The organism is Vibrio sp. 10N.286.48.C11, assembly GCF_041469805.1.
Classification (GTDB): domain Bacteria; phylum Pseudomonadota; class Gammaproteobacteria; order Enterobacterales; family Vibrionaceae; genus Vibrio; species Vibrio crassostreae_C.
Window position 1 is genome coordinate 1 of record NZ_JBFRLK010000010.1, and the last position, 115,343, is coordinate 115,343.

92 protein-coding genes, 1 tRNA gene and 1 riboswitch (1 of these 94 running past the window's edge) are annotated in these 115,343 nt (G+C 44.5%); of the genes, 59 read left to right on the forward strand and 34 right to left on the reverse strand.

The features are described 5' to 3' along the window. Positions 1-218: 218 nt before the first annotated feature. Positions 219-1,499, reverse strand: a complete 1,281-nt coding sequence (locus AB4209_RS02950) for a sodium:proton antiporter (RefSeq protein WP_017061334.1) — start codon at positions 1,497-1,499, stop codon at positions 219-221. 169 nt (positions 1,500-1,668) lie between these two features. Here AB4209_RS02950 and metH point away from each other — a divergent pair, with 169 nt between their 5' ends. After that, on the forward strand, positions 1,669-5,346 hold the full coding sequence (gene metH, locus AB4209_RS02955; RefSeq protein ID WP_372054801.1) for a methionine synthase: 3,678 nt from the start codon (positions 1,669-1,671) through the stop codon (positions 5,344-5,346). Positions 5,347-5,452: 106 nt separating this feature from the next. Here metH and lysC read toward each other — a convergent pair whose 3' ends face one another. After that, positions 5,453-6,820, reverse strand: a complete 1,368-nt coding sequence (lysC, locus tag AB4209_RS02960; protein ID WP_372054803.1) for a lysine-sensitive aspartokinase 3 — start codon at positions 6,818-6,820, stop codon at positions 5,453-5,455. A 108-nt stretch (positions 6,821-6,928) separates the two neighbouring features. After that, a riboswitch (Lysine riboswitch) is annotated at positions 6,929-7,106 on the reverse strand. A gap of 176 nt (positions 7,107-7,282) precedes the next feature. On the opposite strand from lysC, the gene AB4209_RS02965 reads away from it, so the two are divergent. Further along, on the forward strand, positions 7,283-8,422 hold the full coding sequence (locus tag AB4209_RS02965) for an alanine--glyoxylate aminotransferase family protein (protein WP_102332733.1): 1,140 nt from the start codon (positions 7,283-7,285) through the stop codon (positions 8,420-8,422). A gap of 112 nt (positions 8,423-8,534) precedes the next feature. Here the strand turns inward: AB4209_RS02965 and AB4209_RS02970 are convergent, their stop codons facing one another. The 4 genes from AB4209_RS02970 to AB4209_RS02985 all read right to left on the reverse strand — a co-directional run bounded on the left by AB4209_RS02970 (position 8,535) and on the right by AB4209_RS02985 (position 15,053). After that, positions 8,535-10,298, reverse strand: a complete 1,764-nt coding sequence (locus AB4209_RS02970) for a PglL family O-oligosaccharyltransferase (protein ID WP_017061338.1) — start codon at positions 10,296-10,298, stop codon at positions 8,535-8,537. A gap of 96 nt (positions 10,299-10,394) precedes the next feature. Next, complete coding sequence (gene uvrA, locus AB4209_RS02975) at positions 10,395-13,226, reverse strand: excinuclease ABC subunit UvrA (RefSeq protein ID WP_017061339.1); 2,832 nt, start codon at positions 13,224-13,226, stop codon at positions 10,395-10,397. Between the two features lie 149 nt (positions 13,227-13,375). Then, on the reverse strand, positions 13,376-14,248 hold the full coding sequence (gene galU / locus AB4209_RS02980) for a UTP--glucose-1-phosphate uridylyltransferase GalU (protein ID WP_017061340.1): 873 nt from the start codon (positions 14,246-14,248) through the stop codon (positions 13,376-13,378). Positions 14,249-14,405: 157 nt separating this feature from the next. Then, on the reverse strand, positions 14,406-15,053 hold the full coding sequence (locus tag AB4209_RS02985; protein WP_372054805.1) for a LuxR C-terminal-related transcriptional regulator: 648 nt from the start codon (positions 15,051-15,053) through the stop codon (positions 14,406-14,408). 278 nt (positions 15,054-15,331) lie between these two features. Here AB4209_RS02985 and AB4209_RS02990 point away from each other — a divergent pair, with 278 nt between their 5' ends. From AB4209_RS02990 to tldD, 26 genes are all read left to right on the forward strand, one after another. Further along, a complete protein-coding gene (locus tag AB4209_RS02990) occupies positions 15,332-15,883 on the forward strand; it encodes a single-stranded DNA-binding protein (protein WP_017062970.1) in 552 nt (183 codons plus the stop codon). A gap of 161 nt (positions 15,884-16,044) precedes the next feature. After that, positions 16,045-18,060, forward strand: coding sequence for an RNase E specificity factor CsrD (gene csrD, locus AB4209_RS02995; protein WP_372054807.1), 2,016 nt, complete (start codon positions 16,045-16,047; stop codon positions 18,058-18,060). A gap of 2 nt (positions 18,061-18,062) precedes the next feature. Next, positions 18,063-19,505, forward strand: coding sequence for an MSHA biogenesis protein MshI (locus AB4209_RS03000; RefSeq protein WP_017061344.1), 1,443 nt, complete (start codon positions 18,063-18,065; stop codon positions 19,503-19,505). Further along, positions 19,505-20,152, forward strand: coding sequence for a type 4a pilus biogenesis protein PilO (gene pilO / locus AB4209_RS03005; RefSeq protein ID WP_017061345.1), 648 nt, complete (start codon positions 19,505-19,507; stop codon positions 20,150-20,152). Before AB4209_RS03000 ends, pilO begins: the two co-directional genes overlap by 1 nt. Continuing rightward, on the forward strand, positions 20,145-20,477 hold the full coding sequence (locus tag AB4209_RS03010) for a hypothetical protein (protein WP_017061346.1): 333 nt from the start codon (positions 20,145-20,147) through the stop codon (positions 20,475-20,477). The genes pilO and AB4209_RS03010 overlap by 8 nt, the downstream gene beginning before the upstream one ends. 15 nt (positions 20,478-20,492) lie before the next feature. Further along, on the forward strand, positions 20,493-22,130 hold the full coding sequence (mshL, locus tag AB4209_RS03015; RefSeq protein ID WP_050651986.1) for a pilus (MSHA type) biogenesis protein MshL: 1,638 nt from the start codon (positions 20,493-20,495) through the stop codon (positions 22,128-22,130). 53 nt (positions 22,131-22,183) lie between these two features. Next, the gene (locus tag AB4209_RS03020) at positions 22,184-23,023 is read left to right on the forward strand and encodes an ExeA family protein (RefSeq protein ID WP_017061348.1); all 840 of its coding nucleotides are present in this window, start codon (positions 22,184-22,186) and stop codon (positions 23,021-23,023) included. Positions 23,024-23,025: 2 nt separating this feature from the next. After that, the gene (locus AB4209_RS03025) at positions 23,026-24,201 is read left to right on the forward strand and encodes a tetratricopeptide repeat protein (protein WP_372051211.1); all 1,176 of its coding nucleotides are present in this window, start codon (positions 23,026-23,028) and stop codon (positions 24,199-24,201) included. Beyond that, a complete protein-coding gene (locus AB4209_RS03030) occupies positions 24,191-25,915 on the forward strand; it encodes a GspE/PulE family protein (protein ID WP_017061350.1) in 1,725 nt (574 codons plus the stop codon). The genes AB4209_RS03025 and AB4209_RS03030 overlap by 11 nt, the downstream gene beginning before the upstream one ends. 12 nt (positions 25,916-25,927) lie before the next feature. Continuing rightward, the gene (locus tag AB4209_RS03035; RefSeq protein WP_017061351.1) at positions 25,928-27,151 is read left to right on the forward strand and encodes a type II secretion system F family protein; all 1,224 of its coding nucleotides are present in this window, start codon (positions 25,928-25,930) and stop codon (positions 27,149-27,151) included. Between the two features lie 3 nt (positions 27,152-27,154). Then, complete coding sequence (locus AB4209_RS03040) at positions 27,155-27,610, forward strand: hypothetical protein (protein WP_017068728.1); 456 nt, start codon at positions 27,155-27,157, stop codon at positions 27,608-27,610. 79 nt (positions 27,611-27,689) lie between these two features. Beyond that, positions 27,690-28,265 carry a prepilin-type N-terminal cleavage/methylation domain-containing protein gene (locus AB4209_RS03045; protein WP_017061353.1) on the forward strand — a complete coding sequence of 192 codons (576 nt, stop codon included), beginning with the start codon at positions 27,690-27,692 and terminating at the stop codon, positions 28,263-28,265. Positions 28,266-28,300: 35 nt separating this feature from the next. Then, on the forward strand, positions 28,301-28,753 hold the full coding sequence (locus AB4209_RS03050) for a type II secretion system protein (RefSeq protein WP_102393510.1): 453 nt from the start codon (positions 28,301-28,303) through the stop codon (positions 28,751-28,753). A 145-nt stretch (positions 28,754-28,898) separates the two neighbouring features. Next, complete coding sequence (locus tag AB4209_RS03055) at positions 28,899-29,405, forward strand: prepilin-type N-terminal cleavage/methylation domain-containing protein (RefSeq protein WP_372054810.1); 507 nt, start codon at positions 28,899-28,901, stop codon at positions 29,403-29,405. Further along, the gene (locus AB4209_RS03060; RefSeq protein WP_016790948.1) at positions 29,405-29,794 is read left to right on the forward strand and encodes a prepilin-type N-terminal cleavage/methylation domain-containing protein; all 390 of its coding nucleotides are present in this window, start codon (positions 29,405-29,407) and stop codon (positions 29,792-29,794) included. The genes AB4209_RS03055 and AB4209_RS03060 overlap by 1 nt, the downstream gene beginning before the upstream one ends. Next, the gene (locus tag AB4209_RS03065) at positions 29,794-30,537 is read left to right on the forward strand and encodes a PilW family protein (protein ID WP_017066956.1); all 744 of its coding nucleotides are present in this window, start codon (positions 29,794-29,796) and stop codon (positions 30,535-30,537) included. The genes AB4209_RS03060 and AB4209_RS03065 overlap by 1 nt, the downstream gene beginning before the upstream one ends. After that, the gene (locus AB4209_RS03070) at positions 30,527-30,970 is read left to right on the forward strand and encodes a hypothetical protein (protein WP_029235849.1); all 444 of its coding nucleotides are present in this window, start codon (positions 30,527-30,529) and stop codon (positions 30,968-30,970) included. The genes AB4209_RS03065 and AB4209_RS03070 overlap by 11 nt, the downstream gene beginning before the upstream one ends. A gap of 3 nt (positions 30,971-30,973) precedes the next feature. Continuing rightward, on the forward strand, positions 30,974-34,879 hold the full coding sequence (locus AB4209_RS03075) for a DUF6701 domain-containing protein (RefSeq protein WP_372054813.1): 3,906 nt from the start codon (positions 30,974-30,976) through the stop codon (positions 34,877-34,879). 150 nt (positions 34,880-35,029) lie between these two features. Further along, on the forward strand, positions 35,030-36,073 hold the full coding sequence (locus AB4209_RS03080) for a rod shape-determining protein (RefSeq protein ID WP_017062957.1): 1,044 nt from the start codon (positions 35,030-35,032) through the stop codon (positions 36,071-36,073). A 94-nt stretch (positions 36,074-36,167) separates the two neighbouring features. Beyond that, positions 36,168-37,055 carry a rod shape-determining protein MreC gene (gene mreC, locus AB4209_RS03085; RefSeq protein ID WP_004735927.1) on the forward strand — a complete coding sequence of 296 codons (888 nt, stop codon included), beginning with the start codon at positions 36,168-36,170 and terminating at the stop codon, positions 37,053-37,055. Continuing rightward, the gene (mreD, locus tag AB4209_RS03090) at positions 37,045-37,533 is read left to right on the forward strand and encodes a rod shape-determining protein MreD (RefSeq protein WP_004735926.1); all 489 of its coding nucleotides are present in this window, start codon (positions 37,045-37,047) and stop codon (positions 37,531-37,533) included. Before mreC ends, mreD begins: the two co-directional genes overlap by 11 nt. Positions 37,534-37,540: 7 nt before the next feature. Beyond that, positions 37,541-38,164 carry a nucleoside triphosphate pyrophosphatase gene (locus AB4209_RS03095; protein ID WP_372054815.1) on the forward strand — a complete coding sequence of 208 codons (624 nt, stop codon included), beginning with the start codon at positions 37,541-37,543 and terminating at the stop codon, positions 38,162-38,164. Positions 38,165-38,184: 20 nt separating this feature from the next. Continuing rightward, the gene (gene rng, locus AB4209_RS03100; protein ID WP_017061363.1) at positions 38,185-39,654 is read left to right on the forward strand and encodes a ribonuclease G; all 1,470 of its coding nucleotides are present in this window, start codon (positions 38,185-38,187) and stop codon (positions 39,652-39,654) included. 10 nt (positions 39,655-39,664) lie between these two features. After that, a complete protein-coding gene (locus AB4209_RS03105) occupies positions 39,665-43,540 on the forward strand; it encodes a YhdP family protein (RefSeq protein WP_372054817.1) in 3,876 nt (1,291 codons plus the stop codon). A gap of 94 nt (positions 43,541-43,634) precedes the next feature. Continuing rightward, the gene (locus tag AB4209_RS03110; RefSeq protein ID WP_017061365.1) at positions 43,635-44,447 is read left to right on the forward strand and encodes a carbon-nitrogen hydrolase family protein; all 813 of its coding nucleotides are present in this window, start codon (positions 43,635-43,637) and stop codon (positions 44,445-44,447) included. 19 nt (positions 44,448-44,466) lie between these two features. Beyond that, positions 44,467-45,912, forward strand: coding sequence for a metalloprotease TldD (gene tldD / locus AB4209_RS03115; protein ID WP_017061366.1), 1,446 nt, complete (start codon positions 44,467-44,469; stop codon positions 45,910-45,912). 108 nt (positions 45,913-46,020) lie between these two features. Here tldD and AB4209_RS03120 read toward each other — a convergent pair whose 3' ends face one another. Further along, the gene (locus AB4209_RS03120; RefSeq protein WP_017062953.1) at positions 46,021-47,400 is read right to left on the reverse strand and encodes a PhoH family protein; all 1,380 of its coding nucleotides are present in this window, start codon (positions 47,398-47,400) and stop codon (positions 46,021-46,023) included. 466 nt (positions 47,401-47,866) lie between these two features. On the opposite strand from AB4209_RS03120, the gene rapA reads away from it, so the two are divergent. Further along, on the forward strand, positions 47,867-50,776 hold the full coding sequence (rapA, locus tag AB4209_RS03125) for an RNA polymerase-associated protein RapA (protein WP_017062952.1): 2,910 nt from the start codon (positions 47,867-47,869) through the stop codon (positions 50,774-50,776). Between the two features lie 92 nt (positions 50,777-50,868). Here rapA and AB4209_RS03130 read toward each other — a convergent pair whose 3' ends face one another. Then, positions 50,869-52,146: an NRAMP family divalent metal transporter gene (locus AB4209_RS03130; RefSeq protein WP_065584686.1), complete on the reverse strand. Its 1,278-nt coding sequence runs from the start codon at positions 52,144-52,146 to the stop codon at positions 50,869-50,871. A gap of 158 nt (positions 52,147-52,304) precedes the next feature. Here AB4209_RS03130 and rluA point away from each other — a divergent pair, with 158 nt between their 5' ends. Then, on the forward strand, positions 52,305-53,039 hold the full coding sequence (gene rluA, locus AB4209_RS03135) for a bifunctional tRNA pseudouridine(32) synthase/23S rRNA pseudouridine(746) synthase RluA (RefSeq protein ID WP_372054819.1): 735 nt from the start codon (positions 52,305-52,307) through the stop codon (positions 53,037-53,039). A gap of 36 nt (positions 53,040-53,075) precedes the next feature. Then, complete coding sequence (locus AB4209_RS03140) at positions 53,076-54,038, forward strand: D-2-hydroxyacid dehydrogenase (protein ID WP_372054821.1); 963 nt, start codon at positions 53,076-53,078, stop codon at positions 54,036-54,038. 83 nt (positions 54,039-54,121) lie between these two features. Here AB4209_RS03140 and AB4209_RS03145 read toward each other — a convergent pair whose 3' ends face one another. The 4 genes from AB4209_RS03145 to argR all read right to left on the reverse strand — a co-directional run bounded on the left by AB4209_RS03145 (position 54,122) and on the right by argR (position 59,280). Beyond that, complete coding sequence (locus tag AB4209_RS03145; RefSeq protein ID WP_017061372.1) at positions 54,122-54,559, reverse strand: universal stress protein; 438 nt, start codon at positions 54,557-54,559, stop codon at positions 54,122-54,124. A 104-nt stretch (positions 54,560-54,663) separates the two neighbouring features. Further along, the gene (locus tag AB4209_RS03150) at positions 54,664-57,243 is read right to left on the reverse strand and encodes a TRAP transporter permease (RefSeq protein ID WP_065584689.1); all 2,580 of its coding nucleotides are present in this window, start codon (positions 57,241-57,243) and stop codon (positions 54,664-54,666) included. Between the two features lie 255 nt (positions 57,244-57,498). Further along, positions 57,499-58,467, reverse strand: coding sequence for a TAXI family TRAP transporter solute-binding subunit (locus AB4209_RS03155; RefSeq protein WP_017061374.1), 969 nt, complete (start codon positions 58,465-58,467; stop codon positions 57,499-57,501). Between the two features lie 342 nt (positions 58,468-58,809). Further along, positions 58,810-59,280 (reverse strand): transcriptional regulator ArgR, encoded by a 471-nt coding sequence (argR, locus tag AB4209_RS03160; protein WP_004740827.1) that lies wholly within the window; start codon positions 59,278-59,280, stop codon positions 58,810-58,812. A 332-nt stretch (positions 59,281-59,612) separates the two neighbouring features. Between argR and mdh the strand changes: the two genes are divergently transcribed. Next, positions 59,613-60,548, forward strand: coding sequence for a malate dehydrogenase (gene mdh, locus AB4209_RS03165; RefSeq protein WP_009847834.1), 936 nt, complete (start codon positions 59,613-59,615; stop codon positions 60,546-60,548). A 124-nt stretch (positions 60,549-60,672) separates the two neighbouring features. Further along, the gene (locus AB4209_RS03170) at positions 60,673-60,864 is read left to right on the forward strand and encodes a hypothetical protein (protein ID WP_017068805.1); all 192 of its coding nucleotides are present in this window, start codon (positions 60,673-60,675) and stop codon (positions 60,862-60,864) included. A gap of 103 nt (positions 60,865-60,967) precedes the next feature. On the opposite strand, the gene ispB is transcribed toward AB4209_RS03170, so the two are convergent. Then, complete coding sequence (gene ispB / locus AB4209_RS03175; protein ID WP_372054823.1) at positions 60,968-61,939, reverse strand: octaprenyl diphosphate synthase; 972 nt, start codon at positions 61,937-61,939, stop codon at positions 60,968-60,970. Positions 61,940-62,207: 268 nt separating this feature from the next. On the opposite strand from ispB, the gene rplU reads away from it, so the two are divergent. From rplU to folA, 6 genes are all read left to right on the forward strand, one after another. After that, positions 62,208-62,519 carry a 50S ribosomal protein L21 gene (gene rplU / locus AB4209_RS03180; RefSeq protein ID WP_004740823.1) on the forward strand — a complete coding sequence of 104 codons (312 nt, stop codon included), beginning with the start codon at positions 62,208-62,210 and terminating at the stop codon, positions 62,517-62,519. Positions 62,520-62,538: 19 nt separating this feature from the next. After that, a complete protein-coding gene (gene rpmA / locus AB4209_RS03185) occupies positions 62,539-62,796 on the forward strand; it encodes a 50S ribosomal protein L27 (protein ID WP_004735905.1) in 258 nt (85 codons plus the stop codon). Between the two features lie 323 nt (positions 62,797-63,119). Further along, positions 63,120-64,292 (forward strand): Obg family GTPase CgtA, encoded by a 1,173-nt coding sequence (cgtA, locus tag AB4209_RS03190; protein ID WP_372054825.1) that lies wholly within the window; start codon positions 63,120-63,122, stop codon positions 64,290-64,292. Positions 64,293-64,456: 164 nt separating this feature from the next. Continuing rightward, on the forward strand, positions 64,457-65,224 hold the full coding sequence (locus AB4209_RS03195) for a threonine/serine exporter ThrE family protein (RefSeq protein ID WP_017061378.1): 768 nt from the start codon (positions 64,457-64,459) through the stop codon (positions 65,222-65,224). Beyond that, positions 65,224-65,697 (forward strand): threonine/serine exporter family protein, encoded by a 474-nt coding sequence (locus AB4209_RS03200; protein ID WP_017062945.1) that lies wholly within the window; start codon positions 65,224-65,226, stop codon positions 65,695-65,697. Before AB4209_RS03195 ends, AB4209_RS03200 begins: the two co-directional genes overlap by 1 nt. A 36-nt stretch (positions 65,698-65,733) precedes the next feature. Next, complete coding sequence (folA, locus tag AB4209_RS03205; RefSeq protein ID WP_017062944.1) at positions 65,734-66,213, forward strand: type 3 dihydrofolate reductase; 480 nt, start codon at positions 65,734-65,736, stop codon at positions 66,211-66,213. A 74-nt stretch (positions 66,214-66,287) separates the two neighbouring features. Here folA and AB4209_RS03210 read toward each other — a convergent pair whose 3' ends face one another. From AB4209_RS03210 to lptD, 6 genes are all read right to left on the reverse strand, one after another. Further along, on the reverse strand, positions 66,288-67,091 hold the full coding sequence (locus AB4209_RS03210; RefSeq protein ID WP_017062943.1) for a symmetrical bis(5'-nucleosyl)-tetraphosphatase: 804 nt from the start codon (positions 67,089-67,091) through the stop codon (positions 66,288-66,290). Between the two features lie 29 nt (positions 67,092-67,120). Next, positions 67,121-67,501 carry a Co2+/Mg2+ efflux protein ApaG gene (gene apaG / locus AB4209_RS03215; protein ID WP_004735899.1) on the reverse strand — a complete coding sequence of 127 codons (381 nt, stop codon included), beginning with the start codon at positions 67,499-67,501 and terminating at the stop codon, positions 67,121-67,123. 88 nt (positions 67,502-67,589) lie between these two features. Further along, positions 67,590-68,405 (reverse strand): 16S rRNA (adenine(1518)-N(6)/adenine(1519)-N(6))-dimethyltransferase RsmA, encoded by an 816-nt coding sequence (gene rsmA / locus AB4209_RS03220; RefSeq protein ID WP_017062942.1) that lies wholly within the window; start codon positions 68,403-68,405, stop codon positions 67,590-67,592. Then, on the reverse strand, positions 68,402-69,394 hold the full coding sequence (gene pdxA, locus AB4209_RS03225; RefSeq protein ID WP_372054827.1) for a 4-hydroxythreonine-4-phosphate dehydrogenase PdxA: 993 nt from the start codon (positions 69,392-69,394) through the stop codon (positions 68,402-68,404). The genes rsmA and pdxA overlap by 4 nt, the downstream gene beginning before the upstream one ends. Continuing rightward, positions 69,381-70,679: a peptidylprolyl isomerase SurA gene (gene surA / locus AB4209_RS03230; protein WP_136982213.1), complete on the reverse strand. Its 1,299-nt coding sequence runs from the start codon at positions 70,677-70,679 to the stop codon at positions 69,381-69,383. Before surA ends, pdxA begins: the two co-directional genes overlap by 14 nt. A gap of 43 nt (positions 70,680-70,722) precedes the next feature. Then, entirely contained in the window at positions 70,723-73,068 is a 2,346-nt protein-coding gene (gene lptD, locus AB4209_RS03235) for an LPS assembly protein LptD (protein ID WP_372054829.1), read from the reverse strand. A 149-nt stretch (positions 73,069-73,217) separates the two neighbouring features. Between lptD and djlA the strand changes: the two genes are divergently transcribed. Next, a complete protein-coding gene (gene djlA / locus AB4209_RS03240; RefSeq protein ID WP_017061385.1) occupies positions 73,218-74,072 on the forward strand; it encodes a co-chaperone DjlA in 855 nt (284 codons plus the stop codon). Positions 74,073-74,129: 57 nt separating this feature from the next. Beyond that, positions 74,130-74,675 (forward strand): DUF924 family protein, encoded by a 546-nt coding sequence (locus AB4209_RS03245; protein ID WP_017066942.1) that lies wholly within the window; start codon positions 74,130-74,132, stop codon positions 74,673-74,675. Between the two features lie 95 nt (positions 74,676-74,770). Here AB4209_RS03245 and AB4209_RS03250 read toward each other — a convergent pair whose 3' ends face one another. The 5 genes from AB4209_RS03250 to leuA form a co-directional block, all read right to left on the reverse strand. Beyond that, a complete protein-coding gene (locus tag AB4209_RS03250; RefSeq protein ID WP_372054831.1) occupies positions 74,771-75,553 on the reverse strand; it encodes a DUF547 domain-containing protein in 783 nt (260 codons plus the stop codon). Between the two features lie 156 nt (positions 75,554-75,709). Then, a complete protein-coding gene (gene leuD, locus AB4209_RS03255) occupies positions 75,710-76,312 on the reverse strand; it encodes a 3-isopropylmalate dehydratase small subunit (RefSeq protein WP_017062937.1) in 603 nt (200 codons plus the stop codon). A 14-nt stretch (positions 76,313-76,326) separates the two neighbouring features. Beyond that, on the reverse strand, positions 76,327-77,739 hold the full coding sequence (gene leuC / locus AB4209_RS03260) for a 3-isopropylmalate dehydratase large subunit (protein ID WP_017062936.1): 1,413 nt from the start codon (positions 77,737-77,739) through the stop codon (positions 76,327-76,329). A gap of 117 nt (positions 77,740-77,856) precedes the next feature. Further along, positions 77,857-78,948, reverse strand: a complete 1,092-nt coding sequence (gene leuB / locus AB4209_RS03265) for a 3-isopropylmalate dehydrogenase (protein WP_017061390.1) — start codon at positions 78,946-78,948, stop codon at positions 77,857-77,859. A gap of 97 nt (positions 78,949-79,045) precedes the next feature. Continuing rightward, the gene (gene leuA, locus AB4209_RS03270; protein WP_372054833.1) at positions 79,046-80,593 is read right to left on the reverse strand and encodes a 2-isopropylmalate synthase; all 1,548 of its coding nucleotides are present in this window, start codon (positions 80,591-80,593) and stop codon (positions 79,046-79,048) included. Positions 80,594-81,161: 568 nt separating this feature from the next. On the opposite strand from leuA, the gene AB4209_RS03275 reads away from it, so the two are divergent. The 10 genes from AB4209_RS03275 to AB4209_RS03320 all read left to right on the forward strand — a co-directional run bounded on the left by AB4209_RS03275 (position 81,162) and on the right by AB4209_RS03320 (position 96,230). Beyond that, positions 81,162-81,821, forward strand: a complete 660-nt coding sequence (locus tag AB4209_RS03275) for a TetR/AcrR family transcriptional regulator (protein WP_136973941.1) — start codon at positions 81,162-81,164, stop codon at positions 81,819-81,821. Further along, on the forward strand, positions 81,821-83,158 hold the full coding sequence (locus AB4209_RS03280) for an efflux RND transporter periplasmic adaptor subunit (RefSeq protein WP_050053092.1): 1,338 nt from the start codon (positions 81,821-81,823) through the stop codon (positions 83,156-83,158). Before AB4209_RS03275 ends, AB4209_RS03280 begins: the two co-directional genes overlap by 1 nt. Beyond that, complete coding sequence (locus AB4209_RS03285) at positions 83,155-86,262, forward strand: efflux RND transporter permease subunit (RefSeq protein ID WP_372054835.1); 3,108 nt, start codon at positions 83,155-83,157, stop codon at positions 86,260-86,262. The genes AB4209_RS03280 and AB4209_RS03285 overlap by 4 nt, the downstream gene beginning before the upstream one ends. 306 nt (positions 86,263-86,568) lie before the next feature. Continuing rightward, positions 86,569-87,093, forward strand: a complete 525-nt coding sequence (locus AB4209_RS03290) for a phosphatase PAP2 family protein (protein WP_017062930.1) — start codon at positions 86,569-86,571, stop codon at positions 87,091-87,093. 54 nt (positions 87,094-87,147) lie between these two features. Beyond that, positions 87,148-88,203: an MJ1255/VC2487 family glycosyltransferase gene (locus AB4209_RS03295; protein WP_102321198.1), complete on the forward strand. Its 1,056-nt coding sequence runs from the start codon at positions 87,148-87,150 to the stop codon at positions 88,201-88,203. Between the two features lie 346 nt (positions 88,204-88,549). After that, positions 88,550-89,509, forward strand: a complete 960-nt coding sequence (leuO, locus tag AB4209_RS03300) for a transcriptional regulator LeuO (RefSeq protein ID WP_017061397.1) — start codon at positions 88,550-88,552, stop codon at positions 89,507-89,509. A 201-nt stretch (positions 89,510-89,710) separates the two neighbouring features. After that, positions 89,711-91,519, forward strand: coding sequence for a long-chain fatty acid--CoA ligase (locus tag AB4209_RS03305; RefSeq protein ID WP_372054837.1), 1,809 nt, complete (start codon positions 89,711-89,713; stop codon positions 91,517-91,519). 460 nt (positions 91,520-91,979) lie between these two features. Further along, positions 91,980-93,737, forward strand: coding sequence for an acetolactate synthase 3 large subunit (locus AB4209_RS03310; RefSeq protein WP_017062926.1), 1,758 nt, complete (start codon positions 91,980-91,982; stop codon positions 93,735-93,737). 1 nt (position 93,738) lies between these two features. Next, positions 93,739-94,233, forward strand: coding sequence for an acetolactate synthase small subunit (gene ilvN, locus AB4209_RS03315; RefSeq protein ID WP_008219984.1), 495 nt, complete (start codon positions 93,739-93,741; stop codon positions 94,231-94,233). Between the two features lie 113 nt (positions 94,234-94,346). Further along, the gene (locus AB4209_RS03320; RefSeq protein WP_017068819.1) at positions 94,347-96,230 is read left to right on the forward strand and encodes a diguanylate cyclase; all 1,884 of its coding nucleotides are present in this window, start codon (positions 94,347-94,349) and stop codon (positions 96,228-96,230) included. A gap of 581 nt (positions 96,231-96,811) precedes the next feature. Here the strand turns inward: AB4209_RS03320 and AB4209_RS03325 are convergent. Beyond that, on the reverse strand, positions 96,812-97,483 hold the full coding sequence (locus AB4209_RS03325) for a GntR family transcriptional regulator (protein ID WP_136982221.1): 672 nt from the start codon (positions 97,481-97,483) through the stop codon (positions 96,812-96,814). A 175-nt stretch (positions 97,484-97,658) separates the two neighbouring features. Further along, a complete protein-coding gene (gene pykF, locus AB4209_RS03330) occupies positions 97,659-99,071 on the reverse strand; it encodes a pyruvate kinase PykF (RefSeq protein ID WP_136982222.1) in 1,413 nt (470 codons plus the stop codon). Between the two features lie 429 nt (positions 99,072-99,500). Here pykF and AB4209_RS03335 point away from each other — a divergent pair, with 429 nt between their 5' ends. Both AB4209_RS03335 and glmS read left to right on the forward strand, forming a co-directional pair. Next, positions 99,501-100,271 carry a DeoR/GlpR family DNA-binding transcription regulator gene (locus AB4209_RS03335; RefSeq protein ID WP_017061404.1) on the forward strand — a complete coding sequence of 257 codons (771 nt, stop codon included), beginning with the start codon at positions 99,501-99,503 and terminating at the stop codon, positions 100,269-100,271. Between the two features lie 107 nt (positions 100,272-100,378). Next, positions 100,379-102,211 carry a glutamine--fructose-6-phosphate transaminase (isomerizing) gene (gene glmS, locus AB4209_RS03340; RefSeq protein WP_017061405.1) on the forward strand — a complete coding sequence of 611 codons (1,833 nt, stop codon included), beginning with the start codon at positions 100,379-100,381 and terminating at the stop codon, positions 102,209-102,211. A 102-nt stretch (positions 102,212-102,313) separates the two neighbouring features. Here glmS and AB4209_RS03345 read toward each other — a convergent pair whose 3' ends face one another. The 6 genes from AB4209_RS03345 to rpsU all read right to left on the reverse strand — a co-directional run bounded on the left by AB4209_RS03345 (position 102,314) and on the right by rpsU (position 108,525). Then, positions 102,314-103,582, reverse strand: a complete 1,269-nt coding sequence (locus AB4209_RS03345; RefSeq protein ID WP_372054840.1) for an O-acetylhomoserine aminocarboxypropyltransferase/cysteine synthase family protein — start codon at positions 103,580-103,582, stop codon at positions 102,314-102,316. Positions 103,583-103,786: 204 nt separating this feature from the next. Then, positions 103,787-103,862, reverse strand: a tRNA-Ile gene (locus AB4209_RS03350). 163 nt (positions 103,863-104,025) lie between these two features. Then, entirely contained in the window at positions 104,026-105,870 is a 1,845-nt protein-coding gene (rpoD, locus tag AB4209_RS03355) for an RNA polymerase sigma factor RpoD (RefSeq protein WP_048614894.1), read from the reverse strand. 99 nt (positions 105,871-105,969) lie between these two features. Continuing rightward, on the reverse strand, positions 105,970-107,721 hold the full coding sequence (gene dnaG / locus AB4209_RS03360; protein ID WP_372054842.1) for a DNA primase: 1,752 nt from the start codon (positions 107,719-107,721) through the stop codon (positions 105,970-105,972). A 119-nt stretch (positions 107,722-107,840) separates the two neighbouring features. Further along, complete coding sequence (locus tag AB4209_RS03365; RefSeq protein ID WP_017069475.1) at positions 107,841-108,284, reverse strand: GatB/YqeY domain-containing protein; 444 nt, start codon at positions 108,282-108,284, stop codon at positions 107,841-107,843. A 25-nt stretch (positions 108,285-108,309) separates the two neighbouring features. Further along, positions 108,310-108,525, reverse strand: a complete 216-nt coding sequence (gene rpsU, locus AB4209_RS03370) for a 30S ribosomal protein S21 (protein ID WP_004396009.1) — start codon at positions 108,523-108,525, stop codon at positions 108,310-108,312. Between the two features lie 258 nt (positions 108,526-108,783). On the opposite strand from rpsU, the gene tsaD reads away from it, so the two are divergent. Further along, positions 108,784-109,800, forward strand: a complete 1,017-nt coding sequence (tsaD, locus tag AB4209_RS03375) for a tRNA (adenosine(37)-N6)-threonylcarbamoyltransferase complex transferase subunit TsaD (RefSeq protein ID WP_017061410.1) — start codon at positions 108,784-108,786, stop codon at positions 109,798-109,800. 106 nt (positions 109,801-109,906) lie between these two features. Continuing rightward, positions 109,907-110,722 (forward strand): alpha/beta fold hydrolase, encoded by an 816-nt coding sequence (locus AB4209_RS03380; RefSeq protein ID WP_372054844.1) that lies wholly within the window; start codon positions 109,907-109,909, stop codon positions 110,720-110,722. Positions 110,723-110,765: 43 nt separating this feature from the next. Here the strand turns inward: AB4209_RS03380 and plsY are convergent, their stop codons facing one another. Beyond that, entirely contained in the window at positions 110,766-111,362 is a 597-nt protein-coding gene (gene plsY / locus AB4209_RS03385) for a glycerol-3-phosphate 1-O-acyltransferase PlsY (protein WP_009847793.1), read from the reverse strand. 138 nt (positions 111,363-111,500) lie between these two features. Here plsY and folB point away from each other — a divergent pair, with 138 nt between their 5' ends. The 3 genes from folB to AB4209_RS03400 are packed head-to-tail and all read left to right on the forward strand — an operon-like array spanning position 111,501 to position 113,158. Further along, entirely contained in the window at positions 111,501-111,860 is a 360-nt protein-coding gene (gene folB / locus AB4209_RS03390) for a dihydroneopterin aldolase (protein WP_017061412.1), read from the forward strand. Continuing rightward, entirely contained in the window at positions 111,857-112,339 is a 483-nt protein-coding gene (gene folK, locus AB4209_RS03395) for a 2-amino-4-hydroxy-6-hydroxymethyldihydropteridine diphosphokinase (RefSeq protein WP_017062921.1), read from the forward strand. The genes folB and folK overlap by 4 nt, the downstream gene beginning before the upstream one ends. Before the next feature lie 15 nt (positions 112,340-112,354). Beyond that, positions 112,355-113,158 (forward strand): undecaprenyl-diphosphate phosphatase, encoded by an 804-nt coding sequence (locus tag AB4209_RS03400; RefSeq protein ID WP_010434624.1) that lies wholly within the window; start codon positions 112,355-112,357, stop codon positions 113,156-113,158. Between the two features lie 91 nt (positions 113,159-113,249). Here AB4209_RS03400 and AB4209_RS03405 read toward each other — a convergent pair whose 3' ends face one another. Continuing rightward, positions 113,250-114,566 (reverse strand): multifunctional CCA addition/repair protein, encoded by a 1,317-nt coding sequence (locus AB4209_RS03405; protein WP_372054846.1) that lies wholly within the window; start codon positions 114,564-114,566, stop codon positions 113,250-113,252. 36 nt (positions 114,567-114,602) lie between these two features. On the opposite strand from AB4209_RS03405, the gene AB4209_RS03410 reads away from it, so the two are divergent. Further along, positions 114,603-115,343, forward strand: the 5' portion of a protein-coding gene (locus AB4209_RS03410; protein ID WP_198594333.1) for an ExeA family protein. It continues 930 nt past the right edge of the window; the window shows 741 of its 1,671 coding nt (coding positions 1-741); its start codon is at positions 114,603-114,605; its stop codon lies off the right edge, out of view.

A 115,343-nucleotide genomic window follows, 5' to 3' on the forward strand; every position in this document is an offset into this window, starting at 1 on the left:
TTTACTTTAATTGGTATTAACCTACTTAAAGAGTTCTGGATACCCACAACAAGGCTTTCGACTACTCAAATACTCGCGGTATCAAATATCGATATAATCTCTATGTTCCACGCATACCTTTCAACGATAACTTCAGTGAGGGAATTGGCGAGTTTGACTTTCATTAGGTATAAAAAAGGCCACCTAAAGTAGGCGGCCTTGGTTGATCTATTTAGATATTAATCTAGCTCTTTCTCTGCTTGTTTTGCTTTCTCTATCATAGGAGTGATAGTTGAGCCTTGAACCAGAATAGAGAACACAACAACGGCGTATGTCATGACAAGGATTATCTCTTTAACATCGATTGCTTTGTCTTCAATTACCCAGATACCTGAAGGGATTGAAAGTGCCATGGCTAGTGCTAAGCCACCGCGTAAACCACCCCAAGTTAGAATCTTAATCGACCACGGGTTGTAAGTTCTAAAGCGTTTAAATCCGATGTAAGACAAGAAAACACTCAAGTAACGTGCACTCAATACTAGAGGGACTGCGAAAGCCATTAAGATCCAATCTTCTTGGTGGAATTTGAATAACAGCATCGACATACCAATTAGTAGGAATAATACGCCGTTTAAGAATTCATCTATCAATTCCCAGAAATGATCTAAGTGATCTTCACTCTCTTTTGAGAATCCGATAAAGCGAGTCCAGTTACCAATCATGATACCTGAGACCACCATCGCTAATGGTCCTGATACATGTAGAACTTCAGCAAACGCATAACCAGCAGTTGGAATGCCGATGGTTAATAGCAACTCCATCGAGTGGTCGTCGGTGTTGCTGATTAGGTAATGGAATACAAGACCTAAAACAAAACCGTAGACGATGCCGCCAATTGCCTCTTGAACGAATAGCATGGTCACACTACCGACGGTTGGCGCTTCTGTGCCGAATGCGATAGTAAATAGGGTTACGAAGATAACTAAGCCAAAACCATCGTTGAATAGAGATTCTCCCTCGATTTGAGTAGAGATTCTTCTGGGAGCGTCGAGTTTCTTTACTATTGCTAGCACGGCGATGGGATCGGTTGGAGAGATTAGCGAGCCAAAGAGTAGGCAGTAAATCAGATCAAATTGAATACCGATGAACTGGCAAAACCCGTACAGCACAAAACCGATAAAGAATGTTGAAAACAACGTAGCACCTAACGCGAGTACAGTTATTTCCCATTTCTGGTCTTTTAAATTTGGTAACTTAATCCCCAAACCGCCTGCAAATAGTAAGAATCCTAATATCCCTTTTAGAAGGAAATCTTCAAAATTGATACTGGCAACGGTCTCTGAGGCAATGTCTGCCAATTGGAACCAATTATTTTGTCCCGCAATGATAATCAATAGAGATAACATCATTGAGCCAGCTGTAATGGCGATGGTTGTCTGCATTTTACCAATTTTTGTATTCACGAAAGCAATAAGCATGGCTGCAGCGGACAAGAAGCATAAGGTGTAATAGACCGACATTGGGATTCCAACATGTAACAAAGTATGAATATGAATTTTCGTTGTCTCATGCTCAAATAGCAAACATTTTTTTGTCATGACTCAGTAATCAATTTCCTTTTTTAGACGTCTAGACTCCTTTTTAATGTGTGATAGGATGGAGGGATAATTAAAGGAATGAGGTTGTACCGTGGGAAGTAATGTAAGGCAAAAGATTGACGCTCTGTTGAAGCAACGAATTTTACTGATTGATGGTGGCATGGGCACCATGATTCAGGATTATAAATTGGAAGAGCAAGACTATCGTGGTGAACGCTTTGCTGATTGGCACAGTGACTTGAAGGGCAACAATGACCTTTTAGTTCTTACACAGCCTAAGCTTATCAAAGATATCCATATGGAGTATTTGGAAGCTGGGGCTGACATCCTCGAAACCAATACCTTTAACGCTACAACCATCGCTATGGCCGACTATGATATGGAAAGCCTTAGTGAAGAGATTAACTTTGCTGCTGCCAAGCTTGCTCGTGAAGCAGCTGATGAATGGACTGCAAAGACCCCAGATAAACCTCGCTTCGTCGCGGGTGTATTAGGCCCTACCAACCGAACTTGTTCTATCTCGCCTGATGTAAACGATCCAGGTTACCGTAATGTTAGCTTTGACGAACTGGTTGAAGCCTATTCTGAATCGACTCGCGCGCTCATTAAGGGCGGTTCAGATTTAATTCTTATTGAAACTATCTTTGATACGTTAAACGCGAAAGCGTGTGCCTTTGCCGTTGAATCTGTTTTTGAAGAGGTGGGTATTGCTCTTCCAGTGATGATTTCCGGTACCATCACTGACGCATCAGGTCGTACCCTTTCAGGACAGACGACAGAAGCATTCTACAACGCCCTTCGTCATGTAAAACCAATCTCATTTGGATTGAACTGTGCATTGGGCCCTGATGAACTGCGTGAGTATGTCGGTGAGATGTCTCGTATCTCAGAGTGCAATGTTTCTGCTCACCCTAATGCGGGTTTGCCTAATGCATTTGGCGAGTATGACCTTTCTCCTGAGGATATGGCTGAACATGTTAAAGAGTGGGCTGAAAGTGGCTTCTTGAACCTAATTGGTGGGTGTTGTGGTACTACTCCAGAGCATATCCGTCAAATGGCTGAGGCCGTTGAAGGTGTAACGCCGCGTCAATTGCCAGACTTACCAGTTTCTTGTCGTCTTTCGGGACTAGAGCCACTGACGATAGCTAAAGAATCTTTGTTCGTGAATGTAGGTGAGCGGACCAATGTTACCGGCTCTGCACGCTTTAAGCGCCTTATCAAAGAAGAGCTCTACGACGAAGCCTTGAGTGTAGCTCGAGAGCAAGTCGAGAATGGTGCTCAAATTATCGATATCAACATGGATGAAGGGATGCTAGACGCCGAGGCGTGTATGGTTAAATTCCTGAATCTATGTGCTTCAGAACCTGAAATCTCGAAAGTACCTGTTATGGTCGATTCTTCTAAGTGGGAAGTTATCGAAGCTGGCCTAAAGTGTATTCAAGGCAAAGGCATCGTTAACTCAATCTCTCTAAAAGAAGGCAAAGAGAAGTTTGTTGAGCAAGCCAAATTAGTTCGTCGTTATGGTGCTGCTGTCATCGTGATGGCGTTTGATGAAGTCGGGCAGGCTGATACTCGAGAGCGTAAAGTCGAAATCTGTACCAATGCCTACAACATTCTTGTTGATGAAGTCGGTTTCCCACCAGAAGATATTATTTTTGACCCGAATATTTTCGCAGTGGCTACTGGTATCGATGAGCATAATAACTATGCGGTTGATTTCATTGAAGCAGTAGGAGACATCAAACGCGATCTCCCGCATGCGATGATCTCTGGCGGTGTGTCGAATGTTTCATTCTCATTCCGTGGTAATAACTACGTCCGTGAGGCTATTCACGCGGTATTCCTATATCACTGTTTTAAAAACGGTATGGATATGGGCATTGTAAACGCTGGTCAGTTGGAAATTTACGATAATGTTCCAGAAGATCTGCGTGATGCTGTTGAAGATGTCGTACTAAACCGTCGTGATGATTCGACTGAAAGATTGCTGGATATGGCGACCGAATACCTAGAGCGTGCTGTTGGTAAGGTTGAAGATAAATCTGCATTAGAGTGGCGAACTTGGCCTGTAGAGAAGCGTTTGGAGCACTCTTTGGTAAAAGGTATCACCGACTTTATTGTTGAAGATACCGAAGAAGCTCGTGTTAATGCCTCTCGTCCTATTGAAGTGATTGAAGGTCCTCTAATGGACGGAATGAACGTTGTTGGTGACCTGTTTGGTGAAGGTAAGATGTTCTTACCACAGGTTGTAAAGTCTGCGCGTGTGATGAAACAGGCGGTTGCCCATTTAGAACCATTCATTAATGCATCCAAAGAAGTGGGCGCAACTAACGGTAAGATTTTGTTAGCGACCGTTAAAGGTGACGTTCACGATATCGGTAAAAATATCGTTGGTGTGGTTTTACAGTGTAATAACTACGAAATTATCGACTTAGGTGTGATGGTTTCTTGCGAGAAGATTCTCAAGGTAGCGAAAGAAGAGAATGTCGACATTATTGGTTTGTCGGGTCTGATTACCCCTTCTCTTGATGAAATGGTACATGTTGCCAAAGAGATGGAGAGACAAGGCTTTAAGCTGCCTCTTCTGATTGGCGGAGCAACGACATCTAAAGCACACACTGCGGTTAAGATTGAGCAGAACTACTCTGAGCCAGTTGTTTATGTCAATAACGCATCTCGCGCTGTAGGCGTTTGTACTTCATTACTCTCTGATGAATTGAAACCTGCTTTCGTTGAGAAGTTGAACATCGATTATGATCGAGTTAGAGATCAACACAATCGTAAAAAACCTCGTACCAAGCCCGTCACACTTGAGAAAGCTCGTGCCAATAAAGTTGCTATCGATTGGGATGCCTACACTCCCCCTGCACCCGCTAAGCCGGGAGTACATATTTTCAGTGATTTTGATGTAGCGACTTTGCGTCAGTACATCGACTGGACTCCGTTCTTTATGACATGGTCATTAGTTGGTAAGTACCCAGCAATCCTTGATCACGAAGAGGTGGGGGATGAAGCTAAACGACTATTCAAAGATGCCAACGATTTGTTGGATCGCGTAGAGAAAGAGAAGTTACTTGAAGCTCGTGGTATGTGTGCCATGTTCCCTGCGAACAGTGTGGGTGATGATATCGAGGTGTATACCGATGAATCTCGTACCGAAGTTCTAAAAGTTCTACACAATCTTCGTCAACAAACAGAGAAACCAAAAGGCTTTAACTACTGTTTGTCTGATTACATTGCGCCAAAAGAAAGCGGTAAAGCGGATTGGATTGGTGGCTTTGCGGTTACGGGTGGTATTGGTGAGCGAGAGCTGGCTGATGAATACAAAGCGAAAGGCGATGACTACAACGCGATTATGATTCAGGCGGTTGCTGACCGATTGGCTGAGGCGTTCGCGGAATATCTGCATAAAGAAGTGAGAAAGGATATTTGGGGTTACTCGCCAGATGAGAATTTGTCTAACGACGATTTGATTCGAGAGAAATACCAAGGTATTCGTCCAGCTCCAGGTTACCCTGCTTGCCCAGAGCATACAGAGAAAGGTACGTTGTGGGAGCTGATGGACGTTGAAAAGGCAATCGACATGTCATTAACGACAAGCTACGCGATGTGGCCTGGTGCCTCAGTGTCTGGTATGTATTTCTCACACCCTGATGCTAGATACTTTGCTATTGCACAGATTCAACAGGATCAAGTGGATAGCTATGCTGACCGCAAAGGTTGGGATATGTTAGAAGCCGAGAAGTGGTTAGGTCCTAACATTAACTAGTTTGAATCTATGATGAGCTTTGATTCGTAAAGTAAAAAGAGAAAGGGTTGCTAAATAGCAACCCTTTTTGTATTTGTGATTTATCTGTCGATGATAAACGGACTTTCTATTCAAATAATTCTTGGTGCAGTTTTTGAATCGCCAACTTAGAAACAGATTCATTTAGTAAGAAGCACAGGTTGTGTGGGCTTGCACCGTAACAAATCATGCGTAGGTTGAAGTCTTCAAGAGTGCCGAAGACCTGCTTCGCATAGCCTTTGCTTTCACTCATGTTGTTACCAATCAGTGCAACAAGGCATAGGTCGTGCTCAATATCCACGGAACACAACTCTTCAAGCTCAAGGCGAGCGGCTTCAGGTAACTCAGGAGCACCACCAGAGGTATCGGTTTGATCGAGTGTTAGTGAAACACTGATCTCTGAAGTGGTGATAAGATCGACCGAGATCTTATGTTTAGCAAGGATCTCGAATACCTTTGCCAAAAAGCCATAGGCATGGAACATATTAGCGCTACGTAGCGTAACCATGGTTTGGTTGCAGCGTAGGGCAAGCGCTCTAAATAGAGGAGAGCTCTCAACTTCTTGACGAATCCAAGTTCCACCGAGCTCTGGCGCTTTAGAAGAGCCGACAAATACCGGTATTTGGTGGCGTAGTGCAGGTACTAGAGTTGATGGGTGCAAGATCTTCGCACCAAAGTTTGCCATTTCCGATGCTTCACTGAAGCTGATCTCTGGGATAGGAGAAGCTTTAGGTGCAATACGAGGGTCTGTGGTGTAGATACCCGGAACATCCGTCCAGATTTCTAAACCAATCGCCTGTACAGATTCGGCAATCAATGCTGCTGAGTAATCACTGCCACCGCGGCCTAAAGTCGTGGTGTTACCTTCGCTATCAGCGCCGATAAAACCTTGGGTAACGACAACTTGTTGTTGGCAAAGTGGAATCAGTTTCTCTTGCGCTAGAGCGGCAATATCTTCTAGTTGAGGTTCGGCTTTACCAAAATCATCATTAGTACGCATCACATCTCTGATATCAAAGCGAACAGCAGGAGTGCCTCGTTCAGAGATGATCTGAGCCAAGATGTGTGTCGACATCAACTCGCCACATGCGACAAGGTGATCCGTCAGTTTAGTACTTGTTTGGAATGATGCGGCCTCTGCAGCGCTCGCAATGTCATCAAGAATGCTGTGGACTTCTTTTTCGATGCTGATTGGATCTGCGAGTTGGTCAAGAATTGCGTTGTGAATGTCCGCTAATTGCGCCATTAGTTCCTGACGACGAGCTTTGTCTTGAACACCATGTGCTAGTTCAACCAGCAAGTTAGTGACACCAGAGCATGCACTACTCACGACCAGTTTCGTGTTTGAGTTGTTTTCAATAATGGCAGCACAACGGCTCATTGCTTCAAAGTTGGCAACACTTGTTCCACCAAACTTAGCGACATTAAAAGAACCAGCTACATTAGATGCACTCACGATATATCTCCCACGACTTCCTAAAATAAAATTACGGTTGGGTAATCCAACGTCCGATGTTTTTCGAAGAGAGTTTTAGAGCAAAAAGAGAGGAATTATTAGAATAGTAACCTCAGAAGCTCTTCACCATATAGAAATGGCGACAGTTGACGGGATTCAGCCCGCTCAACCGATAATAAAGGTCCTGCATACTTTTATTATCTCGGCACTGCTCCCCATAAATGTTTTGTATTGGAAATGCGGTTCCACAAAACATCTGCCTGGGCAGTGCTCCTCTTCTGCTAGATAGCCGTTTCATTGAACGTTTTTGTGGTAACAATGTCAATCCGTAACTTGAGATAATTGAAAAATAATTTTAACAATTATGTGACAGTGGTTTGACCTCAATACTTATGGCTAATTGCTGAGGTAATCAATTTGCTTTAGGGTGGATTGTTCACAACATTAACGTAAGGGATGTACATGTCTAATTTCACACTCACTACTGCTATCGATAGCTTTTATCCACCACACCGAACGTTAATGGGGCCTGGTCCTTCTGATATCTCACCTCAAGTGCTACAGGCTTTGAGCCGTCCAACCATAGGTCACCTAGATCCGCTGTTTATTGCGATGATGGATGAGCTTAAACAACTTCTTAAATACGCTTTTCAGACTGAAAACGAATTTACGATTGCCGTTTCTGCACCGGGCAGTGCGGGTATGGAGACCTGTTTTGTTAACTTGATTGAGCCTGGTGAAAAGGTGATTGTTTGTCGTAACGGTGTCTTCGGTGAGCGTATGCGAGAAAACGTGGTGCGTTGTGGTGGCGAAGCCATCCTTGTTGATGACGAATGGGGCAAGCCCGTTTCAGTTGAAAAGGTAGAACAAGCATTGGCAGAAAACCCCGATGCCGTTGCTGTTGCATTTGTGCATGCAGAGACATCAACCGGAGCGTTATCTGATGCTCAAGCTATCTCTGCTGTCGCTCGTCAGTTTGATGCGTTAACGATTGTTGATGCAGTGACATCATTAGGTGGTGTGCCATTGCTGGTTGATGAGTGGCAGCTTGATGCGGTTTATTCTGGCAGCCAAAAGTGTCTGTCTTGTGTGCCAGGGCTATCTCCAGTGACTTTCTCTCAGCGTGCGGTTGATAAAATGAAAGCCCGTAAAGCACCAGTGCAAAGCTGGTTTTTGGATCAAAGTTTAGTATTAGGTTACTGGAGTGGAGAAGGTAAGCGTAGCTACCACCATACCGCACCCGTGAACAGCCTTTATGCTCTGCATGAGTCGCTGGTTTTGTTGAAAAATGAAGGCTTAGATAATGCGTGGTCTCGTCATCATGCGATGCACCAAGAGCTTAAAGAAGGCGTAGAAGCTCTAGGGTTAAAGTTTGTGGTTGATGAAGAGAGCCGCCTGCCGCAGCTTAATGCACTTTATTTCCCAGAAGGAATTGATGAGGCTAAGATCAGAACGCAGCTTTTAGAAGAATATAATCTTGAAATCGGTGCTGGGCTTGGCTCTTTGGCTGGTAAGGCATGGCGTATCGGCCTAATGGGTTACGGTGCTCGTAAAGAGAATGTCGCGTTGTGCCTAAAAGCGCTAAAAGATGTTTTGAAGTAGCTGCATGAACTGAAATTAAAAAGAAAAGCGCACGAGAGATCGTGCGCTTTTTTGTATCTACCCCAAGCTCCTACTGCCTACTAAGTGAAGCTTGCGTTGCGAATTCTTAACATTATTCTGCAGACGAAACGTTATCTTCTGCTTGTGACACTTTCTTATACTGAACCTTTGAAAAGTCTCTGTTAGGGAATAAAAAGTTCGCTTCGCTACGAATTTGCTCTGCTTTACTTTCTTCTCCTAGGCCTTGATACGCCAGAATCAGATTGCTGTAGAAAGCCGGTCTTGGTTTGCTCTTAATGATCTCCAGTGACCAATCGATGTAAGGCTGTATAAGGCTCGGGTCGGCTTTGTAGAGGCCGATATTAAGGTAAGTGCTGTATATATCCCAATCGTAGCGATCTTTCCACACCACTGGGTTCGTTACCTGCTTAAGAATGTCCGGATTTTTCGGCTTAGACAGTTCAAACTTAGTCAGTACATAGTTGGTGTGCAGGGCGCTCAACATATAAAAACTGACCAAAATAGGGAGCACTAAGCTCAACACTCTAAATAGGGTCTTGCTGATGATACTGAACGACTGTTGATAATGTCGGGAAGAGCGCTGATCTACCCAGTAAATCAATATAATGAATGTTATCCAGTGAATCGCCGAGTGGTAAAAAGGATACTCAAGTTGGGAGTGCAACAGGATCGGGATAAATAACGCGAGCAGGGCTAGACGTGTTCCCTTTGCTGAACTTGTTATGCGTGACATCACCAATATTGCAGCAATCAAGATTCCGATGATTGGTACAATCCCCCCTTCAACTCCCCAAAACAGGAACTCATTGTGCGGGTGATCCATTGAAGGAAGACCTGGATGATAGTTCGAGTTGAGTTGATGTTGGCGAGCTGTATATAGCGTGTATTCAGACTCAAATTTCCCGTAACCATAACCTGTAAATGGCTTTTCGATCATCATATCTAAAGCTTGCGGGAACGTATAAGCGCGCGGGCTTTCTAGGTTCGCTTTCTTGCTAGCGAGGCTATCAGTCGCACTTAGGCTGATCACCGAAAAAGCGACGACGACACCGACGAGCACTGATGCGCACCATCCGTAGAAGCGTTTCTTGGTCGAGAACTTGTATAGATAGGGCAGAATGCAGATAAACCCAATGACAGCGGCCAACCATCCGGTACGTGATGCAATGATGATCAGCAAGGGCACGGTTAAGGTTGGAGTTAAATACAGTAGGAATGATTCGCTGATCTTATGGTTATATTTAGCCGGCTGCCTTGCTAAAAGGTAAGCGGACAGCACAAAACCAGTAGCAAGAAAGCTTGCCATTACATTCGGTTGTTGAAATATCCCATATGGTCGGTTTGCAGCAGTGTTGTAGCCAAATAGGTTGCCAGGTTCTAATAAGAAATATTGCACATAGCCAAATAGTGCTTGTATAACAACAGCAAGTACAATGAACCACAACATACGTTGCTTGTGTTTATTGCTGAACTTAAATTGCTGCAGCACCACAAATAAGGCAAAGCCCGCCCACAATCCAAGCAAGCGTCCTGACGCTCCTTGAGGTGCAGCATTGCTGTATAAAATGGGTAGCGTGAGTATGATGCAGCTAATCAACAAGCCAATTGTTAATTTGGAATACTTGAGTACTCGATTGGTCGCGAGTTGGTAAAAGCCAATCGCTAGCGTGAAGCTTAGCGCTAGCCAAGTGGTAGGGTTAAAGGATAGAGCAAGGCCCGAACCACCAGGATTCGGCATAAAAAAATGCATAGCTAACAAGAATACAACAGCTAAAGAAGCCAGAAATGCTTTGTTGAGTGGTAGCTGAGTGACCTGATTTTCTAGCTGAGTACCGCTAGTGTGTATTGTTGCCATAAATCCCTAACCTTATAAAAACAGAGCTTGTTCCTTCTGAAACAAGCTCTGTTACTTTAACATTTTTCTGTCTGCCCGCAGGGCGCTATTTTACACCTACTTCAAATTTAACATAGGCTTAAGGAAGCGAGCAGTGTGTGAACCTTCGACTAACGCCACATCTTCAGGTGTACCCTCTGCAACAATCTCACCACCACCTTGCCCACCTTCTGGGCCAAGGTCTAGGATCCAGTCTGCTGTTTTAACGACATCTAGGTTGTGCTCAATCACGACAACTGTATTACCGTGATCACGCAGTCTATGTAATACCGTCAGTAGCTGCTGGATATCGTGGAAATGAAGGCCTGTTGTTGGCTCATCGAGAATGTATAAGGTTTTTCCCGTGTCTCGTTTAGACAGTTCACGCGCTAATTTAACACGCTGAGCTTCACCACCAGATAAGGTTGTAGCTGCTTGCCCTAAGCGAATGTAAGAGAGGCCAACGTCCATTAAAGTTTGCAGTTTACGAGCGATAACAGGTACCGGGTTGAAGTATTCACGAGCATCTTCCACAGTCATCTCTAGAACTTCGTCAATGGTTTTACCTTTGTAGCGGACCTCTAGAGTCTCACGGTTATAGCGCTTACCTTTACACACATCACAAGGCACATACACATCGGGTAAGAAGTGCATCTCTACCTTGATTACGCCGTCTCCCTGACAAGCCTCACAACGACCACCACGAACGTTAAAGCTGAATCGACCTGGCTTGTAACCACGAGAACGTGATTCCTGAGTGCCCGCGAATAGTTCACGAATAGGGGTGAAAATCCCTGTGTAGGTCGCAGGGTTTGATCTTGGTGTACGACCGATAGGGCTTTGATCTATGTCGATTACCTTATCAAAATGTTCTAACCCTTTAATCTTTTTGTGCTTTGCTGGAACTGCAGTCGTGGCACCGTTTAATTGAGTGTGGGCGACTTTAAAGAAGGTATCGTTGATAAGCGTTGATTTACCCGAACCTGATACGCCCGTAATACAACTGAACAAGCCAACAGGAATTGTCGCGGTCACATTCTTTAGGTTGTTCCCCGTTGCGCCAACGATCTCGACGACCTTTTTCTTGTCGATAGGCGTTCTCTTTTCAGGCACTGCAATTTCTTTAGCACCGCTCAGGTATTGGCCTGTCAAAGAGTTCGGGTTTTCGATGATGTCTTGCATGGTACCTTCTGCCACCACGTGACCACCGTGCACCCCTGCTCCTGGACCGATATCGATAACATGGTCAGCACAACGAATTGCATCTTCGTCATGTTCCACAACAAGTACCGTATTACCTAAGTCTCTCAGGTGAATTAAGGTTTGCAATAGACGTTCATTATCGCGCTGGTGGAGACCAATTGATGGCTCATCAAGTACATACATAACGCCAACTAAACCGGCACCGATTTGGCTCGCCAAACGAATACGTTGCGCCTCACCACCAGACAGCGTTTCAGCACTGCGTGATAGGTTAAGGTAGTTCAAACCAACGTTGACTAAGAAATGCAGACGATCATTGATCTCTTTCATCACTTTATCTGCGATCTGCCCACGTTGACCGTCTAGCTTCAATTCTTGGAAAAATTGTAGTGCGTCAGCAATGCTAAGTTCAACGATTTCCGGAAGTGTTGTATCACCAATGAAAACATTACGAGCTTCTAATCTCAGGCGAGTGCCATCACAGCTAGAACACGACTTGGTTGAGATGTATTTGGCAAGGTCTTCACGCACCGCGCTAGATTCAGTATCACGGTAACGGCGCTCTAAGGTATTTAAAATGCCCTCGAATGGATGACGCTTAACTCGAATATCACCTCGGTCATTGATGTACTTGAATTCCACTTCAGTTCGACCTGATCCTTTTAGAATGATCTCTTGAGTCTTTTTCGGTAGAGAATTAAATGGCGCATACAGATCAAAACCATAATGTTCTGAAAGCGACGTTAGCATCTGGAAATAGTAGTAGTTCTTTTGATCCCAACCTTTTATCGCACCTTCAGCAATGCTTAGGTTCTCATCTAAAATCACTCGGCTTGGATCAAAATACTGTTGAACACCAAGACCATCACACGTACCACATGCTCCTGCCGGGTTATTAAATGAGAACAGGCGAGGCTCAAGCTCTTGCATGCTGTAACCACATTTAGGACAAGCGAAGTTAGCAGAGAATACGATCTCTTCTTGATCCGTTTCGTCCATCCAGCCGACGACAGCGATACCGCCAGAGAGCTCTAATGTGGTCTCGAATGACTCGGCTAAACGCTGTTGAAGATCAGGACGAACCTTGAATCTGTCTACCACAACTTCAATGGTGTGCTTCTTATGAAGTTCAAGTGCTGGTGGATCGGATAGATCACAGGTTTCACCATCAATTCGGGCTCGGATAAAGCCTTGCGCAGCTAAGTTTTCCAGTGTTTTAACATGCTCACCTTTGCGCTCTTTGACAATCGGTGCCATCAACATCATCTTTGAGCCTTCAGGCAGTTCTAAGACCTTATCGACCATTTGACTGATGGTTTGTGCTGCTAGAGGGATGTTGTGGTCTGGACAGCGAGGTTCGCCTACTCGCGCATACAATAATCTGAGGTAATCATAGACTTCGGTAATGGTACCGACGGTTGAGCGAGGGTTATGTGAAGTCGATTTTTGTTCTATTGAGATAGCTGGAGACAGACCTTCAATATGGTCGACATCAGGCTTTTCCATAAGAGATAGAAATTGACGAGCGTAAGCAGACAGAGATTCAACATAACGACGCTGACCTTCTGCGTAGAGTGTGTCAAACGCAAGTGACGACTTTCCTGAACCCGATAAACCGGTGATGACAGTCAGTTTGTCACGTGGAATGGTTAGGTTGACGTCTTTGAGGTTATGCGTACGAGCGCCTCTAATTTCTATTTTATCCATCTCAATAGACCATGTAATTTTAAGTGGCTAAAGTATTACATAGAGTGAGATTTGTGCAAAGTTTTACTGGATAAAAAAACAGTAAACAAAAAGGGCGACTCAAAGAGTCGCCCTTTCTAAAATCAGTAACGTTAGTGATTAACCAGTCGTTATGCTTCTTTCTTGGTCGAGTGTTTACCTAGCTCGATTTGCTGCTGGTCTTTCTTGTATAGGTTTTCGAAGCAGTAGTTTGTTGCTTCGATATAGCCTTCAACACTACCACAGTCAAAACGTTGGCCTTTAAATTTGTAAGCCAATACACAGCCTGCTTTTGCCTGTTTTAGCAATGCATCAGTGATCTGGATTTCGCCGCCTTTACCTGGTTCTGTCTGCTCGATTAATTCAAAGATATCTGGAGTCAGAATATAACGACCAATGATCGCTAGGTTGCTTGGTGCTGTACCTTGCTCTGGCTTCTCTACCATGTCATCAACTCGGAAAAGGTCATCTTTGATCATTTCGCCAGAGATAACACCGTACTTGTGAGTCTCTTCTTCTGGAACTTCTTGTACAGCAACAATAGAACAGCGGAACTGTTTGTATAGCGCAACCATCTGAGCTAGCACGCCTTGTTGCTCGTTCACACAAAGGTCATCAGCAAGTACTACTGCGAACGGTTCATCGCCTACAAGTTCGCGACCCGTTAAAATAGCATGGCCAAGGCCTTTCATCTCACGTTGACGAATGTAGGTGAAGTTTGCCGCTTCAATCGTTTCACGGATATTAACCAATAGGTCTTCTTTATTGGTGCCGCTAATCTGGTGCTCAAGCTCGTAGTTTTTATCAAAGTGATCCATGATCGAGTGCTTACCACGTCCAGTAACGATGCACATTCCATCCATACCAGCTTCGATAGCTTCCTCTACACCGTATTCAATCAGAGGCTTGTTTACTACAGGCATCATTTCTTTAGGCATTGACTTGGTTGCAGGTAAAAAACGTGTACCGTAGCCAGCTGCCGGGAAAAGGCACTTTTTGATCATGATAAGACCCTTTATCTATAATAATTATTGATTCAACCTGAGTGGTTGATATTTCTGAGGGCAACTCTAGCATAAGTTATGTCGAAAATTCAGCAACAATAGCCATGGTTTACTAGAGCTTCCCTCAAAATTATCGTCAGACTAAGAGGTGGGTCGATTATGCAAGCAGGTTCTGGTTTGCCCATGCTATCGCTTGAACTCTATTTTTTACCGCAAGCTTACGGAATATTTGATAGAGGTGAGATTTAACCGTGAACTCACTAATAAACAAGTCATCGGCGATTTGTGTGTTTGAAGACCCGGATTGAAGACAGCGAATCACCTGGAGCTCACGAATGGTTAAATCAACATTGGTTGGTGTGGTGTTGGTATTGACCATATTGCGATAATAAAACAACAGTTGATTGGTTACCTTCCTTGGCAGCCAGTTATCGCCATCAATGACTTCTTGAAGACCACGAGCAATCTTGTCCTTTTGTTCAGTGTTGTAAAAGAGTCCTTTTAGTACCCCATAGGTAAGAAGCTCTGAGGTTGGAAGTTGCTGGGGGACATTGAATAAAATGATTTCGTGATTTTTCCACATAACAGTCAGGTTAGGACAAATAATCAGTAGTTGTGGTACCTCTCTGTAATCGACGAGCAAGATCCGGTTACTCTGCTTTCTATCAACTAGCATTAATTCGTCGGGTGTCATTTTGTAGAGAACAATAGATAAATGCTTTTCTATCTCTTTTACATGTAGATAGGTATCGTTTGGGTCGATGCACAGAAAGTGTAAAGTGCGAGCGTATCTTGATTTTCTCATTGAAACGTCCTGTTTGAGTGGGATTAGATTCCACGTTGTCATGCAGGCTTTAGCTTCTCTAGCGCCTTGATAGTGACTTGCGTTGAATATCAATTATCAAAGTAAATGAGTGGTTTGTAAGTGGAGAAAAAAGCAACATCGCTCTGAATATCATGATTTGTTACGTTTTTATTCTTTGTAGTGAGGAGAGAATAGGAATGCGATTTATCACTGCAGAAAAGCATGCTATTCTTGTGCGCTAAAATTTTCTGAGACTATGAATTTAGACGGAGCAAATCATGGCTAGCCGTGGAGTTAACAAAGTTATATTAGTGGGTAACCTAGGTAATGACCCTGAAATTCGTTACATGCCAAATGGCGGCGCAGTAGCGAACATTACCATTGCAACGTCAGAGTCATGGCGTGATAAAGCAACTGGCGAGCAGCGTGAAAAAACAGAATGGCACCGTGTTGCTCTGTTTGGCAAGCTTGCGGAAGTTGCTGGTGAGTACCTACGTAAAGGTTCTCAAGTTTACATTGAAGGTCAACTTCAAACTCGTAAATGGCAAGATCAAAGCGGTCAAGATCGCTACACAACTGAAGTGGTTGTTCAAGGCTTCAATGGTGTAATGCAAATGCTTGGCGGCCGTGCTCAAGGTGGTGCTCCTGCTCAAGGTGGCATGGGTAACAACCAACAGCAAGGTGGTTGGGGTCAGCCACAGCAGCCACAGCAACAACAATACAGTGCTCCCGCTCAACAGCAGCCAAAAGCACCTCAACAAGCTCCTCAGCAGGCTCAACCTCAATATAATGAGCCGCCAATGGATTTTGATGATGACATTCCATTTTAATCCCTGTTTTTAATATATTATAAAGACAGTATTAAATTGGAAAAAGCCGCGTTCATCGCGGCTTTTTGTTACCTACAATTCTTAACGCTTTATTTACAACGTCAATTTATAGTATAAGTAGCAATACGGTATAATGTGAGTTGAAAAGGATTTCGTTATTCATGAGATATACCCCGACACTAAAATTGAGTACTCGATTGGTCGCATTTGTCACCGTGATAGTGATCAGCGCGATGTTCATTCTTTTTATTGGTGGCACACTTTCCTTTAAGCGTATTGGACAGGAATATTTAGACCATTATTTGGTTGGCATTGTCGACGTTGTAGATAAAGAGATGGAAGACCCTGACGCCGCGTATTCAATGCAGCGTTGGATGCCTAAGATGTTGCAGGCGAGCAATATTGTTGAGATGAAACTCTCGAACAAGACCGGCATCGTTTATCGTTTCAAAGATACCTCCCCACAAATTGATCCCAATCGTCTTTATGAGAAAAGCTTCATTTTAGAGCGTAATGAAGGCTACCGAATCGAATTTAAAGCACTTCCTCCTTATATTGGCTACAACTACTCAATGGAAGCGATGTGGTCAATTACTTTGGCTGTCGCATTGGTTCTGTTCTGTCTTGCTCGCGGTGTTCGTTGGTTGAAAGAACAACTCATGGGTTCTGAAATCTTGGAAGAGCGAGGAAGAATGATCTTGGCCGGTCAGGTTGAAGCTCATGCAAAGGGAGATGAGCGAGAGTGGCCTTATACCGCAAGCGAAGCCTTAGATGTATTGATTGAAGAGCTACAAGATGCTCGTCAAGAACGAAGTCGCTTTGATACCTTTATTCGTACCCATACTTTCCTAGATAAACTCACGGGAACGGCAAACCGAGTTTTATTCGATAATAAGCTGGAATCGGCACTGCATGAAAGTGGTGCTCGAGGCGGTGTGTTACTGATACGTATCGACGAATGGGAGCAAGTTAGTGATGCTAACGATAAGCAAACCACAGACGGCTTTATTATTGAAGTCGGTGAAGTACTGTCGAATATCGTTCAACGCTATCCCGATGTCATTTTTTCTCGCTATTACGAAGCTGACTTTGCTATATTTATCCCTCATCAGGGCGCAAAAAATATTGCGACCTTGGCTGCTCAGTGTTTAAGGCAGTTAGATAAGCTAACTCCGCCAGAGCCTTTAGAGTCGGATAACTGGTGTCATATTGGTGTGACCATGTATACCGAAGGTGAGCGTCATAGCCAGATCATGGATGAAACGGAAACGGCACTAAAGAGTGCTCAGTTAGAGCGTATTAATAACTGGAGCCGTTACCCGAAAGAGAATAAGAATGAGCTTGATAGAGGCAGTGTTCGTTGGAGAACATTACTTGATAAAGCGCTGCTTCCTGAAAATTTAGTAATCTTTGCTCAGCGGTGTTATCTTATGCCGGAATCTGGTCAAGTTAATGAATTGCATAGAGAAATATTTACTAGAATTCAGGATCCTGACAAAGGTTTATTGAAATCGTCTCGATTTATGCCTGCGGTAGAGCAAGTGGGTTATCAAGCTCAAATGGACCAATCGGTTCTAAAGGTTGTGTTGAAATCGTTGAAAGAATCAACTCAACCTATCAACTATTCAGTGAATCTGAATGTTACCCCGTTTGCTAATAAACAGCACTTTAAGTGGTTTAGGAGTGAGTTGTTACAGCTCTCTGCTCAACACCGCTCTCAGCTTGCGTTTGAATTTTCAGAAGGGCACTTGATTGCTCATCTTGATTATATGAGACCGGTGGCAAAGATGTTGCGAGGTTTAGGGTGTAAAGTTGTGGTTGGCCAAGCTGGGCGAACCATTGTTAGCACTCACTATATAAAGGATTTGAAGGTTAGTTATATTAAGCTTCATCGAAGCCTAATAAAGAAAATCGACCAAAGGCATGAGAACCAACTGTTTGTTCGAAGCTTAATTGGGGCGTGTGGTGATTCTCCAACTCAAGTTATTGCCGTTGGAGTCGAGACAAAACAAGAAAAGAATACCTTGATAGAGTTAGGCATTAACGGCTATCAAGGGAGATATTTCGACGAAGAACAACAAATTATCCCTTTGCCTAATCAAGCAGAAAAAGCCGCGAAAGCGGAATCTGTTGTCAAAGTTGGACGAAGAAATCGATGGCGTAAGAGTAGTAGTTAAGAATGAATTTTAAAGCGATTTTAGACAAAATAAAGCCAACGAATAATAAAGGTAGCTCGCAAGTTGTCTTGCTGGGCAATGACGCCATTTATATTTCATCGACAGAACAAGATCCTCAAGTAGCCAGCATTCCCGTGGTTAATGGGGACTGGGAGAGTGCGCTAAAAAAATCGCTTAGCAGTGAGGCGTTTACCAGTAATAGCGTCCAACTGATTGTCTGTGCTAACTACTACCAAACCTACCAAATTGATAAACCGGACATTCCAGAGAGTGAATGGTCGGTAGCACTGCCTTTTTTACTCAAAGATCTTGTTTCAGAAAGAGTCACGGAAATTACTGCGAGTGCGGTCGCGTTACCAACGTCGAACAAGCTGCAAGTATATGTCCTGCCTAAAAAGCTGTTGGACAAGCTTTTGAATATCACTAATTCGGCTCAGGTTGAATTAATAGGTGTTGCTCCTGAAGATGAAATCTGGGGTTACAGTGCAGGCGAACTGTCTAATTTCATTCTTTTACAACGTAGCGTCAATTCACACTTTAAATTGGGTGCGTTTGTCGAAAATACCGTTTGTTTTCAAAGAACCATCCGCAGTGTTGTGCCACCTTTAACGGGTGTTGCGTCAAGTGCTCTGCAGTTAGATGGCCTCGCTTTAGAGCTTCAACGCTCGATTGATTACCTTTCTTCTCAAATTAAAGGCACCCAGCTTCACCAGCTTAAAATCTGTTGTGACGAAGAAGATGAAGCAGAGTTACAAAGTGCCTTAAACAGCACATTGAGCTCGACAGTTTCACTGTTGGTTGAAGGTGAGCGTGATAATTCAGAGAGTTTGTTGCTTAAACTTGCAGCTGAAAAAGAGACGTTTAAGGTCAATCTTTACCCTGAACACCTTAAGCCTAAAAAAGAATATTTTACGCTGACCAATGTTGTTGCGAGCTGGGGAGTAATTTGTGTTTTGATGCTTGGTGGTTACTTCGCAATGCAGTATCAAGTTTCTAATCTAGATAAAGAGCTAACAGCCCTGCAACAAGACTCGAATCAACTTAACAAGCAAGTTAACCAATTGAATAGTAAGTTAACTCAGCATAAACCGTCTCCAGAGAAAGTCGCGGCGGTTGCGCGTCTCAAACGTGAGACTGAGGCTAAAAAAGAGGCTTTGAAGGCTGTTGGACAATACGACGAATCCCAACAAGTCGGGTATTCTGGCGTCATGAATTCCTTAGCTAAATTAGGCCGAAATGACATTTCTCTTTCGCACATCTACATGACCCACGATACTTTAGATCTTAGTGGCTTGGCTCGTAACGCAAATGTCGTTCCGAACTGGATTGGTCAGTTTAAAAGTGAGCTTAATTTAGTCGGACGCACTTTTGAAAAACTAAAAATTGGCCGTAATGATCAGGATGTGGTGACGTTTGAGCTAAGTACTCGTCGGGAGAGTAAATAATGCAGCAGTGGAACCAGCTGAGCGATAAGTTTCTTGCATTAAGTCAAAGAGAAAAATGGCTACTTTTTGTGTGTGGTTTTGTTGGCCTATCGATGTTGTTGTTCACCTTATTGGTTGAGCCTGCGTATCTCGATCTACAAGCTAAAAATGCCAAGGCGAGCAGCCTGACTCAATCGAATCAAAGGCAGCAAGGTGAGTTACTTGTTCTGCAAGCTCAGTTAAACAAAGACCCAGACAAAGAAATTAATCGAGAGTACAAAAAGCTGCTGGTGGAGAGCCAAGATCTCTCTCTTCAGCTTTCTCAGATTGTTGATGGATTAATCACACCTTCTCAAATGTCGCAGTTACTGGAGAGCGTTCTTAACGCCGGTAATGGACTAAAGCTTGAATCGCTAGAGTCATTAAAACCAGAAGCGATTTCGAACAATAAAGAGACCAGCGAATATTCAGGCTACTTTCTTCACCCTGTAAGAATGGAGCTAACCGGCAGTTACTTTGATATCTCAGCTTACCTTCAAGCACTTGAGTCTCTACCTGTGAGTTACTACTGGCGCACATTTGAATACTCAGTAGAAGAATATCCTAAAGCTCGACTGGTGTTCGAGGTTTACACATTAGGTACTAGACAGGAGTTTATCGGTGGTTAGAACTCTTTTGTTGTCCTTGCTATTTAGTAGCTCTTTTGTGTGGGCTGAGCAAGATCCCACGGCGCCATTAGGCTGGCTTTCACCTCAACAGAAAACGGCGCCTGCTAAGAAAGCACCAACTCGTTATCGCTTGCCTTCTTTAGAAAGCATCGTGTGTAAGGGAGATACGCCTTGCTATGCGATTATGAATGGTCAGATTCTCGGACAAGGGGAAACGATCAGAGGGTACCGAGTTAAGAACATAGATCCAGAATACGTCACTCTGCAGAGAAGCTCTAAGCAGTGGAAATTAGAGATGTTCTCTTTAGATGTTAAGAATAATTAAGGTTAGAGTGAAGACATGCGTAAACTTGTAGTAGCAATCCTAGTGTCATCTTTAGTCGGCTGTTCGATGGGGCATAGAGATCCTGTTGAGATTAAAGAGTCTTTAAACGAATCAATTAATGAAGCCAATAGCAGAGCGCTTCATGAGCTGCCTTCGTCGGTTCAAGATGACCTTATGCCTCAGCTTAATTCTGACTCGATGTCTCCGGGGATGGAAACGGTTAAGCGTTTTCGTATTCAGGCAAAAGGCGTTGAAGCGAGAACTTTTTTTGCCAGCTTAGTGAAAGGTACGGAATATAGTGCGGCTATTCACCCAAGTGTGTCTGGAAACCTTACGCTTAATCTAACGGACGTGACGTTAGATGAGGTACTGGCTGTTGCTCAAGATATGTATGGCTACGATATTGAAAAGCGTGGCAAAGTGATTCAAGTTTATCCTGCCGGTCTTCGCACCGTAACGATCCCTGTCGATTACTTACAAGTTAAGCGTTCTGGTCGCTCACTAACGACGATCACCACCGGCACGATCTCTAACTCAGATTCGAATTCATCGAGCTCTTCAAACTCGAACTCAAACTCGTCAAATTCATCTAACTCTTCTAATTCATCAAACTCCACATCGAATGGTGGGACAGAGATTGAAACGACCTCTGAAAGTGATTTTTGGCCACAGCTTGAAGCGGCGGTTGCTCACTTAATTGGTTCGGGTGATGGGCAAAGCGTTGTCGTGACCCCGCAAGCGAGTGTGATTACAGTGCGTGCTTACCCTGACGAAATTCGTGAGGTTCGAGAGTTCTTAGGTATTTCTCAACAACGCCTGCAGCGTCAAGTGATCCTAGAAGCAAAAATCATGGAAGTAACCTTGAGTGATGGTTACCAACAAGGTATTAGCTGGTCCAATTTATCTAAGTCGATTGGTAGTGGTGGTGTGGTTATCGACCGTCCTGCAAGTACATTACCTCCATTAGATGCGATTAGCTCTTTGTTAGGCGGACAAACCAATGTAACGATCTCAGATGGCAGTTTTGAAGCAGTATTGAGCTTTATGGATACTCAAGGTGATCTGAACGTTCTATCAAGCCCACGAGTCACAGCGGCAAACAACCAGAAAGCGGTTATCAAAGTGGGTACCGATGAGTACTACGTAACAGATTTATCAAGTTCAGTAGGCAGTGGTGACAACGCGAATGTGGCGCCTGAGGTTGAACTAACTCCGTTCTTCTCTGGTATTTCTTTAGACGTGACCCCTCAGATAGATGACAAAGGTAGCGTGTTCTTACATGTTCACCCAGCCGTTATTGAGGTAGAGGAAGAAGTGAAAGAGCTCAACCTAGGTTCAACAACGGGCTTGGTGCAACTTCCTTTGGCGAAAAGCTCTATTCGTGAATCTGACTCAGTGATTCGAGCTCGAGATGGCGATGTGGTTGTTATTGGTGGTTTGATGAAATCCAACACCAGTGATGTGACCTCTAAAGTTCCATTCCTCGGTGATATTCCAGCCTTAGGTCATTTGTTCCGTAATACCAATCAGTTAACGCAAAAAACTGAGCTCGTGATCTTGCTTAAGCCAACGATCGTGGGTGTGAATACTTGGCAAAATGAGTTGGAGCGTTCACGTGATCTTCTTCAGCAGTGGTTCCCTGATGAAGAGTAATTGCTTACTTTTTCAATATAGAGTGGCAGTGTCTCACTAAGCTAGGTCGTCGTATGTATCAAGCTCACTTTGGTTTTGAACAACTGCCATTTACCTTAACGCCGAATACCGATTTCTTCTATGGCTTAGCGCCTCATTTCGAAGCGATTCAGACGGTAATCTCGGCGTTGGAAATGGGTGAGGGCGTGATTAAGGTGACCGGAGAGGTAGGCACTGGAAAAACCATGGTTTGCCGGATGTTGGTCAATCACCTACATGACTGTACAGCTCTGATCTACTTACCAAACCCTGTGTTATCAGGGGCAGACTTGCGCCAGGCGGTTGCAACAGAGCTTGGTTTAGCTGTCGATAATGAAGCAACCTTGGTTGATAACATTCAGCATAAGCTCATTGAATTGCACAATTCTGGTTTAAGAGTGGTGGCTATTCTTGATGAAGCTCAGGCTCTATCGGATGAAGCGCTCGAAACATTAAGGTTGTTTGGTAACCTTGAAACGGAAGATAAAAAACTGCTGCAGATTGTTCTATTAGGTCAGCCAGAATTGGATGCTCGATTAGAGGCTTATCACCTAAGGCAGTTTCGCCAAAGAATCACATTTAGTTCGACACTGAGACCGCTGAATCTCGATGAAACGGTGGCTTATATTGATAATCGAATCGCTAAATCTGGTGGCAGTCCTGAGTTATTCAGCTTGAATCAAAAAAAGGCGATCTGTCGTTCGTCGTTAGGTATCCCTAGATTGATAAACCAACTTTGCCATAAGGCTCTATTGCTTTCGTTCAGTGAAGATAAGAAAAGTATCGACAACCAACATCTTTTTTCAGCTATGCATGAAACGTACGATGTGTGTAAGCCTAAATTTAAAACGCCAATACTGTGGGGTTGGAATTAATTATGAGCGTCATTAACAACGCCTTGTCTGAATTGGCAAAGAAAAAGTCAGCGACTTCGATTGAAGCCGCAGTCGTACCTAAAGTAAAAACGCGTTCCCCCCTAGTTTGGGTTGTTGCAGGTTTTACTTTGAGCTTAGCGATGGGCGGTTGGGCGATATCGCAAGGCCCTGTGATTGATCAGTCTATTGTTGAGCAGTCAATCTCAACTCGAGATTTACAGGTTCAAGTCTCTGTCGTTGATGATTCAAATGGCATTCAGGAAGTTGCTCAACCTATCTCATCGCCAACTAAGAAATTGGTGACACTAGACTCTGCGATCCTTTCAACAGAAAACACTGCGATGGCAAAAAGCGCTCAATCTAAGCCTAGTGTTTCCGAATCAGTTGTTATGTCTGCCCCAAAAGCGACAAAACAACAAACACCGGCTAAACCTCTAAGCACGCCTAAAACGATTAGGACTGACATCCCCCAACCAGTTTACGTTGCTAGTGTGGCCAAAAAAGATCCTGCGTCTATCTCTAATGAGCCTGTAGCCTCTGGTGATTCAGAAAATAGCGGAATGTTGATCGAGCAGGTTGAGTTAACTCCGGAACAGCTATCTGTGAATGCACAAGGTCGAGCTCAGAAAGCGCTTGATGCGAACGATCTTACTGGTGCGTTGAAGGGCTACACTGAAGCTCTACGCTACACGCCACGAAATGAAGATGTCCGTCAGAAACTTGCGATTCTCTATTTTGGTAAAGGCGATACTCGCAAAGCCTATGAGCTTTATCAGTCTGGTATCAAGCTCAACATCAACAGTGAAAAACTGCGTTTAGGGTTATCAAAACTGCTGGTAAAAGCGAATCAATCAGAAGCGGCTTTAAGTCCGTTAATACATTTACCACCGAACCCTACCCAAAATTATTTGGCGATGCGTGCGGCCTTGAGTCAAAAGAGTCAGCAAGAAGAAGTGGCATTGGAAAGTTACCAAAAGTTGGTTGAGGTCGATTCAGATAATGCTCGCTGGTGGTTAGGCTTAGCGATTCAGCAAGAACGTCAACTCGATTTCACAGCTGCTAAAGCGTCATACCAAGGTGCGTTAACCAGAGTCGGTATCTCATCTCAATCACAAAGCTTTGTGCGTGACCGGTTAAAAATACTCAATGCTTTAGAGGAGAGCGGCGATGCAAATTAGATTAAGAAAAAGACTTGGTGATTTGCTTGTCGAAGAAGGCATTATCACTGAGGCTCAAGTTGAACAAGCACTGGCCGCTCAGAAAAGTACCGGCCGTAAGCTGGGTGACGCTCTAATTGAGCTTGGCTTCTTGTCAGAACAACAAATGCTGAGCTTTTTGTCGCAGCAGTTAGCGATTCCTCTTATTGATTTAAGCCGAGCCGTTGTCGATGTTGAAGCAGTACAGCTTTTACCCGAAGTACATGCTCGTCGCCTTCGTGCATTGGTTATTGGACGCCAAGGTGACACTTTGCGTGTTGCAATGAGTGACCCAGCCGATCTGTTTGCCCAAGAGTCTTTGCTTGGTCAGCTTGGCGATTACGCGCTGGAATTCGTTGTTGCTCAAGAAAGGCAATTGGTTGATGGCTTCGATCGCTATTATCGAAGAACCAAAGAGATTGCCTCGTTTGCTGAGCAACTTCACGCTGAACACCAAGTTAATGATGCCTTTGATTTCGATATCGCTGAAGAAGACAGTGATGAAGTTACCGTCGTTAAGCTGATCAACTCGCTATTTGAAGATGCTATTCAGGTTGGCGCTTCGGATATTCATATCGAGCCAGATTCAAACGTATTGCGTCTTCGTCAGCGTATTGATGGTGTGCTGCATGAAACATTGCTGAATGAGGTGAATATTGCTTCGGCACTTGTACTGCGCTTGAAGCTGATGGCAAACCTCGATATCTCAGAGAAACGTCTTCCTCAAGATGGTCGCTTTAATATCCGAGCTAAAGGTCAGTCGGTTGATATTCGTATGTCGACCATGCCAGTACAGCACGGTGAATCAGTGGTTATGCGTCTTCTTAACCAGTCAGCAGGCCTACGTAAACTAGAAGAGTCGGGCATACCGAGTGATCTGTTGGTTCGTCTGCGTCAACAATTGCGCCGTCCACATGGCATGATTTTGGTTACCGGACCAACCGGCTCAGGTAAAACAACAACCTTATACGGCGCGTTAAGTGAATTAAACGAACCGGGTAAAAAGATCATTACTGCGGAAGACCCGGTGGAATACCGCCTACCTCGTGTGAATCAAGTTCAGGTAAACCCTAAGATCAATCTCGATTTCTCTACTATCTTGAGAACCTTTCTACGTCAGGATCCCGATATTATTCTTATCGGTGAGATGCGTGACCACGAAACCGTTGAGATAGGCTTGAGAGCTGCACTGACCGGCCACTTAGTATTAAGTACGTTACATACCAATGATGCGGTAGACAGCGCGTTGCGTATGATGGATATGGGTGCTCCGGGTTACTTGGTCGCGAGCGCTGTTCGAGCAGTAGTCGCACAGCGATTAGTTCGTAAAGTGTGTACAGATTGTAAGGTTGAGGATGAGTTAGATGAACCTCGCAAGCAATGGCTGAGCGTCCGTTTCCCTAACCAAGTAGGTGTGCCGTTTATGAAAGGCCGTGGTTGCCAGAACTGTAACTTAACGGGTTACCGCGGGCGAATTGGTGTATTTGAAATGTTGGAGCTAGAGCAAAACATGATGGATGCACTGAGAGCTAATGATGCGGTAGGTTTTGCTCAAAAGGCGAGACAGTCTGAAAACTATAAACCGTTATTGGCTTCTGCGATGGAATTGGCTCTGCAAGGTGTCGTGAGTCTTGATGAGATAATGCATCTTGGCGAAGGTGATGCGTCCGGTGCCACTGACCCAATTTATCTGTAGGGGTAGAATGATATGCCAACGTATCGTTATGTAGGTCGCAGCTCTGATGGTAGTCAAGTAAGTGGGCAATTAGACGCGAATAACGAAGATCTTGCTGCTGAAAGCTTGATGAGTAAAGGGATCATTCCAACCTCTATCAAACTGGGCAAAAGTGGTGGTTCAGTCTTAGATATGGATGTATCGAGTCTGTTCTTTCCGAGTGTACCGTTAGAGGTGTTGGTTCTGTTTTGTCGACAGTTATACAGCCTAACCAAAGCGGGTGTACCACTATTAAGATCGATGAAAGGCCTCACTCAAAACTGCGAAAATAAGCAGCTGAAAGCCGCCTTGGAAGAGGTGGTTGCTGAGCTAACTAATGGTCGCGGCTTAGCGGCGTCAATGCAGATGCACCCAAAGGTATTCAGTCCGTTGTTTGTCTCGATGATTGGCGTTGGTGAAAACACAGGCCGTCTAGATCAGGCTTTACTGCAATTAGCTGGATATTACGAACAAGAAGTTGAGACTCGCAAACGAATTAAGACTGCGATGCGTTACCCAACATTCGTGATCAGTTTTATCTTGATCGCAATGTTCATTCTTAACATCAAGGTTATTCCACAGTTCTCAAGCATGTTTGCGCGCTTTGGTGTCGACTTGCCGCTGCCTACTCGTATCTTGATTGGTATGTCTGAGTTCTTTGTGAATTACTGGGGCTTAATGCTAGGCGTGATCTTTGGTCTTATCTTTGCTTTTAAAGCCTGGGTTAAGACAGACAAAGGGCTCGAGAAGTGGGATCGATTACGCTTAAAAATGCCGGTCATTGGCGGAGTGGTGAATCGAGCACTGTTGTCACGCTTCTCACGTACTTTTGCTTTGATGCTTAAAGCTGGTGTTCCACTGAACCAGTCACTAGCGCTTTCAGCGGAAGCCTTAGATAACCGTTTTCTAGAGTTGCGAGTTCAAGCCATGAAGTCGGCCATTGAAGCCGGTAGCACGGTTTCGTCGACCGCAATTAACAGCGAAATTTTCACACCGCTAGTGATACAAATGATCTCCGTCGGTGAAGAGACGGGCCGTATTGATGAGCTCTTACTTGAAGTAGCTGATTTTTATGACCGCGAAGTCGATTACGATCTGAAAACTTTGACCGCCAGAATTGAACCCATTTTGTTAACCATCGTTGCGGGCATGGTGCTGATTTTGGCGCTAGGTATCTTCTTGCCGATGTGGGGAATGTTGGATGCGATCAAAGGCTAGGGAATGCTAAATAACCTACAACGCTCACGTTTTGTTATTTGGACAGTGGTTATTCTTTTTCTTATTGTCGGTGTGCTTTCGGCATTCAAAACGGTAGAAGAAGAAGCGACTAACACGGCATTTATCGTCGCGAGCAAGCGGATTTTAGAGCAAGCCAATTTGTTCAAACAGCAGTATTTGTTATCAGGTGCTGGGCAAGAAGAAGGCTCGGAACCCCCAAAGATCTACAGCAGAACTGGGTGGGTAATGCCTATCCAAGGTACGGAGCGAGACTGTAATTATTGGCTGGATCAATTATATCCTCAAGGGAGCATTTTAGGGCTAAGCTCTCCAAGAGTTGAAGATAAAAGTGACAACAGACACTTTCACTGTAGTTATCACTATACTGATAAATATCAGGTAGATATATTACTTGAAAGAGAAAGGTTTAGTGTAAAAGCCAATATTTTGGCTTTGTGAAAATATTGACAGTTTTTTTATGGTTTTATACGTGTGCAAATGTATAATGCGCGTTAGTAATTAGATGAGTAGGTAGAAAATGCTTAAAAATCAAAAGGGTTTCTCCCTTGTCGAATTAGTCATCGTAATTGTTGTCGTTGGTTTATTGGCAGTGGCGGCTTTACCCCGCTTCTTAGATGTGACAGATGAGGCTAAAAAATCCAGTATTGAAGGCGTGGCTGGTGGTTTTGCAACCGCAGTATTATCAGCAAGAGCACAGTGGGAAGCAGAGGCTAGGCCATCAGAGAAGATAGGTGTTGAAACATACAATACTGTAAACTATGATGGTGTTGATTTTTGGTTAACAAGATCAAAAAACAGTAACAACGTCGAGACCGACTTTCGTGATGGCTATCCGTGGACTCTGAACAATAATTCGAGCACTGCTCCACAAGATATTTCAGATGAAACATGTTCTGAGTTGATGGAAAACTTGCTGCAAAACCCACCTAAAGTTGGTGCGGTTTCAGATATCGCTAATGACTCAAATTACAAATATTCAGCGCAAGCGAATTCAGGTGATGCAACCTGTACTTACGTTCAATTAGAAGGTAGTACAGAACATGAATTTGTTTACGAAATTAAAACTGGTCGTGTGACCGTAACTTTGCAGTAAGTCTGCGTAAAATTAAACATAGAGAGAGCTTAACTATGAAAAGACAAGGCGGTTTCACCCTAATCGAACTAGTGGTTGTAATTGTTATTCTAGGTATTCTTGCTGTAACTGCGGCACCACGCTTCTTGAATCTGCAAGATGATGCTAAACGAGCTTCAGCAGAGGGCCTTAAGGGGGCTATGGCTGGAGCTGCGGGTATTACTTATGGTAAGGCAGCTATTGCTGGGCAAGAAGGAACTGAAGCGCCTACTGCAATTTCAGTTGGTCAAAGTACTATTAATGTGGTTTGGGGTTACCCTGAAGGTACATCTGCAGCATTAACTGCAATTGTATCTGGCTTGACTGATGATTGGACAGAAGTAACAGGTCAATCTGCTGGTACCGTTGCCTACGGTTTTGCAAATGATGCTGCTACTTGTCACGTTACTTATCAACAAGCTCAGTCAGAGGGAGATGAACCTTCAATTGACTTGGTAGCTTGTGAGTAATTATTTGAAATGATTATGGAAGGCCAGCAGATGCTGGCCTTTTTTCTATCCAAAGCACATAAATATCAAAACTATTCATATACATAAGATCACTACATTCGTTATCTTGTATAATTAGTATTCGCTTGGCAGTTAGAGGCTCATTATGGATAACAGCCCCATCCCCAATGGCTTTACTCTGGTAGAGCTGATCATCGTTATCATTATTCTTGCTATCGTATCTATTACCGCTGTATCACGTATGTCCGGTCGAAGTAGCTTTGAACTTTATGCCTTACAAGATCAAGTCATTTCAGTTGTTAGGCAGGTTCAAGTCAACCGCATGCAATCCAACCTTGATTCGTCATCTCCTTTAGACCAAGATAATTTTCAACTCGTGGCTGATGGAAATTGTCTTGGTTCATCTAATGCGTGCTCATCCGACGAAGAGTCAGTTTCGCGAAGTGATCGTGTGTTGGAACATGGGTACTTATTTCGCTACCAACCTGATCTTACAGATAACACCCTGGAATTTGACCTTTTAGGAAATCCTACCCTAGCAGCTTCGGCTGGAGTAGGTATAGAGATCAGTGAACAAGCAAACTCAGAAAACCGAGTTTGGGTTTGTATTAATGAGCAAGGCTTTGTTTCTGCTGAAGTGGGAAGGTGTTGATGGTGAAAAACAATGTAAAAGGATTCACTTTAATAGAATCAGTGATTGTAATCGTCTTACTGGGTTTTGCGGCGCTTACATTATCCTCTTTTTTAGCTCCACAATCTGCCCAATCTAGCGATGCAAACTACTACAATCGAGCTTCAGCATTAGGTAGTAGTGTTATGTCTAGGTTACTTGCTCAAAGCTATACGGATATTGATACGTTTGATGGTGAAACGGATCTAAGCAACTTGATTAAAGATGCATCTACCTACATAAACTTTCAAGTTGAGGTTTCTATAGACCCAGTATCAGGCGCGAGTAGTAATCTTAAATCTGTCATTGTCGAAGTTACTTCAAGCTCGCAGCCAACAGTGTCCTTTAATGCTTTTAAGGGGAACTATTGATGCGAATGAAAGGCTTTACATTGATCGAGTTGATTCTAGCCATCGTTGTATCTAGCATTCTGTTGCTCGGTTTAGCTAATTTCACGGAAGTGGGTGTAAAAGGTTATTTTAGTACGGTAGAACGTTATCGCTTACAAACTGAAGCCAATTTTGTTATTGAAAAAATATCACGTGAGATGAGGCATGCAGTACCAAACCTATTCCCCTCAGCAGTATCTAGCGGTTGTGTCTCTTTTTACCCAATCGTAGACTCTGGTTTCTATGTGGTATCAGGGGCAGATATTAATTTTTTAGTAGGCGATTCAGATAGTGATATTCAATCACTGAAAAACTTATCAATGGTTATTAACCCAACGCGCCCTTACGAAGAAATTAATAATATCGATAATGTATTCTCATTAACTAATATCAGCCAAGTTACAGGAACAAATGTCTCAGGAGCTGCATTTACTTTGGTCGATCAGGCTAGTGATTTGGTCGGAGGGTCTGTGAGTAATCGGCATTATATTTTTGACGATGATAATCCTGTTGAATACTGTCTTTCTGGCGATGATTTTTTAACAAGAGCCAATGGTGGAGCGCCAGTTACCATTAGTGATAAATTAAATGTTGCTAAAAGCTCCCTTTTATATTCTCCGGCTACGGTTCAGCAAAATGGAATTGTAGATCTAACCTTTACATTTACTGTTAATGGTGAAACCACGACCTTTGAACAAGAAGTGCAGGTGCTCAATGTCCCGTAGTTATCAACAGCGTGGTAGCGCACTTATAATAGTTATTTTTGTCATCGTTATTGTTGGGTTTCTCGCGACAAGTTTAACGCGTACCAGTTGGTCAACTCACGATACCAATACCCGCTCAGTATTGGGCACTCAGGCATGGCTATTAAGCCATTCTGTTAATGAGTATGTAATGACTCAGTTTTATCCGAGCCTTGACCCACTTGCCTCTTCTGCTGTTTCCGCCGCGTGTACTAACCTAGAGCCACTTGGTGTAGTTTCTGAAGCTAAATCTTTGATATCCAGAGTACCAATGAACTGCTCTCTTAATAGTTTAGAGTGCTCAAGTCGTGGTGAATTAGGTGGTTTTGTTTTTTATGTTTTAGAGTCTTCGGTTGTTTGTGGTTCAGGTATCAATCAAGTACAGCGTATTCAAGAAGTTTGGGTGAGGGAATAAACGATGATAAAGCATTTCTCTGTATTATTAGTTGCGCTTTTTTTATCTCCATTAGTTCAAGCTAATGTTAATACTAACCCTCAGTTTGAGTTCGGTACGATTCCCGCCGATAAATGTACTATTTCCGGATCAAAAGTAGAGTGTGTAATTGAGTTTGAAAAAACCTATGATTCAGCGCCTTTGGTGTTTGTTATGTCAACGGTTAATGCGACCCGCTCAAACTTTAATAGTAAAACGACAGAATACCCTTCTGATCTCCGTGTTTGGTCTATTTCATCGAGTCAGGCAACGATAAAGCAGCTACTTCCGCCCCATGATGCGGCGTGTGTTCGCTTGAAGCAGAATGATAAAGGGCAGTGGCGATGTAGCACCAATGCCAGCGATCCTTTAGTGGAGTACGTTGATGCTCCAATGGAAAATATCGATTATTTGGTCATTGAACCTGGCGTACTGGAGTTTGATAGTGGGGCGAAGTTAGTCGCAGGAACAGTTGATTATAACCGTACTTATTCAAATGTTGGTGGTGGGTCTAATAATAGTAAGTTGGTGCAATTCAGTGATTTTGGCTTGTCATCCAACTTTAGCTCTTCTCCGGGCGTTTTAGTACAGATTCAAAGCTTGAGCAATATGCAAGGTAGCGCTCCTGTTTGGTTAACCCCAATAGCTCTAAACCCGACAACAAATGCATTTAATCTAGTCCTTGATCGTTCAGAAGTTTCATCTAATGCTCAGCTTACTAGTAATGAACAAGTTGCTTTTGTCGCAGGGCTAGGAGAAGGGTTTATAAATGGGCAGAAATTTTGGCTTGGCCAAGGGTCAACATCAAATACGCTGAATATCGATGATAGGGTTATCAAACCAATCACAGAAGGTTGTCAGCTTGTACAAGATTTTTCAGCTTCTGGTTTTTCGGGTATCCCTACATTACTCGCGTCAAAGCGTACACGTAATGGTAACAATGGCGGCTGGTTGAGGCGCTGTTCAGTATCGAAAACTGGTGTTGCTTTAATCAACGAAGAAGACATGACTCAAGATTATGAACGTGCGCATGTTGTAGAGCCCTATTCGTACTTTTTATTTGATAAGCCGCCAACGAGTGAAATTTGTCAGTTATTCCCTTCACCAGCTCAAACATGGAAAAATAACGAGAATACTTATATTTTGTTGGATACATCGGAGGGGATAGAAGGAGCGTTAGTATCAAATGGAAAGAGGTATATAGGGTTTCCTCAAAATACGATAACAGGAAATAAGAAGGAGAGCGCTTGTGATAGTACGGAGTGTTATGGTGAAGAAGGATTGTTGGTTAATAAGCAAGAACTAGAAAGCTTCCAATCTCCTGATAATGGACTGGAGACTGTAAATGTATGGCAGGATGATGCAGAATTTTCTAATAATGAATCAATAGGAAGTTTGAGTGTTGGAAAAGGCTCTGTAACATTTTATAGCGGCACATACTGGGTCGGTAGTTTGGATATTAATAACGCAGGGAGAGTCATTATCCCTGACGGAGAAAAAGTTATTATTCACATAGGAAAAGTGAATTTAAGTCATAATGATTCATTTTTCGGTGAAGAAGGTGATGGGCAACTAGTAGTTTTTATCCACGCATTGCAAAACTCTACTGTTAACTTTGCCAACCGGAGTGAGTTTAGAGGTCTTTTATATAGCGAAGTCGATGTCATTATGAGAAACCAGTCAACGGTCTATGGTGCAGTTACTGCTAAGGCTATTAGCCTGAGGAATACTTCTAAGATTATTGCGACTGACAATCATTGTTTTCAACCTTCGGATGACTATGAAATTGATATTTCCCCAGCAACCGATTTAGCTTTGATGTGTGGCGACGACTCCCTTCAATTTACCATTAATACCTCTAATAATGGTGTGGCGGGAAGCCTAGGTGTTACGGTGAGTATTACGCCAGACGCTGATGAATTCGACGTTTCTGTACTGCAAGGACAAGGTTCAGGTACTTACCCTAATTATGTTTCAAATGACGATGGTGAATTAACTTTAAAAGTTGTCGCTAAAGATACTGCCAATATTGATTTTGATACAGGTTATAAGCTAACGGCGACATTAGTCGATGATTCTGGTAAAGAGGTTGAAAGCCAGTTTAAGTTCGTACCATTTAAATTCTCTTTAGTGGATGGCAATACTCCAACCAATCGTCTTGACGTTATTGCGGGGCAAGCTACTCCTACGGTAACTAAAGTTTTAGCCTGCGACCTAGGGGGCTCAATTGTTGTTGCTGAAAATTATGCAGGTGAAGCTGGTGATGAAGTTACTATTACTCATGAGCTTGATAGCTCTTGGAGTGGCTCCGATGGTTCGCTGACTTACTTACCTGAGTTCAAAAAAGGCATCGCCTCAACAGACTTAACTATTTCTGAATCAGGCCTTTTCAATGTCACTTTAAAAGACAGCAGTTTTGATTGTACTGGTTTCGCGGGTTGTCCTGATGATGGGAGTTACGATTTAGAGGGAAGTTTCTCCGTCTACTCTCGTCCTTGGCAATTTGCTATTTGTACGGGCAGCAATTCTGATGGTAACAGCAGTGGTGGGAATGCGTTTGTTGCAGCGGGGGAAGAGTTTGACGTGTTTGCTAAACCAATTAGATTCTCGAGTAACGCTAACCCTTCGTGTAACAATAGCTTAGTAACACAAAACTATTTGCTGTCCTCTGGTGCTGTCGTTGCAACTCATACTCTGGATACTCCTAGCAATAATGGTGCAGTGCTTGGTAGCTTAGAGCCTGGTAGCCAATTGACTCAGTCTAGTTCCGATATTAGTCTTGATGATAATGGTTATAAATTCAAAAGTTTAAATTATTCAGAAGTTGGTAGTATAAATTTTGAAGTGACCGAAGACTCGAGCAGCTTTTATGGCAAGATTCTTGGCGGATTTTCTGGAAACAAGAATATAGGTCGTTTTTATCCTGATTACTTAACACTTATTAGTAACAGTTGGAACTATTCTAGCGGTCAGGATAGTTTTGCTTATATGGCACAGGGTATTTCTTTCAATTTTATCGTTGAAGCCCGCAATCGAGATAACGAACCAGTGACTAACTATGGTCTATTTGCGGATTCATTAAAGGCATCGATTAAGCATGTAGCGATAAACGAAGAAGATGGTGCAGTTTTAAATACAAGGGTTTGGTTATCAGGAGAAAAGGATGCGGACCACATTAGTTGGGGAGAAGATGATTGGTCTTCGGCTCGTTTAACAATTGAAAATTTTGATTATGAATTCTTAAGGCTAGCTAGTGAAGATGGCCCGTACGATGACACTACTAGTGAATTTGGGGTGTGGGTCAGTGATAAAGTTGATGGTGTAGATTTACAATTTCTAGACTTAGACAATACTAATACAGATTATACCAATGGTACAAAGTTTAATGCTCAACCGGATTTTAGATATGGAAGGATGTCTCTCAAAGATGTAGGAGGTAATCAAGGTAGTAGTATCCAAGTTCCATTAGAAGTTCAGTATTGGTCTGGAAGTAAATTTGAGATTAATTCAGATGACAGTGGAAGCCAGTTTAATGGTAGTGATTACTGTGTAACTAAAATTTGGCATGATTCAGAGGTTACAGATGCCAAATTAACTAGCGATACAGATGATAATGGAAGTGATGATATTGTCTCAGTATTGAAGGGGGTATCAAGTAACCTTATTGCTAAGCAAGATACTAGTCGTCGTGAGCAAGTCAGGTTGTTTTTAAGGCAGGGTAGTTCACCAAGTGGAGCTACTTGTTTTGGAAGTAAGGGAACTCAACCTTGGCTACAGTATAACTGGAGAGGCTTAGGTGATGAAGATCCATCCACCGTCGTCACATTCGGTATCTACCGCGGTAACGATCGAGTGATCTACCGAGGTGAAAGTGGCTTAACAGGTCAGTAATAATATAATTTTTGCCCCTTAAGTTAGGAATCTGTAAGAAATTGCGGGTTTCAGTCCATGTTTGTACTTCAATGCCTTGCCGTAACAGCAAGGCATTGGTACATTTAGTGCAATTTTTGTCTTCTAATTCTTGCAGGATGAGCGAAGAATATGTTTAAAAAACTTCGTGGCATGTTTTCAAACGACCTATCGATTGATTTAGGTACAGCCAATACCCTTATTTATGTAAAAGGCCAAGGCATTGTTCTTGATGAGCCTTCAGTTGTAGCTATTCGCCAAGATCGTGCGGGTTCTGCAAAGAGTGTCGCTGCTGTTGGCCACGCTGCTAAGCAAATGCTTGGTCGTACGCCTGGTAACATTTCAGCGATCCGTCCAATGAAAGACGGTGTAATTGCCGACTTTTACGTAACGGAAAAAATGCTTCAGCACTTCATCAAACAAGTGCATGACAACAGTGTGCTTAAACCAAGTCCTCGTGTTTTGGTTTGTGTACCTTGTGGTTCAACACAGGTTGAGCGTCGTGCTATCCGTGAATCAGCGTTAGGTGCTGGTGCTCGTGAGGTTTACCTAATCGATGAGCCTATGGCTGCTGCGATTGGTGCTGGCCTACGTGTCTCTGAGCCAACAGGTTCAATGGTTGTTGATATCGGTGGTGGTACTACTGAAGTTGCGGTTATCTCACTGAACGGTGTGGTTTACTCGTCTTCTGTTCGCATTGGTGGTGACCGTTTTGATGAAGCGATCATCAACTACGTTCGTCGTAACTACGGCAGCTTGATCGGTGAAGCGACAGCAGAGAAGATCAAACACGAAATCGGTTCAGCTTACCCTGGCGATGAAGTCGAAGAGATCGAAGTACGTGGTCGTAACCTTGCTGAAGGTGTGCCTCGTAGCTTTAGCCTAAACTCAAACGAAATCCTTGAAGCACTTCAAGAACCTCTATCTGGCATCGTATCTGCAGTCATGGTTGCACTTGAACAGTGTCCACCAGAGCTGGCTTCTGATATCTCAGAAAACGGTATGGTACTAACAGGTGGTGGTGCACTGCTTAAAGACCTTGATCGCCTGTTAACAGAAGAAACAGGTATCCCTGTTGTTGTTGCAGAAGAGCCATTAACGTGTGTTGCTCTAGGTGGCGGTAAAGCTCTAGAGATGATCGACATGCACGGCGGCGATCTGTTCAGCGAAGAATAATATCTAGTGTTAGGCTCTTTTCTTATCTAGTTTTATGTAAAGAGCCTAGGACCTTGTCTATAGGATCAAATGTAGCTCTAGGACCAAATATAGAATGAAGCCAATTTTTGGTAGAGGTCCCTCTCTACAATTGCGCCTGTTTTTTGCTGTAATTTTATCAGCCAGCCTTATGCTGGCTGATAGTCGTTTAGATGCTTTCTCAAATGTTCGCTATCTATTAAACAGCATGGTTGCGCCTATTCAATATGCAGCCAACTTGCCTCGCACTATGTTCGATGGTGTTTACGACCGTTTTAGCACTCGCAAAGGGTTAATTGAATCTAACCATAATATTAAACGAGAAGTCTTGCGTCTGAAGAGCGAGCTGATTCTGCTTGAGCAATATCAAGAAGAAAACAAGCGCCTTCGTAAGCTGTTAGGCTCGCCGTTTATCCGTGATGAGAAGAAAGTCGTCACAGAAGTTATGGCGGTAGACACTTCACCATATCGCCATCAAGTCGTGATCGACAAAGGTCAGATTGATGGGGTGTATGAAGGTCAGCCGGTGATCAACGAAAAAGGCATTGTCGGCCAAGTCACTTTCGTTGCTGCTCATAATAGTCGTGTATTACTACTCACTGATGCAAACAATGCGATTCCTGTTCAGGTTATTCGTAATGACATCCGTGTGATTGCTTCGGGCAATGGCATGATTGATGAGATCCAGCTAGAGCACATTCCAACCAGTACCGATATACAAGAAGAAGATCTGTTGGTGACATCAGGTCTTGGTGGGGTATATCCAGAAGGTTATCCAGTCGCCTATGTTACGGCCGTTGATTACGACCCGAAACGTGAGTTCGCTGTGATTAAAGCAGAGCCTGTGGTTGAGTTCGATAAGCTCAGATACCTGCTGCTTGTATGGCCTGATGAAAACAAACAGATGCAAGCGGATCAATCGAGCATAGAACAAGCATTGTTAGAGGGCGAAGATGGCCAATAGCGTTTTAAGAAGCAAGGTCGTAATTGGCTGCTCATTTTTAGTAGCCCTTATTCTGCAAACGATCCCTTGGCCTGGTAGCTTAGATCTATTTAGACCATCTTGGTTGCTGCTGGTTACGTGTTACTGGGTTTTGGCTCTACCGCATCGTGTTAACGTGGGTAGTGCTTTGATTTTAGGCTTATTGTGGGACCTTTTGATCGGCTCTACTCTGGGTATTCGAGGCATGATGATGGCAATAGTGATGTACATTATTGCGATGAACTTCCTCGTCATTCGTAACATGGCGTTATGGCAGCAAGCGATGATCATTGCCGCGTTAACGGTCTTGTTTGAGGTGTTGATCTTCTTTGGTGAATATTTGATCCAAGATGTTGTTTTCAATCCGTTATCGTTATGGAGCGCATTGATAAACTGTATACTTTGGCCTTGGATGTTTTTATTAATGAGACGCGTGCGTCGCCATTGGCATGTGAGGTAGCGTGACGATGGAAAAGAAACATTTAGTTTTGGCATCCGGCTCTCCACGCCGCAAAGAATTGCTATCTCAACTCGGTTATGAGTTTTCTGTCCTCGTAACCGATGTTGAAGAGTGTAAACACGCTCAAGAAACCGCCGAAGAATATGTTAAGCGACTATCTTTAGATAAAGCTTTAGCTGCGTTGTTTTTATTGAAAGATAACCCTTCTGAAAGGCAGCATGTCGTTTCTAGTTCTGATACTGTAGATCATGGCTCTGATATAGTCGTTCTTGGTTCTGACACAGTCGTCGTAAGCCAAGGGCAAGTGCTTGAGAAACCCACCGATTTTGCTGACTCTAAGCGCATGCTTACTCAGTTAGCGAATGAACGTCACCAAGTGATGACGGCGGTTTCTGTGGTTTCAGAAGAAAAACAAAGAACAGAAGTCATTATTACCGACGTATGGTTTAAACCCCTCAGTGAAAAAGAAATAGAACAATACTGGCAAACAGGGGAGCCATGCGATAAAGCCGGTAGCTATGGGATCCAAGGTTTGGGCGGACGCTTTGTCACCCGAATCGAAGGTAGTTATTACGCCGTTGTCGGCTTACCTTTATTTGAAACGGACCAGCTACTGCAAGAATTCTTATAATTACTAATCTGAGGTGCACCATGAGTGCTGAATTGTTGCTGAACGTGACCCCGAGTGAAACTCGTGTGGCCATGATTGAAGGGGGGGCTCTTCAAGAGATCCATGTCGAACGAGATGCTCGACGCGGTATCGTAGGAAATATCTATAAAGGACGTGTAAGCCGTGTTCTTCCGGGAATGCAGGCGGCTTTTGTGGATATAGGCCTTGAGAAAGCAGCTTTTTTACACGCCTCTGATATTGTCCCACACACTGAATGTGTCGCTGAAAACGAAAAGAAACAATTTCAGGTTCGTGATATTTCAGAGCTTGTCCGTCAAGGGCAAGACATTGTGGTGCAAGTGGTCAAAGACCCTCTTGGTACTAAAGGTGCTCGCTTAACCACTGATATCACTCTACCGTCTCGTTATCTGGTATTTATGCCGGGCGCAAGTCATGTTGGTGTATCTCAACGTATCGACAGCGAGTCTGAACGTAACCGTCTTAAAAAAGTCGTGTCTCGTTACTGTGACGAACACGGTGGCTTCATCATCCGCACAGCAGCAGAAGGTGCAGATTCAAATGAGTTGGCACAAGATGCCGCATTCTTGAAGCGATTATGGCTAAAAGTATTAGAGCGTCGTGGTAAGCACAAGGCGCGTACTCGTTTGTATGGTGAGCTTTGCTTAAGCCAACGTATCTTACGTGACTTCGTCGGTACTGAGCTGAGCAAGATTCAGGTCGATTCTCGTCTAGAATATGAAAACCTAAAAGAGTTTACCTCTGAATACGTGCCTGAGCTGACAGACAAGCTTGAGCTGTATGAAGGTGATAAGCCTATCTTTGATATGTACGATACCGAGAACGAAATTCAGCGTTCATTGGATCGTAAAGTCGAATTAAAGTCTGGTGGATATCTGATTATCGACCAAACTGAAGCGATGACCACGGTTGATATCAACACTGGCGCGTTTGTTGGTCGTCGTAATCTAGAAGAGACGATTTTCAACACCAACGTAGAAGCGACTCAAGCGATTGCTCGCCAGCTACGTCTGCGTAACCTAGGTGGCATCATCATTATCGACTTTATTGATATGTTGTCTGAGGAACATCGTAAGCGAGTACTAACTTCTTTAGAGGCTGCGCTCGACAAAGACCGTGTGAAAACCAATATTAATGGCTTCACGCAGCTTGGTTTGGTTGAGATGACTCGTAAACGTACTCGTGAAAGTATTGAGCATATCCTATGTTCGAGCTGTCCTGCTTGTGAAGGCCGCGGCAGTGTGAAGACAGTTGAAACCGTTTGTTATGAAATTCTTCGAGAGATCACGCGAGTGAATCGTGCGTACGACGCCGATAAATTTGTGGTCTATGCGGCAGCTGCCGTAGCTGAGGCGTTAGAGGGCGATGAATCTCATGCGCTTGCGGAGCTTGAAGTCTTTATTGGTAAGCAAGTTAAAATCCAGGCTGAGCCTCTGTACATACAAGAGCAGTTTGATGTTGTTATGATGTAATGGAAATTTTGTGAGCTCAAGCGTTACTCTGATTCTACGTGCATGTTTATGGTTAGTGGTTACTCTCTTAGTAACGCTAGCCATTGCCGTTACTACACTGCGTGTAGCCTTGCCCAATTTAAACAAGTATCAATCTGAAATTGAGCTTTGGGTAAACCAACACTCCGGTTTTGATTTTTCGATTCAAGATGTGGGCGGTTTTTGGCGTAACACTCACCCCTCTATTGCTCTGCAAGGCGTTAAAGCTAGCCTCCCCAATGCAGAAGATGTGACCTTCTCTGTTGAGCGTGTTGAAGTCGAGTTTGACTTGATTCAATCGCTCGTGCAGATGCGCCCGGTTGTGGCCGATCTAGTCATGAATCAAATGTATCTTGATATCCGCTCAATTGATCTGTTTGCCGGACAAAATGGCAAAGACGAACCTACAGATCCCGAGTCTTCCAAGCGAGTGATACAAGAGCTCGATAATTTACTGCTAAAAACACTCGTCGATGTAACTGCAAAAGATTCTTCTATTCTTTATCACTCTGTTTCGGGTGAAGAACGTCAGCTCGATATAGAAACCTTAAAATGGCAAAATTCAGACAAACATCACCTTGCTGAAGGTGTGGTGAGTATCAAAGATGCCAATCTAAACTCTCTGTCAGTTAGTGCTAACTTTATTGATGGTGGGTCACTGACTGATGTGACTGGTGAGTTTTATGTCAGTGCCGACAGCATTTCTGTTAAGCCATGGCTTACGCATTATATGCAGGCGGAATCCGGCATTGAAACGGGTACTGTGAGCTTGAATAGCTGGCTTACGCTGCGAAATAGCAAGCCAGTGAGCGCTTATGTTGAGGTTTTACCCTCAGAACTGGCGTGGAACGAAGATGGCGAGCATGACCTCATGCTTGAGTCCGGTGTCTTTAAGTTGTCGCCGACTGATGATGGTTGGCAAGTAAATGGTCACTCACTAAACCTTAGAACGGATGACACACCTTGGCCGGAACTCGACGTAGCGTTCAAGTGGAATCAAGGTCCATGGCAACTCAACATTTCTGAGCTGGATATTGCGACTATTACTCCGTTGATTAAGCTGCTGCCTGACTCTGAACAATCAACCAAAATGATTAACGTATTGGCGCTGGGCGGCTCTGTTTCTGATATCCGTGTTTCCATGGATTCAGGTATCGAGAGTCTGCGTTATTCAGCGAGCTTCTCTGATCTTGCTATCGAGCAATGGGAACTAGTCCCAGGCTTTAGCCAAGTGTCCGGTAGCGTGTTTGGCTCTGCATCAGAAGCGAAAGCAAGCCTGCATGTTATTGACGATGTATTCCCTTACGGTGACGTATTCCAAGCTCCTTTGAATATCAAACAAGGTCAGGTTGATATTGTTTGGCAGCAAGATGAAAACGGCTGGAGGCTTTGGTCTGACAAAGTCACGGCAGCCACGCCAGATCTACAAGTACTAGGTGCATTCCGCTTAGACTTCCCAAATGATGCGAGCCCATTTTTATCGTTCTACGGTGAAGCGGACGCTTACAATGTCGGCGAGACATGGCGCTATCTGCCAACATTAGCACTTGGACAAGACCTTACCGATTATCTTTCTACAGCGATTCAAGCAGGTAAAGCGGATACCGTAAAACTGTTGTGGCATGGTGAGTTGGCGCAATATCCATACACCAATCATGATGGTATTTTCCAGGTTTGGGTTGGCTTAGAAGATGCGAAATTCAGCTTTGATACCGCGTGGCCACTGATTACTGATCTTCAGCTTGATCTGTTGTTTGAAAATGATGCGATGCATCTGGATTCTCGCTCAGCTCAACTGATGGATGTGACGGCAGATCGAATCACAGGACGCATTCCTTATTTAGGGGAAGGCGGCCATATTGAAATTGAAGCTAAAGCGACGGCGTCTGGCAACGCAGTACGCGATTACATGACGTCTTCGCCACTGGTGGGCTCGGTAGGCGCAGCCTTAACCGCACTTCAAGTGAGTGGTGATGTCTCTTCTGAGTTCCAGCTGAATATTCCGTTTGATTCTGAAAAAGAAGCAAGAGCATGGGGTTACGCCGACTTAAGTGGCAACCATGTTGAGATTGAAGCGCCGCCAATGGTGCTCGAGAACACCACGGGTCGAATTGAATTTGATAATGACGTAGTGACGGCAAATGGCCTCGCTGCGGATCTGCTTAACCAAGGTATCTCGCTTGATTTTAAGGGCCTTAATGATGGTCCTGGCTATGCAGTTGATATTGATGTGTTAGGTGATTGGGACGTCAAGCCTCTAGAACCTTACATCGGTGAGCAATGGTTAAGCCGCTTATCAGGTCATGCGCAATGGCAAAGCCAGATTGATATCCAGCTGAATGATATCGGCTTTACCTACCAACTAGACTTACAGTCAGACCTAAAATACTTGGCGAGTGATTACCCATATCCATTGGCGAAAAAATCACTAGAAAGTGGCTCTGCAAGGCTACAGGCATCGGGTAACCAAGAGACGATTACCGCGCGCCTGCAATTGCCAAACACCAAGTACCAAGCTGAGATTGATATCACAGGCGACGTGCCTGAGTTAACGGCGACCAACTTAGTGCTTGGTCGCGGTGGCTACAAAATTAGCCCGGTGGTGGGCCATCACGCCCTGATTCGTACAGACAAATTCAATGCCGATGATTGGTTATCGGTTGTAATGGAACCGGTAAAGCCTTCAACGGCTGTACTTAGTCAAATGAACACGCCAACCATACCTGCGCCAAGCCGTATTACCTTTGAGAGTAAAGAGCTGATCTTGGGTGGTATCTCTTGGAATGACGTCGATTTTAGTGCTAGTAAGAACAAACAGGCGTGGCAAATGGAAGTGTCTAGCCAAGAGCTAGAAGGGGATATTAACTACCTGCCTCCTTATGATTTGACAGTTTCACTGGATCGTCTGCATCTGTTTGTTCCTGAGTGGAGTGATAAGAACAACCAAGATCAGCAACTGCTGCAACGTAAAGAACAAGCTGCGCCATTGATATCCAAATTGGATAGAGAGATCCACGATGCGATGCCAAACCTGACCCTGACGCTGAACGACTTTTGGCTGCAAGGCTACAAGGTGGGTAAGGTCGATGTTGAAATGACGAGGAACGAAGATCGTATCGAGTGGAACAAAATCCAGGTGCGAAGCGGCGGTAACAAAGCGGATGTGAGTGGCTGGTGGGAACTGCAAGGTGACAAGAGTCATTCATCGTTAACCGTTGATGTTGAAGGTGAAAACAACAGCGAGCTCATGGAGCGCTTTGGTATTACTTCCGGGATTCAAAAAGCGCCATTCGCGTTGGAAGGTCAACTAAATTGGGATGGTTCGCCTTGGGGAATCAAAATGGATACCCTTGATGGCAACGTTAAAACCAAGTTTGGTAAAGGCATTATCTCGGATGTGAGCGGCGCAGCTCGATTACTTGGCCTGTTTAGCCTAGATTCGATCATCCGTAAGATGCAGCTCGATTTCTCAGATGTGTTTGATAAAGGTATGGCCTTCAACAGCATCACCGGAACGGGCGAGATTCAAAATGGTATCTTCCTGACCAATGATCTGAACATGGATGCGGTCGCAGGTGAGATGAAAATCAAAGGTATCGCTAACCTCAACACGCGTCAGGTTGATGCTGAGGTGAACTTTACCCCAGATATTACCTCGGGTATTCCCGTATTAACGGCCTTTGCGGTAACCCCTCAAACGGCGCTGTACGTATTGGCGGTGACCACGGTTATCTCGCCAGTTGTGGAAGTCTTTACCCAAGTAAATTATTCGGTGAAAGGACCATTGGATTCACCAACGGTGAGCGAACTTTCTCGTAGCTCTGGCGAGTTTCAGCTGCCAGAGAAGCTGAGAAAATTAGCTGAATAGGCCTTAAATTAGCCGAAAAGACCTTATGCCCGAGTCAGCGAATATACGGTGAAATGCTGATTTCTGAATCATAATGAATGGAGGAGCGATACACATGGATTGTGTTGGGTTGATTCAAATGACATCTGGCCCCAGCCCTGAATTGAACTTTGAGTACCTTGCTCAAGAAGTTGCAAAGTGCAAAGAGTTGGGGGCTAAGTGGGTTGTTTGCCCTGAAAACGCGTTAGTTTTTGGCAGTAAAGCCGACTATCACCAGTGTGCTGAGCCTTTTAATGATGGCCCACTGCAAAAGAAAATCTCTGAGCTAGCAAAGCTTCACAGAATTTGGATCGTCATTGGCAGTATGCCGATAAGCACAACTAACGGAGTGACGACCACCACCTTGGTGATTGATGATTTTGGTTGCCTCGTTGCTCATTACGACAAGCTACACATGTTTGATGTGGATGTCGCTGACGCCCATAAGTGCTATCGAGAGTCGGATATTTTCACTCCGGGCAACCAAGTTGTGACAGCGGAAACGCCTTTTGGTCGCTTAGGTTTGAGTATTTGTTATGATGTGCGCTTTCCACACTTGTATTCAGAGTTACGTAAGCAAGGGGCACAAATCATTGTGGTGCCTGCGGCTTTTACAGCGGTAACGGGTCAAGCGCACTGGGAAGTACTATTAAGATGCCGCGCGGTTGAAACACAGTCGTGGATTGTCGCGGTAGGTCAAGGCGGAAAACACCCTTGCCAAAGAGAAACATGGGGACACTCAATGGTGGTTGATCCATGGGGACGAGTGGTCGCACAGTTAGACCAAGATCCTAAAAGTATGGTGGTTGAGATAGACACATCCAGTTGCGAGTCCATTAGGCAAAATATGCCCATCGCGCAACACTCTCGATTTACCAATCAATTTTAATTACAAACAAGAGCCATCTATGAGCATTAATCAAATTGAAGAAGCGCTACTGAACCCGACAGGGCTTACGGAGCAAAATATCGCAGATACATTGGCGAGTATTGCTACCCGCCAAATTGATTATGCTGATATCTACTTTCAGTCAAGCTGGCACGAATCTTTAGTGCTAGAAGACAGCATTATTAAAGACGGCTCTTTCAATATCGATTGCGGTGTTGGCGTTCGTGCAGTATCTGGTGAAAAGACTGGTTTTGCTTACTCTGACCAAATCCAATTGGATGGTCTTAAGCAGAGCGCAATTGCGGCTCGTGGTATTGCTAAACAAGGTCAAAACGGCAAGGTTCAAGCGTTCAAACGCAACTCTAATCAAGCTTACTATGATGCAGTTAACCCGCTTGCGAGTTGGGAAAAACAGCAGAAAACAGAATTACTAAAATCATTAGATGCTTACATTCGCACTAAAGAGCCGATGGTGACTGAAGTATCGGTGAGTTTAAGTGGTGTGCATGAGCAGATGCTGGTTGCTGCGACTGATGGCACTTACGCTGGTGATATTCGTCCGCTGGTTCGCTTGTCTATTAGCGTACTTGCACAGAAGGGTGATCGTCGTGAGCGTGGTAGCGCTGGTGGTGGTGGCCGTTTTGGTTACGACTTCTTCTTAAGTGATGACAAAGGCACTCAAGTTGCTTACCAATTTGCGGATGAAGCGATTCGCCAAGCATTAGTTAACCTTGAAGCGGTTGCAGCGCCTGCTGGTGCCATGCCTGTGGTTCTTGGTTCTGGTTGGCCGGGCGTTCTGCTGCATGAAGCGGTAGGCCACGGTTTAGAAGGCGACTTCAACCGTAAAGAGTCGTCAGTATTCTCTGGCAAAGTTGGTGAGCAAGTAACTTCAAGCCTATGTACGATTGTCGATGACGGTACATTAACGGATCTACGCGGTTCATTGAACGTCGATGATGAAGGTGTTAACGGTCAGTACAATACGTTAATCGAAAACGGCATCCTAAAAGGTTACATGCAAGATAAGCTGAACGCTCGTCTAATGGGTGTAGCACCGACAGGTAATGGTCGTCGTGAGTCATACGCGCATCTTCCAATGCCACGTATGACGAATACATACATGCTACCGGGCGAACACACACCGGAAGAGATCATCGCGACGGTTGAGAAAGGTATCTACGCACCGAACTTCGGTGGCGGTCAGGTCGATATCACATCAGGTAAGTTTGTATTCTCAGCGTCTGAAGCGTACATGATTGAAAACGGTAAGATCACTCACCCAGTGAAAGGCGCGACGCTAATCGGTTCTGGTATCGAAGCGATGCAGCAGGTGTCTATGGTGGGTAACGACCTAAGCATCGACCGTGGTGTGGGTGTGTGTGGTAAGGCTGGTCAAAGTGTGCCAGTGGGTGTTGGTCAACCAACATTGAAACTAGACTCGCTAACCGTTGGTGGTACTGAGTAATTCAGACTAACCTCTGCCGACTTACTTCAAAATATTAAATTGAAAAGCGCCTCCAATGTGAGGCGCTTTTTGTTTTTAGATTACTGATTCAGTGAGCGTATAGAGTCACTACATGTTCTCTTCCGCAAACTCAGCTAGTCGGCTACGCACCACACCATTGAGGTGGATGTTGGCACTGCCTTCGAAGTTTTTAAAACGCTCAACCATGTAGGTTAAGCCTGAAGTCACAGGGGTTAGGTAAGAAGAATCTATCTGCGCTAAGTTACCTGAGCAGACGATCTTAGTACCTTCACCACAACGGGTGATGATGGTTTTTATCTGTGAAGCGGTGAGGTTCTGACACTCATCCAAAAGCACAAAGGCATTTTGAATCGAGCGGCCACGCATGAAGTTGATTGATTTGAACTGGATATTGGCTTTGTCACAGATGTACTTCATCGAGCCTTCTGTGCAGTGGTCGTTCTTGTGCAGCGCTTCCAGTGTATCGGTCACTGCGGCTAACCAAGGCAACATTTTCTCTTCCTCTGTACCCGGAAGGAAACCTATCGATTCACCAATATCAGGGGTGTTGCGGGTTACGATGATCTTATCGAATTGCTTACGTTCAATGGTTTGTTCAAGTGCAGCAGCCATAGCAAGCAGTGTCTTACCACTACCTGCGGCGCCAGTGAGAATCACAAGATCAATATCAGGGTCGAGCAGCGCATCAATCGCCATGCCTTGATAGACGTTCTTTGGTGTGATGTCCCATGCTCTGCGATTCATCAATCTTTCGCGGCTGAGGTCTCTCAGGGTAATGCTTTCCGGCTCAATCTCCTCGACTCGAGCGGCAAAGTCACTTTCTTCGTCAATCACATATTGGTTGAGGAAGGTTGGCTCGAACGGCGCTCTTGCTAAGGTGTGCAGCGTCTTGCCGCCTAAACTTCTGCTCTCGACATTATCGATACCATCCCAAAATGAGCCTTCCAGTTGTTGGAAGCCTTTGGTGAGGTATTGGATATCATCAATCAGTTGGTCAGTTTGATAGTCTTCAACAAAACGTACACCGGCGCCTTTTGCTCGTAAACGCATATTGATGTCTTTGGTGATGAGAACCACTTCGCGTGGTGCGCGTTTATTTTGAAGATAGAGGACAGCGTTGAGGATTCGGTTATCGCCCGCCTTGTCATCGGCAAAGGCTTTGATGCTTTCTTGAAGTTCGTAGTCAGCGAGTATTGAAATACTGCCAGATGCATTTATGTCTTTAGAAAAAGGGATGCCTTCCGATATTTGGTCTGGTGTGGCTTCCCTGAACAGGTCTTCGAGCGTTCGAATCGCAATTCTCGCATCTCGAGCAACGTCTCTTTTACTGTCTTTGATTCTGTCGAGTTCTTCTAGCACTGTCATGGGGATAACGACATCGTGCTCTTGGAAAGAAAATATAGCGAAGGGTTCGTGAAGTAGGATATTGGTGTCTAAAACAAATAGCTTCCGGTTGGTCTCGCCCATAGCATCTCCTTGCCGACGTGCGGCTTGCCTTGCATTCATTGAACGTAGATAAAGCTCATATAAAGATTAGTATCTGATTCTGGTGATAGTCAACTACTCACCTAAACTTCATCTAGAGGAACAGCACCATATCGTTACGAGTGAATATGGTGTATTCGTTTGAGAGCAGCAATCTGCTACCTATAGATTAACCATGAATTTTTGACAGTTTGATTGCACTGGCGAAAACAGAAAAAAAGCATGAAATCATCTCCTTTAGGCGTGACCTAAATCACAGCATCGAGTAAGATTAGCGACCTTTTTCTGCACCATTTTCTCGAGATATTTATTATTGAGAGCGCACTTAAAAAGTGGCTGCAAACTAGACATTTTTGGCTATATTTTTAGTTCAGGAGCGATAATGTTCTTGTTTAAAACTGCAGTTAAGAAGACCAAATTCCAACTATAAGATTGAGGTAGTCGATTCATGACATTTGCTTTGGGGCAACGCTGGATAAGCGATACGGAGAGCGATTTAGGTTTAGGTACCGTTGTAGCAATGGATGCTCGCACAGTGACACTAATGTTTGCAGCGTCAGAAGAAAACCGTGTTTATGCACGTACTGATGCTCCCGTAACCCGAGTAACGTTTAATGTAGGCGATGTCATCGAATGCCAAGAAGGTTGGTCTCTGTCTGTCGAAGAAGTTATCGAAGACAAAGGGCTGCTAACCTACTTAGGTACTCGCGAAGATACCCAAGAAACAGAAGTCACTCTGCGTGAAATCTTCTTAAGCAACCAGATCCGCTTTAACAAGCCACAAGATAAGCTATACGCAGGTCAAATCGACCGTATGGATAACTTTGTGTTGCGTTACCGTGCGCTAAGCAACCAGTACCAACAACACAAGAGCCCGATGCGTGGCTTGTGTGGTATGCGTGCTGGCTTGATCCCTCATCAGCTATACATCGCTCATGAAGTGGGTCGTCGTCACGCTCCGCGCGTTTTACTGGCTGATGAAGTGGGCCTAGGTAAAACCATCGAAGCGGGCATGATCATCCACCAACAGGTGCTGTCTGGCCGTGCTGAACGCATTCTGATTGTGGTTCCTGAAACCCTACAACACCAATGGTTAGTAGAGATGATGCGCCGTTTCAACCTGCATTTTTCTATCTTCGATGAAGAGCGTTGTATTGAAGCGTTTGCTGAATCGGACAACCCATTTGATACCCAGCAGTACGTTCTGTGTTCTTTGGACTTCCTACGTAAGAGCCGTAAGCGCTACGAGCAAGCACTTGAAGGCGAGTGGGACTTGTTGGTTGTCGATGAAGCGCACCACCTTGAGTGGAGCCAAGACAAACCAAGCCGTGAATACCAAGTGGTTGAAGGCTTAGCGGAAAATACGTCTGGTGTGCTACTACTAACAGCAACGCCTGAACAGCTTGGTCGTGAGAGCCACTTTGCACGTCTGCGTCTGCTTGATCCTGATCGCTTCTACGATTACGAAGCATTCGTTGAAGAAGAAGACCAATACGCACCGGTTGCTGATGCAGTAACGGCTCTGTTCTCTGGAGTGAAGCTTGAAAACAGCGCGAAGAACCAGATTACGGAACTGCTTTCTGAGCAAGATGTTGAGCCTCTATTCCGCGTTATCGAAGGTGATAGCAGCGAAGAAGAGCAAGCGTTAGCTCGCCAAGAATTGATTGATAACCTTATGGATCGCCATGGTACTGGCCGTGTTCTTTTCAGAAACACACGTGCTGCAATCAAAGGCTTCCCTAAGCGTAATGTAAACCTACTGCCGATGGAGATTCCAACGCAGTACACAACCTCAATGCGTGTATCTGGCATGATCGGTGGCAAAATGGCTCCCGAAGCTCGTGCAATGAAGATGCTGTATCCAGAAGAGATCTTCCAAGAGTTTGAAGGTGAAGATTCAAGCTGGTGGCAGTTCGACTCACGTGTTAACTGGTTGATTGAAAAGATCCAAGACAAGCGCAGCGAGAAAATCCTAGTGATCGCCTCTCGTGCAAGTACGGCTCTTCAATTAGAGCAAGCACTGCGTGAGCGTGAAGGTGTGCGTGCAACCGTATTCCACGAAGGCATGTCGATTCTAGAGCGTGATAAAGCTGCGGCTTACTTTGCTCAAGAAGAGGGCGGCGCTCAGGTTCTTATCTGTAGTGAAATCGGCTCTGAAGGTCGTAACTTCCAGTTCGCTAACCAACTTGTGATGTTCGATCTTCCATTCAACCCAGACTTGCTTGAGCAACGTATTGGCCGTTTGGACCGTATCGGTCAGCTGCGTGATATCGACATTCATGTTCCTTACCTAAAAGGCACATCACAGGCGATCCTTGCGCGTTGGTTCGATGAAGGTCTGAATGCATTTGCGGAAACTTGTCCAACGGGTCGCACGGTTTACGATAAGTACTCAGATGTTCTTATCGAGATGCTGGCTTCTGGTAACACTGAGCAACTTGATGAAGTGATTGAAGAGTCTGCCAAGCTAAATCAAAGCCTGAAATCAGATCTAGAAAAAGGCCGTGATCGCCTATTAGAAATGCACTCAAACGGCGGCGACAAAGCGCATGAAATTGCAGAGAAGATTGCCTCGACTGACGGCGACACTAACCTAGTAACGTTTGCACTAAGCCTGTTCGATACGATTGGCTTGAACCAAGACGACAAGGGTGAGAATGCTCTGGTTGTAACGCCGTCTGAGCACATGATGGTGCCAAGCTACCCAGGCTTACCATACGAAGGCGCAACCATCACGTTTGATCGTGATACTGCGCTTTCTCGTGAAGACATGAACTTCATTAGCTGGGAACACCCAATGATTCAGGGCGGTATCGATCTGCTACTGAGTGAAGGTGTTGGTGCATCAGCGGTATCACTACTGAAAAACAAAGCGCTGCCAGTGGGTACTATCCTGCTTGAGCTGGTTTACCTTGTGGATGCGCAAGCGCCGAAACGCAGCGGTATCAGCCAGTTCTTGCCTAAGACGCCAATTCGTTTGATGATGGATGGCCGTGGTAATGACTTATCAGCTCAGGTTGAGTTCGACAGCTTTAACCGTCAATTAAGCCCTGTAAACCGTCACCTAGCGAGCAAGCTAGTTAACTCGGTACAAGGTGAAATTCACAAGCTAATCGAAGCGGGTGAGACGCACGTACTTCCTAAAGTGGAAGAAGTGCGTGAACAAGCTCAACGAGATATGCAGACTAACCTGAACGGTGAATTAGAGCGTCTACAAGCGCTTAAAGCCGTGAATCCTAATATTCGTGATGAAGAGCTAGAGGTAATCGAAGCTCAAATCAATGAACTGACCGGTTACATCAGCAAAGCTCAGGTTCAGCTAGATTCATTACGCTTGATTGTGGTTTCTCACAACTAGTTTTGAATTAGCGAAATGCTTCAACGAAATAAGGCCTTCATTATGAAGGCCTTATTTGTATCTGTAGCTTAATTAACAATTCAAGTAGCTGGTTACATTAACCACTTCCACCAAACAAATACCGCTAGGAAACCAAATAGGTAAACAAGACCTGCTACAGACAACCATTTTAGTTTGCTGCCAATGGCTAGCGCTTCTGGAAGCTTAGCTTTGTTGACCAAGATGAAATTAAGCAGAGCGAAGAATGGCGTTGTTGCAAACGCGAGTACCATTGCGAAATCGAGCATAGGCATCAGTGCTGCGCTAAAGAACATCACAATCGCGAGTGCCGCGATAGAGACAATGATTATCCAGCCTTGCAGCATTCTTGGGCTTGAATCTTTTTTGAATAATAGACGTTGTGATTCAGCAAGCACGCGTGAGTAGCCATCGATAACGGTAATGGTGCTACCAAAGATACAGAAGAAAGCGATAAGAGCGATTAACGGGCGAGACCATTCACCAATTGTCGAAGCGTAGATGCCGACCAATTGATGAGTAAAGCCAACACCGGAGCGAGACAGTTCAACTCCCGAACCGTGAAGTACTAGCGCGCCTAACGCAACGAATACTAAAGCAAGCAGCGCCGTACCAATGTAGCCAACGTTAAAGTCGAACAGCGCTGATTGTGCGGTCACTTCCTGCTTCTCTTTTTGGCTTTTTAGCCACATAGAGGTGATGCTTGATATTTCGATAGGCGCAGGCATCCAACCCATGGTCACCACGATAAAACCAATAGCAGCCAATGACCAAGGCGACGGTGGAACAAAAGCAGCATCAGGTTCGACTGGAGAGCCGATAGCAATGGCGACTGCAGCTAAGGTTGTGATGGTTAAGATCGCCATGATCGCTTTAGATAGTGTATCTAGAGCACGATAATGGCCAGCAAACAGAATGATCAAACAGGTCGCTAAAACGATCATGCACAAGGTGCTAGTGGCTAAATCGAAAGGAACAAAGTAACTGAGTAGGCTTGCACTGAATAATAGCAGGGCAGCGGTATTCACGACCGCAGATATGGCACTCAAGATCGAAAAGATCACAAGGTATGGGCGGCCTAGGTTAGAGTAACCTTCCACCAAGCTTTGACCCGTTCCTAGCGTGTATTGGATGCCGGCTCTGAAGAATGGATATTTAAATACGTTAACGAGGATAATGAGAGCGGCAAGCTGCCAACCATAAATCGCACCCGCCTTGGTTGAGGCGACTAAGTGAGAACCACCTACAGCCGCTGCGGCCATCATAACGCCTGGGCCAAGAGACTTAATTAAACTTGATAGGGGAGCTGAGGTTGGTGTTTTTGTGTTGGTGGTTTTAACCGTACTGTCCATCGTTTTTCCTTTGATGCTGACTTCTTATTATCTGTTACCCTATCAATACCATGTTTTGTAAAGCCGTCAACTTTTATGTACGAAAATATTGAAAATTGTATTTATTTATAAACGAATCAACCGTGAATTATTTGTTCACTAGCAATTAAGAGGCTTCAATGGCGTTAGAACAGTACACACCACCACGTGAACCGTGGATTGATATTGTTTATCAAGATGACGATATTCTTGTGGTGAACAAGCCTGCAGGCCTGCTTTCTGTTCCGGGTAGGTTACCTGAGCATTACGACAGTATGTGGAGTCGCTTGGTTGTCGAATTTCCAGAGATTCAAGTCGTGCATCGATTAGACATGTCGACATCGGGCTTGATGCTGCTCGCTAAACACAAACAAGCTGAGCGTCATTTGAAGAAGCAATTTCAATATCGACTGACACACAAACTCTATTACGCCCGAGTATGGGGTTCAGTAGAAGAAGCTGAAGGTTTGATTGACCTCCCTCTTATTTGCGATTGGCCAAACCGGCCGAAGCAGAAAGTGTGTTTCGAGGATGGTAAATCATCTCAGACTCGCTATGTGGTTGAGCAAGAAGAGGTAAAAACGACCTTATTGAAGCTACTGCCTATCACGGGACGATCTCATCAGTTGCGAGTGCACTGCATGGAGGTGGGGAATCCTATTGTGGGTGATGAGTTTTATGCAACGCCAGATGCATTTATCTATAGCGAGAGGTTAGCTCTGCACGCGTGTGAACTCAGTTTTTATCACCCGGCCAATGATCAGTTATTCAAAGCCTTTGTTCCGTGTGAGTTTTATCCTCAAGCATCGCCACAAATCGAACAGCACTTTGAAATTGCGCCTGAGCTTCCAGACTACAGTAAGCTAAAAGCTTAGAATGGACTGATTCATAGATCTAACCAAGGAAGAAGAATGCCAACGCTGAAAGTTGTGTTTCTCGATAGAGCGACTATCCCATCTCAAATTCATTTAAAGCCTCTGAGCTTTGAGCATGAATGGGTAGAGTATGATTTCACAGCTCCTGAGCAAGTATCAGAGCGAGTTGAAGAAGCTGATGTGGTGATCACTAACAAGGTAGTGCTCAATGAGTCGAATCTCGCTGGTGCGAAAAAACTCAAGTTGATCGCGGTTTCAGCGACCGGTGTCAATAATGTCGATGTGGAATACTGCAAATCTAAAAACATTGCAGTGACAAACGTACAAGGTTATGCGACTCAATCGGTTCCTGAACATGTCATCGCAATGCTGTTTGCACTTAAACGAAACCTTGTTGGTTATCACAAAGACATTGAGGCAGGTGAGTGGCAAAAGGATAAGCAGTTCTGCTTCTTTACTCATCCGATTCAAGATATGGCTGGCAGCACACTGGGGTTGATGGGGAGTGGCAGCTTAGGTCAAGCCACCGCAATGTTAGCCAAAGCGATTGGTATGAAGGTGATGTTTGCCGAGCGAAAAGGAGCAGAGTCTTGTCGAGAAGGGTATCTACCTTTTGATACGGTATTGAAGCAAGCGGATGCGATCAGTCTACATTGCCCATTGACTGACGCGACCCAAAATCTGATTTCAGAGCGAGAGCTCACAATGATGAAATCGAGCACGGTATTAATTAATGCCGGGCGCGGAGGTCTAGTAGATGAACAAGCCCTAGTTGAGGCTTTGAAAAGTAATGAAATCGCAGGCGCGGGCATGGACGTGTTTACACAAGAGCCAGCCGACAACTCAAATCCACTATTGGCTAATAGCCACTTACCGAACTTATTACTCACTCCACATGTGGCGTGGGGCAGCGACAGCTCGATTCAAAAACTGTCTGATATCTTAATGGATAATATTGAAGGCTTTATTGCGGGTAGCCCGCAAAACATAGTGAATTGACTCTAAAGCTATGTAGCATGAATTAAAACAAAAAAGGTTGGCCTGTAGGCCAACCTTTTTAGATTGTGTGTCGATTAAATGACTTAACCTTGCGGTTTAACCACCAATACATTGATTGGTGAGTTCTGTACCACTTTGCTTGCAACAGAACCAAGCACAACTTTGTCGATTTTCGAACGCTTATGGCTAGGCATCACGATAAGGTCAGCGCCCAGTTTTTCTGCGTAATCTAGAATCGTGGTGTAAGTCTTGCCTTCGGCAACGTGAACTTTATACACCACTTCATCGTCAATGTGCTTGTCAGCAAACTCTTTCAGCTGATTTTTAACATCAAGCTTCATTTGGTTCGCTGCATCTTTCGGGAAGTAAGACGCCACCATCGACATGTGAATGCCTGGTAGTACGTTCAGAATGTGGATTTCAGCATTGCTGTGTTTTGCGTGCCATACCGCCAGTTCGACTGCCTTATCAGAAAAGCCTTTGTCATTAAGATCAACAGGAACAAGGATTTGTTTATACATGTATTCGTCTCTTTTTAATCAGCGCTAAGCTTTCACTTAGCACTGTAATTATCCTTTCCATGTAATAAAGCCAAATAGCGCTAAGCACTACTCAGCCTTATCCATTACGCGCTAATCTCATCCTTACGAGCACGTCTTCTTTGGTTCATCGCTAAACCAATCAAAATGATCAGAGCTGGTAAGAATACCCACTCTTTCATTGGTCGATCTGCATCTTGGATAACGGATTTGATTTCCCAATCGAAATCAATACCAGCCGCTTCTGCTGGGCTACCGAACTCAACCATATCAACAATCATCTTGCCTTCTGATTCAGTCAGCATTAGACCCATAGAGGCAATACGATCTTCACTTGAGGTCGCAGAATCTTCAAACGGCAGGCGAACTGTCTTTTCAGAATAGTCACCTTCTAAGTTTTCGCCACCCACTCTAAGTTCAAGTGATTGTCCCACATCCAGCTTTTCCGTGATTTGAGCAATCTCAACTCCAGGTGAAAGAACTTTCTCTGGGTAAATCATGTCCCACCAGAAGCCAGGGCGGAAGAAAGTGAAGGTTAATGCAATAAGCAGCACCGTTTCCCACCACTTGTTCTTCGTGAACCACCAACCTTGTGTTGCAGCTGCGAAGATAAGTACCGCAGTCACAGATGAGAAAATCGTTAGTGCTAAGTGCCACCAAGAATCAATGCCCATCAGTAGTAGTTGAGTATTGAAGATGAACATGAAAGGTAGAATTGCGGTACGGATATCATAGGTGAAGCCTTGGATACCAGTACGAATCGGATCTGATTTCGCAATTGCCGCTGCTGCAAACGCCGCGAGACCTACCGGAGGTGTATCATCCGCAAGAATACCGAAGTAGAACACAAATAAGTGAACCGCAATCAGTGGAATGATCAAGCCGTGCGCTGCGCCTAGGGTCACGATTACCGGAGCCATCAGCGTTGATACAACGATGTAGTTCGCCGTTGTTGGCAAGCCCATACCTAAGATCAAGCTGATTACTGCAGTGAATAGCAACATAAGAATGATGCTACCGCCTGAGATAAACTCAACGAAGTCCGTCATTACTAGACCGATACCCGTTAGAGTCACCACGCCTACAACCGTACCTGCAGCCGCTGTCGCGACACCGATACCAATCATGTTACGTGCGCCTGAAACCAAGCTCTCTGCGAGATCAACGAAGCCAGCTTTAGTTTGCTCTGCAAGATCGTCTGATTTGTTCATCAGAGTCATCAAAGGACGCTGGGTGATCAAGATGAAGATCATGAACACGGTCGCCCAGAATGCCGACAGACCTGGAGAGAAACGTTCAACTGTTAAACACCAAACAAGCACCACGATAGGCAATAGGAAGTGCAGGCCAGACTTAATTGTTGGACCTGGATCCGGAACTTCTTTGAGATCCGCATCGATTTCCATGCCGCCTTCAGATGCGTATTTTGCTGATACACGAACCAGAGCGACATAAGCGACTAATAGAGCCACCGTTACGATTGGTGTTGCAGCATCGCCAAAGACATCTTTCGTCCAACCGACACCGTAGTAAACTGCGGCACTGATAACACACAGACCTAAAATGGTACCCGTGAAAGACAGTAAGCTTTGTACGATAGTTGGTGTGTGGCGACGAGGTAGGCCAGTCATACCTGCTTTACATGCTTCTAGATGAACAATGTAAATCAGAGCGATGTAAGAGATCAGAGCGGGCAGTAGCGCGGCTTTGATTACTTCTACATACGAAATGCCCACATACTCAACCATCAAGAAGGCTGCTGCACCCATGATAGGTGGTGTTAATTGACCATTGGTTGAAGCCGCGACTTCTACTGCGCCTGCTTTAGTGCCCGGGAAACCAACACGCTTCATTAGCGGGATAGTAAAGGTACCCGTGGTTACCACGTTCGCGATAGATGAACCTGATACCAAACCAGACAGACCTGATGCGACAACGGCTGCTTTCGCTGGGCCGCCTTTCATGTGACCAAGCAGTGAGAATGCAACTTTAATAAAGTAAGCACCGGCGCCAGCACGTTCTAGCATTGCACCAAACAGTACAAACAAGAATACGAATGACGTTGATACGCCAAGTGCCACACCGAATACACCTTCAGTTGTTAGCCACAGATGCGACATTGCCTTGTTCAGGCTCGCACCTTTGTGGGCAATAACGTCCGGCATGTGAGGGCCGCCAAAGGTATAAAGTAGGAATACTGCTGCCACAACCATAAGAGGTGGACCCAAAGCGCGTCGTGTTGCTTCAAGCAGTAAAACCATACCGAATACAGCCGCAACAATATCGAATGTTGTTGGTGCGCCCGATCGCTCAGCGAGTTCAGTATAGAAAATATAGATATAAGAAGCTGAAAAGCTACCTACAAGCGCTAATATCCAATCGACTGCGGGGATGCGATCCCTAGGCGAATTCTTCATGGCTGGATAAGCGGTAAAGGCTAGGAAAATAGCAAACGTAAGGTGAATTGCTCGAGCTTCAGTGTCGTTTAAAATTGCGAAGTTAAAAATGAACGGCAGCGGAGATGCATACCAAAGTTGGAACAGTGACCAACATAGAGGCACAAACCATAAAATACGGCCTTGGATACCACGAGGGCTACGCGCACCAGTATCTGATTGTGCCACCATTTCTTGCACATCTGGAGACGGTGATGTTGTCTGCGTCATGTACTTTATCCTTATTATTGATGGTCTGCCTTTTCTTACGAACAACCAAACGTTATTTATTTCCTATCTAGTGTAGTGAATGGATAGGGAAATGCGTTTTTTGTTCGTCTTTGTCTTAGGCTTGATACGAAGGTAAGTCCTCCAAATTGGAGAAACTTAAAGGGCTGTTCTTTTCACTTAAATTATTTTTATAAAACGTGAAAAGCCAATAAGGAGGGCTAGCCTCCTTATTGGTGTAGTAGGCTTAAAGTAGAGTTACTTTAGAAGGCCCACTTCTTTGTAGTATTTTGCTGCGCCTGGGTGAAGAGGGATAGAGATACCCGCTTTAACCATGTCTTCTTTTTTCAGGTTAGCAAATGCTGGGTGTAGGCGTTTGAAAGTGTCAAAGTTTTCAAATACTGCCTTAGCAACGTTGTATGCAACTTCTTCAGAAACGTCTGAAGTTGTTACCATAGTAGCTGCAACACCGAAGCTGTTTACGTCAGCGTCAGTACCACGGTACATACCAGCAGGAACTGTGCTGTAAGCGTAGTATGGGTTTTCAGCTACGATCTTGTCGATCTGTGGACCTGTTGCTGAAACCAGTTTTGCATCACAAGACGTTGTTGCTTCTTTGATTGATCCGTTCGGGTGACCAACCATGTAGATGAATGCATCAATCTTGTTATCACAAAGTGCTTGTGAACGCTCAGAACCTTTAAGTTCAGAAGCAAGCTTGAAGCTGTCGTTAGTCCAGCCCATAGCGTCCATTACAACACCCATCGTTGCACGGTCACCAGAACCTGGGTTACCAATGTTTACACGCTTACCTGCTAGGTCAGACACATTGTTGATGCCAGCATCAGTACGAGCGATGATGTTGAACGGTTCTGTATGTAGAGAGAACATCGCGCGAAGTTTCTTGTATTCGCCCTGATCTTTGAACTTACTTGTACCGTTGTAGCCGTGGTATTGCCAGTCCGATTGAACAACACCGAAATCTAGTTCACCAGCACGGATGGTGTTAACGTTGTAGATTGAACCACCAGTAGACTCTACAGAACAACGAATGTTGTGGTCTTTGCGGCCCTTGTTCACTAGCTTACAAATCGCACCACCAGTTGGGTAGTAAACACCCGTAACTGAACCAGTACCAATCGTGATGAACTCTTGAGCGTTAACAGCGCCAGCGCCCATTACAGCAGCTGCAATAGCACCAACTTTAATAAGTTTGGTAAATGCCATGAATTTCCCTTCCTTTATTCATTATTAACCCTGAAACAAGTGTAGTTGCTTCAGGAGTTTCCTATTTGGAAACGGCACCTTTTTCAATCCATGTGATGAAAAAGTGGCTGAATAATATCAAAAATTGGCAGAAAATTACTCGAATGTTAAAAGATATAGCTAAAAAATCTAACAAATGATGTCTTGATCTCGTGTTTGATTTGCTACTGAGTTTTTTAAAATCAATGGTTTAGTGTGATTTTGGAAGGGAGGTATGGATATTCTAGGATGTGATTTGGATCACGAAGCAAATAGATACTCGTGATCCATTAATAAGGCTGATAGTTATGAAACAGCGATCAATTATCCTGCGTATTCAAACAGTTCACACACTGAATCAAACAGTTGCTTAGTGGTAACCGATAACGTTGGGGTAATGAAGATAGTATCATCACCTGCGACTACGCCCAGTATACCTTCCGACTTACCTAGTGAGTCTAATAAACGAGCAATCAGCTGCGCCGCACCAGGACCTGTGTGTATCACCACCAATGCATTGTTGTGGTCAATATCTAGTACTAATTCTCTTAGAGAGCTAGAAACGGTCGGAACACCTAGCTCAGCAGGAAGACAGTAAACCATCTCCATTTTTGCGTTACGAGTTCGAACGGCACCAAACTTGGTTAACATACGCGAGACTTTAGACTGGTTGATGCTTTCAAAACCTTCGTGTTTTAGGGCATCCACAATTTCGCCTTGTGAGCCAAAACGTTCTTCTTTTAGTAAGGCTTTAAATGCACGAACTAAGTTGTCTTGCTTTTCTGTATTGCGCATATGTCATTCTTATTCATTAACAAAGATGTTTGCATATTCTCGCATACATATTCAATTTTAGCCAAAACATCCCTGTAATTTGTTAGCCATATCACTGTAAATATTTAATAGAATAATGTGTTATTTGCGACGACTTATTTTGTTATTTCAGTCGATTATCGCCATAATGCGAACTTGCTGTGTAGCACGGTTTTATTGACTTGCGCGAAGTCGCAAAGCTAGCGTTAATTGATTGTAATCACTTTGTGATTAATATAGTTTTTTAACTTAGATTTAGCTCAAGAATTACCCTACAAAGAATCTATAAGAGAAAGCTCTCAAGGAGAATAACAATGAAAGTAGCTGTTATTGGTGCCGCTGGTGGCATCGGTCAAGCCCTAGCCCTACTACTTAAGAACCGCCTACCTGCTGGTTCAGATCTTGCACTTTACGACATCGCTCCGGTAACACCGGGTGTTGCTGCCGATCTTAGCCATATCCCAACGCCTGTTTCGATCAAAGGTTACGCGGGTGAAGATCCAACACCAGCACTAGAAGGTGCGGATGTTGTACTTATTTCAGCGGGTGTTGCTCGTAAGCCTGGTATGGATCGTGCGGATCTTTTCAATGTGAACGCTGGCATTGTTAAGTCTCTTGCAGAGAAAATCGCAGTTACTTGTCCGACTGCTTGTGTTGGTATCATTACTAACCCAGTAAACACAACAGTGCCAATCGCGGCTGAAGTACTGAAGAAAGCGGGCGTTTACGACAAGCGTCGTCTATTCGGTATTACGACTCTTGATGTGATTCGTTCTGAAACGTTCGTTGCTGAACTAAAAGACAAAGATCCAGGCGACATCCGTGTTCCTGTTATCGGTGGTCACTCAGGCGTAACGATTCTTCCTCTACTTTCTCAAGTTGAAGGCGTAGAGTTCACTGATGAAGAAATTGCAGCGCTAACGACTCGCATCCAAAATGCAGGTACTGAAGTAGTAGAAGCTAAAGCTGGCGGCGGCAGTGCGACACTGTCTATGGGTCAAGCGGCTTGTCGTTTCGGTCTTGCACTAGTTAAAGCACTTCAAGGTGAAGAAAACGTGATTGAATGTGCATACGTTGAAGGTGAAGGCGAGCACGCTCCATTCTTCGCACAGCCAGTTAAACTAGGCAAAGAGGGCGCTGAAGCGATCCTTAGCTACGGTGAGCTAAGTGACTTCGAACGTAACGCTTTAGATAGCATGCTTGAAACGCTAAATGGTGACATCGAGATTGGTGTTGAATTCGCTAAATAAGCGAAACGCTATTTAACTCAGACTTAAGCTAATTAATAAGGGCCGGTCATTATGATCGGCTTTTTTGATCCTGAAGTTCAAGCTACTCGTATTTAGCTTTACAATTAATGTGAAGGTAAATGTTATGGCTACTGTTCAGAAGGGTATGAATGTCGAATATTTGGGGCACTTAGGAAAAGTATTGGTAATTGATGAGCAAGAGCAGTACGCGCTAGTAGAGACTTACAACGGGCAAGAGCAGTACGCGGTGCCAATGGAAGAGCTTGAAGAGATTGAAGCACAACTGCCGTTATCATTAGAAGCCAGTCGATATTGAATTTGGCTCACCTACAAATATTTGTTGAAAACCAAAAAAAAGAGCCCTGAGGCTCTTTTTGTTATTTATATAGAAGCTAGAAGCGAGTTGTCTATTAACCTGCTTACTTACTGCGTTTAACAGCTAAGTGTGCGAGCGTGGTTAGCGCTTGCTTATATTCTGAGTCAGGAAGTACAGAAAGCTCAGCGATGGCTTTATCGGCCTCTTCGTAGGCTTTATTTGTTGTGTACTCTAAAGAGCCTGTCTCTTTCATTACAGCCATAATATCGTCAAGACGTTCCATGCCGTTCGCTTTCTCAATCGCTTCACGAATCATGCTTGCTTGTTCAGGAGAGCCATTATGCATTGCGTAAAGTAGAGGCAGTGTTGGTTTGCCTTCGGCTAGATCGTCACCAACGTTTTTACCCATCTCTTTACCATCTGCGGTGTAATCCATCACATCGTCAATCAGTTGGAAAGCGGTGCCTAGGTATTTACCATAGTTCTGCATTGCTGTTTCGATCTCTGGTGATGACTCAGTAAGAATCGCACCGATTTGGGTCGCAGCTTCGAACAAACGAGCAGTCTTAGAGTAGATCACCTGCATGTAGCTTTCTTCTGTGGTGTCTGGGTTATTGCAGTTCATTAATTGTTGAACTTCACCCTCGGCAATCACGTTTACCGCTTCACTCATTAGCTCGAGGATCTTTAAAGATCTTAGCGTTGTCATCATTTGGAATGAGCGTGTGTAGATAAAGTCACCCACCAAAACGCTAGCGGCATTACCAAAAGCGGCATTGGCCGTCGCTTTACCGCGTCTCATGTCTGATTCATCGACAACATCGTCGTGAAGCAGGGTTGCGGTGTGAATAAACTCGATAAAGGCTGCAGAGGTGATATGAGCTTCACCTTGATATCCAAGTGCGCGAGCAGATAAAAGAGCAAGCAAAGGGCGTAGGCGTTTGCCACCACCGCTAACGATATAAAAACCAAGCTGGTTGATTAAACTTACGTCAGAATTAAGTTGGGCTTGAATTGTTTCATTCACTTTTGCCATATCATTGGCAGTAAGCGTTTGGATAGCTTTAAAATCCATTGTTCATCCGGCTGAAGTTAGACCCTGTAAGGCTTATACGTTGTATTTAATTGTTGAATAATACACTAAAAAACGTTGATTAATACATCGCTAAAGGGCATGATTGCCGCACTTTTCTTTGGCGAACAGGTTTTCGCCAATTTTTTAAAAATATGGCTTGTCATAGCGCCATGATTCCCGTAGAATCTGCGCCCTATTGATTAGTTTAGCGCACACCCGAGTTGTACAATTAACAACCATAGGCTGTGCGGAAAAAGCGGAGTAAAATATGTACGCTGTTTTCCAATCTGGTGGCAAACAACACCGAGTAAGCGAAGGTCAAACACTTCGTTTAGAGAAATTAGACGTTGAAACTGGTGCAACTGTTGAATTTGATAAAGTTCTTCTTGTTGCTAACGGCGAAGAAATCGCTGTTGGTGCACCTCTTGTTGAAGGTGGCAAGGTTACTGCAGAAGTAGTACAACACGGTCGTGGCGATAAAGTAAAAATCGTTAAGTTCCGTCGTCGTAAGCACTCGCGTAAGCAAGCTGGTCACCGTCAGTGGTTCACTGAAGTGAAAATCACTGGCATTAACGCTTAAGTATTAGGAGAGTTTAACAATGGCACATAAAAAAGCTGGCGGTTCTACTAATAACGGCCGCGATTCAGAAAGCAAACGTCTTGGTGTTAAGCGTTTTGGTGGTGAATCTGTTCTTGCAGGTAACATCATCGTTCGTCAACGTGGTACTAAGTTCCACGCTGGCACAAACGTTGGCATCGGTAAAGACCACACTCTTTTCGCTCTTACTGAAGGTAAAGTGAAATTTGCTGTTAAAGGTCCTAAAAACCGTAAGTTTGTAAGCATCGAAGCTGAGTAATTTAATCTTTAACTAGATTATTTTATTAGCTTTCAAGCTGAATTCAAAAGCCCTGCCGATTCGGCAGGGTTTTTTATTTATAGCAAGAATAAAAAAGCAGACGCTCTTGTTTTGGTTTTGAGAAGCCGTTTTATTTTTTGATAAACAGATTAGTTTTTAAGAAGCCGTTTGTTTTTAAGAAATAAGAAGCAAAGAACCTCTCCTTATTTGTTCCTTGGTTGCAGGTCGGCCTAGATCTTAGGTGATCGATCTAAACACGGATCTGCTAGAATTTATATCACTCCTTGATGAGTGGTAACGCAACGTAAGTGCGGAGTTAAAAAATGAAATTCGTTGATGAAGCGGTAGTAAAAATAGAAGCCGGTGATGGCGGTAATGGTACAGTTAGCTTTTGGCGCGAAAAATTCGTCGCTAAAGGTGGTCCTGATGGCGGCGACGGTGGTGACGGCGGTGATGTTTACATCCAAGCGGATGAGAACTTAAACACACTGATCGATTACCGTTTCCAACGTTTTTACAATGCAGAGCGTGGCGAGAATGGTCGCGGCGGTAACTGTACTGGTAAACGTGGTAAAGACATTACGCTGAAAGTACCAGTTGGTACGCGTGCAGTTGATATCCACACCAACGAAATCGTTGCTGAAGTTGCTGAACACGGCAAGAAAGTAATGGTTGGTAAAGGTGGTTGGCACGGTCTTGGTAACACGCGTTTTAAATCGTCTGTTAACCGCGCTCCTCGTCAAAAGACAATGGGTACTAAAGGCGAAGTTCGTGAACTGCGTTTAGAGCTTCTACTATTAGCTGACGTTGGTATGCTTGGCCTACCAAACGCAGGTAAATCTACTTTTATTCGTTCAGTATCTGCTGCGAAACCAAAAGTGGCTGATTACCCGTTCACTACTTTGATCCCAAGCTTGGGTGTGGTAAGTGTTGTCCCTGAAAAGAGCTTCGTTGTTGCCGATATCCCAGGACTAATCGAAGGCGCAGCTGATGGCGCTGGCCTTGGTATCCGATTCCTTAAGCACCTTGAGCGTTGTCGTGTTCTTCTGCATATGATCGACATTATGCCGATCGATCAATCTGATCCTATTCAGAATGCACTAACGATCATCGATGAGCTTGAGCAATACAGTGAAAAAGTTTCACAAAAACCTCGCTGGTTAGTGTTCAATAAAGTTGACCTAATGCCAGAAGGCGAAGCAGACGAAAAGATTCAAGAAATCATCGATGCTTTGGGCTGGGAAGGCGAGTACTTCAAGATCTCTGCTGTGAATAAAATCGGCACCAAAGATCTTTGCTTCAAACTAGGTGAGTTTATGGAAAACCTACCTCGTGAAGTTGTAGAAGTTGAAGAAGAAGAAAAAGTAGACTTTATGTGGGATGACTACCATAAAGATGCGATGAGCGGTAAGAATGTCGTTACTGAAGATGACGACGATTGGGACGATTGGGATGACGAAGAGGATGACGGCCATGTTATCTATGTTCGTGACTAATCCTCTTAGTTTCTCATAACGCATCGGTCACTTCTTACAAGTACACTGATAGTTTTATTAAACCGCAATGAAAATTGCGGTTTTTTTGTATCTAAATCATGACGTCTTACTGTTTTTTATGCAAAATTTATCTTTAGATAATTAACGCCTATGGGAAGGAAATCATGGCATCAAAGCAAAGAGCGATCTCAAGACTCGTCGCTCAATCAGGACAAATGTTATTGGCGCACGGGGCAGAGAGCACACTGGTCGGCGATATCATGCGTCGCATCGGTATTGCTTGTGGGGTGAATGAGGTTGAAGTCGCACTGTCAGCCAATGCGCTTGTTGTAACTACCGTAATGGATGATCACTGTATTACCACTACTCGAAGTTGTGCTGATCGTGGCATTAACATGCAGGTTATCACCGACATTCAACGCATTTGCATCATGATGGAGAAGGGAATTCTCGATTATGATTTGGCGTATAAAAAGATTCAAAACATCAGCCCCGAGCGCTACAACCGTTGGTTAGTGGTTGTGATGATAGGGTTGTCGTGCGCCTCTTTTAGCCACCTTGCGGGCGGAGACTGGCAAGTCTTCATGATGACTTTTATTGCTTCAGCTTGCGGTATGATCGTCAGGCAAGAGATTGGGCACCGCCATTTCAATCCGCTATTAAACTTTGCTATCACAGCATTCGTTACCACGACCATTTCAGCTCAAGCCGTACTTTACAATATTGGCGGCCAACCCACGATCGTGATGGCTTCATCTGTATTAATGTTAGTACCTGGTTTTCCTCTGATTAACTCCGTCGCTGATATGCTTAAAGGCCATATTAATATGGGGTTAGCGCGCTTTACCATGGCCAGCTTATTAACTCTGGCGACGAGCTTGGGCATTGTCGCGGCGATGAGTCTATCAGATGTTTGGGGGTGGGCAAGCTAATGAGTATTTTCGAACTGTTTTTAGGTCTGCTCAACGATATGTTTTTCGCCGCTATTCCTGCGGTTGGGTTTGCATTGGTGTTTAACGTTCCGCAACGTGCTTTAATTTATTGTGCACTCGGTGGTTCTATCGGTCATGGTAGCCGGTATCTGATGATGCACTTTGGTATTCCAATCGAATGGGCGACGTTCTTCGCCGCAACCGTGGTTGGTATGATAGGGGTTCATTGGTCACATAAACTGTTAGCACATCCGAAGGTGTTTACGGTTGCAGCTCTAATTCCTATGGTGCCAGGTGTGTTCGCCTTCAAGGCGATGATTGCGATGGTGGAGATTAACAGGGCAGGCTACACGCCTGAGTTGTTGGCAATGTTGATGGAGAACTTTTTAAAATCGATGTTCATTATCGCAGGGTTGGCGGTTGGCTTAGCTGTGCCAGGGCTGTTATTCTATCGCCGTAGACCTATCGTCTAGCGTTAATTTTCTTTTTAGGGACAGGATTTTCGATTTATGATCATCAGCATGATAGCGGCAATGGCAAACAACCGTATAATTGGTAAAGACAATCAGATGCCTTGGCATTTACCTGCGGATTTTGCATGGTTTAAACGCTCGACTATGGGTAAACCAGTCGTGATGGGACGTAAGACCTACGATTCTATTGGACGCCCTTTGCCGGGTCGGTTGAATGTCGTAATCAGCCGTGATGAGAGTTTAAAGATTGAAGGTGTAACGACGGTAACTTCTATTGAACAGGCTCTAGAGCTACTCAGTGATGTTGAAGAGGTGATGATCATTGGTGGCGGCTCTATTTATGAGAGCTGCTTACCTAAAGCGGACAAGTTGTATCTGACTTACATCGATTTCGCCGTCGATGGAGATACACAATTTCCTGACTGGGGTGAAGGTTGGAAGCAGAGCTTTAACGAGAGCTATCAAGCTGACGAGAAAAACAAACACAACATGGAGTTTGTGATTCTCGAGCGTTAACTGTGGTTATCAATAGCTAGTCTCTGAAAAATGCTTGCGTTACCCTACCAAGGTAGCGCAAGTTTCTCGTATCTTTATAGCGCTTTCTGAGTGAAAAACTGTTTATCTTCCCAGCGAAGAATTGTCAATTCACCTCCCCAGACGCATCCAGTATCAAGTCCAATTACGTCTTTTCCGTTATAGCCTTCAAGCGCAGCCCAGTGTCCAAAAACAACGGTTTTATCGAGCTTTATGCGTTGCGGAAGGTCAAACCATGGCACTAATGGTTCATCGGTAATCTCATTCGGTGGTAGCTTACATGCCATGTCGAGACGGCCATCTTCAAAACAGAAACGCATTCTTGTCAGGCTATTTATCGCATAGCGATAGCGCTCAATATCATGTAAATCCTGATGCCATAAATCAGGCGCGTTGCTGTACATGTTTTCGATTAGCCATTGCCATTTATCGGACTTTAACAAGGATACGATCTCTCGATTTTCAACACGTGCTCTTTCTAGATTCCACTGCGGTGAGATACCCGCATGGCACATCACGAACTCTGGGTGTTCTTGAAGCAAAGGCTGTTGTCTTAACCATTCGATTAGCAGTTCACGATCTTCAGCATCAAGAATCGCTTGAGTCTTATCTTTTGGTTTCGCTGGAAATAGTCCTAAGGACACCGCCAGAAGATGTAAGTCGTGGTTGCCTAATACAACCTTAGCTGCGTCACCAAGGTTACGAATAAAGCGTAACGTCTCCAATGATTTAGGGCCTCGAGCAACTAAGTCTCCGGCGACCCATAAAGTATCTTGGTGTTTATCAAAGTTAATTTTTTCAAGTAGTCCTTGAAGTTCGTCGAAGCACCCTTGGATGTCTCCGACAATGTAATTCGACACAATAATTTCCTGTAGATACGGATGTACGGCTAATTAAGAATATTAGGGATTGCGAGTCTGAATGGGTCAACTTCGGTAATAAAATCAATGCCCTTGTTATCGGTCATCACATAGTGACCTTGCATAACGCCAACAGGGGTTTCGATGACCGTACCACTTGTGTAGGTGTACTCGTCGTTGGCTTCAATCACGGGTTGTTGGCCAACTACACCATCACCCTCAATGGTGAGCTGCTTGCCGTTAGAGTCGGTAATTAACCAGCGGCGAGACATAAGTTGCACCGTTGTTTTACTTAGATTTTTGATGGTAATAATGTAGGCGAAGACATAACGATTCTTCGTTGGCTCAGATTGTTCTTCTATGTACTTAGAGTGAACCTGGCATTTGATACAAGGCGTAGATATATCCATATTCGCACCTTTTGTTGTTGATATACTTAATGTAATTAAAGTATTACATAAAAAAGGCTCCTAACCGAAGTGTAGGAGCCTTTTTTATTTATTTGTCAGCGTTATGACTGTCGTACAACCAGTTTGCCATGTCGACAAACTGCTCGAGCGTTAAGTTCTCAGGACGCATGCTTGGGTTGATACCTAGCTCTTCAAGCACTTCCTTATCGATTAAGCTCTTGTAGCAGTTACGAACTGTTTTACGACGTTGGTTAAAGCCTTCACGACAGACGCGATCTAGCCATTTCAGATCTTTTGCCGGATAAGGCAGCACTTCGTATGGCTGTAGGCGCACGACTGCTGAGTCTACTTTCGGTGGCGGAACGAAGGCCGTTGGTGGAACTTCTAACACAGGCGTTACTTTACAGTAGTATTGAGCCATTACAGTAAGACGACCGTAAGCTTTACTGCCAGGGCCAGCAGCTAGACGGTTAACCACTTCTTTTTGAAGCATAAAGTGCATGTCTTGCACGTCTTTATGGAATTCAAAAAGGTGGAACATCAATGGTGTAGAGATGTTATATGGCAAGTTACCAAAGATGCGTAGCTTATTGTTTGGCTTAACCAGTTCTTGGAAATCGAACTTCATCGCATCGCCTTCACGGATCGTTAGCTTGTCCGCAAGATCTGGATGGTTACGAAGACGTTCTGCAAGGTCTCTATCCAATTCGATAACAGTAAATTTATCGACAAGCTTACCCACAGGCTCAGTAATTGCGCCTAGACCAGGACCGATCTCTACCAAGTTTTGACCTGGTAGTGGGTTAATACTCGATACGATGCCATCAATAATGTATGGATCGTTAAGGAAGTTTTGACCAAAACGTTTACGCGCTTTGTGCCCTAAGTGGACATCATTTCTCATTGCTTTTTCTCTACTAATTCAATGGCGTGCGTGAGCGCTGTTCTAAAGCTCCCTGTATCGGCTTGGCCTTTCCCTGCCAAGTCTAAGGCGGTACCGTGGTCGACTGATGTGCGAATAAACGGTAAGCCAAGCGTGATGTTCACTGAGCGACCAAACCCTTTGTATTTCAATACCGGGAGTACTTGGTCGTGATACATACCTAAAACAGCATCTGCATCTTGCAAATATTTTTCATTAAAGATGGTGTCTGCTGGCAATGGGCCAACTAAATTGATGCCATCTTTTTGGCGAATTTTTTCTAGCGTCGGGGTGATAGTTTCAATCTCTTCACGCCCTAAACAACCATCTTCACCAGCATGTGGATTCAAGCCACACACATAGATAGTTGGTTTCTCAATAGCAAATTTTTCAACCAAGTCTTTATTTAGAATAGCAATAATTTGCTCTAATCTGTCTTCGGTCACAGCTTGAGATACATAAGCTAGTGGGATGTGCGTTGTTACTAGCGCAACACGCAGCCCTTCAGTTGCCAACATCATCACCACCAGTGGTGTATTGGACTTCTCTGCAAAGAACTCGGTATGGCCGCTAAAAGCAACGCCAGCTCGGTTAATTACACCCTTGTGAACGGGGCCGGTGACAATAGCATCAAATTCATCATTCATACAGCCAATTGCTGCGGTTTCTAAAGTATTTAATACGTAATGAGCATTAGCCTCATTGAGTTGACCTGCAACTGCCGTTTTAGCAAGTGGAACGTGTTTCACTACCAGTGTGCCAGCGCGTTGCGGTTGCTTAGCTGCATTTGCATCGTAGTCCAGAAGATCGACTTCGATACCAAGAATTTTAGCTCGCTCGGATAGCAGTGTTTTATCAGCACAAACCACGAGTTGATGAGGCCAACTTTCTTGAGATAGAGCCAAAGTTAAATCTGGGCCTATCCCTGCTGGTTCACCTGCGGTTATGACAATACGTTTAGTTGTTGTCATCTTGGTCGTCCTCAACCATCTCAACAAAGGCACTTGCTCTTACTTCTTGTAGCCAAGCACCAGCTTCTTCGTTGAATTTACGGTTAAATAGAATTTGGTAAGCTTTGTTTTTCAAAGCTGAATCGGTACGGTCGACTTCGCGACGGTCTAGTACTTCAACAATGTGCCAACCGTGTACGGTTTTGAATGGCGCACTGATTTTGCCTTCTGGTAGCGTTTCTACTTGGTGTTTGAATTCTGGTACATACAAATCTGGTGTTTGGTAGCCTAGCTCACCATCTTGTACTGCCGAACCTGGATCTTGGCTGTATTGCTGTGCAAGGTCGCCAAAGCTCGCTTCACCTGCGTTTACGCGGCGCGTGATCTTTTCAAGTTGTTCTTTCGCGCCATCGTCACTCAAGATTACGGTTGGCTTAATCAAGATATGACGAGCATTCACTTCCGTTACTGCTACGGTTTCTAAGCCTTTCACATCTTCAATTTTTAGAATGTGGAAACCTACACCGCTACGGAAAGGACCGATGATGCTGCCTTTATTTTGCATTTTGATCTGGTCAGCAAAAATGGTTGGCATCTCTTCTTTACGCATCCAACCCCAATCACCACCTTGCAGCGCTTTAGGACCCTTAGAGTAAGTATATGCCATGGTGCTGAAATCTTTGCCTGAGTTCAGTTCTTCGACAAGTTCTTTAGCTTGGGCTTCTAGCTCTTCTTTGGTTTGGTCATCATTGAAGCGAAGTTGAATGTGTCCAATCTTGTATTGAACGGTTGCGTTAGTCTCTTGCGCTAAGATATCCGCTAGGTTATCGACCTCTGCAGGAAGGATGTTAATACGACGGCGAACTAGAGCATTGCGAGCCTCACTTGCCGCAATTTCTTTTCTTACTTGCTCTCGAAATGCATTGTAGCTAAGGCCTTCTTCAGCAACCGATGCGGTAAGTTGTTCTACCGTTTGGTTGTTGTCTTTAGCGATACCTTCAATTGCTTGATCAAGTCGAGCATCATCAATACGAACACCGATACGTTCTGCTTCTTGAGTTTGAATAGTATCGATGATCAGTTTTTCTAGTACTTGCTCATTGAGCACATCTTGCGATGGCAATGTTTGACCGCTTTTTTTAGCGTTTGCGCGCAGCGTCTTCATCGAAGCATCGATGTCGCTTTGTAAGATAACGCCTTCGTTAACGATAACTTTTACGCTGTCTAGCTCGACTGGCGCTGCAAAGCTTGTTGATAAAGTACAAGTCGCTGCGATAGCAATTAATGTGCGTTTCCACAATGTCATGTGTGATCCTTTAAATTTACTGATGTTTTATCAGTAAAGAAAATTAGTTGTTTAAGAAGAATGGGCGACCGTACTCTAAAGAGTTTCCTGAGCTATCGAAGCCCGAAACGTTTGACCCAGATCCAGCAGATGTACCGAAGCCTACAATACCAAAATTAACACTAAAGTTGTTTTCGTAAACAGGATCAGCATTTATGTCTGAGTAGCCATTACCAGTCCAGCTTCGGAGTTCGTTGCTGTAGGTAACTCCTACATACCAGCAGTCATCTTTATAGCGTAGGTTTGCTAACCACTCGATAGCGATGTTTTCATTCAGATCATGATAATACTGAGCGCTTGCATACCACTTCGGAGTAAATTGGTATCCGCTCACAATACCTGCCTGTGAAATGCCTTCACGTGTAATATCATCGATATTGTTGATTGATTCACCAACGTTAGCATCAATATACTCTTTAGTAACATAACGATAATTAGCCTGAACAAAACCGTTATTGTCGATACGATATTCAATCGTACTATTGGCTAATTGCATTTCTGCTGAGTCGATATCGTATTGAACGCCGCCATGGTAAAAAAGGTAGTCATCATAGTTAAAATCGACCTCAACAGCCCAGGATGAATAATTTGAGTTTTCTGATGAATCGTTGCTGCCAGATGATTGCTTTGTTTCTTTATCGATATAAAAAATTTGACCAAAAGAGATATTAAGTCGTTCTTTGTATTCGTCATCAAAGAAACGTGAGGATGCTCCATAACTGACTTGATTTGCTGCTGCTATATAGTCGACGCCGCTGTATTTACGACTTCTAAAAAGACCATAATAATCTGTTTGTAGAAGTGTAGTGTCATACAGGCCTATATCACTTTGGTCTTGTTCTGGAACATAAAGGTACTGAACTTGAGGTTCTAGAGTTTGTGTATAACCATTTAAGTAACTAGTGTCACGCTCAAGCACTAAACCTGCGTGAGTTCTAAACTCAGGAATAACCCTGCTAACGCTTTCTTCCAGCTCTAAATATTCTGCATCTACGCCATTTAAATCTTGGTTATAGTATGTTCCAAGTAGGCGAGCCTCGGTTGTCCATGTTCCCCAGGTTGTGCTTAGTGGTACTTTTAACCCTGGTTCTATGTGCAATCGTGTTGCTGTCGGTTTTCCTTTTGCATCTGTATCAAATTGAGAGACATGACTAATCATATCAACCTCTACAGAGTCCCATATAATAGGAGCGTAATAGTTAAACGTTAGCTGTGGCATTAAGCGATAAGCTTGGGTATTTCCATCGGTGAGTACTTGGAAGTCACGAACGGCGAGAGAAGCATCCCAATTCAATGCTCGATAACTTATTTGGCCAGACTGCATTAGTTGACCATCTTCACGATTACCTATGTTCGAATCCACGTCTGAAAAATAATTAACATCACTAACCTTTGAATAGTCGATGTCAAACTTCCATGCTTGTTGATAGATCCCTTCAAAGTTGAACTGCCCGCCCCAACGACTGCCTTGTTCTGGATATTTATCATCACTTTCTAGGAACTCGAACTTTAAGTTACTTTCACCAAAATCACTTAAATGACGGAACTCATTGTTTAGTTGTGTTCCACGCTCGGCCATATATTTAGTTGTGAAAAGTAGATCGTAGTTTGGTGCTATATTCCAATAGAAAGGTATTTCGGTTTCGAAACCGTCACTTGAACCGTACGAAATCGTAGGGTACAAAAAGCCAGTTTTACGCTTATCTCCTACTGGAACAGTGAGATATGGCATGTAGAAAACAGGAACATCTAGAATCTCAAAACGTGGGTTGTAGAATGTGGCTTGTTCTTCATCTTGGTCTAGCTCGATACTAGAAGCTTTTAGCCTCCATGACTTATCACCCAGTGGGCAAGAAGTGATAGATCCATCTTCCATGGTATAAACCGCTTTACCAGTGCGGGATATATATTGGGCATCTCCTCGGCCTGGTTCACAAAGAAACTGGTATTGGGTGTTCTCTAGTTCGATTTGATCGGTATTTAGATTATTGGTCGCTCTGTCTGAGATAGATTTGATTTGACCATCACTAAAGTTTACGTTGCCTTCAGCTACAACGATATTTTCTTGTTGGTGCAGGGTTACGTTATCTGCAAGGATGGTCTTGTTCCCTTGCGTAACGACTACGTCACCTGAGTATATTGCCTTGTCACCATTGATAGCTTCTAAGCGATCTGACTCAACATGAGCGGGTAGCTGTGTCTCGTTTTCTGCAGCGGGCTCGATCAAGCATTGATCTATAGAGGGCATTTCCTGCACACTACTATCGGTGATTGTTTTAGCTTGAGTTGTCGACACGTATAACGCCGTACTTATAGACGCGGCTAACAAGGTGCGGGAAAAAGATTGCATGAAGTTGAACTATCCTGTGTCACTAGATGAAGGGTTGATCTAGTATCAATCCAATTAATAAAGCATTTTCCTTATGATAAAGGAAATAATAGCATTCAGCATCATCAGACAGCATTACTCAGATAAAATTCATAGATAGAGAACACATAATGCAAATATTTGGCAAAATTTTGGGCGCGTTTTTTGGCTTTTTATTTGGAGGGCCACTCGGTTTAGTTTTTGGTCTGTTTTTAGGACACCAATTCGATAAAGCTCGCGGATTGAACCAATCAGGCTTCAATAGCTCTGGTTTTGGTCGAGGTCCAAGCCAAGCAGAAAGACAGAACGAGTTTTTTAAATCCGCTTTTGCGGTTATGGGGCACGTTGCTAAAGCGAAAGGGCAGGTAACGCCAGAAGAGATTCAACTCGCTTCTACCATGATGGAGCGTATGAACCTGCATGGCGAACAGCGTAAAGCAGCGCAAGATGCATTCCGTGACGGCAAAGAGAGCGACTTCCCTCTGAACGACGTACTTGAGCGAGTTAAAATCTCATCGGGTGGTCGTTTTGATCTTCTGCAGTTCTTTCTAGAGCTTCAGGTATCTGCCGCATTTGCGGATGGAAGTTTGCACCCGAGTGAACGTCAAGTTCTGCATAAAATAGCGCAAGGGCTTGGGTTTTCGGCAGCACAACTAGAACGCCGCTTGCAGATGCAAGAAGCTGCGTTCCGTTTCCAACAGCAAGGTGGAAGCTTTGGTGGCCATCAGGGTCATGGGCAATCATCAGGTTGGCAACAGGCTTCGCAACAGAACCAACTTGGCGACGCATATAAGGTTCTTGGTGTGAGTGAAAGTGCTGACGGTAAAGAGGTGAAGAAAGCCTACCGCAAGCTGATGAATGAACATCACCCAGATAAACTGATGGCGAAGGGCTTACCGCCTGAGATGATGAATGTTGCGAAAGAGAAATCGCAAGAAATTCAGAATGCTTATGACCTGATAAAGAAAGTAAAAGGTTTTAAGTAATTGAACACTAAACCGAGTAATAACAAAGTTACTCGGTTTTTTATTAAAGGGAATTATATGACGGTAACGTATCAGGATGTTCTAGAGTTTTGGTTCGATGAGTTGACGCCTAAAGATTGGTTTACTGGCGGCGCCGAGATTGACACTTTGATAGAGTCTCGATTTTCTGAATTGCATAAAGCAGCCATTCAAGGCGAGCTATTTGAGTGGCGCCAAACTGCGCAAGGACGATTGGCTGAGATTATCGTACTTGATCAGTTTTCTCGAAATATTGGTAGAAAAAGTCCGACAGCATTTTCTGCTGATCCGATGGCGTTGGCTCTAGCCCAAGAGGCGGTAGCGGGTGGTTTTGATCACCAGCTTAACGAGCAACAGAAAAGCTTCCTGTATATGCCTTATATGCACAGTGAATCTTTGTTAGTCCATGAACAAGCCGTGGAACTCTTTTCTCAAACGGGATTAGAGCATAATCTGGACTTTGAGTTTAAGCACAAGGTTATCATTGAGCGATTTGGTCGCTATCCGCACCGTAATGAGGTGTTAGGGCGAGCTTCGACTCCCGAAGAGATTGAGTTCTTGCAGCAACCGAGCTCAAGCTTTTAATTGTAGAAATACGGTCAAAGAATTGAGAAGAGGCTAGAGGTTAATAAAAACCTCTAGCCTCTTTTTTACTTTAGTGATCAACTTTAGCCTTAGAGCTAGTTTGCTTGGTTGAGCGACCAATCGTATTCATAACTGATGTTTTGAGTATTGGTTACTGCTTCAATTCGATATTGTTCTAAGTGCTGAATAAGCTGTTTCTTCGTACCAAAATCCACAGCAAACCATTCGTAAATCGATGATAGTTGAAGCTTATTGTTTGTAACCATCACGCCTTTGTCACTGCTTACAAACTCAGTTGCAGCTTGCTCTAGCAAGGCTTCAGTATTTTTAGAGGTAAAAGCGTCAGGTTGTAAGTTAGGGCAACCTAGGCTGGCACAGTTCACTGCATAATGCGTGCGAGGATCTTGCCAAATTGGTCTTAGGATTCGGTGTTCAATTTCATTGAGTGTCAGTGATTTCCCATTAACGACTACCACATCATCTCCCCACGGACCGAAACTAAATAGTCCGCCAAGTTTAGTTATGGATTTGATCGGGTAGGCATCAAGAATCAAATCGACAGTCACGGCGTTATATAGATTAACCCAGTAGGCATACTGCTCCGCTTTTGAATAGTTGAGCGGATTCACCTGTTCGAGTTGCTTGATGTATTGCTTAAGTTTGGTCTTATCGGCAGTGTTCACCGCTTTATAGCTAACTAACGTATTTTGCCCCTGTTTAACCAAGTAGCTATCGAGGAATTGCTGCCAATCTTGATGAGATACCTGTTCTAGGTTGGTTTCGTCGCTTTGCTTCCAGTATGGCCAAAGATCGGATTTAGGCGCAGACCAAGCTAAGGTTGAGAAAAGTAGGCTGACAATAAAAAGTAGTTGTTTCATGGCATTCTCCTGATGACTGACTACTAAGACCTTAAGGCTTACCATTTTCTTTCATTGCTCTTCATTTAAATAAACATATGAAGTTAAGTTAAAAGCTTAGCCAAATAAAAAAGGTTGGCACTTGGCCAACCTTTAGATTTATTCAGAAACGTCTCATTATTTTAGGAAGCTAGGAATCTTAGCTTCAAACTCTGAGATCTTATCGGCATGTTGAAGTGTAAGGCCGATATTATCTAAACCATTCAGTAAGCAGTGACGACGGAACTCATCAATTTCAAACGAGTACTCTTTGCCGTTCGCGCTGACTTTCATTGCTTCTAGATCAACCGTAATTTCTGCACCTTCATTCGCTTCAACGAATTGGAATAGCTCATCCACTTCTTGCTCAGTCAATCGAACTGGCACCATTTGGTTGTTGATCGAGTTACCGTAGAAAATGTCGGCAAAGCTTGGTGCGATCATTACTTGGATACCGTAATCGGCAAGCGCCCACGGTGCGTGTTCACGAGATGAACCACAACCGAAGTTTTCACGAGCTAAAAGAATTGAAGCGCCTTGGTAGCGAGCTTCATTCATTACAAAATCAGGGTTTGGCTGTTGGCCTGCATCGTCTAGGAAGCGCCAATCGTGGAACAAGTGCTTACCAAAACCGATGCGGTTTACTTTCTGTAGAAACTGCTTTGGAATGATCGCATCAGTATCGATGTTGGCCGTATCTAGAGGAACGACTAATCCGGTGTGTTGTTGAAAACCTGACATGTTAAATCCTCTAATTAAAGTTCACGAATATCGACAAAGTGACCAGCGATAGCCGCTGCGGCTGCCATTGCTGGGCTAACTAGGTGCGTACGACCATCACGGCCTTGGCGACCTTCAAAGTTACGGTTTGATGTAGAAGCACAGCGCTCTTGTGGACCTAGACGGTCGTTGTTCATCGCAAGACACATAGAGCAACCCGGTAAACGCCATTCAAAGCCTGCTTCGATGAAGATCTTATCTAGGCCTTCAGCCTCAGCTTGTGCTTTAACTTGCTCTGAACCCGGAACGATAAGCGCTTGAACATGTTTCGCTACTTGACGGCCTTTCGCTACCGCTGCTGCTGCACGCATGTCTTCGATACGAGAGTTAGTACAAGAACCCACGAACACTTTATCTACGTTGTAATCAGATAGAGATTTACCGGCTTCAAGACCCATGTAAGCCAGCGCTTTTTCAGCTGATGCTTTTTCTACAGGGTCTGCGAAGCTTTCTGGTGCAGGGATTGGTGTGTCTACTGAGATAACCTGACCTGGGTTGGTACCCCAAGTGACTTGTGGTTTGATGTCTGCCGCTTCTAATGTAACAACTGCATCGAATTCTGCATCAGCATCGGTTTTTAACGTATCCCAGTATTCGATTGCTGCTTCTAGGTCTTCGCCTTCTGGAGAGAACTTGCGACCTTTGATGTACTCGTATGTCGTTGCATCTGGAGCGATTAAGCCTGCTTTAGCGCCAAGCTCGATTGCCATGTTACATACTGTCATACGACCTTCCATCGTAAGGTCGGTAATTGCCTCACCACAGAATTCAACTACGTAGCCAGTACCGCCAGCAGCCGTTGTTTTACCGATGATCGCTAGCACGATGTCTTTTGCAGTGATGCCAGGAGTAACCTTGCCTTTTACTTCGATCTTCATGGTTTTAGCGCGAGCTTGTTTTAGCGTTTGCGTAGCTAGAACGTGTTCCACTTCTGAAGTACCGATACCAAATGCTAGTGAACCAAATGCACCGTGTGTAGCCGTGTGCGAGTCACCACATACGATGGTCATGCCCGGTAGCGTAATACCTAGCTCAGGACCCATTACGTGCACAATACCTTGGTATTTGTGGTTTAGATCGTAAAGCGTGACACCAAACTCTTCACAGTTCTTCGATAGCGTTTCCATTTGGATACGAGCCATCTCACCAGAAGCGTTGATGTCTTTAGTTTGTGTCGATACGTTGTGATCCATGGTCGCGAAAGTCTTGCCAACTTGGCGAACTTTGCGGCCTTTCTCACGTAGGCCATCAAAGGCTTGAGGTGACGTTACTTCGTGAACTAAGTGACGATCGATATAAAGAATTGGTGTTTCGCCCTTCGCTGCAACCGCAACGTGAGCGTCATAAACTTTTTCGTATAAGGTTTTTGCGTGCTGGTTTGTCGACATAGCTTTTCTTCCTTGGGAGCATCAGTCCCAGTGTTTGTTTCGAGCCAAGTCATGCGGTTTACGCTGACTTGGCTTGATATTATTCTTATGTACTTGCTTCTAATCGGAGCCTTTAGCTTATGAAGCTAAGATGTACTCAGCGATCTTGTCACCCATTTCAGAGGTAGTCAGCGCTTGGTTTTTGCCAGCAAGGTCTGCCGTTAGCTCGCCTGCAGAAAGTGCTTTAGAAACCGCTGCTTCGATGTCTTGTGCTGCCGCTTCTTCGCCTAGGCTGTAACGAAGCATTAGGGCTGCAGAAAGGATTTGCGCGACTGGGTTTGCGATGTTCTTACCTGCGATATCTGGTGCGCTGCCACCTGCTGGTTCGTATAGGCCGAAGTTGCTTTCATTTAAACTTGCAGAAGGAAGCATACCCATAGAGCCAGTGATCATTGCGCACTCATCAGAGATGATGTCACCAAAGATGTTTGAACATAGCATTACGTCAAACTGAGATGGGTCTTTGATTAGCTGCATGGTCGCGTTGTCGATGTACATGTGGTTTAGCGTTACATCTGGGTAATCTTTTGCGATCTCTTCAACGACTTCACGCCATAGGATAGAGCTCTGTAGAACGTTCGCTTTATCGATTGAGTAAACGTTTTTGTTACGTAGGCGTGCCGATTCAAACGCAATCTTTGCAATACGTTCGATTTCGTAGCGGTGGTAAACCTCTGTATCAAAAGCTTTTTCAGTTGCGCCTTCGCCTTCACGGCCTTTAGGTTGGCCGAAGTAGATACCGCCTGTTAGCTCACGGACTACCACGATGTCGAAACCGTTACCTGAGATGTCAGCACGTAAAGGAGAGAAAGACTCTAGACCTTTATGGATTTGAGCTGGACGTAGGTTACAGAACAGTTGGAAGTGTTTACGGAGAGGAAGTAGGGCACCACGCTCTGGTTGATCGTTTGGTGGAAGGTGTTCCCACTTAGGGCCGCCAACCGAGCCAAATAGTACTGCGTCAGATTCTTCACAGCCTGTTACTGTCGCTTCTGGAAGTGGACAGCCGTGGTTATCAATTGCGATACCACCAACATCATACTCTTCACGAGAAAAGCTAATCGCATGCTTCTTTTCGATCGCGTCTAGCACCTTATGTGCTTGCTGCATTACTTCTGGGCCAATGCCATCACCAGGTAGTACGGCAATTTTGTATGATTTATCAGTCATGTTAATCCTTTAATTCTTGTTACTGAGCTATTTGGCTCGTTTTAAATTTTGTCCCTAAAGCCAATAACATCGGCTCTAGGGCTCTGTTATTGGGTATTTAAACTGTGGCGATTTTTTGCTGCTTCATTTCTGCAATGGTGTCTGCACGTTGAATGCTGTTGATAACGTGTAATAGCGCCTGACCAGAAGCTTCAACGATATCCGTTGAAACGCCTGTGCCGTGGTACTTACGACCTTTATAGTTAGCAATAATGTCAGCTTGGCCTAAACCGTCTTCACCTTCGCCTTTCGCGGTTAGGTCGAACTTATCTAGTACGATTTCGTAGCCAGTTAAGCGGTAGATACACTGGTATAGCGCGTCAACAGGACCGTTACCGACAGCCGCTTCGCATTTCTCTTCATCACCACATTGCAGCTTGATGCTGGTGGTAGACATAACACTACCAGATTGTACGCTTAGGTAGTTAAGTTTATAGAAGTCATCTTCGTCACGTAGATTTGCGAAGTGCATTAGTGCTTCTAGGTCGTAATCGAATACTTGGCCTTTACGGTCAGCCAGTTTCAAAAAGTCTTCGTACAATGAATCTAGGTTGTACTCATTGTCTTTGTAGCCCATTGCGTCCATGTGGCTCTTAACGGCTGCACGACCACTGCGACTTGTTAGGTTCAATGCCTTGTTTTTCAAGCCAATAGACTCAGGAGTCATGATCTCGTAAGTGTTCTTGTTCTTGAGCATGCCATCTTGGTGAATACCTGAAGAGTGGCTGAACGCGTTTGCACCGACGATAGCTTTGTTGTCTTGAATTGGCATATGGCAAAGCTGGCTAACCAATTTACTGGTACGGTGAATCTCTTTGTGGTCCAAACCGGTATGAACACCTAATAGCTCTTGACGAGTTTTGATGATCATTGCGATTTCTTCTAAAGAACAGTTACCCGCACGCTCACCAATACCATTGATTGTGCCTTCAATTTGTCGAGCACCTGCTTGAACGGCAGCAATTGAGTTAGCAACCGACATGCCTAAGTCATCGTGACAGTGAACAGAGATGATCGCTTGGTCGATGTTGGGTACGCGATCAAATAGCGTTTGGATAATGCCACCAAACTCATTCGGTACTGTGTAGCCTACGGTGTCTGGAATGTTGATGGTTTTTGCGCCCGCGTTAATCGCGGCTTCAACCATACGACATAGGTTGTCGATAGGTGTACGACCGGCATCTTCACAAGAGAACTCAACATCGTCAGTGTAGTTGCGCGCATGCTTTACCGCTTTCACTGCCATCTCGACAACATCGTCGTAGCTGCGGCGTAATTTATCTTGCACGTGAACCGTCGATGTAGAAATGAAGGTATGAATACGGAATTGCTCAGCCACTTTTAGCGCTTCTGCAGCGGCATCGATATCTTTTGCAACTGCACGAGAAAGCGCACAGATACGGCTATCTTTAATATTTTTTGCGATGGTTTGTACTGATTCGAAATCGCCTGGCGATGACACAGGGAAACCCGCTTCAATAACATCTACACCCAGTCGTTCAAGTGCATAAGCGATCTGTAATTTCTCTTTTACCGTAAGGCTTGCTGCCAACGCTTGCTCGCCGTCACGTAAAGTCGTATCAAAAATTATCACTTGATCGTTCATGGGTGCTTCCTTATATCGATATTGTATCGATTGCTATCCAAATTATTATTGAGAATGATGTTCTTTTAAAAGTGCCAGTTACAAAAAAACCCGCTCAGCGCGGGTTTTAATATTTGTGTAGTTCTTGACCCACAACTTACCCGCGCGATTGGTTCACGATAAGGAGAAGTTTCAGCAGTCGAGAAGAAGAAAAAATCATTACACAAATATCCGTAAATAAACTGTTAACACCATATTTACCGCAATTTATTCTGAGCGTCAAACAAGAAAATCCAATATCAGCGTGCATTGGCGACGTTTTGGTTTGGTTTGTGCTGTTTTGTGTTGTGTTATTGGCTAAATCATCTGATTGGTGGTTTTGTATTGGGGGGTTAGTTTATCGTTTGGCTTATGTGTAGGTTAAAACTTTGTAGTAAATCTTTTTGATGGAACGATTCACCAAAAAAATCACAAGCGTGACCAAATTAATTAATCACTTGATTAAATAGTGAGTAATTAATCTTCTACTGTTACACCTGTTTATCTCTATAATTAATCAGATGATTAATTATAGAGATGGATTTTTGCCATGACGGCACGAAAAGCGGGGCGACCTCAAAAAAACTTAGATGTTCGACAGTTATTGATTGAGCATGCTCGTGATCTGTTTGTCGTTCAAGCATACGACAAGGTCTCGACGCGCCTGATTGCTGAGCGTGCGGGTGTGAATATAGCGATGATCCGCTATTACTTTGGTAGTAAGGCCGGGCTGTTTGAAGCGATGCTGCGTGAAACGCTACGACCGATGCAATTGCAGATGCAGAGGTTGGTTGAAGAAAGCAGTCATGAGAACTTTCTTGATTTAATGAGGACTTACTACAAAGAGATGGTCAAGGTGCCGAAGTTTCCTCGCTTGATAGCCCAAGTGATGAATATGCCTCCCTCTGAAGTGCAAAGAGAGTTGCTCGAAAAGGTTTTCCTCGATGTTGCAAAGCCAGCCCAAGATGTCATTTTTGAAAAGCTGGTTGAACAAGGCATCTTAAAACAGAACATGGATCCAAAATTGTGCCGTGTTTCGTATGTAAGCTTGATGGTGTTTCCTTTCATCGCTCCGCCGCCTTTATTGGCAATCCATGGGATTGAAATTAATGAAGAATTTCTTAATCGTTTAATCGAACACAACATTCAACTGATGACTGAAGGCTTTATCAACGCGCCGAGCCCTTCTTCCGTGCAGGACCAAAGATAATGAAAATAAATAAAAAACTACTCTTCTTTCCAGCACTTGCGGTTGGTGTGATTGGCCTTGTCGCCGCGATTAACTTGAAGCCGGATCTTCCAACCAAACCTGCGGGTGATAGGGCTCGCTTAGTTGATACTGTGAGCCTAGAACAACAACTGATAGCGCCGTTAGCGGTCGGCTTTGGCAAAGTGGTGCCTAAAGTTGAATGGAAAGCGATTGCTGAGGTGACAGGACAGATCGTGTATCGACATCCAGATCTTGAAAAAGGCCAGGTGATCCCTGCAGGAACGGTCGTGCTCAAGGTTGATCCATTGGATTACGAATTGAAACTGATACAAGCAGAGGCGGATCTAAAATCAAGCCAAACCTCATTAGCGAAATTGAATCAAGAAGAAGACAACCTTAATCAGACTCTTAAGATCGAAAAGAATCGTTTGGTGATCAGCAATAAAGAGCTACAACGTAAACAGGATCTGCGTAAGAAAGGGCTCACCTCTCAATCGGATGTCGACCTGCAACAACAAAGCGCATTGTCTCAGCAGAAGTTGGTATTAGATATCGCGAACCAAATCGCGTTGATGCCAGATGAAAAGCGTGTTGCGGAAGCGGTGATTAAGGTCAACGTGTCTAAGGTAAAAGAGGCGCAGCGCTCTCTCGATAAGACCACGATCACTTTGCCAAGAGCGATGCGAATTGCTCAGGTTGATATCGAACAAAATCAAGTGGTTAACCTTCAGCAGGAGATGTTTATTGCTCACGGGATTAATGTCATGGAAGTAGAGGCGCAACTTTCTATTCACGATATGCAAACTTTAGCCTCCAGCTTTAACCAATTTCCTCGCGATGCTGCAGGAATCCCTAATCCTTATGAAGCGCCAATCAAAGCAAGCATTCAACTTAACAGCGGCAACCTGAACCTCAGTTGGCCAGCGAAGGTGGCAAGAATCAGCGAAACAGTTGATGAAAACCAAGCGACGGCGGGGATTATTCTCGAGATCGCTCAAGATTACTCACAATTGCAACCAGACAGCGCGACGCCTTTGGTTAACGGTATGTTTGTCAAAGCTGAGATTGAGGGTGTCGCCAATCTAAGTTGGGTGGTTCCAGAGCGAGCACTGCATGGTGATAAGGTTTACCTGATGGATGACAACCAGCGTTTGCAAGTGGTCAATGTTGAAGTGCTTTATCGCAGAGACAATCAAGTGGTTGTGAGTGGAGAGCTACAAACTGGAGATAAACTGGTTCTCAATGATGTCCTGCCAGCAATAGAAGGCATGTTACTGAGAGAGTCCAACTCTGAAGAGGCTGAGCTTGAATCAGATACTCAGGAGAGTGCGTCATGATCAAGTTTTTCTCTCGGCACCCAACAGCAGCAAACTTGTTGATGCTTGGGTTGTTGATCTTGGGTCTAAGCTCACTATCAACCATCAAACGTGAAACCTTCCCCGCTTACGATCCGCCTTACATTATGGCTGCGATTGTCTATCCCGGCGCCTCTCCACAAGAAGTGGAAGAGAGCTTGTGTGTACGAATGGAAGATGCAGTAGACGGCTTAGCCAACATTGAAGAAACTCAGTGTGAGGCGATCGAAGGCAGCGCCCGTTTAATTCTAAAGTTAAATGAAAAAGCGGACATCGGCCGAATGCTGGTGGATGTGCAAACCCAGATCAACTCGATCAATGATTTCCCAACTGAGATTGAATCGCCTGTTGTTCAAGAGCTAGATTGGAATGAACCGGTTGTCGATATCGCTATAACAGCCGAAACGTCGTGGCCAGAACTTAAGGCCTACGCGGAAGATCTTAAGCGCACCATGAAGCTTGATTACGATGTCTCTTTGGTCGAGGTTAGCGGCTTCTCGGATCATCAATATCGAGTGGAACTGGATACCCAAGCTATTCGTCAGTTGGGTTTGAGTGTCGGTGATATCGCGGATCAAATTGGTCGACAGAATGTAAAACTGCCGAGTGGTAACGTTGAAACACCAGACAAAAACTTTCTGATTCGTTTCGACGAGAGACGAGTTACGCCTGTTGAGCTGGAAAGCATCGTGGTTGGATCTGCGCCTAATGGCTCGGTGATTCGTTTGAGAGACATAGCCAAAATAACCGACCGCTTTGAGCTTGATGAGCAAAAGGTGCTATTTGATGGCAAGCCTTCAGCGCTGCTTAAGATCAGTAAGAACAAAGAAGACGATGCGCTGCGAATCAAAGAGAACGTAACACGATTCGTTGAAGATAAAAGCGCGATTGCTCCTGATGGCGTGACACTACAAATGACCAACGATCTCTCGTCTGTGCTTTGGGATCGTCTAACCATGATGGTGAGCAATGGCTGGCAAGGTATTGTGCTGGTGTTCGCCACCATGTGGCTGTTCTTCAGCTTACGTTATTCATTTTGGGTGGCGGCAGGGTTGCCAGTGGCCTTCCTTGGTGGCTTGTTCTTAATGGCGAACTTAGGTTTGTCGATTAACATTATGTCGCTGGTCGGACTGTTGATGGCGATTGGTATCATGATGGATGACGCCATCGTGATCGCCGAATCGATAGCCTCCCACTTAGATAGGGGACAAAGCGTCGATGATGCGGTGTACAACGGCGTTAAGAAAGTGCTTCCCGGAGTACTGTCTTCTTTCTTAACCACGGTGTGTATTTTCGGTAGCTTACTGTTTCTTGATGGCGAGATGGGCGCGGTGCTTAAGGCCGTTCCTCAAGTATTGATTTTGGTGCTGTCGTTGAGCTTGATTGAAGCCTTCCTGATTCTACCTAATCACTTATCTCATTCATTACATAAAGAAAAAAATGATAAGCCAGCGTTGCGCTTTAAAGTGGTGTTGCTTGAGAAGTTTGAGAACTTCCGTAATACCACTTTGATGAACATGGTTGAGAAAGTCGTGACCTTCCGCTACGCCTTTATGGGCGGAGTGATTACGCTGTTGTTGCTTTCAGTCGCCTTGATTGCTGGTGGTGTTGTTAAGTTTCAACCTTTCCCAGAGCTGGATGGTGATATTGCCGAGGCGCGTATTATTCTTCCGCCGGGCGCATCACTGTCTCAAACCGAGAAAGTGGTCGACAAAATTGTCGCGTCTGCTGAGCGTTTGAACAAGCAATGGAGCGAAGAGGTTGAAGAAGGCAATACACTGGTCGAGCACATAACTAGCCAATTCAATGCTAACGCCGATGCCAATGAATCCGGCCCGCACTTAGCCACAGTGCGCTTAGATTTACGCGGAGCAGAGAGTCGTAATACGGTTATCGATGATTTCATTGATGCGTGGCGAGAGGATATTGGCGATTTAGCGGATCCTATTTCATTGGTGTTCAAGCAACCGACTATGGGGCCGGGCGGTCGTGCTATTGAAATCCGCGCCAAACACGATGACCTGAGCGCATTGAAATCCGCTTCTTTGGATATTCAGGAGTACCTTAATCAGTTCGATGGGGTGCACGGCGTGCTTGATGATATGCGCATGGGTAAAGAAGAGATTTTGGTTAAGCTGCGCCCTGGAGCCGAAACCTACAATGTGAATGGGCAGATGATTGCGTCTCAGTTACGAGCGGCTTTCTTTGGGCAAACGGCGGATGAGATTCAAATCGGCGTTGAAAATATCTCGATTGAAGTGCGTCTTGATAAGGAGCAAGCGGGCGACATACAGCAGCTAGCTAACTTCCCAATCATTACCGCAGATGGCAGTCAGATCCCGCTAGCAACGTTGGCGACATTAGATTTCCAGCGTAACTACGTGCGAATTCAGCGTATTGATGGGCTGAGAACCATCAGTATTTTTGGTGATATTGATAATAAGAAAGCGAGTTCATCCGCGATTTTGGCTCAGTTCCAAAAAGATGAAGCCGCCAAACTTATTCAGAAGTACCCGGGTTTACGCTTTGATTTCGAAGGGGAGGCCAAGGATGCAGCCAAGACTGGCGCTTCGATGGGCAAAGGATTCTTGCTCGGCTTATTCGGCGTGTTTGCGATTCTTAGCTATCAGTTCAGAAGCTATTTAGAGCCTGTGGTCGTGATGTTAGCGATTCCACTCGCTTTTATTGGGGTGGTCGTTGGTCACTGGATACTTGGCCATTCTTTGAGTATGCCAAGCATGATGGGCTTTGTGTCGCTTGCCGGAATTGTGGTTAATGATTCCATCTTGTTGGTGCAGTACATTCGTCACCATGTCGATGAGGGAGATAGCGTGCATGACTCGGTGGTGAAAGCCAGTCGCGAGCGTTTCCGAGCGGTATTCTTGACCTCAATGACGACTGCGGCAGGTTTGCTACCGCTGTTGACGGAAACCAGCTTACAGGCTCAGGTTATCCAGCCACTGGTTATTTCGATCGTATTCGGCATATTTGCCTCGACCTTATTAGTATTGTTTATGATCCCAGCGGCCTACGCGATATTGGCGGATTTCGGTTTGGTGAAAAAGCATGAGCCATTAGCGCTATAACTTTTAGTGCTATAACCTTTAGCGCTATTATCATTAGTGAGCACTATTATCATTAGCGAACGCTATAGCCATTAACACGATAGAAGTAGCGTTTGCTTGCTTATATAAAGAAGTAAAAACGTAGAAGAATAAAGCGGCCTTGGGTCGCTTTATTTTTATCGGCAGTTTCTAGGCCCCATCAGCTTGCTTAGCGAAAGCGGTCAATTCGCCTCAAAATTCATTTTAGTTCATTCAAAACGTCACTTAACTGTCATTTGTTGGGCATAACTTGAGCCTTAACTGAATAAGGATTGTTAAGGAGATCGTATGCGTACTATCGAACCTATTGTCCGCTGGGATGTGGCATTTTCTGTTTTCTGTTTAAACAACCGCTATGGCGGGCAACATGCAACGCTCAGTAAAGCGGTGTCTCATACTGGAGATGGACACCTTTATGTTTTGATTGCCTTGATTGCACTGCTGGTCGATAGCAACACCGGTCGAGACTTTCTTTTGGTGGGCTTAACCGCCTTCGCAATCGAACTGCCTATTTACTGGTTTGCTAAAAATACCCTCAAGCGCCGTCGACCAGCTGAATTCTCTTCACTACTTCACTCTCATATTGTGCCATCCGATAAATACAGTCTGCCTTCAGGGCATTCCGCTGCTGCTTTTGTTATGGCGACCCTAATCGGGCATTTCTATCCGAGCTTGTACCTCTTTAGCTTGGTGTGGGCAACTGCGATTGCAGGCTCTCGAATCCTGCTCGGTGTGCACTTTTTAACGGACGTACTGATTGGCGCAGCCTTGGGCATCGCTTGTACCAGCCTCGCTATCAGCTTCATCCTGTAATTATTTTGTTGGCAACCACTGCCGAGCTTAAGTGGTAAATTTAAAGGAACATGCATGAAAATTTTATATGGCGTACAAGGCACAGGAAATGGGCACATCGCTCGAGCGAGAGCAATGGCCGTCGCTTTTCGTCAGCAAAATATTGATGTCGATTTTCTGTTCTCTGGGCGAGATGAGAGCAAATACTTTTCGATGGAAGCGTTTGGCAACTATCAGACCCGCAGCGGCTTAACTTTTTACAGCGAGCAGGGGCAGGTTAAATACGGCAAAACATTCATGAAGAACAACATCTGGCGATTTCTCCGTGAGATTAACCAGATCGATCTTACGCCTTATGACTTAGTGATTAATGATTTTGAGCCTGTCACTGCATGGGCGGCTAAGAGACAAGGTGTGCCATGCATTGGGATAAGCCACCAGAATGCGTTTCGTTATGATGTACCCAAAGAAGGGGGCAACTGGATTGAACATTCAGTGATTCAACATTTCGCCCCAACCGAGCACTCTATTGGCTTGCACTGGTATCACTTTGAACAGCCGATTTTGCCGCCTATCGTTCACACGCTGGTTGGTGAGCAACAAATAAAAACAACACAAGACTTTACGTTGGTCTATTTGCCATTTGAGGACCTTGAGTCGATCTCAGAGCTGCTGATGAAGTTCATTTCGCAAAACTTTGTCTGTTACCACCCGGATGTGATTGAGCATAGCCGAGTTGAAAATATTGAGTTCAAACCACTGAGTCATGCGGGCTTTCAATTCGACCTCAATCAGTGCTCTGGTGTGGTCGCAAATGGCGGCTTTGAATTGCCATCTGAAGCCCTAACTTTGGGGAAGAAATTGCTTCTCAAACCACTCGAAGGACAGTTCGAACAACAGAGCAATGTGGCGACGCTAGAGGCCCTTGGGTTAGCTCAAACCATGACGTTTTTAGATGCGGCTATCTTGCGCGCTTGGCTCAGTGAAAAACAGGCCGAAGTGGTCACCTATCCAGACGTGGCAAGTGCACTCGTTGAGTGGGTATTAGCAGGGAATTGGTCTAATCAAGATGATTTAAGAAAGCAACTTTGGGACAAGGTCGACTTTCCAAGTTATGCATCGCTCACCTAACTCATAAGTGCTATTTCTGAATTGACCGGCTGAACAATTCACGAGTTCAATAAATTGTAACAAATGTAACCAAACGATAGAACAGCTAAATAAGTCGAAATTAAACTCATAAGTGACGCATTTTATGTTTTTTTATAACTCTATAAATAATTGATTTTTAGATGTTGTTTAATCATTAAGGTAAAATAAAATTATTCTTTATCAATCTTGTTGGTAGCTCGAGATGCATTGGTTAATAGTAATGTCAATCCGAAAAACATCGGTCTGATAAATATAAGAATTAGTGGTTATCTATTCTCATACCATTACCAATTTAACGCTGTCGAACCGACAAGAGGCAACTTGAATGTTAGATAAGAAAGACGCAATGAGTGCTATTGCAAGCTACAGAATGGAAAGCACACTTCGTGGAGTCGACTTAAATCTTTTGACTGTATTTGATGCAGTTATGCAAGAGCAAAACATTACACGTGCAGCTCACAATCTGGGTATGTCTCAGCCTGCTGTAAGTAACGCTGTTGCTCGTCTAAAAGTGATGTTTAACGACGAACTATTCATGCGTCAAGGTCGTGGTATTCAACCGACTCAACGTGCTCGTCAGTTGTTTGGTCCAATCCGCCAAGCGCTACAGTTAGTACGCAACGAACTACCAAGTTCTGTGTTCTCTCCAGAGTCGTCTTCTCGCCTGTTCAAACTAGCGATTTGCAGCCCTTGTGATATGCGTTTTGCTCCTAAGATTATGTCGACAATCAACGAGCAAGCACCTAGCGTGAAACTGCACATGGATGCTGAATTCGATCGTCAACTTTCTGAGCGTATGCGCTACCAAGAAATCGACTTCGTTATTGATTACGCTCGTTTTGATGAGCAAGGCTTCTCAAGCACTGAAATCTTCCAAGACGAATTAGTTGTGGTTGCTTCTGCTTCTCACCCACGTATCAACGGTGAAGTTTCTGCGGCAGAGCTGCTTAACGAAAAGCACGCAAAACTGTCTCGCATCCATGGTCAACGTAGCTTCTCTGAGCAAGCTTACCGTGACCTAGATTGCACGCCTTTCTACGAAGGTACGAGCTTAAGCAACGTTCTTTACGTTGTAGGTCAGTCTGAACTAGTAACGATTGCTCCTCGTTGGATGGTAGAACATGCAGCAAACAAAGAGCAGCTTCAGATTCTAGATTTCCCATTTGATAATGCGGCAATTTCAGGCTTCCTAAGCTGGCACGAATCAAGTGAAAAGGACAAAGGACACATTTGGTTACGAGATCAGTTAATGATGATCTGTGGCGAAGTAGTGGCACTTAACTAGACACTAATCCCTATGTTTTATAAGCCCTAAGCTAGGAGTCTGGCTTGGGGCTTTTTTGTACCTGCTATTTTTGTTGATAGAAAACTTAGCGTGAGACGTACTATTACTTATAACTTTGAGCTTCATCAGTTGCCTTTTCCATGATCAGAGGTACACTTGTGCGCTCAAAAAAGCTTACAGGTGTAAGCCAAAGGTAAAGAGATGGCCAATTTAGATTTTCATATCGTAAAAAGACTTCGTGACCAAATTGCCCAAGGCGGCAACCGTACAGCTTTGAAGCACAAAGTAGACAATGTATGGCAAGGTATTAGCTGGGAGCAGTTTGGACAACAAATCGATACGCTTTCATTAGCACTATTGGCTCAGGGACTGAGAGTTCAAGATAAGATCGGTATCTATTCAAATAATATGCCTCAATGGACCGTGGCAGATTTTGCATCTTTACAAGCTCGTCTTGTGACTGTGCCGATTTATCCAACCAACACAGCAGCACAGTCGTCTTACATCATCCAAAATGCGGATGTGAAGATCTTATTCGTTGGTGAGCAAGTTCAATTTGACGCGGCGGTGAGCCTATTCGAAGAGTGTGAACAGCTAGAAGTGGTTGTCGCGATGTCTGATGATATCGATCTTCAAGGCCATAGCTTTGCGGTATCTTGGGCTGATTTCATGGCGCGCGGCGTTGAAGCACAACAAGCTGAACTTGACGTGCGTCTTGCTGATGCAAGCATGGGCGACCTGCTGACTCTTATCTATACCTCTGGTACCACAGGTCAGCCAAAAGGCGTAATGCTTGATTACACCAACATTGGCTACCAGTTAGAAGGCCACGATGAGCGCCTTAGCCTGAGCAAAGACGATGTCTCATTGTGTTTCTTACCTCTATCACACGTATTTGAGCGTGCTTGGACGTTCTACGTTCTTTATAAAGGCGCAACCAACTGCTACCTGCAAGATACGATGCAAGTGCGTGATGCGCTAAGTGATGTGAAACCTACCGTAATGTGTGCGGTTCCACGCTTCTACGAGAAGATCTTCTCTGCGATTCACGAGAAGGTATCTAAAGCACCATTTATTCGTAAAGTGCTATTTACTTGGGCGGTGAACATGGGAGCAAAGCTTTCAGTTTGTCACCAAGAAGGTCGTACTCCATCGTTGATGCTGAAGAAGAGCCATGCGCTAGCTGATAAGCTTGTGCTATCTAAACTGCGCGCTCTACTCGGCGGTAACATCAACTTCATGCCTTGTGGTGGAGCTAAGTTAGATGAAACCATCGGTCGCTTCTTCCATGCTATCGGTATCAACGTAAAACTTGGCTACGGCATGACAGAAACCACAGCAACGGTGTCTTGCTGGGATGACCGCTGCTTTAACCCTGATTCTATCGGTATGTCGATGCCGGGCGCAGAAGTAAAAATTGGTGCTAAGGACGAGATTCTTGTTCGCGGTCCAATGGTGATGCGTGGCTACTACAAGATGCCAGAAGAGACAGCTAAGACATTCGATGAGCACGGTTTCTTGAAAACCGGTGATGCGGGTCATTTTGATGAAAATGGTAACCTGTTCATTACTGATCGTATCAAAGAGCTGATGAAAACTTCTGGTGGTAAGTATATTGCCCCGCAAGTGGTTGAAGGTGCGATTGGTAAAGATCACTTTATCGAACAGATTGCTGTTATCGCTGATACACGCAAATTCGTTTCTGCGCTGATTGTTCCTTGTTATGACTCGCTAGAAGAGTACGCCAAAGAGCTTAATATCAAGTATCACGATCGCGTTGAACTTGTTAAGCACCACCAAATCGTCGAGATGCTAGAAAAGCGTGTGAATGACCTACAGCAAGAACTGGCTAAGTTTGAGCAAGTGAAGAAATTCAAACTGCTACCAAAAGCATTTTCTATGGATGATGGTGAACTGACACCAACTCAAAAATTGCGTCGTAAAGTTATCAACGATAAGTATCAAGACGAAATCGAAGAAATGTACAACGAAAAGCCTAAAGATAAGTAGTTTTCTGCTTAGATAAATTTTCAGTTGTTTAAAAATCCCCCTACGAATGTGATTGCATTTTTAGGGGGATTTTTTGTATCTAATGACACAGCACAATGTGCGAAAGCGCACACCAGCAAGCTCGTGGTTTATCGATAAATAGCGATCTATTAAAATATTAAGTGCTTTTTTTTGTTCGCTAACTAGTGTTTAAACCTAGCGTGGGGGGCTGGGTTGGGTTTTATTTAATGCTTTGAGCTAATAGTTGGTTTTTTGGCACAGTTGCCGAATAACAGGTGTTAGACCAGATGATAATAAAGCGTTAAAGTTGTTTCGTATTACTGTTTGTTGTTATCACGACAGACAGCCATAGCCGAAAAAGTGGAAGTATTTCGAATTAGGCTACGAATAAGCCCTAGACTATGAAAAACCAGCCCAACATGTTCACCAAATATGATTGGAAACTGGTGAGGAGAGCAATATGACAACAAAACCTGAAACAGCCATGTCATCCGGCGCTGAAATGTTATCCGGCGCTGAGATGGTGGTGCAGTCTCTAATTGAAGAGGGTGTAGAACAAATCTTTGGTTACCCAGGTGGTTCTGTACTTGATATCTACGATGCGTTGCATGCTAAAACTGCTGAAATTAAACACGTATTAGTGCGACACGAACAAGCCGCTACCCACATGGCAGATGGCTATACTCGTTCTACCGGTAAACCGGGTGTAGTACTTGTGTGTTCTGGTCCAGGTGCGACCAATACCGTTACTGGTATTGCAACCGCCTACATGGACTCAATCCCAATGATTGTTATTTCTGGTAACGTACCAAATAACCTCATTGGTAATGACGCCTTCCAAGAGTGTGACATCGTGGGTGTATCACGCCCGATCGTTAAACACAGCTTCTTAGTTAAGAAAGCGGAAGATATCCCTGAAGTCGTTAAAAAAGCATTCTATATTTCAACGACAGGGCGTCCCGGTCCTGTGGTTATTGATCTGCCGAAAGATATCTTAAACCCACAAATCAAGCTTCCTTATGAATACCCAGAAACGCTCAAAATGCGTTCGTATAACCCAACGGTTACGGGTCATAAAGGTCAGATCAAAAAGGCGCTAAAAGCCCTTCTTGAAGCGAAGAAGCCGGTACTTTATGTCGGTGGTGGTGCGGTTATTTCTGAGGCAGATAAGCCGCTGTTAAAATTAGCAGAGGCACTGAATTTACCTGTGGTAAGCACCCTAATGGGGCTTGGCGCTTTCCCTGGCACCCATAAGAACTCTTTGGGTATGTTAGGCATGCATGGTTTATATGAAGCCAATATGGCGATGCACAATGCGGATTTGATCTTTGGTATTGGCGTACGTTTCGATGATCGAACGACTAATAACCTAGATAAGTACTGCCCTGATGCGAAGATCATGCACATTGATATCGACCCATCTTCGATCTCTAAGAACGTAAAAGTGGATCTACCGATTGTAGGTTCTGCTGAAAAGGTTCTAGAGAGCATGGTGAACTTGCTCGTTGAGCAAGGCGGCACTAACGATGCAGAAGCGATTGAAAGCTGGTGGAGTGAAATCAAGCAGTGGCAAGAGCGTGACTGCCTAGCTTACGAGAAATCGTCTGAGCGCATCAAACCACAGCAAGTAATTGAAACACTGCATAAAGTAACCAATGGCGATGCCTATGTTGCTTCTGACGTAGGTCAACACCAAATGTTTGCTGCTTTATACTACCCGTTTAACAAGCCACGTCGTTGGATTAACTCTGGTGGTCTAGGCACGATGGGCTTTGGCCTGCCTGCTGGTATGGGCGTTAAGTTTGCTAAGCCAGATGAAGAGGTGGTTGTGGTAACCGGTGACGGCAGCATTCAAATGAATATCCAAGAGCTGTCGACTGCGCTGCAATACAATATCCCGGTTAAGATTATTAACCTTAACAACCGTTTCCTAGGCATGGTAAAACAGTGGCAAGACATTGTTTATCAAGGCCGTTACTCTAACTCATATATGGACTCTGTTCCTGATTTTGCTGCTATCGCTGAGGCTTATGGCCACGTTGGTATGCGCATTTCATCTCCGGATGAATTGGAATCAGGTTTGGAAAAAGCACTGGCGATGAAAGACCGTTTGGTATTTGTCGATATTAGTGTGGATGACACCGAGCACGTATACCCAATGCAGATCAAAGGCGAGGGTATGGATAACATGTGGCTAAGCAAAACGGAGAGAACATAATATGAGACACATTATTTCACTACTAATGGAAAACCAACCTGGTGCGCTTTCTCGAGTGGTTGGCTTGTTTTCTCAGCGTGGCTACAACATCGAGTCTTTGAACGTATCTCCAACCGATGATCCGACGCTGTCTCGTTTGAACGTCACTACTAACTCGAGCGAAATGCAGCTTGAGCAGATTCAGAAACAACTGCATAAGCTAATCGACGTACTTAAAGTACAAGAAGTGTCTGAACTTGAACACATTGAACGTGAGCTGTTGATGGTAAAAGTACGTGCGAGCGGCTTTGCTCGTGCGGAAGTGAAGCGCACAGCGGATATCTTCCGTGGTCAGATCGTTGATGTTACGGCTTCTCAATATACGGTTCAAATGGCGGGTACTAGCGAGAAACTGGATGCCTTCATTCAGGCGCTGTCTGAAGTGACGGAAGTGCTTGAAGTAGCTCGAAGTGGTGTTGTTGGCATCGCACGAGGCGAACGTGCGTTGAAAGCCTAGACGATAAGTCTTTAAAAAATAACTTTAAAGCCGCTTTTTTAAGCGGCTTTTATTTTGTTAATTTTTTAGAGTGCTATAATCCCGCGCTGCACTTCCATTCATCTGAGTTAGCAATGCGAAATAAAAAATCAATAATTACATTGCTGATTATCTCTATCATATTGTCTTCTGCAGTATGTCTGTATTATTTGCAGCGCTACAAAGAAGTAAAACAGCAGAGCTTTGACTACTCAGCTAAGCAAGCCGTTCATCAGTTAGTGTATGCCAAGCGAGATTATGATCTTCTCAAGACTCAGTTAGTCTCGGTCATGGAGCTACTCAGTCATAGCCAGAGCTTGGTTAACTTTGCTTCCTCTCCCTCAGACCAAACCAAACATCTACTTGAAGAGGTCTGGCAATCTGTTCTCGTGAACCAGAAGTGGTATACACAAATCCATCTGTTAGATGTCACTGGCAAAGAATTGGTGCGTGTTAACTATTCCTCTGATACCGGTAGAGTGACGTTTCCTCAACAGCTGCAAGATAGGTCGGATTCTAACTACTTCCAATACGCTCAAAAACTAGAAGCCGAACAGATTGGCGGTTGGGGTATTGAGCTTGAAACTGAGCATGGTGAAGTCACCTTCCCTTATTCGCCGGTAATCCGTGTCTTTACCCCAGTAGAAACCCCTGACGAAAGAGTAGGCTACCTCGTCATCAATCTTGATGTATGGGGCTTATCGTCGCGTCTGAGCTTTTCACCAGATAACGATCTTAGAGCAGAAGTTCTCAATGACGCGGGTTACTTCATCGCGAGTAACAACAGCGGTAAGTTGTTCGGAGACTCTATTCCTGAAAGAAAAGGCTATAACCTGAAAAATATCGCGCCGAAGACGTGGGATGCGATCTCCAATGATCAGGTGGGATACGTTTTTGAAGATGGTAATTTGTTTGCCTTTAACACGGTTATGCTCGCGAACAGTCAAAAGGTCCATTTACTGATTCAACTTAATCAAAAGCAACTGATGGATCGGGCTGAGCGTGATCTAGATGATTTGGCCCATGAAGAGATCATTGTTCTGATTACGGTGCTGATATTCGCTTTCCCGTTTGCTTACCTGGTGACGCACTGCCGACGCCGAAGCCTAGAGAGTAAATTGGCACGCGCCGCATTGAATGGTATGTCGGCAGTGATGATCTCTGACAAGCAGCACCGCACAATGATGATCAACAACGAATTTGAGAACATGACTGGGTACTGCAAAAAACAGGTGATCGGTCAAAATGCATTGCAGTTGCTGCTTGAGAATACCGACCAAGTGCTCTCAAGTTCGGCTATTTGGAGTCATTTAGAGCAAGAAGAAGTATGGGAAGGGGAGGTTCAGTGTAAGAACAAGCTGCGTATTCCTTTTACTGCGATCATGCGAGTGCATGCGGTCAAAAACAATTCAGGCAAAGTCAGTTACTACATCACCTCGTTGGTTGATATTTCCGTAAGGAAGGAGCTTGAGGTACGTTTGAGGATCTTAAGTGAACGTGACTCTTTGAGTAATCTCTGGAACCGACGAAAATTCGAAGAGCAGCTGGCCTACTATTCTCGCTTAGTTGAGCGTTACCCGATCGAAGCGACCACCTGCTTAGCCTTGGTGGACATCGATAACTTCAAGCGAATCAATGATGAGCTTGGCCACGACGAAGGTGACCGTGTGATCGCTGGTGTTGCTAAACTTCTGCAAGATAGCCTTCGTGGGACGGACTTTGTTGCACGTGTCGGAGGAGAAGAGTTTGCACTGTTGATGCCACACACGTCTCTGCCAGAAGCAAAGCGCGTATTGGATCGCTTGCGAATAGAGATTGAACTGGCAGCCGGAACTAAGGTAACGGTGAGTGTTGGCTTTACTGATTTAACAAGTAACAGTACTCGCTCATACAAGTGTGCCGATGTTGCGCTTTACGAATCTAAATCGTCTGGTCGTAATACGGTCTCTATGTGTCCTAGCTACGATGATGTCGCTTAGGTTCGCTTCTATCTAATCCTTTCTTCTCTTTGCTTCACCTCTTCAAGCTGGCCCCGACTCACTTTATCTCTCCCCCTTTTTATAGGAATCTCACTTTTGAGCGACCTATGTCACAAAATCTATACAGTTAGACTAAAGTCTAATGCTGGTGGAAATTTGAGCTAAAATGAACAATAAGTAAACTACCTTGCTTCAGATTACATCGTGCTTAACGGTGTAATAAATAGAGTGTTTACCAGATGTAAAAGGATGACACCGTTAACTTAATTCAGCTGGTTAGCTAGCCTTATCAATAACTTGAAAGGCAGCAGTAGAATTAGGTTAGCTGGAGCAAGAGTTTGGGGATCATACAGTCTGGTTAAAAGAGGCGTGGTATGTTTGTCGATTTTTTAGTTAGGTTAACCATAGGCACATTAGCCATTCTTGGCTTTCAACTTAGTGCATTGTATTTTTTACCTATGGTTGTGCTGCTCAATACTCATCACAAAGAGTTTTTTGGGTGGTAGTTCAGTCGTGGTACTGGAAACAAAAAAACGGAGCCGCTGGGCTCCGTTTTTATTTGGTTAGAATCTATCTTGGCATCATGCCGCTTCGATAACTTCTTCAATTCGTTTCATTGAACCTAGCAGGTGTTGATCAAGCAGTTCAGTCGCTTGTTCTACATTCTTAGAGAGTACTAGTTTCATGATCATTTCGTGCTCATCAATATTGAACAGATCATCAGATGCGCTTTCTGCAGACATAGCGAGGAAGCGGTAACGTTTCACTTGGTTAATTAGGTCATCAAAGAACTTAAACATGTTCTCTGAATCTGCACCTTCAAGCAGTGCGACATGGAATTGCTGGTGGCGCTCTTCCCATTCTACACAGTCAAACTCTTCAGATACGTACTGTACTCGCGATAGTTTATGGTAAGACGTTAGTACATCCAGTTCCCAGCTCTCATCACCTGCTGCAATCGCTTTTTTAAGCAGAACCGATGATACAACACGAAGGCTTTCGTATAGGTCATTCAGTTCTTTCTTTGATACAGGAGATACCCAGCAGCCTTTTTGTGGCTCTAGTTTGACGTATTTACTCCAAGACAATTGCACTAGGGCTTCACGAATTGGAGATGCACCAACGTTGTATCTATTTTTTAGATCAGCAACAACGAGCTTTTGACCTGGGGTTAATTCACCGTTGAGAATATCTTGGCGAATCATCTTTGATACTTTGTCAGTGAGAGTAGGACTAGACATTACAAACCTCATGTATATTTGATTTCTAGTCTGCTAATCCATCTCTTGGAAAGAGCCATTGGATATTAACAGTACGTAGTTCTATCTTGTTTGATAATATAGCGTACTGAAAAGTTAGGCAAGATTTGTTTCATAAAAAAAGAGGGCCGAAGCCCTCTTTTATATTTTTATGCGAATCGGTTCATTCTTATAGAACGTGAACAGATGCCGTGTTTGTAGTACCAGAAGCTACTAGAGCGCCAGAAACCATTACTACGATATCGCCTTTGTTACCTAGGCCAGATTGTAGAGCGATTTCTTTACCGTTGATGTAGAACGTGTCTGTGTTCTCGATAGAATCAACAAGAACTGGTTTAACACCTTTAGTAAGAACTAGCTGTGCAGCTGTCTTTTCGTTAGTTGTTAGAGCAAGGATGTTTGCTGTTGGGAAGTACTTACGTACTGAACGTGCAGACTTACCGCCTTCAGTTGCAACAACGATTAGAGGAGCAGCTAGCTTCTCTGCTGTATCTACAGCGCCTTTACATACTGCTTCAGTGATGCGTAGACGTGGGCTGTCTAGACGAGAACCTAGCTCAGCTTTAAGAGCTGAATCAGTGCGGTTCGCGATTTGAGCCATGATAGTAACAGCTTCAACTGGGTACTTACCTTTAGCAGTTTCACCAGAAAGCATTACTGCATCAGTACCATCCATGATTGCGTTCGCAACGTCACCCGCTTCAGCACGAGTTGGACGTGGGTTGCTGATCATAGAGTCAAGCATTTGAGTTGCAGTGATAACCATCTTACGTGCACGGTTACACTTCTCGATCATCATCTTCTGAGCGAAGATTACTTCTTCAGCTGGGATTTCAACACCTAGGTCACCACGAGCAACCATGATGCCGTCAGAAGCTTCAAGGATTGAATCGAAGTTATCTACACCTTCTTGGTTTTCAATCTTAGAAATGATGTGGATGTTCTCGCCGCCGTTAGCGTTTAGAAGCTCACGGATTTCTTTAACGTCTTCTTCTTTACGGATGAAAGAAGCAGCAACGAAATCTACGCCTTGCTCACAACCAAACTTAAGGTCAGCTTTGTCTTTCTCAGAAAGAGCAGGAAGTTGAACAGAAACGCCAGGAAGGTTAACACCTTTGTTTTCGCCTAGAGCACCGTTGTTAAGAACTTTACACTTAACTTCAGTTTCTGTTGTTGCGATAACTTCCATTTCGATTAGGCCGTCATCAACAAGGATAGTGTTACCTGCTGTTAGGTCTTTAGCGAAACCTAGGTAAGTTACTGCTACTACGTCTTTGTTACCAACAACTGTTGCGTCAGTTGTGAAAGTGAACTCTTGACCAGCTACTAGATCTACGTCGTTACCATCTTCAAGTTTGATAGTACGGATTTCTGGACCTTTAGTATCTAGAAGGATAGCAAGTTGCTCACCTTTGTTTTCCATTACTTTACGGAAGTTCGCGATACGAGTGCCGTGCTCTGCGAAATCACCGTGAGAGAAGTTAAGACGCATAACGTTCATGCCAGCATCTACTAGTTCAGTTAGCTTCTCTACAGATTCAGTTTTAGGGCCAATCGTACATACGATTTTGGTCTTTTTCATGGAAGGTACTCTCCGGTAAGTATTGTTACAATTTGAAATTTATTTAAGTTCTGAAGATTGGTCCGCTACATCAACATTTTGTGCCTGTTGTGTAAAAGCGCGGGACTTCCAATATGTCCTTCAGAGTTGTAAGTCTTTCATCAATTTTAGTCATTTTATGACTAAAAGATTTTGATTCAATATCGGTTTTCTGTGACTTACCCCACTATATAGGGGGTAAGTTGCAAAAAAATAACAGTCAGTTTTGTAATTTTTTTTCTTTTCGGGTGCGGATTCTACCACCTAATGAGTTCAATATCACTGCTTAACAATTGTCTTAGGACAAGGTTTTATCGCTATTTATTAATTTTTTGGATCAAAATAAATGGACTAAATAGTTTCGTTGTAACTATAATATGTTTCATATCGAAACTTAATGGCCTTTTTTAAATGTCGAAACGAAACACCCAGCTCAGAAGACATGCAATTTCTAACCTAGTGAATGAAAAAGGGGAGGTTAGTGTTGATGAATTATCCGCTAAGTTCGAAACCTCAGAAGTCACTATTAGAAAGGACTTGGCGTCTTTAGAGAAAAACGGTCAGCTTTTACGCCGTTATGGTGGTGCGATTTCGTTACCGAAAGAGGTTGTCAACGAAGAACTGGGTCAACAAGTTTCGACTCGAAAGATTTCATTGGCAAAAGCCGCTGCAGATTTAATTCGCGACCATAACCGCATCGTGATCGATAGTGGCAGTACGACCGGTGCTCTAATTCAGCAGCTTAATGCTAAGCGTGGCTTGGTTGTTATGACCAACTCATTGCACGTTGCTAATGCGCTTAATGAGCTTGAAAGCGAGCCGACGTTATTAATGACTGGCGGCACTTGGGATACCCATTCGGACTCTTTCCAAGGCAAAGTTGCAGAGTCGGTACTTCGTGCTTACGATTTTGACCAACTATTTATTGGGGCTGATGGTATCGACCTCGATAGAGGCACAACCACGTTTAACGAACTGGTTGGCCTGAGCAAAGTAATGGCTGAAGTGTCACGAGAAGTGATCGTGATGGTTGAGTCGGAAAAGGTGGGACGAAAGATCCCGAACTTAGAGCTGGCATGGGAACACATTGACATCTTAATTACCGATACAGACTTAGGCGAAGAATCCAAAGCAAGTATCGAATCACATGATGTTCGAGTGATCCTGACCGATCCAGCGTAAAAACAAATTTAAGTATTATGCATTTACCTTCCTATGATTGATCTTAATGAAGATTTGGCCTTTGCTTGCTGCCAATAGGAATAAAACAAAATTGATGGAGTGAAACTATGTGTGGAATTGTTGGTGCAGTAGCACAGCGTGATGTAGCTGAAATTTTAGTAGAAGGCCTTCGTCGTCTAGAATACCGTGGCTACGATTCAGCTGGTGTCGCTGTAGTCGATACTGAATCTAACCTAACTCGTGTACGCCGCCTAGGTAAAGTACAAGAGCTAGCTGACGCAGTAGAAGAGCAACAAGTGATTGGTGGTACAGGTATCGCTCATACACGTTGGGCGACACACGGTGAGCCGTCTGAAGCGAACGCACACCCACACATGTCTGGTGATATTGCCGTTGTACACAATGGCATTATCGAAAACCACGAAGCACTGCGCGCTATGCTGCAAGAGCGTGGTTACGTATTTACTTCACAAACGGATACAGAAGTTATTGCTCACTTAGTTGAGTGGGAACTTCGCACTTCAGCTTCTTTGGTTGAAGCGCTACAGAAAACAGCAAAACAATTAGACGGTGCGTACGGCACGGTTGCGGTTGATCGTAAAGATCCTAGCCGTATCGTTGTAGCTCGTTCTGGTAGCCCGATCGTTATCGGTTTTGGTGTCGGCGAGAACTTCCTTGCTTCTGATCAACTGGCGCTACTGAGCGTAACTCGTCGCTTCATGTACCTAGAAGAAGGTGATGTTGCAGAGGTAACTCGTCGTGATGTTACGGTATTTGATGTAGCGGGTGAGCGTGTTGAGCGTGAAATCGTTGAGTCAAACGCTGAACACGACGCAGGTGACAAAGGTCAATACCGCCACTTCATGCAGAAAGAGATCTTCGAGCAGCCAACAGCGCTGATCAATACAATGGAAGGCCGTATCTCTGACACTTCGGTTATCACTAACGCGATCGGCGTTAAAGCTGAAGAGATCCTAAGCAAGGTTGAACACGTGCAGATCATCGCATGTGGTACGTCTTACAACTCAGGCATGGCAGCGCGTTACTGGTTTGAATCTCTAGCTGGCGTAAGCTGTGACGTAGAGATTGCTTCTGAATTCCGTTACCGTGATTTCGTTGTTCGTCCGAACAGCCTATTGGTGACTCTGTCTCAATCTGGTGAAACGGCGGATACGCTTGCTGCACTTCGTCTTGCAAAAGAGAAGGGTTATATGTCTGCAATGACTATCTGTAACGTTGCGGGTTCTTCACTGGTTCGTGAATCTGATTTTGCCTTCATGACTCGCGCAGGAACAGAGATCGGTGTTGCTTCTACTAAAGCTTTCACAACTCAACTAGCAGCGATGCTGATGATGGTAACGTCAATTGGTCGTCTACAAGGTCGTATCAATGAAGAAAAAGAAGCGGAAATCGTTCAAGCACTTCACCAACTGCCTGCTGATATCGAGAAAGCATTAGCGTTCGATAAAGAAATTGAAGCACTGGCACCTGATTTTGCTGATAAGCATCACACACTGTTCTTGGGTCGTGGTGAGTTCTACCCAATCGCGATGGAAGCGTCTCTTAAACTGAAAGAGATCTCTTACATCCACGCAGAAGCATACGCAGCTGGTGAGCTTAAGCACGGTCCTTTGGCTCTTATCGATGCAGATATGCCTGTAGTCGTTATTGCACCAAGCAACGACTTGCTAGAGAAGCTGAAATCGAACGTTGAAGAAGTGCGTGCTCGTGGCGGTCTACTTTACGTATTCGCTGATGAAGATGCGGGCTTTGAAAGCGATGAGAACATGAAGATCATCAAGATGCCTCACGTAAGTGAAGTAACAGCGCCTATCTACTACACAGTACCGATGCAGCTGCTGTCTTACCATGTCGCACTAATAAAAGGTACCGACGTTGACCAACCTCGTAACCTAGCGAAAGCGGTAACAGTTGAGTAATCGACAGCTTACCTAAGATATAGATAATAAGAAGCCCATCCTGTGATGGGCTTTTTTATGTCTGTTAGTTAACGATCAGTGTTAGAGCTAGCTGTAGCGTCATTAAGCGCTCAGTGCTTGCTCTAGGTCAGCCAAGATATCGTCAATGTGCTCGATACCTACTGATAGGCGAATCATCTCCGGTGATACACCGGCTTGTTTCTGTTCAGCTTCGCTTAGTTGACGGTGTGTCGTCGAAGCTGGGTGACAAGCGAGAGATTTCGCATCGCCAATGTTAACTAAGCGCTTGAAGATTTGCAGTGCATCATAGAAGCGAACACCGGCTTCATAACCGTCTTTTAAACCAAAAGATAGAATAGCCGATGGCTTACCCTGCATGTATTTTTCAGCAAGCGGGTAGAATTCTGAGCTAGGCAGACCAGCGTAGCTTACCCAACTGACTTTTTCGTGTTGGCTGAGGTATTCTGCCACTTTCAAGGCATTCTCTGTGTGTCGCTCCATACGTAACGACAATGTCTCCAAGCCTTGCATCAACATGAAAGCATTCATTGGCGACAGTGCTGCACCTGTATTACGTAGGGGAACCGTTCTAGCTCGACCAATAAACGCAGCCTCACCAAATGCCTCGGTATAAACCACGCCATGATAAGAAGGCTCTGGCTGATTAAAAACAGGGAAGCGCTCTTTGTGCTGTGCCCATGGGAATTTTCCTGAATCGACAATCACGCCACCTAACGTTGTACCGTGACCACCCACGTATTTGGTTAGTGAGTGCACCACGATGTCAGCACCAAAATCGATAGGTTTACACAGCACAGGCGTCGCGACTGTGTTATCAACAATCACAGGCACTCCTTGTGCGTGGGCAAGTTCTGCAACACGTTCTAAGTCGATGATATTACCAGCAGGGTTACCAATACTTTCACAGTAAACCGCCTTGGTTTTTTCGTCAATCAGTGCCGCTAAGCTTTCTGGTTTATCGTCTTTAGCAAAACGAACTTCGATCCCTTGGTTTGGCAGCATATGAGCAAATAGGGTGTAAGTACCACCGTAAAGCTGAGGTGTTGAAACAATGTTGTCACCGATTTGCGCCAACGTCTGAATCGCATAGTTGATCGCAGCACTGCCCGCACTTACCACTAAGCCTGCGATACCTCCTTCTAAGGCGGCCATGCGTTTTTCTAACACATCATTGGTTGGGTTCATTATGCGAGTGTAGATATTGCCTGGCACCGCAAGGTTGAAGAGGTCGGCGCCGTGTTGTGCGTCATCGAATTCGTACGCGACGGTTTGGTAGATTGGAGTGGCAACCGATTTGGTTGTTGGATCAGTGTCGTAACCGAAGTGAATCGAGAGTGTTTCGTCTTTCATGAGTCTTCCCTGAACTATTGAGCGATTTATGTACTCTCATATTGCCGATTTTTTTATAAAAGAAAAGTATGTTTAGTCACAGAGAGGCAATTGGAATTGTGTGCGGGACGATTCGTTTTTGGTTCGGAAGTGCAGGGTGTGATTGGTACTGAATTAGAAAAGCAAAAAGCCAGAGCAGCGTGAACTGTTCTGGCTTTTCTAATTTGGTGGCCCCTCCCAGATTTGAACTGGGGACCGAACGATTATGAGTCGTGCGCTCTAACCACTGAGCTAAGGGGCCGTAGGGCATAGATTATAGGGGAAGCATTCAGTGGTGTCTAGACACTATAAGGGGCAATTCCGCTTACATCTTAGCCACTTAAATCACACGGATAAAAAAAAGGTGAGCCAACGCTCACCTTTTCTTATTTATGCTTAAAAGCTAACCGCACTAAAGTGTGTGATTACTCGTCTAGGAAGCTACGCAGAGTTTCTGAGCGGCTTGGGTGACGAAGTTTACGCAGTGCTTTTGCTTCGATCTGACGGATACGTTCACGAGTTACGTCGAACTGCTTGCCCACTTCTTCAAGAGTGTGGTCAGTGTTCATGTCGATACCGAAACGCATACGCAGTACTTTAGCTTCACGAGGAGTTAGGCCAGCAAGAACGTCTTTAGTTGCACCGCGTAGGCTTGTTGCCGTTGCAGAGTCTAAAGGTAGTTCTAGCGTTGTATCCTCGATGAAATCACCTAGGTGCGAATCTTCGTCGTCACCGATTGGTGTCTCCATTGAGATTGGCTCTTTAGCGATTTTCAGTACTTTACGGATCTTGTCTTCAGGCATTTGCATGCGTTCAGCTAGCTCTTCCGGAAGTGGTTCACGACCCATCTCTTGTAGCATTTGACGAGAGATACGGTTTAGTTTGTTGATCGTTTCGATCATGTGAACCGGAATACGGATAGTACGAGCTTGGTCGGCAATCGAACGAGTGATTGCTTGACGGATCCACCAAGTAGCGTAAGTAGAGAACTTGTAACCACGACGGTATTCAAACTTATCTACCGCTTTCATCAGACCGATGTTACCTTCTTGGATTAGATCCAGGAATTGTAGACCACGGTTTGTGTACTTCTTAGCAATCGAGATTACTAGACGTAAGTTCGCTTCAACCATCTCTTTCTTCGCACGACGAGCTTTCGCTTCACCGATAGACATGCGACGGCTGATATCTTTGATGCTTTGAACAGTAAGAGACGTTTCACGTTCGATCATATCCAGCTTTTGGATAGAGCGACGGATGTCGTGCTCGTTACGTTTAATCTTTTCTGCGTATGGCTTGTCTGAAGCAAGAACTTCATCCAACCATGCTTCGCTAGATTCGTTGCCAGTAAATAGAGCAATGAAAGATTTCTTCGGCATTTTGCCGTACTCAACCGTTTGACGCATGATTAGGCGTTCTTGAGTACGTACACGATCCATAGAGTTACGCAGTTCGTTTACTAGGTAATCAAACTGTTTTGGTGTTAGACGGAACTCTTTGAATACGTCTTGCATCATTGTTGTTGCAAGCATTGCTTTCGGGCTTTCATGGCCGTACTCGTTGATCGCTAGCTGACGGTTCTGGTAGCTAGTACGAAGCGCTGTGAACTTCTCAAGAGCAAGCTCAGGATCGATACCTGTATCTTCTTCTTCCTCTTCCTCGTCGTCTTCAGCGTCTTCTTTGTCTTCGTCTTCCAGATCAGTTTCAGCAAGTTCTGAACCGATGTGAGTCGCCGTTGGCGCAGCTGTGCCATCGTCGTCAGGGTCAACAAAGCCATTGATTAGGTCTGTTAAGCGAATCTCTTCTGCTTGTACGCGGTCAAACTGTTCCAAGATGTATGGAATAGTGCCTGGGTACTCAGCAACCGATAGTTGAACTGTATTGATACCATCTTCAATACGTTTCGCAATGTCGATTTCGCCTTCACGAGTCAGTAGTTCAACCGTACCCATTTCACGCATGTACATACGAACTGGGTCAGTAGTACGGCCAATCTCGCTTTCTACGCTTGAAAGCGCAGCAGCTGCAGCTTCGGCTGCATCTTCATCTATATTGGCATCGTCATCATTAAGTGCTAGATCATCAGCATCAGGTGCAGTTTCAACTACCTTGATACCCATGTCGTTGATCATTTGAATGATGTCTTCTACCTGTTCAGAATCCACGATTTCTGCAGGTAGGTGGTCGTTTACTTCGGCGTAGGTCAGATAGCCTTGTTCCTTGCCTTTAATAACAAGTAATTTAAGCTGTGACTGCGGATTTTGATCCATAGATGATATCCAACTTCAGGTCTGGTGAAGGACGTTGCATTCTCAAATGCAAACCAATTATGTTAACAAATTTATTAAATGCTGACTAATCAAACAGGGTTACGCTTTTAGATCTAGCATTAAAGCTAGTAGCTCCCTTTTTTCTTCGGCTGATAAACCGACGCTTCTTGCTTTGGCCTGCAGGTTTTCAATTTGTTTTTCAACGCACTGGGCAAGTATATTGTCCAATGAGTCTAAAAATATGTCTTCTTGATTGTCTTCGTCGAGGGGGATTTCCCAGCTCGCGAGACGAGACAGAAGAGCCTCATGTTTATTGTGTCGCCAATGCTCTAATAATTGGCCTGTGTTGATATGGGGATGCGCATGGCATTTATCAAGTACTTCGACGAATAAACTTAGTCCAGGCAGCTGTAAGCCTTTGACACTTGATAAATCCGGTACCATATCAGCATAGCTCGGATTTTGGATAAGCAAAGCGATAACTTCACGCATTGGAGTGCGTTTCAGCTCTTTATGCGGTTGAGGTATCGGGTTCTGTGTATGAACACGCGCTCGCCTCAATTGGTTATCAAATCCAGTGCGCTCATCGAGCAATTTTTCGAGCAACTCTTGGAAGTAACTGTCAGGGATTTTGTTAATCAATGCGCTAGCGTGTGCGCGCAGTGCCGATTTCCCTTCGGTTGTTCCCAAGTTTAACTTGTGTATTTCTATCAGGTTATCGAACAAATAGGTCGAAAGCGGTGTCGCATTTTGAACAAGCTGTTCGAAAGCGGCTTTGCCGTGTTCTCTTATATAGCTGTCTGGGTCTTCACCGTCGGGCAAGAATAGAAACTTGAGTGTGTTACCGGTTTTCAGGTACTCAAGTGCGTTTTCTAGTGCGCGCCATGCGGCCTCTTTACCTGCTCGGTCACCATCGTAACAACAAACCACAGTGCTGGTTTGACGGAACAACATTTGAACATGGTCGCCGGTTGTCGAGGTGCCCAGTGATGCTACTGAGTAATCGACACCATATTGCGCGAGTGCCACGACATCCATGTAACCTTCAACCACAAGTATTTGCGGCGGTTCACGGTAGGCTTGCAGCACTTCATAAAGGCCGTAAAGCTCTTTACCTTTATGGAAGATAGGCGTTTCTGGTGAGTTGAGGTATTTTGGTGTGCCGTCTTCTAATACACGACCACCAAAACCAATCACACGGCCACGACGATCACGAATTGGGAACATTACGCGTCCACGGAATCGGTCGTATCGGTTACCTTTATCGTTCTCAATTAACATGCCGCCAGTTACGAGCATGTCTTGGGCTTCTTTCTGTTGGCCAAAGTTCTTACGAACTAAGTCCCACTCATCGGCCACATAACCAATGCCAAACTTCTGGACGATCTCGCCCGAAAGGCCACGATTCTTTAGGTAATCAATCGCAGGTTTGTTGGCTGATATTTTCAGTTGAGAGCGGTAAAAATTACTGATGCCGCCCATCAAATCGTAGAGGTTACGTTTTTGTTCGCTGTTGGCTCTTGGTGCTGTTGATATCTCGCCGCTACGTTGCTCTCTAGGAACATCGAGCCCTAAGAAAGAGGCTAGCTCTTCAATAGCTTCAACAAAATCGAGACGTTCGAACTCCATAATGAAGTCGATAGCATTACCGTGTACGCCACAACCAAAGCAGTGATAAAACTGTTTTTCTTGGCTTACGCTAAAAGAAGGGGTCTTTTCGTTGTGGAATGGGCAACAAGCACCATAGTTTTTGCCTTTTTTCTTAAGTTTCACGCGTGCGTCCACAATGTCGACAATGTCGAGACGCGCTAGGAGATCATCGATGAAACTACGCGGGATGTGTCCTGCCATAAAACCTTAGAAAAATGCACTAACTGAGAGTGTGGATAATAATAGTTTGAATAGGTTACAGATACAAACAAGCCGTGCGTTCCGAAGGATTGCACGGCTTGTTGCAATTTGATTTGGGATTAAGCGAGTTTAGAACGAACTAAACCACTAACTTTCCCCATATCTGCACGCCCTTGAATTTGTGGTTTCAAGATAGCCATTACTTTACCCATGTCTTGCATGCCCGCTGGTTGAGCTTCGGCGATTGCGCTATCAAGTAGTGCAATAACTTCTTCATCAGTTAGCGGTTGAGGCATAAAGCCTTCAAGTACCGTAATTTCTGCTTTTTCCACGTCAGCAAGATCTTGACGATTTGCTGATTCATATTGAGCAACAGAATCGCGACGTTGCTTAACCATTTTAACTAATACAGCAAGAATGTCGTCGTCGTTCAGAGTGATCCGTTCGTCAACTTCACGTTGCTTAATTGCTGAAAGAGCTAAGCGGATAGTGCCAAGGCGCGGTTTGTCCTTGGCTTTCATCGCTAATTTTTGCTCTTCTTTGAGTTGTTCAATAAGAGCCATAACTCAGTCCTTATGGATTAAGTTATTAGTACAGGCGAACGCGACGTGCGTTTTCGCGAGCTAGCTTCTTAGCGTGACGCTTTTGAGCTGCTGCTTTAGCGCGTTTGCGAACTGTAGTTGGCTTTTCGTAGTGCTCGCGACGGCGAACTTCAGAAAGGATACCTGCTTTTTCACAAGAGCGCTTGAAACGACGTAGTGCAACGTCGAACGGTTCGTTTTCACGTACTTTAACTATTGGCATATGCCTTTCACCTCAGGGGTTATTCATTATCGCTGGCTACTCAGTACCAAATCAGAGAAGTTACCCATCGAGCTAACTCTCTATTCGCGTTTGGCCATTAACCAGCTTGATCAAAAATGGTGCGGAATTTTAATCCGATCACAGTGGCTTTGTAAAGCACTTTGTCGATTATAGTCTGTACAATATTTGTTTGAAGAGCTTAGGCAGGGTAATATTGCGCTAATTTCCCATTTTAGACGAAAGCGTGCCGAGAAAATTATGCGCATTATTGGTATTGAAACCTCTTGTGATGAAACAGGAATCGCGATTTATGATGATGAGCAAGGGCTGCTTTCTCATCAATTATATAGCCAAGTAAAGCTGCACGCCGATTACGGTGGTGTGGTACCTGAGCTAGCTTCACGTGACCACGTGAAAAAAACAATTCCTCTTATTAAAGCGGCATTAGCTGAAGCGAACCTAACGTCGAAAGACATTGATGGTGTGGCTTACACGGCTGGCCCTGGTTTAGTGGGTGCACTGCTGGTTGGTGCAACGATTGGTCGCAGTATTGCTTATGCGTGGGGAGTGCCTGCAGTGCCTGTTCACCATATGGAAGGTCACCTTCTTGCGCCAATGCTAGAAGATAACCCACCACCATTCCCATTTGTGGCTCTGCTGGTTTCTGGCGGCCATACCATGATGGTAGAAGTGAAAGGTATTGGTGAATACCGAATCCTTGGTGAATCGATTGATGATGCAGCGGGTGAAGCGTTTGATAAAACCGCGAAACTGATGGGCTTAGATTACCCTGGTGGTCCACTGTTATCTCGTTTGGCGGAAAAAGGCACTCCGGGTCGTTTTAAGTTCCCGCGTCCAATGACCGATCGTCCGGGTCTAGATATGAGCTTTTCTGGTTTGAAGACGTTCGCAGCGAATACCATTCGCGATAACGATAATGATGACCAAACTCGCGCTGATATCGCTTATGCATTCCAAGAAGCTGTTTGTGCAACCTTAGTAATCAAGTGTAAGCGAGCCTTGGTTGAAACGGGCATGAAACGTATAGTGATTGCTGGCGGTGTAAGTGCCAACAAACAACTGCGTGTTGAGCTTGAAGCTCTTGCTAAGAAAGTCGGTGGTGAGGTGTACTACCCACGCACAGAATTCTGTACAGATAATGGTGCGATGATCGCTTATGCGGGCATGCAGCGCCTAAAGAATGGCGAAACGGCTGATTTGTCTGTTCATGCCACACCGCGTTGGCCTATTGACCAGCTAGAGCCAATTGCGTAATTGACTATAGTGTTTCGATAAACGGTCGCCTTGTGCGGCCGTTTTTATATCCTAGCTTACCGACTGTATGTCGATAAATAATTGCTGATAGAGATTAGGGAAGAAAATGAACAAGTTCACAGTAGACAATCAATCGATGGCGTACCTAGATGAAGGTCAAGGCCCTGTTGTTGTACTCGGCCACAGCTACCTTTGGGATAGTGCAATGTGGAAGCCGCAGATCGAAGCGTTAAAAACTCAGTATCGCTGTATTGTTCCAGAGCTTTGGTCTCATGGTGAATCTCAAGCAGCACCCACTTCGATGCGTAACTTGAAAGATTACGCTCAGCACGTTTTGGCTCTGCTTGATCATTTAGAGATCGAAGAATTCTCAGTGGTTGGCTTATCGGTTGGCGGTATGTGGGGGACTGAGTTAGCGGAACTTGCACCTGCACGTATTAAGTCTTTGGTTCTAATGGATACTTTTGTGGGTTTAGAACCAGAAGTTGCTCACGCAAAGTACTTCAGCATGTTAGATACCATCACTCAAACCAAGACGGTTCCTCAGCCAATTGTTGAAGCGGTTGTTCCACTGTTTTTCGCTAATGATACGCAAACCAACACGCCAGCTTTAGTTGAAGATTTTACTCAGCAGTTATCAGCTCTTGAGGGCGACAACGCTGAAGAAGTGGCACGAATTGGTCGAATGGTGTTTGGACGTCGCGATATGATTGAATCGGTAGAGAACTTTGCTCTGCCTGTTTTGATTGCTGTAGGACAAGAAGATAAACCACGTCCGGTACTTGAGTCATACCTAATGCACGATTGCATTACGGGCAGTGAATTAGTGGTGATTCCTGGCGCAGGTCATATTAGCTCGTTAGAGCAACCAGAGTTTGTGAACACAATGCTGAAGACGTTTTTAGATAAACATCTGCTATAAGCTTTAAATACTGAATATTATGGTTCGGCTTAGACGTGACAGTTTAAGCCGATTTTTTTTGTCCGAGTTTTGGTTCGCTGCCATCGAGTAGGCGGCGGATATTCTGGTGGTGACGTAACACGATCAAACAGCACAGCATGGCTACTGGCAATGTGTATTGAGGTTTGACTAACCAAGCGTAGAAAGGGGCAAGTAGCACAGTAACCAGTGCCGCTAAAGAAGAGTAACGAAACAAAAACGCGACCACTAACCAAGTCGCCATGATCATTCCGGTTAGATCGAATCCTATTGGGGCGATAGCGCCAAGTGCGGTTGCCACGCCTTTACCACCTTTGAAGTGGAAGAAGATCGGATACATATGGCCAAGACACGCCGCAATTGCCACAACCCCAAGAATGATTGGGTCGATCTTGAGGTAGTAGCCAAGCCAGACAGGGATAGTGCCTTTCAGCATGTCACACAAAAGGACGGCAGCTGCTGCGCCTTTACCGCCAACACGCAGGACATTGGTTGCTCCTGGGTTGTTAGAACCTACTGTTCGAGGATCTGGGAGCCTCAAAACTCGGCATATCAAGACCGCACTAGAGATTGAACCTAGTAAGTAGGCAGCAATGATCATGATAAGTGCCAATGGGGTCATGTCTGTCCTTTAACGGTTATACGCCTAACGATGGGAAAATAATGCTCAATCCAAGAGTAATTGATATCATATCTCGAATTACGCAAATAATACGTTTTTTTCCCCAATTTGGGTATCCGACCTCTAAAAGGACAAGTCATGGCACTGGATAAAGTTTTCATTGAGCAGCTAGAAGTAATTACAACGATCGGTGTTTACGATTGGGAGCAAGAGATCAAACAGAAACTGGTGCTTGATATTGAAATGGCTCATGACAACCGCCCAGCAGGCAAGAGTGATGATGTGGTTGATGCTTTGGATTATTCGAAAGTGAGCACTGCAGTACTTGAGCACATTGCAAATGGCCGTTTTCTACTCGTAGAACGTGTTGCTGAAGAAGTCGCAGAGCTTATTATGACTCAGTTCTCTGTGCCGTGGATTAAAATCCGATTGGCTAAACCTGGCGCAGTGCCACAAGCAAAAGCCGTTGGTGTGATCATCGAACGAGGTCAAGCATGACAGTAGCCTATGTTGGTGTTGGCACGAACATAGACCGCGACAAGCATGCAAGGGTGGCATGGACAGAGCTTCAATCGTTAGGGACTAACCTTAAATGCTCTAAAATCTATCACTGTGAGCCCGTCGGTTTTAATAGCCATCCGTTTTATAACTTTGTGATAGAGCTCGACACGTCACTCTCATTGACTGAATTTTCACAGCAGCTGCGTAAAATTGAGTTTAAATGGGGTCGCTCTCAAGATGCGCACAAACTACAAGATCGAAAACTCGATCTTGATATTGTGCTGTTTGGAGAGGAGGTTTCTGAGTGTGAACCAGAATTACCACGCAGTGATATCTACAAATATCCTTTTGTAACACAGCCGCTTTATGATCTTTGTCCTGCGCGAGTGATCCCGCAAGACGGAAGAACCGTCAGTGAAATATGGCAGAAGATGCAGCAATTAGACTCGCTCTCTGTCGTAGATATAAAACTATAATTTTTAAGGTAAGTAATGAGTTATTTTGAAGCGTTTATATTGGCGTTGGTGCAAGGCTTTACAGAGTTTTTACCTATTTCCAGTTCTGCACACCTAATCCTTCCTTCAGCTGTTTTAGGCTGGGAAGATCAAGGTTTGGCTTTTGATGTCGCTGTCCACGTTGGTACTTTGGCAGCTGTTGTTATCTATTTCCGTAAAGAAGTGGTCTCTCTGTTGAGCGCATTCTTTGGTTCAGTGTTTAAAGGCGATCGTAGTAAAGAAGCGAAGTTAGCGTGGATGATCATTCTCGCGACGATTCCTGCGTGTATCTTTGGCTTGTTGATGAAAGATATTGTTGAGCTTTACTTACGCAGTGCGTGGGTGATCGCGACGACAACGATTATCTTTGGTCTATTGCTATGGTGGGTGGACAAGAACTCAAGCCTGCGCGATGACGAATACCAAGCGGGTTGGAAAAAGGCGCTGTTTATTGGTCTTGCTCAAGCAATGGCGATCATTCCGGGCACGTCTCGTTCTGGCGCAACCATTACCGCGGCGCTTTACCTTGGTTTCACACGTGAAGCGGCGGCTCGATTCTCTTTCTTGATGTCTATCCCAATCATCACTCTGGCTGGTGGTTATTTAGGTCTTAAGTTGGTGACAAGCGGTGATCCAATCCATGTTGGCACTTTGCTAACGGGCGTTGCGGTGTCTTTCATCAGTGCTTACATCTGTATCCACTTTTTCTTGAAGCTTATCTCTCGTATGGGCATGACACCGTTCGTTATCTACCGCCTGATTCTAGGTTGTGGTCTATTTGCTTTCTTGATGATGCAGTAACAGACACAGGCAACGGTCTCGCTGTAAGAATTGAAACAAAAGGCCCGCTTAACTGCGGGCTTTTTATACGTTTTAGGTAGAGCGGCGACGATTAACTGCTAGCGAGTTCTGATAGGGCGTTTTCAATTGCGATGGCTCTGCGTTTCTCTTGTTCTTCTCGAATATCTTTACCTTTAAAGCCATCTGCAATGATCGCTTTTACTTCAACTTGAAGCGCCGCTTGATAGGCAGCTTCAAAACGAGCCTTTTGAGGGTAAGGCTGATCTTGTAACCCTTTTCGGCCTGCGTGGTCGGCCTGGCAGCAAAGTAGTATATCGTCGAGCCTATCTGGCTTACGCCAAACATCGAACTTGTTGAGAACCTTGAGAAAGGTGGTTGGTTTGAGCTCGCCTGCGCGGTGGATATTAGAATGTTGCTCGCACACTAACAACGCAAGGTCTCTGAACTCATTGGGCACTCTCACTCGCTCACACAGTTTCTTGATTATCTTAACACCTGTGTGGCAGTGCATTTTATGGCTTGGCCATTCAGCTTGTGGTGTGACGCCTTTACCTAAGTCATGCACTTGAGCTGCAAAGCGTACCGGTAGCGATGGGCTTAATAGTGCGGCTTGCTGAGCAACCATCAGAGTGTGAATACCCGTGTCGATTTCAGGGTGCCATTTTTCAGGTTGAGGGACGCCAAATAGAGCGTCAATCTCAGGTAATACGACTGCCAATGCACCACACTCTTTCAATACAGAGAGGAACACTTCAGGGTGCGGTGTACTAAGAGACTTATGCCACTCTTGCCAAACTCGCTCTGCAGTAAGGTGTGCCAGTTCACCAGATTGGACGATCTCACTCATCATATCCATGGTTTCAGGTGCAACCGTGAAGTTAAGATGGTGAAGCTTGGCGGCGAAGCGAGCCACACGCAGTACACGAAGAGGGTCTTCAACAAAAGCGTCTGAAACGTGTCTTAAGATACGATCCGAGAGATCTTTCTGGCCATGATAAGGATCGTGAAGTTGGCCTTTATCATCTTGAGCTATAGCGTTGATGGTCAGATCTCGACGCATCAGGTCTTCTTCCAAACTCACGTCTGGCGCGAAGTAACATTCGAAGCCTGTGTAACCAGAGCCTGATTTTCTCTCAGTGCGAGCCAGTGCGTGCTCTTCTTTGGTTTTTGGGTGCAAGAATACCGGGAAATCTTTTCCCACAGCAGTAAAGCCAAGGTTTTCCATCTCTTGAGGGGTACTCCCTACCACGACCCAATCTCTATCATAACTATCAATATTGAGCAGCTTATCGCGCACTGCTCCACCGACTAGATAGCGTTGTAGCCCGTTGTCTTTTGGTAGGCTATCGTAAATTTGCAACTTATCACCTCGAAATGTTTTATCACTGCTGGACTTTACTGCAAGCAATGGTACTTTCCATTAATCGTAATTATAGGGCAGCACATGTATAAGGAATATTTTGGCTTCGTTGAGATGCCATTTTCGATTGTACCAAATTCTCGCTACTTGTTTTTGAGTCAGCGCCATCAAGAAGCGATGCAGAACCTACAAGCCGGTTTAGGCGAGGGTGGGGGCTTTGCGATGCTTACTGGTGAAGTCGGTACAGGAAAAACAACGGTCGCCAAAGCGATGTTGTCATCACTCGATAATCAGACTCAAGCTGGCCTTATACTTAACCCTACGTTTTCCAATACGGATTTACTGGAAGCTATCTGTGATGAGTTTGAGGTCGAGTACCCGGAACAAGCATCGTTGAAACAGCTGAGTCAGGCCATTCATCACTTCCTGCTCGATAGTCATGCTGAAGGTATTCAAACCCTATTGGTGATCGATGAAGCCCAACACCTCGCTGCCGATGTGTTGGAGCAGTTACGCCTTCTAACAAACTTGGAAACCGACAATCGTAAGCTGTTAAAAGTACTGTTGGTCGGCCAGCCGGAATTACAACAGCACTTACAAACCACGCAGCTACGTCAGCTAGCACAGCGCATTACTGGTCGTTATCACTTACTGCCTCTTAATACCGAAGAAACGGGCAAGTACATCGCGTTTCGTTTGGAGACGGCGGGTGGCGAGCAGATGTTGTTTTCGAACCGTTCTATCAAGCTGATTGCTCAATATACGCATGGTATTCCAAGGCTCATTAACTTGGTGTGTGATAAAGCACTGCAGTTGGCTTTTCAT

What these genes read in the sequence shown, in the direction of transcription:
- AB4209_RS02950 (WP_017061334.1), bottom strand. Translation starts at nt 1,499, where the DNA reads ATGTCGGTCTATTACACCTTATGCTTCTTGTCCGCTGCAGCCATGCTT.
- AB4209_RS02965 (WP_102332733.1), top strand. Translation starts at nt 7,283, where the DNA reads ATGTCTAATTTCACACTCACTACTGCTATCGATAGCTTTTATCCACCA.
- AB4209_RS02970 (WP_017061338.1), bottom strand. Translation starts at nt 10,298, where the DNA reads ATGGCAACAATACACACTAGCGGTACTCAGCTAGAAAATCAGGTCACT.
- uvrA (WP_017061339.1), bottom strand. Translation starts at nt 13,226, where the DNA reads ATGGATAAAATAGAAATTAGAGGCGCTCGTACGCATAACCTCAAAGAC.
- galU (WP_017061340.1), bottom strand. Translation starts at nt 14,248, where the DNA reads ATGATCAAAAAGTGCCTTTTCCCGGCAGCTGGCTACGGTACACGTTTT.
- AB4209_RS02985 (WP_372054805.1), bottom strand. Translation starts at nt 15,053, where the DNA reads ATGAGAAAATCAAGATACGCTCGCACTTTACACTTTCTGTGCATCGAC.
- AB4209_RS02990 (WP_017062970.1), top strand. Translation starts at nt 15,332, where the DNA reads ATGGCTAGCCGTGGAGTTAACAAAGTTATATTAGTGGGTAACCTAGGT.
- csrD (WP_372054807.1), top strand. Translation starts at nt 16,045, where the DNA reads ATGAGATATACCCCGACACTAAAATTGAGTACTCGATTGGTCGCATTT.
- AB4209_RS03000 (WP_017061344.1), top strand. Translation starts at nt 18,063, where the DNA reads ATGAATTTTAAAGCGATTTTAGACAAAATAAAGCCAACGAATAATAAA.
- pilO (WP_017061345.1), top strand. Translation starts at nt 19,505, where the DNA reads ATGCAGCAGTGGAACCAGCTGAGCGATAAGTTTCTTGCATTAAGTCAA.
- mshL (WP_050651986.1), top strand. Translation starts at nt 20,493, where the DNA reads ATGCGTAAACTTGTAGTAGCAATCCTAGTGTCATCTTTAGTCGGCTGT.
- AB4209_RS03020 (WP_017061348.1), top strand. Translation starts at nt 22,184, where the DNA reads ATGTATCAAGCTCACTTTGGTTTTGAACAACTGCCATTTACCTTAACG.
- AB4209_RS03025 (WP_372051211.1), top strand. Translation starts at nt 23,026, where the DNA reads ATGAGCGTCATTAACAACGCCTTGTCTGAATTGGCAAAGAAAAAGTCA.
- AB4209_RS03030 (WP_017061350.1), top strand. Translation starts at nt 24,191, where the DNA reads ATGCAAATTAGATTAAGAAAAAGACTTGGTGATTTGCTTGTCGAAGAA.
- AB4209_RS03035 (WP_017061351.1), top strand. Translation starts at nt 25,928, where the DNA reads ATGCCAACGTATCGTTATGTAGGTCGCAGCTCTGATGGTAGTCAAGTA.
- AB4209_RS03040 (WP_017068728.1), top strand. Translation starts at nt 27,155, where the DNA reads ATGCTAAATAACCTACAACGCTCACGTTTTGTTATTTGGACAGTGGTT.
- AB4209_RS03045 (WP_017061353.1), top strand. Translation starts at nt 27,690, where the DNA reads ATGCTTAAAAATCAAAAGGGTTTCTCCCTTGTCGAATTAGTCATCGTA.
- AB4209_RS03050 (WP_102393510.1), top strand. Translation starts at nt 28,301, where the DNA reads ATGAAAAGACAAGGCGGTTTCACCCTAATCGAACTAGTGGTTGTAATT.
- AB4209_RS03055 (WP_372054810.1), top strand. Translation starts at nt 28,899, where the DNA reads ATGGATAACAGCCCCATCCCCAATGGCTTTACTCTGGTAGAGCTGATC.
- AB4209_RS03060 (WP_016790948.1), top strand. Translation starts at nt 29,405, where the DNA reads ATGGTGAAAAACAATGTAAAAGGATTCACTTTAATAGAATCAGTGATT.
- AB4209_RS03065 (WP_017066956.1), top strand. Translation starts at nt 29,794, where the DNA reads ATGCGAATGAAAGGCTTTACATTGATCGAGTTGATTCTAGCCATCGTT.
- AB4209_RS03070 (WP_029235849.1), top strand. Translation starts at nt 30,527, where the DNA reads ATGTCCCGTAGTTATCAACAGCGTGGTAGCGCACTTATAATAGTTATT.
- AB4209_RS03075 (WP_372054813.1), top strand. Translation starts at nt 30,974, where the DNA reads ATGATAAAGCATTTCTCTGTATTATTAGTTGCGCTTTTTTTATCTCCA.
- AB4209_RS03080 (WP_017062957.1), top strand. Translation starts at nt 35,030, where the DNA reads ATGTTTAAAAAACTTCGTGGCATGTTTTCAAACGACCTATCGATTGAT.
- mreC (WP_004735927.1), top strand. Translation starts at nt 36,168, where the DNA reads ATGAAGCCAATTTTTGGTAGAGGTCCCTCTCTACAATTGCGCCTGTTT.
- mreD (WP_004735926.1), top strand. Translation starts at nt 37,045, where the DNA reads ATGGCCAATAGCGTTTTAAGAAGCAAGGTCGTAATTGGCTGCTCATTT.
- AB4209_RS03095 (WP_372054815.1), top strand. Translation starts at nt 37,541, where the DNA reads ATGGAAAAGAAACATTTAGTTTTGGCATCCGGCTCTCCACGCCGCAAA.
- rng (WP_017061363.1), top strand. Translation starts at nt 38,185, where the DNA reads ATGAGTGCTGAATTGTTGCTGAACGTGACCCCGAGTGAAACTCGTGTG.
- AB4209_RS03110 (WP_017061365.1), top strand. Translation starts at nt 43,635, where the DNA reads ATGGATTGTGTTGGGTTGATTCAAATGACATCTGGCCCCAGCCCTGAA.
- tldD (WP_017061366.1), top strand. Translation starts at nt 44,467, where the DNA reads ATGAGCATTAATCAAATTGAAGAAGCGCTACTGAACCCGACAGGGCTT.
- AB4209_RS03120 (WP_017062953.1), bottom strand. Translation starts at nt 47,400, where the DNA reads ATGGGCGAGACCAACCGGAAGCTATTTGTTTTAGACACCAATATCCTA.
- rapA (WP_017062952.1), top strand. Translation starts at nt 47,867, where the DNA reads ATGACATTTGCTTTGGGGCAACGCTGGATAAGCGATACGGAGAGCGAT.
- AB4209_RS03130 (WP_065584686.1), bottom strand. Translation starts at nt 52,146, where the DNA reads ATGGACAGTACGGTTAAAACCACCAACACAAAAACACCAACCTCAGCT.
- rluA (WP_372054819.1), top strand. Translation starts at nt 52,305, where the DNA reads ATGGCGTTAGAACAGTACACACCACCACGTGAACCGTGGATTGATATT.
- AB4209_RS03140 (WP_372054821.1), top strand. Translation starts at nt 53,076, where the DNA reads ATGCCAACGCTGAAAGTTGTGTTTCTCGATAGAGCGACTATCCCATCT.
- AB4209_RS03145 (WP_017061372.1), bottom strand. Translation starts at nt 54,559, where the DNA reads ATGTATAAACAAATCCTTGTTCCTGTTGATCTTAATGACAAAGGCTTT.
- AB4209_RS03150 (WP_065584689.1), bottom strand. Translation starts at nt 57,243, where the DNA reads ATGACGCAGACAACATCACCGTCTCCAGATGTGCAAGAAATGGTGGCA.
- AB4209_RS03155 (WP_017061374.1), bottom strand. Translation starts at nt 58,467, where the DNA reads ATGGCATTTACCAAACTTATTAAAGTTGGTGCTATTGCAGCTGCTGTA.
- argR (WP_004740827.1), bottom strand. Translation starts at nt 59,280, where the DNA reads ATGCGCAATACAGAAAAGCAAGACAACTTAGTTCGTGCATTTAAAGCC.
- mdh (WP_009847834.1), top strand. Translation starts at nt 59,613, where the DNA reads ATGAAAGTAGCTGTTATTGGTGCCGCTGGTGGCATCGGTCAAGCCCTA.
- AB4209_RS03170 (WP_017068805.1), top strand. Translation starts at nt 60,673, where the DNA reads ATGGCTACTGTTCAGAAGGGTATGAATGTCGAATATTTGGGGCACTTA.
- ispB (WP_372054823.1), bottom strand. Translation starts at nt 61,939, where the DNA reads ATGGATTTTAAAGCTATCCAAACGCTTACTGCCAATGATATGGCAAAA.
- rplU (WP_004740823.1), top strand. Translation starts at nt 62,208, where the DNA reads ATGTACGCTGTTTTCCAATCTGGTGGCAAACAACACCGAGTAAGCGAA.
- rpmA (WP_004735905.1), top strand. Translation starts at nt 62,539, where the DNA reads ATGGCACATAAAAAAGCTGGCGGTTCTACTAATAACGGCCGCGATTCA.
- cgtA (WP_372054825.1), top strand. Translation starts at nt 63,120, where the DNA reads ATGAAATTCGTTGATGAAGCGGTAGTAAAAATAGAAGCCGGTGATGGC.
- AB4209_RS03195 (WP_017061378.1), top strand. Translation starts at nt 64,457, where the DNA reads ATGGCATCAAAGCAAAGAGCGATCTCAAGACTCGTCGCTCAATCAGGA.
- AB4209_RS03200 (WP_017062945.1), top strand. Translation starts at nt 65,224, where the DNA reads ATGAGTATTTTCGAACTGTTTTTAGGTCTGCTCAACGATATGTTTTTC.
- folA (WP_017062944.1), top strand. Translation starts at nt 65,734, where the DNA reads ATGATCATCAGCATGATAGCGGCAATGGCAAACAACCGTATAATTGGT.
- apaG (WP_004735899.1), bottom strand. Translation starts at nt 67,501, where the DNA reads ATGGATATATCTACGCCTTGTATCAAATGCCAGGTTCACTCTAAGTAC.
- rsmA (WP_017062942.1), bottom strand. Translation starts at nt 68,405, where the DNA reads ATGAGAAATGATGTCCACTTAGGGCACAAAGCGCGTAAACGTTTTGGT.
- pdxA (WP_372054827.1), bottom strand. Translation starts at nt 69,394, where the DNA reads ATGACAACAACTAAACGTATTGTCATAACCGCAGGTGAACCAGCAGGG.
- surA (WP_136982213.1), bottom strand. Translation starts at nt 70,679, where the DNA reads ATGACATTGTGGAAACGCACATTAATTGCTATCGCAGCGACTTGTACT.
- lptD (WP_372054829.1), bottom strand. Translation starts at nt 73,068, where the DNA reads ATGCAATCTTTTTCCCGCACCTTGTTAGCCGCGTCTATAAGTACGGCG.
- djlA (WP_017061385.1), top strand. Translation starts at nt 73,218, where the DNA reads ATGCAAATATTTGGCAAAATTTTGGGCGCGTTTTTTGGCTTTTTATTT.
- AB4209_RS03245 (WP_017066942.1), top strand. Translation starts at nt 74,130, where the DNA reads ATGACGGTAACGTATCAGGATGTTCTAGAGTTTTGGTTCGATGAGTTG.
- AB4209_RS03250 (WP_372054831.1), bottom strand. Translation starts at nt 75,553, where the DNA reads ATGAAACAACTACTTTTTATTGTCAGCCTACTTTTCTCAACCTTAGCT.
- leuD (WP_017062937.1), bottom strand. Translation starts at nt 76,312, where the DNA reads ATGTCAGGTTTTCAACAACACACCGGATTAGTCGTTCCTCTAGATACG.
- leuC (WP_017062936.1), bottom strand. Translation starts at nt 77,739, where the DNA reads ATGTCGACAAACCAGCACGCAAAAACCTTATACGAAAAAGTTTATGAC.
- leuB (WP_017061390.1), bottom strand. Translation starts at nt 78,948, where the DNA reads ATGACTGATAAATCATACAAAATTGCCGTACTACCTGGTGATGGCATT.
- leuA (WP_372054833.1), bottom strand. Translation starts at nt 80,593, where the DNA reads ATGAACGATCAAGTGATAATTTTTGATACGACTTTACGTGACGGCGAG.
- AB4209_RS03275 (WP_136973941.1), top strand. Translation starts at nt 81,162, where the DNA reads ATGACGGCACGAAAAGCGGGGCGACCTCAAAAAAACTTAGATGTTCGA.
- AB4209_RS03280 (WP_050053092.1), top strand. Translation starts at nt 81,821, where the DNA reads ATGAAAATAAATAAAAAACTACTCTTCTTTCCAGCACTTGCGGTTGGT.
- AB4209_RS03285 (WP_372054835.1), top strand. Translation starts at nt 83,155, where the DNA reads ATGATCAAGTTTTTCTCTCGGCACCCAACAGCAGCAAACTTGTTGATG.
- AB4209_RS03290 (WP_017062930.1), top strand. Translation starts at nt 86,569, where the DNA reads ATGCGTACTATCGAACCTATTGTCCGCTGGGATGTGGCATTTTCTGTT.
- AB4209_RS03295 (WP_102321198.1), top strand. Translation starts at nt 87,148, where the DNA reads ATGAAAATTTTATATGGCGTACAAGGCACAGGAAATGGGCACATCGCT.
- leuO (WP_017061397.1), top strand. Translation starts at nt 88,550, where the DNA reads ATGTTAGATAAGAAAGACGCAATGAGTGCTATTGCAAGCTACAGAATG.
- AB4209_RS03305 (WP_372054837.1), top strand. Translation starts at nt 89,711, where the DNA reads ATGGCCAATTTAGATTTTCATATCGTAAAAAGACTTCGTGACCAAATT.
- AB4209_RS03310 (WP_017062926.1), top strand. Translation starts at nt 91,980, where the DNA reads ATGACAACAAAACCTGAAACAGCCATGTCATCCGGCGCTGAAATGTTA.
- ilvN (WP_008219984.1), top strand. Translation starts at nt 93,739, where the DNA reads ATGAGACACATTATTTCACTACTAATGGAAAACCAACCTGGTGCGCTT.
- AB4209_RS03320 (WP_017068819.1), top strand. Translation starts at nt 94,347, where the DNA reads ATGCGAAATAAAAAATCAATAATTACATTGCTGATTATCTCTATCATA.
- AB4209_RS03325 (WP_136982221.1), bottom strand. Translation starts at nt 97,483, where the DNA reads ATGAGGTTTGTAATGTCTAGTCCTACTCTCACTGACAAAGTATCAAAG.
- pykF (WP_136982222.1), bottom strand. Translation starts at nt 99,071, where the DNA reads ATGAAAAAGACCAAAATCGTATGTACGATTGGCCCTAAAACTGAATCT.
- AB4209_RS03335 (WP_017061404.1), top strand. Translation starts at nt 99,501, where the DNA reads ATGTCGAAACGAAACACCCAGCTCAGAAGACATGCAATTTCTAACCTA.
- glmS (WP_017061405.1), top strand. Translation starts at nt 100,379, where the DNA reads ATGTGTGGAATTGTTGGTGCAGTAGCACAGCGTGATGTAGCTGAAATT.
- AB4209_RS03345 (WP_372054840.1), bottom strand. Translation starts at nt 103,582, where the DNA reads ATGAAAGACGAAACACTCTCGATTCACTTCGGTTACGACACTGATCCA.
- rpoD (WP_048614894.1), bottom strand. Translation starts at nt 105,870, where the DNA reads ATGGATCAAAATCCGCAGTCACAGCTTAAATTACTTGTTATTAAAGGC.
- dnaG (WP_372054842.1), bottom strand. Translation starts at nt 107,721, where the DNA reads ATGGCAGGACACATCCCGCGTAGTTTCATCGATGATCTCCTAGCGCGT.
- AB4209_RS03365 (WP_017069475.1), bottom strand. Translation starts at nt 108,284, where the DNA reads ATGGCTCTTATTGAACAACTCAAAGAAGAGCAAAAATTAGCGATGAAA.
- rpsU (WP_004396009.1), bottom strand. Translation starts at nt 108,525, where the DNA reads ATGCCAATAGTTAAAGTACGTGAAAACGAACCGTTCGACGTTGCACTA.
- tsaD (WP_017061410.1), top strand. Translation starts at nt 108,784, where the DNA reads ATGCGCATTATTGGTATTGAAACCTCTTGTGATGAAACAGGAATCGCG.
- AB4209_RS03380 (WP_372054844.1), top strand. Translation starts at nt 109,907, where the DNA reads ATGAACAAGTTCACAGTAGACAATCAATCGATGGCGTACCTAGATGAA.
- plsY (WP_009847793.1), bottom strand. Translation starts at nt 111,362, where the DNA reads ATGACCCCATTGGCACTTATCATGATCATTGCTGCCTACTTACTAGGT.
- folB (WP_017061412.1), top strand. Translation starts at nt 111,501, where the DNA reads ATGGCACTGGATAAAGTTTTCATTGAGCAGCTAGAAGTAATTACAACG.
- folK (WP_017062921.1), top strand. Translation starts at nt 111,857, where the DNA reads ATGACAGTAGCCTATGTTGGTGTTGGCACGAACATAGACCGCGACAAG.
- AB4209_RS03400 (WP_010434624.1), top strand. Translation starts at nt 112,355, where the DNA reads ATGAGTTATTTTGAAGCGTTTATATTGGCGTTGGTGCAAGGCTTTACA.